The sequence below is a fragment of the Kitasatospora acidiphila genome, assembly GCF_006636205.1.
In the GTDB taxonomy this organism is placed as follows: Bacteria; Actinomycetota; Actinomycetes; order Streptomycetales; family Streptomycetaceae; genus Kitasatospora; species Kitasatospora acidiphila.
Genome location: NZ_VIGB01000003.1, coordinates 4,287,958 through 4,396,915 on the forward strand (window position 1 = coordinate 4,287,958; position 108,958 = coordinate 4,396,915).

The 108,958-nt window shown below is 72.5% G+C and carries 111 protein-coding genes and 10 pseudogenes (2 of these 121 running past the window's edge); 53 read left to right on the plus strand and 68 right to left on the minus strand.

Annotated features, from left to right (window positions below; translation table 11 throughout):
* Window positions 1-438: the 3' portion of a TetR/AcrR family transcriptional regulator gene (locus tag E6W39_RS20140; RefSeq protein WP_141634706.1), read on the plus strand. 135 nt of this gene lie to the left of the window's left edge; the window shows 438 of its 573 coding nt (coding positions 136-573); its start codon lies beyond the left edge, outside the window; the stop codon is at window positions 436-438.
* Here the strand turns inward: E6W39_RS20140 and E6W39_RS20145 are convergent.
* The gene (locus tag E6W39_RS20145; protein ID WP_141634707.1) at window positions 435-1,901 is read right to left on the minus strand and encodes an MFS transporter; all 1,467 of its coding nucleotides are present in this window, start codon (window positions 1,899-1,901) and stop codon (window positions 435-437) included. The genes E6W39_RS20140 and E6W39_RS20145 overlap by 4 nt on opposite strands.
* A gap of 133 nt (window positions 1,902-2,034) precedes the next feature.
* Here E6W39_RS20145 and E6W39_RS44230 point away from each other — a divergent pair.
* The 3 genes and pseudogenes from E6W39_RS44230 to E6W39_RS43585 all read left to right on the plus strand — a co-directional run.
* Window positions 2,035-2,346: pseudogene (locus E6W39_RS44230) on the plus strand (ATP-binding protein); the annotation flags it as partial.
* A gap of 23 nt (window positions 2,347-2,369) precedes the next feature.
* The gene (locus tag E6W39_RS41770) at window positions 2,370-3,443 is read left to right on the plus strand and encodes an AAA family ATPase (protein ID WP_267286702.1); all 1,074 of its coding nucleotides are present in this window, start codon (window positions 2,370-2,372) and stop codon (window positions 3,441-3,443) included.
* A gap of 98 nt (window positions 3,444-3,541) precedes the next feature.
* Complete coding sequence (locus E6W39_RS43585) at window positions 3,542-4,897, plus strand: helix-turn-helix transcriptional regulator (RefSeq protein ID WP_141634710.1); 1,356 nt, start codon at window positions 3,542-3,544, stop codon at window positions 4,895-4,897.
* Here E6W39_RS43585 and E6W39_RS20165 read toward each other — a convergent pair.
* A complete protein-coding gene (locus E6W39_RS20165; RefSeq protein ID WP_141634711.1) occupies window positions 4,878-5,378 on the minus strand; it encodes an FBP domain-containing protein in 501 nt (166 codons plus the stop codon). The two genes, E6W39_RS43585 and E6W39_RS20165, sit on opposite strands and share 20 nt — an antisense overlap.
* 72 nt (window positions 5,379-5,450) lie before the next feature.
* On the opposite strand from E6W39_RS20165, the gene E6W39_RS20170 reads away from it, so the two are divergent.
* Window positions 5,451-6,143, plus strand: a complete 693-nt coding sequence (locus tag E6W39_RS20170; protein ID WP_141634712.1) for an SDR family oxidoreductase — start codon at window positions 5,451-5,453, stop codon at window positions 6,141-6,143.
* On the opposite strand, the gene E6W39_RS20175 is transcribed toward E6W39_RS20170, so the two are convergent.
* On the minus strand, window positions 6,144-6,752 hold the full coding sequence (locus E6W39_RS20175; RefSeq protein ID WP_141634713.1) for a hypothetical protein: 609 nt from the start codon (window positions 6,750-6,752) through the stop codon (window positions 6,144-6,146).
* Between the two features lie 159 nt (window positions 6,753-6,911).
* Here E6W39_RS20175 and E6W39_RS39525 point away from each other — a divergent pair, with 159 nt between their 5' ends.
* Both E6W39_RS39525 and E6W39_RS20180 read left to right on the plus strand, forming a co-directional pair.
* Window positions 6,912-7,049 carry a hypothetical protein gene (locus tag E6W39_RS39525; RefSeq protein ID WP_181799362.1) on the plus strand — a complete coding sequence of 46 codons (138 nt, stop codon included), beginning with the start codon at window positions 6,912-6,914 and terminating at the stop codon, window positions 7,047-7,049.
* Between the two features lie 72 nt (window positions 7,050-7,121).
* Window positions 7,122-7,379 (plus strand): DUF5302 domain-containing protein, encoded by a 258-nt coding sequence (locus E6W39_RS20180; protein ID WP_141634714.1) that lies wholly within the window; start codon window positions 7,122-7,124, stop codon window positions 7,377-7,379.
* 62 nt (window positions 7,380-7,441) lie between these two features.
* Here E6W39_RS20180 and E6W39_RS20185 read toward each other — a convergent pair whose 3' ends face one another.
* Window positions 7,442-8,083 carry a TetR/AcrR family transcriptional regulator gene (locus E6W39_RS20185; protein WP_141634715.1) on the minus strand — a complete coding sequence of 214 codons (642 nt, stop codon included), beginning with the start codon at window positions 8,081-8,083 and terminating at the stop codon, window positions 7,442-7,444.
* A 170-nt stretch (window positions 8,084-8,253) separates the two neighbouring features.
* On the opposite strand from E6W39_RS20185, the gene E6W39_RS20190 reads away from it, so the two are divergent.
* The gene (locus E6W39_RS20190) at window positions 8,254-9,453 is read left to right on the plus strand and encodes an acyl-CoA dehydrogenase family protein (RefSeq protein WP_141634716.1); all 1,200 of its coding nucleotides are present in this window, start codon (window positions 8,254-8,256) and stop codon (window positions 9,451-9,453) included.
* A gap of 37 nt (window positions 9,454-9,490) precedes the next feature.
* On the opposite strand, the gene E6W39_RS20195 is transcribed toward E6W39_RS20190, so the two are convergent.
* Window positions 9,491-9,733 (minus strand): hypothetical protein, encoded by a 243-nt coding sequence (locus E6W39_RS20195; RefSeq protein ID WP_141634717.1) that lies wholly within the window; start codon window positions 9,731-9,733, stop codon window positions 9,491-9,493.
* 67 nt (window positions 9,734-9,800) lie between these two features.
* Window positions 9,801-10,436 carry an ATP-binding protein gene (locus E6W39_RS20200; protein ID WP_323809062.1) on the minus strand — a complete coding sequence of 212 codons (636 nt, stop codon included), beginning with the start codon at window positions 10,434-10,436 and terminating at the stop codon, window positions 9,801-9,803.
* 219 nt (window positions 10,437-10,655) lie between these two features.
* Between E6W39_RS20200 and E6W39_RS20205 the strand changes: the two genes are divergently transcribed.
* From E6W39_RS20205 to E6W39_RS20265, 14 genes and pseudogenes are all read left to right on the plus strand, one after another.
* Entirely contained in the window at window positions 10,656-11,477 is an 822-nt protein-coding gene (locus E6W39_RS20205) for a hypothetical protein (protein WP_141634718.1), read from the plus strand.
* 96 nt (window positions 11,478-11,573) lie between these two features.
* A complete protein-coding gene (locus tag E6W39_RS20210; protein WP_181799363.1) occupies window positions 11,574-12,305 on the plus strand; it encodes a YcnI family copper-binding membrane protein in 732 nt (243 codons plus the stop codon).
* Window positions 12,306-12,391: 86 nt separating this feature from the next.
* Window positions 12,392-13,063: an SCO family protein gene (locus E6W39_RS20215; RefSeq protein ID WP_141634719.1), complete on the plus strand. Its 672-nt coding sequence runs from the start codon at window positions 12,392-12,394 to the stop codon at window positions 13,061-13,063.
* Complete coding sequence (locus tag E6W39_RS20220; RefSeq protein ID WP_141634720.1) at window positions 13,063-13,545, plus strand: copper chaperone PCu(A)C; 483 nt, start codon at window positions 13,063-13,065, stop codon at window positions 13,543-13,545. The genes E6W39_RS20215 and E6W39_RS20220 overlap by 1 nt, the downstream gene beginning before the upstream one ends.
* Before the next feature lie 7 nt (window positions 13,546-13,552).
* On the plus strand, window positions 13,553-15,289 hold the full coding sequence (locus E6W39_RS20225; protein ID WP_228718238.1) for a copper resistance CopC/CopD family protein: 1,737 nt from the start codon (window positions 13,553-13,555) through the stop codon (window positions 15,287-15,289).
* A complete protein-coding gene (locus tag E6W39_RS41780) occupies window positions 15,187-15,525 on the plus strand; it encodes a FixH family protein (RefSeq protein WP_228718239.1) in 339 nt (112 codons plus the stop codon). The genes E6W39_RS20225 and E6W39_RS41780 overlap by 103 nt, the downstream gene beginning before the upstream one ends.
* An 11-nt stretch (window positions 15,526-15,536) precedes the next feature.
* A pseudogene (efeB, locus tag E6W39_RS20230) lies at window positions 15,537-16,747 on the plus strand (iron uptake transporter deferrochelatase/peroxidase subunit).
* 130 nt (window positions 16,748-16,877) lie between these two features.
* Window positions 16,878-17,813 carry a prephenate dehydratase gene (gene pheA, locus E6W39_RS20235; RefSeq protein WP_141634721.1) on the plus strand — a complete coding sequence of 312 codons (936 nt, stop codon included), beginning with the start codon at window positions 16,878-16,880 and terminating at the stop codon, window positions 17,811-17,813.
* Window positions 17,814-18,216: 403 nt separating this feature from the next.
* Window positions 18,217-19,491 carry a serine--tRNA ligase gene (gene serS / locus E6W39_RS20240; RefSeq protein WP_141634722.1) on the plus strand — a complete coding sequence of 425 codons (1,275 nt, stop codon included), beginning with the start codon at window positions 18,217-18,219 and terminating at the stop codon, window positions 19,489-19,491.
* Window positions 19,488-20,297 carry an HAD family hydrolase gene (locus tag E6W39_RS20245; protein WP_181799364.1) on the plus strand — a complete coding sequence of 270 codons (810 nt, stop codon included), beginning with the start codon at window positions 19,488-19,490 and terminating at the stop codon, window positions 20,295-20,297. Before serS ends, E6W39_RS20245 begins: the two co-directional genes overlap by 4 nt.
* 312 nt (window positions 20,298-20,609) lie before the next feature.
* Window positions 20,610-21,146: a DUF6542 domain-containing protein gene (locus E6W39_RS20250; RefSeq protein WP_141634723.1), complete on the plus strand. Its 537-nt coding sequence runs from the start codon at window positions 20,610-20,612 to the stop codon at window positions 21,144-21,146.
* The gene (locus tag E6W39_RS20255) at window positions 21,139-22,776 is read left to right on the plus strand and encodes an LCP family protein (protein ID WP_228718240.1); all 1,638 of its coding nucleotides are present in this window, start codon (window positions 21,139-21,141) and stop codon (window positions 22,774-22,776) included. The genes E6W39_RS20250 and E6W39_RS20255 overlap by 8 nt, the downstream gene beginning before the upstream one ends.
* Window positions 22,777-22,951: 175 nt before the next feature.
* Window positions 22,952-23,686: a FadR/GntR family transcriptional regulator gene (locus E6W39_RS20260; RefSeq protein ID WP_228718241.1), complete on the plus strand. Its 735-nt coding sequence runs from the start codon at window positions 22,952-22,954 to the stop codon at window positions 23,684-23,686.
* Window positions 23,687-23,763: 77 nt separating this feature from the next.
* Window positions 23,764-25,005: a CynX/NimT family MFS transporter gene (locus E6W39_RS20265; RefSeq protein WP_141634724.1), complete on the plus strand. Its 1,242-nt coding sequence runs from the start codon at window positions 23,764-23,766 to the stop codon at window positions 25,003-25,005.
* A 137-nt stretch (window positions 25,006-25,142) separates the two neighbouring features.
* Here E6W39_RS20265 and E6W39_RS20270 read toward each other — a convergent pair whose 3' ends face one another.
* From E6W39_RS20270 to E6W39_RS20315, 10 genes are all read right to left on the minus strand, one after another.
* Window positions 25,143-25,859 (minus strand): ABC transporter permease, encoded by a 717-nt coding sequence (locus tag E6W39_RS20270; protein WP_141634725.1) that lies wholly within the window; start codon window positions 25,857-25,859, stop codon window positions 25,143-25,145.
* 94 nt (window positions 25,860-25,953) lie between these two features.
* Window positions 25,954-26,871, minus strand: coding sequence for an ABC transporter ATP-binding protein (locus E6W39_RS20275; RefSeq protein WP_141634726.1), 918 nt, complete (start codon window positions 26,869-26,871; stop codon window positions 25,954-25,956).
* Between the two features lie 9 nt (window positions 26,872-26,880).
* Complete coding sequence (locus tag E6W39_RS20280) at window positions 26,881-27,843, minus strand: ABC transporter permease (protein ID WP_228718242.1); 963 nt, start codon at window positions 27,841-27,843, stop codon at window positions 26,881-26,883.
* Window positions 27,833-28,774, minus strand: a complete 942-nt coding sequence (locus E6W39_RS20285; RefSeq protein ID WP_141634727.1) for an ABC transporter ATP-binding protein — start codon at window positions 28,772-28,774, stop codon at window positions 27,833-27,835. The genes E6W39_RS20280 and E6W39_RS20285 overlap by 11 nt, the downstream gene beginning before the upstream one ends.
* 160 nt (window positions 28,775-28,934) lie before the next feature.
* A complete protein-coding gene (locus tag E6W39_RS20290; protein WP_141634728.1) occupies window positions 28,935-29,732 on the minus strand; it encodes a hypothetical protein in 798 nt (265 codons plus the stop codon).
* The gene (locus tag E6W39_RS20295) at window positions 29,707-30,561 is read right to left on the minus strand and encodes a hypothetical protein (protein ID WP_141634729.1); all 855 of its coding nucleotides are present in this window, start codon (window positions 30,559-30,561) and stop codon (window positions 29,707-29,709) included. The genes E6W39_RS20290 and E6W39_RS20295 overlap by 26 nt, the downstream gene beginning before the upstream one ends.
* Window positions 30,558-31,376 carry a hypothetical protein gene (locus E6W39_RS20300; protein WP_141634730.1) on the minus strand — a complete coding sequence of 273 codons (819 nt, stop codon included), beginning with the start codon at window positions 31,374-31,376 and terminating at the stop codon, window positions 30,558-30,560. The genes E6W39_RS20295 and E6W39_RS20300 overlap by 4 nt, the downstream gene beginning before the upstream one ends.
* Window positions 31,366-32,187 (minus strand): hypothetical protein, encoded by an 822-nt coding sequence (locus E6W39_RS20305; protein WP_141634731.1) that lies wholly within the window; start codon window positions 32,185-32,187, stop codon window positions 31,366-31,368. Before E6W39_RS20305 ends, E6W39_RS20300 begins: the two co-directional genes overlap by 11 nt.
* 94 nt (window positions 32,188-32,281) lie before the next feature.
* Entirely contained in the window at window positions 32,282-33,070 is a 789-nt protein-coding gene (locus E6W39_RS20310) for a putative hydro-lyase (RefSeq protein WP_141634732.1), read from the minus strand.
* A 5-nt stretch (window positions 33,071-33,075) separates the two neighbouring features.
* On the minus strand, window positions 33,076-33,966 hold the full coding sequence (locus tag E6W39_RS20315) for an LLM class flavin-dependent oxidoreductase (RefSeq protein ID WP_141634733.1): 891 nt from the start codon (window positions 33,964-33,966) through the stop codon (window positions 33,076-33,078).
* A 249-nt stretch (window positions 33,967-34,215) separates the two neighbouring features.
* On the opposite strand from E6W39_RS20315, the gene E6W39_RS39530 reads away from it, so the two are divergent.
* Together E6W39_RS39530 and E6W39_RS20330 are read left to right on the plus strand one after the other, a co-directional pair.
* Window positions 34,216-35,238 (plus strand): hypothetical protein, encoded by a 1,023-nt coding sequence (locus E6W39_RS39530; RefSeq protein WP_181799365.1) that lies wholly within the window; start codon window positions 34,216-34,218, stop codon window positions 35,236-35,238.
* Window positions 35,239-35,527: 289 nt separating this feature from the next.
* Window positions 35,528-36,442 (plus strand): MBL fold metallo-hydrolase, encoded by a 915-nt coding sequence (locus E6W39_RS20330; RefSeq protein WP_220140238.1) that lies wholly within the window; start codon window positions 35,528-35,530, stop codon window positions 36,440-36,442.
* Here E6W39_RS20330 and E6W39_RS20335 read toward each other — a convergent pair.
* The 3 genes from E6W39_RS20335 to E6W39_RS20345 form a co-directional block, all read right to left on the minus strand.
* Window positions 36,370-37,584: an MAB_1171c family putative transporter gene (locus E6W39_RS20335; protein WP_141634737.1), complete on the minus strand. Its 1,215-nt coding sequence runs from the start codon at window positions 37,582-37,584 to the stop codon at window positions 36,370-36,372. The genes E6W39_RS20330 and E6W39_RS20335 overlap by 73 nt on opposite strands.
* Window positions 37,584-38,159, minus strand: a complete 576-nt coding sequence (locus E6W39_RS20340; RefSeq protein WP_141634738.1) for a hypothetical protein — start codon at window positions 38,157-38,159, stop codon at window positions 37,584-37,586. Before E6W39_RS20340 ends, E6W39_RS20335 begins: the two co-directional genes overlap by 1 nt.
* 203 nt (window positions 38,160-38,362) lie before the next feature.
* Window positions 38,363-38,887: a helix-turn-helix domain-containing protein gene (locus E6W39_RS20345; RefSeq protein ID WP_141634739.1), complete on the minus strand. Its 525-nt coding sequence runs from the start codon at window positions 38,885-38,887 to the stop codon at window positions 38,363-38,365.
* A 307-nt stretch (window positions 38,888-39,194) separates the two neighbouring features.
* On the opposite strand from E6W39_RS20345, the gene E6W39_RS20350 reads away from it, so the two are divergent.
* Window positions 39,195-40,028 carry an HAD family hydrolase gene (locus E6W39_RS20350; RefSeq protein WP_141634740.1) on the plus strand — a complete coding sequence of 278 codons (834 nt, stop codon included), beginning with the start codon at window positions 39,195-39,197 and terminating at the stop codon, window positions 40,026-40,028.
* 24 nt (window positions 40,029-40,052) lie between these two features.
* Here E6W39_RS20350 and E6W39_RS20355 read toward each other — a convergent pair whose 3' ends face one another.
* The 6 genes from E6W39_RS20355 to E6W39_RS20380 all read right to left on the minus strand — a co-directional run bounded on the left by E6W39_RS20355 (window position 40,053) and on the right by E6W39_RS20380 (window position 45,307).
* Entirely contained in the window at window positions 40,053-40,874 is an 822-nt protein-coding gene (locus E6W39_RS20355) for a phosphate ABC transporter ATP-binding protein (protein ID WP_141634741.1), read from the minus strand.
* A gap of 33 nt (window positions 40,875-40,907) precedes the next feature.
* Window positions 40,908-41,834 carry a sortase gene (locus tag E6W39_RS20360; protein ID WP_228718243.1) on the minus strand — a complete coding sequence of 309 codons (927 nt, stop codon included), beginning with the start codon at window positions 41,832-41,834 and terminating at the stop codon, window positions 40,908-40,910.
* Window positions 41,831-43,270, minus strand: coding sequence for a substrate-binding domain-containing protein (locus E6W39_RS20365; protein ID WP_220140239.1), 1,440 nt, complete (start codon window positions 43,268-43,270; stop codon window positions 41,831-41,833). The genes E6W39_RS20360 and E6W39_RS20365 overlap by 4 nt, the downstream gene beginning before the upstream one ends.
* Complete coding sequence (locus E6W39_RS40505) at window positions 43,228-43,632, minus strand: type 2 periplasmic-binding domain-containing protein (RefSeq protein ID WP_141634742.1); 405 nt, start codon at window positions 43,630-43,632, stop codon at window positions 43,228-43,230. The genes E6W39_RS20365 and E6W39_RS40505 overlap by 43 nt, the downstream gene beginning before the upstream one ends.
* Before the next feature lie 29 nt (window positions 43,633-43,661).
* Entirely contained in the window at window positions 43,662-44,603 is a 942-nt protein-coding gene (locus tag E6W39_RS20375) for an ABC transporter permease subunit (RefSeq protein WP_181799366.1), read from the minus strand.
* Between the two features lie 209 nt (window positions 44,604-44,812).
* Window positions 44,813-45,307: a MarR family winged helix-turn-helix transcriptional regulator gene (locus tag E6W39_RS20380; RefSeq protein WP_141634744.1), complete on the minus strand. Its 495-nt coding sequence runs from the start codon at window positions 45,305-45,307 to the stop codon at window positions 44,813-44,815.
* 85 nt (window positions 45,308-45,392) lie between these two features.
* Here E6W39_RS20380 and E6W39_RS20385 point away from each other — a divergent pair, with 85 nt between their 5' ends.
* Complete coding sequence (locus E6W39_RS20385) at window positions 45,393-45,944, plus strand: carboxymuconolactone decarboxylase family protein (protein WP_141634745.1); 552 nt, start codon at window positions 45,393-45,395, stop codon at window positions 45,942-45,944.
* A 41-nt stretch (window positions 45,945-45,985) separates the two neighbouring features.
* Here E6W39_RS20385 and E6W39_RS20390 read toward each other — a convergent pair whose 3' ends face one another.
* Window positions 45,986-47,785 (minus strand): sensor histidine kinase, encoded by a 1,800-nt coding sequence (locus E6W39_RS20390; RefSeq protein WP_141634746.1) that lies wholly within the window; start codon window positions 47,783-47,785, stop codon window positions 45,986-45,988.
* A gap of 135 nt (window positions 47,786-47,920) precedes the next feature.
* Between E6W39_RS20390 and E6W39_RS20395 the strand changes: the two genes are divergently transcribed.
* Both E6W39_RS20395 and E6W39_RS20400 read left to right on the plus strand, forming a co-directional pair.
* Window positions 47,921-48,232 (plus strand): type II toxin-antitoxin system RelE/ParE family toxin, encoded by a 312-nt coding sequence (locus E6W39_RS20395; RefSeq protein WP_228718245.1) that lies wholly within the window; start codon window positions 47,921-47,923, stop codon window positions 48,230-48,232.
* 11 nt (window positions 48,233-48,243) lie between these two features.
* Window positions 48,244-48,597 carry a helix-turn-helix domain-containing protein gene (locus tag E6W39_RS20400; protein WP_141634747.1) on the plus strand — a complete coding sequence of 118 codons (354 nt, stop codon included), beginning with the start codon at window positions 48,244-48,246 and terminating at the stop codon, window positions 48,595-48,597.
* 20 nt (window positions 48,598-48,617) lie between these two features.
* Here E6W39_RS20400 and E6W39_RS20405 read toward each other — a convergent pair whose 3' ends face one another.
* From E6W39_RS20405 to E6W39_RS20430, 7 genes and pseudogenes are all read right to left on the minus strand, one after another.
* Window positions 48,618-49,514: a helix-turn-helix domain-containing protein gene (locus E6W39_RS20405; RefSeq protein WP_141634748.1), complete on the minus strand. Its 897-nt coding sequence runs from the start codon at window positions 49,512-49,514 to the stop codon at window positions 48,618-48,620.
* A gap of 231 nt (window positions 49,515-49,745) precedes the next feature.
* Complete coding sequence (locus tag E6W39_RS20410) at window positions 49,746-51,920, minus strand: NACHT domain-containing protein (protein ID WP_141634749.1); 2,175 nt, start codon at window positions 51,918-51,920, stop codon at window positions 49,746-49,748.
* A gap of 131 nt (window positions 51,921-52,051) precedes the next feature.
* Window positions 52,052-52,471, minus strand: a complete 420-nt coding sequence (locus tag E6W39_RS20415) for a hypothetical protein (RefSeq protein ID WP_220140240.1) — start codon at window positions 52,469-52,471, stop codon at window positions 52,052-52,054.
* Window positions 52,472-52,592: 121 nt separating this feature from the next.
* Window positions 52,593-52,901: a hypothetical protein gene (locus tag E6W39_RS39535; protein ID WP_181799367.1), complete on the minus strand. Its 309-nt coding sequence runs from the start codon at window positions 52,899-52,901 to the stop codon at window positions 52,593-52,595.
* Window positions 52,902-53,231: 330 nt separating this feature from the next.
* Window positions 53,232-53,831: pseudogene (locus E6W39_RS44235) on the minus strand (DUF6801 domain-containing protein); the annotation flags it as partial.
* Window positions 53,832-54,185: 354 nt separating this feature from the next.
* Window positions 54,186-54,860, minus strand: coding sequence for a response regulator transcription factor (locus E6W39_RS20425; protein ID WP_141634752.1), 675 nt, complete (start codon window positions 54,858-54,860; stop codon window positions 54,186-54,188).
* Window positions 54,848-56,059: a sensor histidine kinase gene (locus E6W39_RS20430; RefSeq protein ID WP_220140241.1), complete on the minus strand. Its 1,212-nt coding sequence runs from the start codon at window positions 56,057-56,059 to the stop codon at window positions 54,848-54,850. The genes E6W39_RS20425 and E6W39_RS20430 overlap by 13 nt, the downstream gene beginning before the upstream one ends.
* Between E6W39_RS20430 and E6W39_RS20435 the strand changes: the two genes are divergently transcribed.
* Window positions 56,013-57,137: a CPBP family intramembrane glutamic endopeptidase gene (locus tag E6W39_RS20435; RefSeq protein ID WP_220140242.1), complete on the plus strand. Its 1,125-nt coding sequence runs from the start codon at window positions 56,013-56,015 to the stop codon at window positions 57,135-57,137. The genes E6W39_RS20430 and E6W39_RS20435 overlap by 47 nt on opposite strands.
* Window positions 57,138-57,221: 84 nt before the next feature.
* Here the strand turns inward: E6W39_RS20435 and E6W39_RS20440 are convergent, their stop codons facing one another.
* The 12 genes and pseudogenes from E6W39_RS20440 to E6W39_RS20495 form a co-directional block, all read right to left on the minus strand.
* A complete protein-coding gene (locus E6W39_RS20440) occupies window positions 57,222-57,575 on the minus strand; it encodes an antibiotic biosynthesis monooxygenase family protein (RefSeq protein WP_141634755.1) in 354 nt (117 codons plus the stop codon).
* Window positions 57,529-61,208 (minus strand): annotated as a pseudogene (gene cydD, locus E6W39_RS20445) (thiol reductant ABC exporter subunit CydD). The gene E6W39_RS20440 and the pseudogene cydD overlap by 47 nt, the downstream one beginning before the upstream one ends.
* Window positions 61,209-61,235: 27 nt before the next feature.
* A pseudogene (gene cydB, locus E6W39_RS20450) lies at window positions 61,236-62,236 on the minus strand (cytochrome d ubiquinol oxidase subunit II).
* Between the two features lie 19 nt (window positions 62,237-62,255).
* Window positions 62,256-63,809 carry a cytochrome ubiquinol oxidase subunit I gene (locus E6W39_RS20455; protein ID WP_141634756.1) on the minus strand — a complete coding sequence of 518 codons (1,554 nt, stop codon included), beginning with the start codon at window positions 63,807-63,809 and terminating at the stop codon, window positions 62,256-62,258.
* A 255-nt stretch (window positions 63,810-64,064) separates the two neighbouring features.
* Window positions 64,065-65,594 carry a sensor histidine kinase gene (locus E6W39_RS20460; protein ID WP_220140243.1) on the minus strand — a complete coding sequence of 510 codons (1,530 nt, stop codon included), beginning with the start codon at window positions 65,592-65,594 and terminating at the stop codon, window positions 64,065-64,067.
* A gap of 4 nt (window positions 65,595-65,598) precedes the next feature.
* Window positions 65,599-66,444, minus strand: a complete 846-nt coding sequence (locus tag E6W39_RS20465; RefSeq protein WP_228718246.1) for a response regulator transcription factor — start codon at window positions 66,442-66,444, stop codon at window positions 65,599-65,601.
* Between the two features lie 202 nt (window positions 66,445-66,646).
* Window positions 66,647-67,348, minus strand: coding sequence for a VC0807 family protein (locus E6W39_RS20470; RefSeq protein ID WP_141634757.1), 702 nt, complete (start codon window positions 67,346-67,348; stop codon window positions 66,647-66,649).
* Window positions 67,349-67,476: 128 nt separating this feature from the next.
* Complete coding sequence (locus tag E6W39_RS39540) at window positions 67,477-68,145, minus strand: hypothetical protein (protein WP_181799369.1); 669 nt, start codon at window positions 68,143-68,145, stop codon at window positions 67,477-67,479.
* A 7-nt stretch (window positions 68,146-68,152) separates the two neighbouring features.
* Window positions 68,153-69,364 (minus strand): ABC transporter permease, encoded by a 1,212-nt coding sequence (locus tag E6W39_RS20480; RefSeq protein WP_141634759.1) that lies wholly within the window; start codon window positions 69,362-69,364, stop codon window positions 68,153-68,155.
* Complete coding sequence (locus tag E6W39_RS20485; protein WP_141634760.1) at window positions 69,361-70,212, minus strand: ABC transporter ATP-binding protein; 852 nt, start codon at window positions 70,210-70,212, stop codon at window positions 69,361-69,363. The genes E6W39_RS20480 and E6W39_RS20485 overlap by 4 nt, the downstream gene beginning before the upstream one ends.
* Window positions 70,212-71,831, minus strand: coding sequence for an efflux RND transporter periplasmic adaptor subunit (locus E6W39_RS20490; RefSeq protein ID WP_141634761.1), 1,620 nt, complete (start codon window positions 71,829-71,831; stop codon window positions 70,212-70,214). Before E6W39_RS20490 ends, E6W39_RS20485 begins: the two co-directional genes overlap by 1 nt.
* A 231-nt stretch (window positions 71,832-72,062) precedes the next feature.
* Window positions 72,063-72,497: a GNAT family N-acetyltransferase gene (locus E6W39_RS20495; protein WP_101380556.1), complete on the minus strand. Its 435-nt coding sequence runs from the start codon at window positions 72,495-72,497 to the stop codon at window positions 72,063-72,065.
* 60 nt (window positions 72,498-72,557) lie between these two features.
* Here E6W39_RS20495 and E6W39_RS20500 point away from each other — a divergent pair, with 60 nt between their 5' ends.
* From E6W39_RS20500 to E6W39_RS20505, 3 genes are read left to right on the plus strand one after another with little or no spacing between them, the layout of a single operon-like run.
* The gene (locus E6W39_RS20500) at window positions 72,558-73,217 is read left to right on the plus strand and encodes an alpha/beta fold hydrolase (protein WP_228718247.1); all 660 of its coding nucleotides are present in this window, start codon (window positions 72,558-72,560) and stop codon (window positions 73,215-73,217) included.
* Entirely contained in the window at window positions 73,181-73,348 is a 168-nt protein-coding gene (locus tag E6W39_RS41790) for an alpha/beta fold hydrolase (RefSeq protein WP_228718248.1), read from the plus strand. The genes E6W39_RS20500 and E6W39_RS41790 overlap by 37 nt, the downstream gene beginning before the upstream one ends.
* 9 nt (window positions 73,349-73,357) lie before the next feature.
* Window positions 73,358-73,747, plus strand: a complete 390-nt coding sequence (locus E6W39_RS20505) for a DUF6924 domain-containing protein (RefSeq protein WP_141634762.1) — start codon at window positions 73,358-73,360, stop codon at window positions 73,745-73,747.
* Window positions 73,748-73,762: 15 nt separating this feature from the next.
* Here the strand turns inward: E6W39_RS20505 and E6W39_RS20510 are convergent, their stop codons facing one another.
* Window positions 73,763-75,133: a serine hydrolase domain-containing protein gene (locus E6W39_RS20510; protein ID WP_141634763.1), complete on the minus strand. Its 1,371-nt coding sequence runs from the start codon at window positions 75,131-75,133 to the stop codon at window positions 73,763-73,765.
* A gap of 105 nt (window positions 75,134-75,238) precedes the next feature.
* Here E6W39_RS20510 and E6W39_RS20515 point away from each other — a divergent pair, with 105 nt between their 5' ends.
* The 3 genes from E6W39_RS20515 to E6W39_RS20525 all read left to right on the plus strand — a co-directional run bounded on the left by E6W39_RS20515 (window position 75,239) and on the right by E6W39_RS20525 (window position 77,238).
* Window positions 75,239-75,913, plus strand: coding sequence for a TetR/AcrR family transcriptional regulator (locus E6W39_RS20515; RefSeq protein WP_141634764.1), 675 nt, complete (start codon window positions 75,239-75,241; stop codon window positions 75,911-75,913).
* Window positions 75,914-75,966: 53 nt separating this feature from the next.
* Window positions 75,967-76,794 (plus strand): patatin-like phospholipase family protein, encoded by an 828-nt coding sequence (locus E6W39_RS20520; RefSeq protein ID WP_181799370.1) that lies wholly within the window; start codon window positions 75,967-75,969, stop codon window positions 76,792-76,794.
* A gap of 105 nt (window positions 76,795-76,899) precedes the next feature.
* Complete coding sequence (locus E6W39_RS20525; protein ID WP_141634766.1) at window positions 76,900-77,238, plus strand: DoxX family protein; 339 nt, start codon at window positions 76,900-76,902, stop codon at window positions 77,236-77,238.
* A gap of 28 nt (window positions 77,239-77,266) precedes the next feature.
* Here E6W39_RS20525 and E6W39_RS20530 read toward each other — a convergent pair whose 3' ends face one another.
* From E6W39_RS20530 to E6W39_RS20555, 7 genes and pseudogenes are all read right to left on the minus strand, one after another.
* Complete coding sequence (locus E6W39_RS20530; protein ID WP_141634767.1) at window positions 77,267-77,695, minus strand: protein-tyrosine phosphatase family protein; 429 nt, start codon at window positions 77,693-77,695, stop codon at window positions 77,267-77,269.
* A gap of 27 nt (window positions 77,696-77,722) precedes the next feature.
* Window positions 77,723-78,106, minus strand: a complete 384-nt coding sequence (locus E6W39_RS20535) for a hypothetical protein (protein WP_141634768.1) — start codon at window positions 78,104-78,106, stop codon at window positions 77,723-77,725.
* The gene (locus E6W39_RS20540; RefSeq protein WP_141634769.1) at window positions 78,103-78,870 is read right to left on the minus strand and encodes a MerR family transcriptional regulator; all 768 of its coding nucleotides are present in this window, start codon (window positions 78,868-78,870) and stop codon (window positions 78,103-78,105) included. The genes E6W39_RS20535 and E6W39_RS20540 overlap by 4 nt, the downstream gene beginning before the upstream one ends.
* Window positions 78,871-78,914: 44 nt before the next feature.
* Window positions 78,915-79,694: an ABC transporter permease gene (locus E6W39_RS20545; protein ID WP_141634770.1), complete on the minus strand. Its 780-nt coding sequence runs from the start codon at window positions 79,692-79,694 to the stop codon at window positions 78,915-78,917.
* 49 nt (window positions 79,695-79,743) lie between these two features.
* Window positions 79,744-80,681 (minus strand): annotated as a pseudogene (locus tag E6W39_RS20550) (ATP-binding cassette domain-containing protein).
* A gap of 69 nt (window positions 80,682-80,750) precedes the next feature.
* Window positions 80,751-81,041 carry an alpha/beta fold hydrolase gene (locus E6W39_RS41795; protein ID WP_228718249.1) on the minus strand — a complete coding sequence of 97 codons (291 nt, stop codon included), beginning with the start codon at window positions 81,039-81,041 and terminating at the stop codon, window positions 80,751-80,753.
* Window positions 81,041-81,634, minus strand: coding sequence for an alpha/beta fold hydrolase (locus E6W39_RS20555; RefSeq protein ID WP_228718250.1), 594 nt, complete (start codon window positions 81,632-81,634; stop codon window positions 81,041-81,043). Before E6W39_RS20555 ends, E6W39_RS41795 begins: the two co-directional genes overlap by 1 nt.
* 51 nt (window positions 81,635-81,685) lie before the next feature.
* Here E6W39_RS20555 and E6W39_RS20560 point away from each other — a divergent pair, with 51 nt between their 5' ends.
* Entirely contained in the window at window positions 81,686-82,288 is a 603-nt protein-coding gene (locus tag E6W39_RS20560) for a TetR/AcrR family transcriptional regulator (RefSeq protein WP_141634771.1), read from the plus strand.
* A gap of 37 nt (window positions 82,289-82,325) precedes the next feature.
* On the opposite strand, the pseudogene E6W39_RS20565 reads toward E6W39_RS20560, so the two are convergent.
* A pseudogene (locus tag E6W39_RS20565) lies at window positions 82,326-83,412 on the minus strand (MerR family transcriptional regulator).
* A 129-nt stretch (window positions 83,413-83,541) separates the two neighbouring features.
* Between E6W39_RS20565 and E6W39_RS20570 the strand changes: the two are divergent.
* Window positions 83,542-84,239 (plus strand): annotated as a pseudogene (locus E6W39_RS20570) (MBL fold metallo-hydrolase).
* Window positions 84,240-84,287: 48 nt separating this feature from the next.
* Here the strand turns inward: E6W39_RS20570 and E6W39_RS41800 are convergent.
* Window positions 84,288-84,473, minus strand: a complete 186-nt coding sequence (locus E6W39_RS41800; RefSeq protein ID WP_228718251.1) for a hypothetical protein — start codon at window positions 84,471-84,473, stop codon at window positions 84,288-84,290.
* Entirely contained in the window at window positions 84,434-84,691 is a 258-nt protein-coding gene (locus E6W39_RS41805) for a hypothetical protein (RefSeq protein ID WP_228718252.1), read from the minus strand. The genes E6W39_RS41800 and E6W39_RS41805 overlap by 40 nt, the downstream gene beginning before the upstream one ends.
* A 114-nt stretch (window positions 84,692-84,805) precedes the next feature.
* On the opposite strand from E6W39_RS41805, the gene E6W39_RS20580 reads away from it, so the two are divergent.
* Together E6W39_RS20580 and E6W39_RS41810 are read left to right on the plus strand one after the other, a co-directional pair.
* Entirely contained in the window at window positions 84,806-85,243 is a 438-nt protein-coding gene (locus tag E6W39_RS20580; protein ID WP_228718253.1) for an SRPBCC family protein, read from the plus strand.
* Window positions 85,243-85,452: pseudogene (locus E6W39_RS41810) on the plus strand (MarR family transcriptional regulator); the annotation flags it as partial. The gene E6W39_RS20580 and the pseudogene E6W39_RS41810, both read left to right, overlap by 1 nt.
* A gap of 323 nt (window positions 85,453-85,775) precedes the next feature.
* Here E6W39_RS41810 and E6W39_RS43590 read toward each other — a convergent pair.
* From E6W39_RS43590 to hisC, 3 genes and pseudogenes are all read right to left on the minus strand, one after another.
* A pseudogene (locus E6W39_RS43590) lies at window positions 85,776-86,325 on the minus strand (sugar O-acetyltransferase).
* 18 nt (window positions 86,326-86,343) lie between these two features.
* Window positions 86,344-87,483: a hypothetical protein gene (locus E6W39_RS20595; protein WP_141634772.1), complete on the minus strand. Its 1,140-nt coding sequence runs from the start codon at window positions 87,481-87,483 to the stop codon at window positions 86,344-86,346.
* A 266-nt stretch (window positions 87,484-87,749) separates the two neighbouring features.
* Window positions 87,750-88,829 carry a histidinol-phosphate transaminase gene (hisC, locus tag E6W39_RS20600; protein WP_141634773.1) on the minus strand — a complete coding sequence of 360 codons (1,080 nt, stop codon included), beginning with the start codon at window positions 88,827-88,829 and terminating at the stop codon, window positions 87,750-87,752.
* A 350-nt stretch (window positions 88,830-89,179) separates the two neighbouring features.
* Between hisC and E6W39_RS20605 the strand changes: the two genes are divergently transcribed.
* Together E6W39_RS20605 and E6W39_RS20610 are read left to right on the plus strand one after the other, a co-directional pair.
* The gene (locus E6W39_RS20605; protein ID WP_141634774.1) at window positions 89,180-90,337 is read left to right on the plus strand and encodes a LacI family DNA-binding transcriptional regulator; all 1,158 of its coding nucleotides are present in this window, start codon (window positions 89,180-89,182) and stop codon (window positions 90,335-90,337) included.
* Between the two features lie 94 nt (window positions 90,338-90,431).
* Window positions 90,432-91,613: a metallophosphoesterase gene (locus E6W39_RS20610; RefSeq protein ID WP_141634775.1), complete on the plus strand. Its 1,182-nt coding sequence runs from the start codon at window positions 90,432-90,434 to the stop codon at window positions 91,611-91,613.
* 7 nt (window positions 91,614-91,620) lie between these two features.
* On the opposite strand, the gene E6W39_RS43055 is transcribed toward E6W39_RS20610, so the two are convergent.
* Window positions 91,621-92,034 carry a YrdB family protein gene (locus E6W39_RS43055; RefSeq protein ID WP_141634776.1) on the minus strand — a complete coding sequence of 138 codons (414 nt, stop codon included), beginning with the start codon at window positions 92,032-92,034 and terminating at the stop codon, window positions 91,621-91,623.
* A 60-nt stretch (window positions 92,035-92,094) separates the two neighbouring features.
* Here E6W39_RS43055 and E6W39_RS20620 point away from each other — a divergent pair, with 60 nt between their 5' ends.
* Window positions 92,095-92,862, plus strand: a complete 768-nt coding sequence (locus E6W39_RS20620; protein ID WP_141634777.1) for a GNAT family N-acetyltransferase — start codon at window positions 92,095-92,097, stop codon at window positions 92,860-92,862.
* 109 nt (window positions 92,863-92,971) lie between these two features.
* On the opposite strand, the gene E6W39_RS20625 is transcribed toward E6W39_RS20620, so the two are convergent.
* Window positions 92,972-93,688, minus strand: a complete 717-nt coding sequence (locus tag E6W39_RS20625; RefSeq protein ID WP_141634778.1) for a response regulator — start codon at window positions 93,686-93,688, stop codon at window positions 92,972-92,974.
* The gene (locus E6W39_RS20630) at window positions 93,685-94,935 is read right to left on the minus strand and encodes a sensor histidine kinase (RefSeq protein ID WP_141634779.1); all 1,251 of its coding nucleotides are present in this window, start codon (window positions 94,933-94,935) and stop codon (window positions 93,685-93,687) included. Before E6W39_RS20630 ends, E6W39_RS20625 begins: the two co-directional genes overlap by 4 nt.
* Window positions 94,936-95,153: 218 nt before the next feature.
* On the opposite strand from E6W39_RS20630, the gene E6W39_RS20635 reads away from it, so the two are divergent.
* The gene (locus E6W39_RS20635) at window positions 95,154-95,663 is read left to right on the plus strand and encodes an NUDIX hydrolase (protein ID WP_141634780.1); all 510 of its coding nucleotides are present in this window, start codon (window positions 95,154-95,156) and stop codon (window positions 95,661-95,663) included.
* A 74-nt stretch (window positions 95,664-95,737) separates the two neighbouring features.
* On the plus strand, window positions 95,738-96,322 hold the full coding sequence (locus tag E6W39_RS20640; protein WP_141634781.1) for a MarR family winged helix-turn-helix transcriptional regulator: 585 nt from the start codon (window positions 95,738-95,740) through the stop codon (window positions 96,320-96,322).
* Between the two features lie 18 nt (window positions 96,323-96,340).
* Here E6W39_RS20640 and E6W39_RS20645 read toward each other — a convergent pair whose 3' ends face one another.
* A complete protein-coding gene (locus tag E6W39_RS20645; RefSeq protein WP_141634782.1) occupies window positions 96,341-96,793 on the minus strand; it encodes a hypothetical protein in 453 nt (150 codons plus the stop codon).
* A 253-nt stretch (window positions 96,794-97,046) separates the two neighbouring features.
* Here E6W39_RS20645 and E6W39_RS20650 point away from each other — a divergent pair, with 253 nt between their 5' ends.
* Genes E6W39_RS20650 through E6W39_RS20665 form a run of 4 tightly spaced genes read left to right on the plus strand, consistent with a single transcriptional unit; the run spans window position 97,047 to window position 101,292 of the window.
* Window positions 97,047-98,033 carry an alpha/beta hydrolase gene (locus E6W39_RS20650; protein WP_141634783.1) on the plus strand — a complete coding sequence of 329 codons (987 nt, stop codon included), beginning with the start codon at window positions 97,047-97,049 and terminating at the stop codon, window positions 98,031-98,033.
* 31 nt (window positions 98,034-98,064) lie between these two features.
* Entirely contained in the window at window positions 98,065-99,315 is a 1,251-nt protein-coding gene (locus E6W39_RS20655) for an acyltransferase family protein (RefSeq protein ID WP_141637855.1), read from the plus strand.
* A 25-nt stretch (window positions 99,316-99,340) separates the two neighbouring features.
* Window positions 99,341-100,624, plus strand: a complete 1,284-nt coding sequence (locus E6W39_RS20660) for a sensor histidine kinase (RefSeq protein WP_141634784.1) — start codon at window positions 99,341-99,343, stop codon at window positions 100,622-100,624.
* Complete coding sequence (locus E6W39_RS20665) at window positions 100,621-101,292, plus strand: response regulator (RefSeq protein WP_141634785.1); 672 nt, start codon at window positions 100,621-100,623, stop codon at window positions 101,290-101,292. The genes E6W39_RS20660 and E6W39_RS20665 overlap by 4 nt, the downstream gene beginning before the upstream one ends.
* Window positions 101,293-101,307: 15 nt before the next feature.
* On the opposite strand, the gene E6W39_RS20670 is transcribed toward E6W39_RS20665, so the two are convergent.
* Window positions 101,308-102,006: a peroxiredoxin-like family protein gene (locus E6W39_RS20670; protein WP_141637856.1), complete on the minus strand. Its 699-nt coding sequence runs from the start codon at window positions 102,004-102,006 to the stop codon at window positions 101,308-101,310.
* Window positions 102,007-102,102: 96 nt separating this feature from the next.
* Here E6W39_RS20670 and E6W39_RS20675 point away from each other — a divergent pair, with 96 nt between their 5' ends.
* Window positions 102,103-102,690: a TetR/AcrR family transcriptional regulator gene (locus E6W39_RS20675; protein WP_141634786.1), complete on the plus strand. Its 588-nt coding sequence runs from the start codon at window positions 102,103-102,105 to the stop codon at window positions 102,688-102,690.
* A 3-nt stretch (window positions 102,691-102,693) separates the two neighbouring features.
* On the opposite strand, the gene E6W39_RS20680 is transcribed toward E6W39_RS20675, so the two are convergent.
* A complete protein-coding gene (locus E6W39_RS20680) occupies window positions 102,694-103,305 on the minus strand; it encodes a TetR/AcrR family transcriptional regulator (protein ID WP_141634787.1) in 612 nt (203 codons plus the stop codon).
* An 80-nt stretch (window positions 103,306-103,385) separates the two neighbouring features.
* Between E6W39_RS20680 and E6W39_RS20685 the strand changes: the two genes are divergently transcribed.
* On the plus strand, window positions 103,386-104,684 hold the full coding sequence (locus E6W39_RS20685; protein ID WP_141634788.1) for an FAD-dependent oxidoreductase: 1,299 nt from the start codon (window positions 103,386-103,388) through the stop codon (window positions 104,682-104,684).
* A 31-nt stretch (window positions 104,685-104,715) separates the two neighbouring features.
* On the opposite strand, the gene E6W39_RS20690 is transcribed toward E6W39_RS20685, so the two are convergent.
* From E6W39_RS20690 to E6W39_RS20700, 3 genes are all read right to left on the minus strand, one after another.
* Window positions 104,716-105,135 carry a PIN domain-containing protein gene (locus E6W39_RS20690; protein ID WP_141634789.1) on the minus strand — a complete coding sequence of 140 codons (420 nt, stop codon included), beginning with the start codon at window positions 105,133-105,135 and terminating at the stop codon, window positions 104,716-104,718.
* Complete coding sequence (locus E6W39_RS20695; protein WP_141634790.1) at window positions 105,132-105,353, minus strand: type II toxin-antitoxin system VapB family antitoxin; 222 nt, start codon at window positions 105,351-105,353, stop codon at window positions 105,132-105,134. The genes E6W39_RS20690 and E6W39_RS20695 overlap by 4 nt, the downstream gene beginning before the upstream one ends.
* Before the next feature lie 138 nt (window positions 105,354-105,491).
* A complete protein-coding gene (locus E6W39_RS20700; protein ID WP_141634791.1) occupies window positions 105,492-106,382 on the minus strand; it encodes a LysR family transcriptional regulator in 891 nt (296 codons plus the stop codon).
* 121 nt (window positions 106,383-106,503) lie between these two features.
* On the opposite strand from E6W39_RS20700, the gene E6W39_RS20705 reads away from it, so the two are divergent.
* The 3 genes in view from E6W39_RS20705 to E6W39_RS20715 are tightly spaced (at most 57 nt apart) and all read left to right on the plus strand, a layout consistent with a single transcriptional unit that may run on beyond the window.
* Window positions 106,504-107,703: a CaiB/BaiF CoA transferase family protein gene (locus E6W39_RS20705; RefSeq protein WP_141634792.1), complete on the plus strand. Its 1,200-nt coding sequence runs from the start codon at window positions 106,504-106,506 to the stop codon at window positions 107,701-107,703.
* 30 nt (window positions 107,704-107,733) lie between these two features.
* Window positions 107,734-108,525 (plus strand): enoyl-CoA hydratase/isomerase family protein, encoded by a 792-nt coding sequence (locus E6W39_RS20710; RefSeq protein WP_141634793.1) that lies wholly within the window; start codon window positions 107,734-107,736, stop codon window positions 108,523-108,525.
* 57 nt (window positions 108,526-108,582) lie between these two features.
* On the plus strand, window positions 108,583-108,958 hold the beginning of the coding sequence (locus E6W39_RS20715) for an acyl-CoA dehydrogenase family protein (RefSeq protein WP_228718256.1). Its footprint extends 734 nt past the window's final position; only the first 376 of its 1,110 coding nucleotides appear in the window; it begins with the start codon at window positions 108,583-108,585; its stop codon lies beyond the right edge, outside the window.

Consider the following 108,958-nt stretch of genomic DNA (forward strand, 5'->3'; position numbering starts at 1 on the left):
GGCCGGGCCACCGTCTACCGCTGGTGGCCCACCCGGGCGGCGGTGCTGATGGAGGCGCTCAACGAGCTCAGCGCCCGGGTGGCCACCCCCGCGCCGGCCGGCGGCCCCGAGGCCGACCTGCTGACCTTCCTCACCGCGACCTTCGCCATGGCCGAGCACGGCCCCAGCCGCACCGTCCTGCTCGGCCTCACCGCCGACGCCCAGCACGACCCCGGGATCGCCGCCGCCGTCGCCGAGTTGACCGCCCGTCGGCGAGCGCTGCTGCGCGGCCTGCTGGAGCGGCTCGACGGGGAGTGGAACGTGCCCCTGGAGCTGGTGGTCGACATGGTCTTCGGCGCCATGTGGTACCGCATGATCGACCTGCACGACCGGGTGGACGCCACCACGGCCGCCGAACTCTGCCGCGCGGTGGAGAAGTTGATGAGGCGCCAAGCCTAGGAGGACGACGGGCGCGCGGCCCGGACCAGCACCCCGACCAGCACCGACGCCGCCGCCATCAGCCCCGCCACGCACCACATGCCCGCTTCGGCCGCGCCCGCGTACCCGTCGGCCGAGACCCGGGGGCCGAGCACCGCGAAGAAGACGGCACCGACACCGGCCACGCCGATCGCGCCCGAGAACTGCTGGGTCGTGGTGAGCACACCGGAGGCGGCGCCGATCCGCTGCGGGGCGACGGTGGCCAGGACGGCACCCATCAGCGCGGGCAGCGCCAGCCCGTTGCCCAGGCCGGTGAGCGCCAGTGGCAGCGCCAGAGCCGGCGGCGGGACCGCACCGCCCGACAACTGCAGCAGCACGGCGACGACCGCCGCGGCAACGGTGCTGATCAGCGTGCCGGCCACCAGCACCCGATGGCCGTAGCGGGCCGTCAGTCGGCGGCCGAGGAGCGAGGCGGCCATGGTGGCCAGCCCCAGCGGCAGGAACTCCAGACCGGCGGCACGGGAGTCCAGTCCGAGGCCGGACTGCAGCAGCAGGGTGACGGTGAACATCTGGCTGCCGATGGCGGCCAGCATGCAGGCGTTGACCAGCAGGCCGACGGTGAACGACCGCCCGCGGAACAGCGCCAGGTCGAGCAGCGGCTCGCGGCCGGCCCGGGTCAGGCGGCGCTCCCAGGCGATGGTGGCGACCAGCACCGGGAGGGCGGCGGCCAGGCTCAACCAGGTCCACAGCGGCCAGCCCTGCTGGCGGCCGAGCACCAGTGGGACCAGGGCCAGCCCCAGCGCCCCGGAGAGGCCGAGCACGCCGAGCGGATCCAGGCGGGGGCGGGCGGTTGGACGACTGCGCGGCAGCAGGCAGGCGGCGAGCGGCACGGCGACCGCGCCGACCGGCAGGTTGACCAGGAAGATCACCCGCCAGCCGAGGCCCAGCGGGTCGGCCTGGAGCAGCAGTCCGCCGAGCACCTGCCCGGCGATCCCGCCGACCCCGAGGGCCACCCCGAACCAGGAGATGGCCCGCGGCCGCTCCTGGGCCGGGAAGAGCGCGGTGATCAGCGCCAGCACCTGCGGAGCCATCGCGGCGGCCGCCAGGCCCTGGAGCAGTCGGGCGCCGACCAGTTGGCCCGGGGATCCGGCCACCCCGCAGAGCAGCGAGGCCGCGGTGAAGGCGGTGATGCCGAGCAGGAACATCCGGCGGTGGCCGAACAGGTCACCGAGCTTGCCGCCGGTGATCAGGCCGGCGGCGTAGCTGAAGCCGTAGCCGCCGACCACCAGCTCCAGGGCCGCCTGCCCGGCGTGCAGGTCGTGGGCCAGCGCGGGGGCGGCGACGTTGACCACCATGTAGTCGAACGAGGCCATGAAGGTGGCCAGCAGGATCACCGGGAGGGTGAGCCAGCGGCGGGCGGGCGGAGCGGCGGTCGCGGCCGGCGCGGTCGGCGCGGTCGGCCGTGCGGTGGTGGTGTGAGCCATCGTCAGGTCCTCCTCCAGTAGCGGGTGGCATGAGCCTCGCTCTGAGCAGGGGGTGAGCGCCTGGGGAGAATGCCTTAGACGGCTCTTCAGATTTCAAGATCATCAGGCTGGTGGCCCGGTTAGGATGCCACGCATGACCAGCCGTACGGGGGCGCCGGGCCTCCTCGCCCGCGACGTCGAGCTGTCCGCGCTCGCCGAGGCGCACCGGGAGGCGGCCGGCGGGGAGCCGGTCACCGTGCTGGTCGGCGGCGACGCCGGAATCGGCAAGACCCGGCTGGTCACCGAGTTCACCGCCGCGCTCCCGGACCTGGTGCTGACCGGCGGCTGCCTGGCCCTGGGGGCGGACGGGCTGCCGTACGCACCGTTCACCACCGTGCTGCGCCGCCTGGTGCGGGAGCACGGTCGCGACTGGCCGGCCGAGGCGCTGCCGGGGGCGGGCCGTACGCGCTGGCGCACTGGCTGCCGGAGTTGGGCACGCCGGGCGACGGCCGGGCCCGGCTGTTCGGCGAGGTGCTCGCCCTGCTGGAGGCGGCCGCGGCGGAGCGCGGCCTGGTGCTGGTGCTGGAGGACCTGCACTGGGCCGACCCGGCCAGCGGCGAACTGCTGCTCTTCCTGCTCCGCAACCTCAGCGCGCCCGGCATCCTGCTGCTGGTCACCCACCGCACCACCGACCTCGACGACGGCCACCCCACCCGTGTCCTGCTCACCGCGCTGGCCCGGCTGCCCCGGGTGCGCCGGGTGGACCCGGGGCCGCTCGGGCGCGCCGACCTCGCCGCGCTGGCGGGGAATCCGCTGAGCGAGCACGAGTTGACGGAGCTGGAGCACCGCAGCGGCGGCAACCCGCTGTTCGCGGCGGCGCTGCTCGAGTCGCCCGGTGCCCGCACCCCGGCCCCGCTGCGCGAGCTGCTGCTCACCGGGGTGCGGGAGTTGGCGGCGCCGACCCGGTCCTGCCTGCGGGCCGCGGCGGTGCTGGGCGAGCCGGTCGGGTCCGGACTGCTGGAGCGGATCACCGGGCTGGCCGAGGCGGAGCTGGAGGAGGCGCTGCGGCCGGCCGTGGCGCGCGGGCTGCTGCTGGTGGACGAGGACGGGTACGCGTTCCGCCATGCGCTGCTGCGCGCGGCGGTGGCCGAGGAACTGCTGCCGGGTGAGCGGCGCCGGCTGCACACGGCCTGTGCCCGCGCCCTGGCGGCCGACCCCACGCTGGTCCCGCCGGGCCAAGCGGCGCCCGCGCTGGCGCTGCACTGGCATGCGGCGGGTGACCGGGCGGCGGCCCACGCGGCGGCCTGGACGGCCGCCCGCGCGGCTCGGGCAGGGTATGCGTACGAGGAGGAACTGCGGCTGCTGGAGCGGATGCTGGCCTACCTGGCGGAGGACCCGGGCCTGGACGCGGGCATCGACCCCGCCGACATCCTGCGCACCGCCACCCGGGCCGCCCTGGACGCCCGCGCCCCGCGCGCGGTCTGGAGCTGGCCGACGCCGCCCTGGCCGCCACCCCCGACCCCACCGAGCGGGCGCTGCTCCTGGAGCTCCGCAGCCTGCTGAAGCACCGTCAGGGCCAGGAGGGCCTGGACGATCTGCGCGAAGCCCTGGCCCTCCTCCCCTGCGGCCCGATCGCCGTCCGCGGCCGCCTGCTCGCCACATTGGCCAGCCGGCTGGCGGTGCTGTCGCAGCACGCCGAAGCGGCGAGCGCGGCCGCCGAGGCGCTGCGGCTGGGCGAGGTCTGCCAGGCGCCCCAGACGGAGGCACTGGCGCTGATCACGCTGGCCGCCGAGCGCTCCCGGGCCGGGGACCACGCGGGCGCGCTGGCCGACTGCGCCGAGGCGGACCAGCTGGCGGCATCGGTGGGCGAGGATGACACGGTGGTGCTCGCCGCCGTGATGCGGGTGCTGGCGCTCAAGACGGCGGGCGACTACCCGGCGGCGGTACGGGCTGCCGAGCGCGGCCTGGCCGCGGCCGCCCGGCTCGGCCTGGCCGGCAACCGGGGTGCGGTGCTGGCCTCGATGCTGGCGGACGCGCTCTTCGCGCTCGGCCGCTGGGCCACGGCCCGGACAGTGCTGGCCCGGGCGCTGGAGGAGCAGCCGCCACCGCTCTACCGTGCGGTGCTGCTGTCCACCCGCGGCCTGCTGGACCTCGCCGAGGGCTCGATCGGCGACGCCACGGCCGCCGCCCGCTCTGCGGCCGAGCTGTTCGACCCCGGCTATCCGGGCCGGGAGTTCCGGCTACCGGCAAGGGAGTTGGCGATCCGGGCCGCGCTGGCCGACAACGCCCACGGCCTCGCGGACCGCCTGCTCGGCGAGTTGCTGACCGACCCCGCACTGCCGGATCACCCCACGCAGGCATGGCCACTGCTGCTGGCGGGCCTCCAGGTGGCCGAACTGGGCACCGCCCTCGGAGCCCGACGGCCGGACCCGGCTCCGGGCACCGACCCCCGGACCCGGCAACTCCAGGCCCTGGCAGCCGCGCTGGCCACCCCTGGTCCCGTCCAGGCCGCCCAACAGGCCACCGCGGCTGCCTGGTTCACCGGCGACTGGCCCCCGGTCGTGGGCGCCTGGCGGGCACTCGCCCACCCGTACCCGCTCGCCCAGGCCCTGCTGGCCGCCGCAACCGCCGCCCTCGCCGCCGGCGACCGCCCCACCGCCAGGGAGTCGCTCGGGGAGGCGGCCGGCCTCGCCGAGCGGCTGGGTGCCCGCCCGCTGGCCGAGCGGATCGCCGAACTGACGGCGCGCGAGCGGCTCACCGGCTCCGCCACCGACCGACTCGGGCTGACACCACGCGAGTTGGAGGTACTGCGCCTGGTGGCGGCCGGCCGTAGCAATCGCGAGATCGGCGAACAGCTGTTCATCTCGGCCAAAACGGCCGGGGTGCACGTCTCCAACCTGCTGCCCAAGCTGGGCGCCGCCTCCCGTACCGAGGCGGCAGCGCTGGCCTACCGGCTCGGGCTGTTCAACGAGCACGACCAGCGCACTCGACCTGACGTCATGCGAAGACCTTCGTGACGAAGTCCGCGAGGTTGGCGCGCATCCGATCGAGCTGTTCCTCGACGGTCAGCGACTCCTGGATCCGACTGCCGGTGCCCTCCGGGGTCTTGAGGCCGCGGATGTAGAGCGAGCAGGCCAGGTCGGTGCACATGTAGGCGCCGACCGAGTTGCCCTCGCGCCCGGCCGCGCCGGCCTTGCGGGCGGTGAGCAGCGAAACGCCGCTACCGCTGTGCACGGTGAGGCAGAGGCTGCAGATGTTGCTGCGGAGGAAGCCGCGCTGCTGGGCCGAGTAGCGCAGCGCCAGGCCGATGAGCTGCCCGTCCTCGCGCTCCAGCACCAGGTAGCTGCGCTCGGGCGCGCCCGGATCCCGCCAGCCGAGGAAGTCCAGCTCGTCCCACGGGAGTTCGGCGAGATTGCGCGGCAGATTGATCCGCTTGGCCTCGCCCTTGGAGCAGTTGACGAAGGAGGCGCGGAGGTCCGGTTCGGTGACTGGCTTCATGGTTGGCGACTCTAGATTGCCTAGGAGCACTAGGCAAAGCAATAAAAACCATAGGTAGGTACGCTGGCCTTCATGACCGACGCACCCGTATCAGTCGTCACCGGGGCCAACCGCGGCATCGGGTTGGAGACGTGCCGTCAGCTCGCCGCCCTCGGCCACCGGGTGGTGCTGACCGCCCGGGATCCGGCCAAGGCCCAGGCGGCGGCCCGCCGGATCGGTCCCGCGGTCCACCCCGTCCGACTGGATGTCACCGACGCCGCCGACGCCGCCGCGCTCGCCGCCGAACTGCGCGACCGCTACGGCCGGGTAGACGTCCTGGTGAACAACGCGGCCATCCACTACGACACCTGGCAGCGGGTCAGCACCGCCGACCTGGCGGTGGTGCGCGAGGCCGCCGACACCAATGTGTTCGGGCCCTGGCAGCTGGTGCAGGCGCTGCTGCCGCTGCTGCGCGAGTCGCGGCACGGCCGGATCGTCAACGTCTCCAGCGGCGCGGGCGCGATCGCCGACCTCGGCGCGGGCACCCCGGCGTACTCGATCACCAAGCTGGCGCTCAACGGCCTCACCAAGATGCTGGCCCGCGACCTCGCCCATGACCGGATCCTGGTCAACGCGGTCTGCCCCGGCTGGGTGGCCACCGACATGGGCGGTGGCGGCGGCCGCCCGGTGGCGGACGGCGCGGCGGGCGTGGTGTGGGCCGCCACGCTGCCGGACGGCGGGCCGACCGGCGGGTTCTTCCGGGACAAGCACGCGATCCCCTGGTAGTCAGCACACCGCGTGGAGCAGCACCCCTGGTTCGGCGGCGGGCCCGCCCTCGGCGAGCCGCCGCAGCAGCCCACCGCCAGCCGTCCTATCCGTCCCGCCCGTCCCGTCGGCCAGTGCCGCCAGGGCCCGCAGGCCGTCCAGGCGGACGAACCCGGTGCGCGCGGTCTCGGACACCCGGGGGCTCGCCCCGGCCCTCCCGGCGCCGCCGTGCCGCAGCGACAGCGGCCCGCCCGCGGTGTCGAGCAGCAGCAGCGGGCCGCCCAGCAGCAGGTACTCCAGTGAGGCGCCGTGCAGCCGGGCGGCCAGCACCGCGGCGGCCGGGGCCGCCGGGTCGGCCAGGTCGCACCGGCCGCCGTGCAGTGCCGCGGTCTCCGCGATCGCATCGGCCAGGCATTCGGCGATCGAACGGTCACAGCGGTCGGTCAGCCGGGCCAGCAGGTGCACCCCCAGCCGGCGGACGAACCAGGGTGTGCCGTGCCGGCAACCGGGCTTGCCCGCCGCGCCGCCGGCCTTCGGGGCGACGCCGTCCAACAGCACCAGCGCCTCGGGCGTGGCCGCGGCGAAGGCCAGGTCGGGGAAGGCCGCCCGCGCGGCCAGCTGTACCTGCATGACGCCCAGTGTGCGGCGGTGGGGCCGCACTTGGGCAGGGAGTGGACGGGATTCCCCCGGACGGATGTCGAGCCCGCCGACGGCGGGTTGGTTGGCGTCCGATCAGAATTTCACCTAGCGTCCTATACCAGACATTTCGCCAAGAGACGGGCGCGGATCATGTGGTGGCAGGCTCTCCTGGTCGCGTTGGCCGCAGCCGGATTCCCGACGCTGGTGCTGCTGTTCTTCATCGGCGGGCCCAACTACCGTGACAAGCGCGCCAGCGACAAGGCCGGGGCCGGGGCCGGGCAAAACTGACGGCACGTCGGCCGTTCCTCATGGCACAGTGACCCGAGTACGACCATGGCCAGACCCGTCCAGGAGGTTCACATGAACAGCACCGAGCCGAGCGCTGCGGAGCACGAGGAGGGCTCCCCGGCGCCCGAGGCCGCCCCGGACAGCGTGACCGACGCGGACGACACGGCCGACACCACCGATGTGAAGGCCAAGTTCCTGGCCGCCCTGCAGCAGAAGAAGGGCAGCCGGGGCGACGGTGCCGGCGGCGGCCCGGGCGGCAACTCCAAGATCCACTCCACCCACGGCGCCGCCGGCGGCAAGCGCACCTTCCGCCGCAAGAGCGGCGGCTGACCGCACCGTCGGACCACCCTGCTGCCCGCGGCCGTCGTCACGCCGCGGGCAGCAGGCCGTCGTCACACCGCGGGCAGCAGGCTTTCGTCCGCCGCCTCCGAACGGAGCAGCAGCAGCACCGAGCGCCGGGCCCGCTGGTACGGCCGGTCGTCGCCGTGCAGCAGCGAGAGCCCGTTGGCCAGCTCCAGATAGGCGATCAACTCGAAGGCCAGCTGCTCCAGATCGGCATCCGGCCGCAACTGGCCGACCTCCTGGGCCGCCGCCAGGTACTCCAGCACCAGCCCGTACCAGCTGCGGCCGGCCTCGGCCAGCGCGTCCCGCACCCGACCGGGCTGGGCGTCGAACTCCGCGCCCACCGCGTAGAAGAAGCAGCCGCCCGGGAAGACCCGGGTGCGCGAGTACTCCAGCCAGCGCTCGGCCAGCACCCAGAGCTTGCCGACCCCGGCCGGCAGCGCCTGCACCGGCTCCAGCACCGCGTCCCAGTAAATCCGCTGGGCCGCCCGCACGGTCGCCAGCTGCAGCTCCTCCTTGGAGCCGAACAGCGCGAACACCCCGCTCTTGCTGAGCTCCAGCTCAGTGGCCAGCCGCCCCAGCGACAGCCCGCCGAGCCCCTCCACCGAGGCGATCGCGACCGCGCGGCCCAGCACCAACCGCCTGGTCTCGTTGCCCTTCTGCACCCGCCCGTCCGTCGTGGCACCCGTCACTGCCCACCACCGTCTCCCTGTGACCGCCCTGCACAACCGACTGCACTGCCAACGCAATTTCGCCCACGGCTACTCCGCGCACTGCTTTTCCGTCAGCGTAAAGGCTGATACGGATGGTCCGGCACCACGACGACCCACCGGTAACCCCACACCCTCAAGGGAGCCCCCGCATGCCCGGACCCGACCCGATCGACCTGCTGGCCGTGGGCGAACTGCTCACCGAGGAGGAGCGGCTGATCCAGGCCACGGTCCGCCGGTTCGCCGACGACCGGATCCGCCCGCACATCGCCGACTGGTTCGAGCAGGGAGTCTTCCCCGCCCGCGAGTTGGCGCCCGAACTGGGCCGGCTCGGGCTGCTCGGCATGCACCTGGAGGGGTACGGCTGCGCGGGCGCCGGCGCGGTCGCCTACGGCGCGGCCTGCCTGGAACTGGAGGCCGCCGACTCGGGGCTGCGCAGCTTCGTCTCGGTGCAGGGCTCGCTGGCGATGCGGGCGATCCACGCGTTCGGCTCCGAGGAGCAGAAGCTGCGGTGGCTGCCCGAGATGGCGGCCGGCCGGGCGATCGGCTGCTTCGGCCTGACCGAGCCGGACTTCGGCTCCGACCCGGCCGGGATGCGCACCACCGCCCGCCGCAAGGGGCGTGGGGGCACCTCCCGCCCGGAGGGTGGGGGCGACTGGGTGCTGTCCGGCAGCAAGATGTGGATCACCAACGGCAGCGTCTCGGACGTCGCGGTGGTCTGGGCGCAGACCGAGCAGGGCGTGCGCGGCTTCCTGGTGCCGCGCGGCACCAAGGGCTTCACCGCCACCGATGTGCACGGCAAGCTCTCGCTGCGCGCCTCGGTCACCAGCGAGCTGCACTTCGACGAGGTGCAGCTGCCGGGCGATGCGGTGCTGCCCGGGGTCAGCGGGCTGCGCGGGCCGCTCTCCTGCCTCAACGAGGCGCGCTACGGGATCCTCTGGGGCACGGTCGGCGCGGCCCGGGACTGCTACCAGGCGGCGCTGGAGTACGCGAAGAGCCGGGTGCAGTTCGGCCGCCCGATCGCGGGCTTCCAGCTCACCCAGGAGAAGCTGGTCGAGATGGCGCTGGAGTTGGAGAAGGCCCACCTGGTGGCCTGGCGGGTCGGCCGGCTCAAGGAGGCCGGGCAGTCGAGGGCCGCGCACATCAGCTTCGGCAAGCTGAACAACGTGCGGACCGCCCTGGAGATCGCCCGCAGCGCCCGCACCGTGCTGGGCGCCAACGGGATCACCACCGCCTACCCGGTGCTGCGGCACGCCAACAACCTGGAGTCGGTGCTGACCTACGAGGGCACCAGCGAGATCCACACCCTGGTGCTCGGCGAGGCCATCACCGGCACCGCCGCCTACCGCTGACCCCGGTCGGGGCCGCGACTACCTGCTGCCTGGACGGCTACCCGCTCTTCAGATAGGTCGACCGGTCGTGCTCATCCGCCAGGAAGGGCACGGACTGGAACCAGATCACGCCGCACGACCGGCAGCAGCGCTCCCCGGTCCTGCCCCACTCGGTGGACTCCATCGTGGCGGAGTCCTCGGCCAGGTCCCGCCCGCACAGGCCCACGAGCTTCTCGTTCTGGACCAGGTGCCACTGCTTCACCGGGCCGGATCGGCCCTGATCGCCGTATTCGGCGCGCATCCGATACAACATACGTACACATTGCTCCCACTTTGCCCGGAACGCCAGGCAGAGCCGCCGACCCAGGTCAGGACGCCACCCGCAGCAGCGGGTCGGCGGCGCGGGTGAGGACCTTGTCGAAGCTGACGATGGCGCCGCGCTGGGGGTGGGTGTGCAGGCGGACGTGGTCGGTGAGGGCGCGGATCAGGAAGAGGCCGCGGCCGCCTTCGGCGGTGAGGTCGGGGAGCTGGTCGAGGTCAGGCAGGCGCAGCGGGGTGGGGAGCGGGCGGTGCGCGGGGAGGACGTGGGTGTCGTAGGCGGTCGGGCGGGCGCGGTGGGCCAAGGGCGCGGCGAGGGCCGGCAGCGAGGCCCGGCCGCGGCGGCGGCGCGCGGTGCCGTGCCGGGCGGGTGCGCGCCGCACCGGCGGACGGTGCGGGGGCCGCGGCAGGCCGGGGCCGGAGTCGACCACCTCGATCCGCAGCAGCTCGCCGTCCAGTGCCGCGGTGACCTGGAAGCCGTCCTCGCCTCCCGCGTGCTCGACCGCGTTGGCGCAGGCCTCGGTGAGGGCGAGCGCGAGGTCCTGGGCGATCCCCCGGTCGACCCCGGCGTTGTCCAGGGTGCTGAGCAGGATCCGCCGGGCCAGCGGGATGCTGGCCGGTTCGCGCCGTAGGTGCAGAGTCCACCAGATGTCCACGACCGGTCCGTTCTGGCTGGGGCTCCACATGGAAGTAGGTATTGCCTGGTGCCGGGGTGGCGAACCGTGGGTCGCCACGGTGTCCGCCCGTTCGGCCGACGGGCTGCGGCGGCACCACGCGGACGGCGGCGCGCGGGCGGGCGGCGCACGCGGGGCCATTGGGGGGGTGTCCCAGGTCGCGGGCGTCCGGCGCCACCGGCGTACCCGGGCCGGGGCCGCCGTGTGAGCCGATGAGATGATGGCCCGGCCATGAGCAGCCACCGCCCCGCCCCGCGTCCGGGCGCCGAAGAGCCGGTCCGCCGGCCGTTCGGCCTGCCCGCGTCCGCCGGTGGCGCCGGCTGGGGGCTGCGGCTGCTCCGCGCGGTGCCGTTCGCCCTGGTCTGCACGCTGCTCGCGGCGCTGGGGCACCAGCTGGCCCAGGGCTGCCCGGTGGCCACCGGCGCCCTGGCGGTCGGCTTCGTCGCCGTGCTGCTGCCGGCGGCCGCGCTCGGCGGCCGGGAGCGTTCGCTGCCCGGGATCGCCGCCGCGCTGGGCCTCGGCCAGCTCGGCCTGCACCTGCTCTTCCACACCGCCGCGCAGGCCGCCATGGACCAGTCGACCCTGGCCCAGGTGGCGGGCCGGCTGGTCTGCAACGACATGCCGGGCATGGCCCACGTGCTGCCGCCCGGCACCAGCGCCGCCGCCCTGGTGGGCGCGGCCGGCCTGGACCCGCACGCCTACCAGGCGCCGGTGGCCGACGGCCCGTGGTGGCTGTTCGGCCTGACCCCGGCGATGCTGGCCGGCCACCTGCTGGCCGCCGTGCTGGTCGGCTGGTGGCTGCGGTGCGGCGAGGCCGGGCTGTGGCGGGTCCTCGGGTCGACCGGCCGGGCGGTTCGCGAGCTGCGGCAGTGGACGGCACCGCTGTATCGGGCGCTGGCGCTGCTCGCCGCGCTGCTGCGCGGGCTGCTGAACGAGGTCTGCCGGCCGCGCCCGGTGCGCGCCCGGCGGGAGCACAGCCGACTGCCCGCGGCGGCCCTGCTGCGGCACAGCGTGATCCGGCGCGGTCCGCCGGCGGCGGCCTGGGCGCGCTGAGCCATCCCCTCCCGTGGGAGTGCCGGCGCGCCGAGCGACGGTCATTCCCACGTTCCGGGGCACCCTTGTGCCCCGCCCCAGATGGAGACGCCACAGATGCGTTCGCTTCCCGCCCGCCGCCCTGCCGCCGCGCTGCTGCTCGCGACGGGCACCGTGCTGGCCACCGCCGTTCCCGCCTTCGCGCACGTCACCGTGCAGCCGGGCACCGCCACCCAGGGCGGCTACACCGCCGTCGCCTTCCGGGTGCCGGACGAGAGCGACACCGCCAACACGGTCAAGCTGGAGGTCACCCTGCCGAGCGACCACCCGATCGCCTCGGTCTCCACCCAGCCACTGCCCGGCTGGACCGTGCAGGTGGACAAGGCCCAGCTGGCCAACCCGATCAAGACCGACGACGGCAGCATCACCAGCGCGGTCTCCAAGATCACCTGGACGGCCGACAGCACCGGCAAGATCGGCCCCGGCCAGTTCCAGGAGTTCAAGGTCTCGCTCGGCCCGCTGCCCGCCGACACCGACCAGCTGGTCTTCAAGGCGCTGCAGACCAAGGACGACGGCACCGTGGTCCGCTGGATCGACGAGGCCAAGCAGGGCCAGCCGGAGCCGGCCCACCCGGCGCCGGTGCTCCAGCTCACCGCCAAGTCCGCCGCGAGCGCGGCCGCCTCACCGGCCGCCGACAGCACCAAGGTGACCGCCTCGCAGGACGCGAAGGGCGCCGCATCGGACGGCACCGCCCGCACCCTGGGCGTGGTCGGCATCGTGGTGGGCGTCATCGGCGCGGCCCTCGGCGTGTTCGGTCTGCGCCGCAAGAACGGCAGCGCCGCCTCCTGACTCCCGCCCCGCCGGGGCCGCCGACCGTGCGGCCCCGGCGGGCTCCCCCTCCCGTAGCTCCCGAGCTGAGAATCGGACCCACCGCCATGCATCTGCCGACCACCCGCGGCCGCCTCGCCGGCGCCGCCGCCCTGGCCCTCGCCGCCGCCCTCTCGCTGACCGCCTGCGGCTCCGGCTCCCACGCCGCCGCCGGGCCGGCCGTCGTCTCCCAGCAGGCGAACAACTCGCCGTACCAGGGCACCGTGCTGAGCAAGCACTTCGACAAGCCGGACCTGACCCTGAGCGACACCGGCGGCCAGCCGTTCGACCTGCGCCAGCGCACCGCCGGCCGCACCACGCTGCTCTTCTTCGGCTACACCAGCTGCCCCGACGTCTGCCCGACCACCATGGGCGACATCGGCGTGGCGATGCAGAAGCTGCCCGCCGACCAGCAGAAGAAGATCGACGTGGTCTTCGTCTCCACCGACCCGCAGCGCGACAACCCCAAGGTGCTGCGCACCTGGCTGGACTCGTTCGACAAGGACTTCATCGGCATGACCGGCGACCTGGACAAGGTGAAGGCGGCCGCCAAGTCGCTGGGCATCCTGGTCGAGGACCCGGTGGTCAACAAGGACGGCAGCGTCACCTCCTCGCACGGCGCCCAGGTGCTGGCCTTCCTGCCGTCCGACGACAAGGCGCACGTGCTCTACCTGAGCAACACCGACACCGCGACCTTCGCCCACGACCTGCCGCTGCTGGCCAAGGGGGTGGCCGCCTGATGGCCGCCAGGTTCAACCGGCTGGCACTGACCGGCGCCGGGCTGGCCGCCGTCCTCACCGCTGGTGCGATCGCCGTGGCCAACGGCGGCAGCTCGGCCGCCACCCCGGCCGGTGTGAAGATCAGCGTCGCCGACTCGTACATCCCGTTGCCGGCCGGCGGCGACGGCATGGCGGCCGGCTACCTGACGGTCCGCAACACCGGATCGGCCGCCGACACCCTGGTCCGGGTGAGCAGCCCCGGCGCCGGCTCGATAACCATGCACCGGTCCACCGACAGCACCATGCAGGAGGTGGACAGCCTGCCGGTGCCGGCCCACGGCAGCCTGGAGCTGGCCCGCGGCGGCACCCACCTGATGATCATGGGGTGGCAGAAGCCGCCCGCCGTCGGCGACCAGCTGGAAGTCGACCTCACCTTCGCGAAGGGCGGCACCATCACCGTCCAGGTACCGGTCAAACCGCTCACCTACCGTCCCGGGAGCTGACCCACCCATGCGCAAAGTCCTCGCCTGGCTCACCACCGCGGGCACCCTGCTGGTCCTGCTGCTCGGCACCGCCGGCCCCGCGGCCGCGCACGCCGCGCTGCTGAAGACCGACCCCGCGCAGAACTCGGTGGTCGCCACCGAGCCGGCCGCCGTCACCCTGACCTTCAGCGAGGGGGTGACGCTCTCCGGCGACTCGCTGCGGGTGCTCGACCCGTCCGGCAAGCAGGTCGACAGCGGCAACCCCGGGCACGCGGACGGCAAGGGCGACACCGCCGGCGTCGGGCTGCGCGCCGGGCTGGCCGACGGCACCTACACGGTGGCCTGGCGGGCGATCTCGGAGGACACCCACCCGGTCGGCGGGGCGTTCACCTTCTCCATCGGCGCGCCCTCCGACACCAGCGTCAACCCGGCGGCGGTGCAGGGCGAGAACGCCGACGGCACGGTGGCCGCGCTCTACGCGATCGGGCGGGGCGTCGCCTACGGCGCGTTCGCGCTGCTGGTCGGGGCGGCGGCCTTCGTGCTGATCTGCTGGCCGCGCGGGGCGGCCAGCCGGCCGATGCAGCGGCTGCTGATGTCCGGCTGGGTCGCGCTGCTGGCCGCCACCGTGGCGGTGCTGCTGCTGCGCGGCCCGTACGAGCGGGGCACCGGCCTGAGCCAGGTGCTGGACCTGTCGCTGGTGCGCGGCACGCTGAACGAGCGGCTCGGCACGGCGCTGGCGGCCCGGCTGCTGCTGCTCGCGGCCGGCGGGGTGTTCCTCTCGCTGCTGGTGGGGCAGTTGGGGAGCACGCCGATCGAGGGCGAGGAAGACCCCGCGGACGAGGCGCTGCTCGACGGCGAGCCGGACGAGGCCGTCGACGAGGAGGAGGCCGAGCTGCGCGCGCTGGAGCAGCGGGCGGCGCTGCGCCCGCAGCGCGAGGCGCGGTTGGCGCTCGGGATCGGCGGGCTGCTGCTGGCGCTGGCGCTGGCGGCCACCTGGGCGGCGGCCGACCATGCGGCGGTCGGCATCCAGGTGTGGCTGGCGCTGCCGTTCGACCTGCTGCACCTGATCGCGATGGCCTGCTGGCTGGGCGGGCTGGTGGCGCTGCTGGTCGGGCTGCGGCACGGCGCGGGGGCGGCGGCGGCCGAGCGGTTCTCCAAACTGGCGATGGGCTCGGTCGCGGTGCTGGCGGCCACCGGCGTCTACCAGGCCTGGCGGGGCGTCGGCTCGTGGGGCGCGCTGACCTCGACCAGGTACGGGCAGCTGCTGCTGGTCAAGGTCGGCCTGGTGCTGCTGATGCTGGGCACCGCCTGGTTCTCCCGCCGCTGGACCGGCCGGCTGCGCGAGGCCCCGGCGGTGGCGGCGACCGGGGACGCTGCTTCGCAGGCCGAGCCCGAGGCCGACCCCGACGTTGCTCTGGACCCCGAGCGCCGCACCCAACTGGCCCGCCAGCAGGCGGTGTTGACCGCCGCCAAGGTCCGCAGGGCGCAGGACGGCTCCCCGGTGCAGGCCGGGCTGCGGCGCTCGGTGCTGATCGAGGCGGCGGTCGCGGCGGCCGTGCTGGTGGTGACCACCATGCTGACCAACTCCCCGCCCGGCCGCGTCGCCGCCACCGCCGCCGCACCGGCCGCCGCCACCGCCCGGCGCCGGGCCAGGCCCGCACCGTGCAGCTCAAACTGCCCTATGACACCGGCGGCAAGGAGCCCGGCGCCAAGGGCACCGCGACCCTCACCGTCAACCCGGCGACCACCGGCGGCAACCAGCTGACCCTGGTGGTGGCGGCCGCCGACGGCAAGCCGGTGGACGTGCCCGAGACCCAGCTCTCGTTCACCCTGCCGGACCGCGACCTCGGCCCGCTGCCGGTCAAGCTCACCAAGAGCGGCACCGGCGCCTGGAGCGGCACCGCCCAACTCCCGCTGGCCGGCGACTGGGTGGCCGCCGTGGTGGTGCGCTCCTCGGACATCGACCAGGACACCGAGACCAAGCAGCTCACGATCGGTTAGGAGCACCGCAGATGAAGTACGCCGGCTTCTCCCGCCGGGCCCTGATCGGCGGCGCGGGCGCCGGGCTGGCCGTCGGCGCCACCGCCGGTGCGCTGGGCCGCGCGGTCGCGGTGCCGCAGCAGCCGCACCCCGTCGCGCTGGGCGCCGCCCGGGTGGACTTCCACGGCCCGCACCAGGCGGGCATCACCCAACCGCAGCAGGCCAGGGTGCAGTTGGCCGCCTTCGACCTGGCACCCGGCGCCGACCGGAAGGCCCTGCAGGCGCTGCTCAAGCAGTGGACCGCGACGGTGCGCGACCTGGTGCTCGGCGAACCCGGCGGCCCGCACGAGAACCAGATCGCGCTGGACGCCGGGCCCTGCTCGCTGACCGTCACGGTGGCGGTGGGCGCCTCGCTCTTCGACAAGGTCGGACTCACCGCGCACCGCCCACCGCAGCTGGCCCCGCTGCCCGCCTTCCCGCAGGACGCGATCGACCGCTCCCGCAGCGACGGCGACCTGTTCCTGCAGATCGGCGCGGACGACGCACTGGTCGCCTTCCACGCGCTGCGGCTGCTGCAGCAGCAGGCGGCCGGCACCGCCGCGGTGCGCTGGCAGGCGGCCGGCTTCTCCCGCACCCCGGGCGCCACCGCCCAGCCGCGCACCGCCCGCAACCTGATGGGCCAGGTCGACGGCACCAACAACCCCAAGCCCACCGATGCCGACTTCGCCGCCAAGGTGTTCGCGACCGGCCCGGACTGGCTGGCCGGCGGCAGCTACCTGGTGTTCCGCCGGATCCGGATGCTGCTGGACGACTGGGAGAACCTCCCGGCGGACCGCCAGGAGCGGATCGTCGGGCGCCGCAAGGCCGACGGCGCGCCGCTCTCCGGCGGCACCGAGACCACCCCGGTGGACCTGGCGAAGCAGAACCCGGACGGCGGCCTGGCGGTCCCGGCCGACGCCCACATCCGGATCGCCGCGCCCTCGGCCAACGGCGGGGCGGCGATGCTGCGCCGCGGCTTCTCCTACGCCGACGGGACGCGGCCGGACGGCTCCCCGGACGCCGGGCTGCTGTTCCTGGCGTTCCAGGCCGACCCGGCGCACGGCTTCCTGCCCGTGCAGCGCTCGCTCTCCCGGGGGATGTGCTGACCACCTTCCTGCGGCACGAGGCGAGCGGGCTGTACGCGGTGCTGCCCGGGGTCGGGGACGGCAGCGGCTACCTGGGGCAGGCCCTGCTGGAGGCGTGATCCCGGGAGTGTGACCACTGTGCGGAACGGTCCACGCGGTGGAACGGAAGTGACTAAGGTGGCAGGCCTGGTACCTCCCCCAGCCTTCGGCCGGGGGTGCCCCCATAGGGAGACGCACGGAGGCGCGGACATGTCGGCCACCCGCTACACCTACCTCGGGCCCGTCGGCACCTTTACCGAGGCCGCCCTGCACACCCTGCCCGAGGCCGCCACCCGCGAGCTGGTGCCGCTGGCCTCGGTGCAGGCGGCGCTGGACGCGGTGCGCGCCGGCGAGGCGGCGGGCGCCTTCGTGCCGATCGAGAACTCGGTGGAGGGGGCGGTCACCGCGACCGCCGACGAACTGGCCACCGGCGCGCCGCTGATGATCTACCGCGAGGTGCTGCTGCCGATCAGCTTCGCCCTGCTGGTCCGGCCGGGCACCGAGCTGGCCGACGTCAAGCGGGTCACCAGCCATCCGGTGGCCCAGCCGCAGGTGCGCCGCTGGCTCGGCGCCAACCTGCCGGACGCGGTCTGGGAGGCCGCCGCCTCCAACGCGGACGGCGCCCGGCTGGTCCAGGAGGGGCAGTCGGACGGCGCCTTCGCCGGGGAGTTCGCCGCGCCGCTCTACGGCCTGGAACCGCTGGTCAAGGACATCGCCGACGCGCAGAACGCGACCACCCGGTTCGTGCTGGTCGGGCGGCCCGGCAGGGTCGCGTCGCCGACCGGGGCGGACAAGACCTCGATGGTGGTGTGGCTCGGCGACAACCACCCGGGTGCGCTGCTGGAACTGCTGCAGGAATTCGCGGTGCGCGGGGTCAACCTGATGCGGATCGAATCCCGGCCGACCGGGCACGGGCTCGGCAACTACTGCTTCTCGATCGACTGCGAGGGGCACCTGACCGAGCGCCGGGTGGGCGAGACCCTGATGGGGCTGCGGCGGATCTGCCCGCAGATCCGGTTCCTGGGCTCCTATCCGCGGGCCGACGAGCGGGGGTCCACGCCCCGGCAGCCCGGCACCTCGGACGAGGACTTCGACCGGGCCGCCGACTGGCTGGCCCGCTGCCTCGACGGGCGCGGCGAGGGCTGAGGCCCGACCCCGGTCGTCGGCCCCGTTCATCCACAGCTGTCCACAGCTTCCACAGGCCCGTCCGGGCCCCCGGTTATCCACAGCCTGGGGATGAGTCGACAAAACGGCATAGCCACTCCTGGGTGCGGTCGGATCATCGGGAAGCGCTGCAGATCGGACTAATAACGCCAGAGTCACCCTTCTGCCATTAATTCACCTGTCCAGGTAGTGAATTTCCCTCGGCCGTGCGGGGCGATTCAGGTTTCAAACCCGAAAGAGCCAAAAAGGTGCTGACCGTTTCCCGAGAACCCCGTCATCCACAGGGCTCGGGGGCAGCCTGTGGACAACTTGCCCCCAGAGATCTTGGCGGGCCAGTTATCCACAGGTTATCCACAGGCGGCAGTTGCACCGGTAGGCTGGGCCCGTGATTGACCTTCGCCTGCTTCGTGAGGACCCTGACCGAGTGCGCGCCTCGCAGCGCGCCCGTGGCGAGGACGTCGACCTGGTCGACGCTCTCCTCGCAGCCGACGAGCGCCGCCGGTCCTCGGGCAGTCGGTTCGACGAACTGCGCAATGAGCAGAAGGGCCTCGGCAAGCAGGTCGCCCAGGCCAAGGGCGAGGAGAAGGCCGCCCTGCTGCAGCGCACCAAGGACCTGGCCGCCGAGGTCAAGGCCGCCGACGCCGAGCAGTCCGAGGCCAAGGAGGAGGCCGACCGGCTGCTCCGCTCGCTGGCCAACCTCATCGACCCGGCCGCCCCGGTCGGTGGCGAGGAGGACTTCGTCACGCTGGAGGAGATCGGCACCCCGCGCAACTTCGCGGCCGAGGGCTTCGAGCCCCGCGACCACGTCGAGCTGGGCCAGATCCTCGGGGCGATCGACACCGAGCGCGGTGCCAAGGTGGCCGGCGCCCGGTCCTACTACCTGACCGGTGTCGGCGCGCTGCTGGAGCTCGCCCTGGTCAACATGGCGATCGCCCAGGCCACCGCGTCCGGCTTCATCCCGATGATCACCCCGGCCCTGGTCCGCCCGGCGGCCATGGACGGCACCGGCTTCCTCGGCCAGGCGGCCGAGAACGTCTACCACCTCGCCGAGGACGACCGGTACCTGGTCGGCACCAGCGAGGTGCCGCTCGCCGCGTACCACATGGACGAGATCATCGACGCCGACAAGCTGCCGCTGCGGTACGCCGGTTACTCGTCCTGCTTCCGCCGGGAGGCCGGCACCTACGGCAAGGACACCCGCGGCATCATCCGGGTGCACCAGTTCGAGAAGGTCGAGATGTTCGTCTTCACCTCCCCCGAGGAGGCCGAGGCCGAGCACCGCCGCCTGCTGCAGTGGGAGAAGGACTTCCTGAACGCGCTGGAGCTGCCCTACCGGGTGATCGACGTCGCCTCCGGCGACCTCGGCTCCTCGGCCGTGCGCAAGTTCGACATCGAGGCCTGGATCCCGACCCAGGGCAAGTACCGCGAGGTCACCTCGACCTCCAACACCACCGAGTACCAGGCCCGCCGGCTCGCCATCCGGATGCGCGAGGAGGGCAAGGTCCGCCCGCTGGCCACCCTCAACGGCACCCTGGTCGCGATCCCCCGCACCATCGTGGCGATCCTGGAGAACCACCAGCAGGCCGACGGCAGCGTGGTGCTGCCCGAGGCGCTGCGTCCCTACCTCGGCGGCCGGACCACGCTGGACCCGGTCAAGTGACCTCGGAGTTGCCGTACCGCCTGATCGCCACCGATCTGGACGGCACCCTGCTCTCCCCCGAGGAGACCGTCTCCGCCCGCACCCGGGCCGCCGTGGCCACCGCCACGGCGGCCGGGGCGGTGCACATCATCGTCACCGGCCGGTCCGCGGCCTGGGCCCGGCCGGTCTTCGACCAGATCGGCTACACCGGCCTGGCCGTCTGCAGCCAGGGCGCGCAGGTCTATGACGCGGGCGCGCACCGGCTGCTCACCTCCATGACGCTGGACCGCCGACTCGGCGCGCTGGCGCTGGAGAAGCTGGCCACCGAGGTGGGCCGGCTGTCGGTGGCGGCCGGCCAGGACGGCCTGGACGGCGCCGTGCTCGCCCAGCAGGACTACAGCCTGCACAACCCGGAGCTGCCGGTGCAGCGGGTCGGCGGGACCGCCGAGCTGCTGACCGCCCCGATCTCCAAGCTCTACATCCAGCACGCCGAACTGACGGACGATCAACTCGCCGAGGTCGCCCAGCGGGTGATCGGTTCGCTGGTCACCGTCACGGTGGCCGGGCCGCGGATAGTCGAGCTGCTGCCGCTGGGCCTGTCCAAGGCCACCGGCCTGTCGCTCGCCGCCCGGCGGCTGGGCCTGCGCGCCGCCGACACCATCGCCTTCGGTGACATGCCCAACGACCTGCCGATGTTCCGCTGGGCCGGCCGCGGCGTCGCCATGGCCAACGCCCACCCGGAGCTGCTGGCCGTCGCCGACGAGGTCACGGCGAGCAACGCGGACGACGGCGTGGCGCTGGTCCTGGAGCGGCTGTACGCCCGCTGAGCCGGCGGCCCTTCCCACCTCCGCCTCCGCCCCGAACCGGGTGCGGAGGCGGCCGTGTCTCTTCCGCCTTCCGAGCCCTCGTCGGCCCGTATGACAATCAGGTGACACTTGCTAAGCTGCGCAACTGTTGCAACCCCCGGCCGTGCCCGAACGTCATAGCGGTAGGGCGACGTGCCCTGCCTCCGCTCGGCGAAATCCGACTGGTCGGCACAGGGCGCACGGTGCGGCCCGCGCACCGTCGGCAGTCGACCGTGGCGACGTCCGGCGACGCCGGCCCCATTCACCGAGGCAGGAAGCACAGAGGCAGGAAGCATGGCAGGACAACGGGTACGGACACCTGCGGGTGACGCGACCGCTCGCGGCTACGCGCCTGCCCAGCGGGCGGCCGCCGAGGGGGCTGGCGCCCGGTCGGAGGGCGGACGCCCGCGGCAGCGCGCCGAGGGGCGCCGACCGGTCAAGGCGCAGGCCCGGCCGTTCAGCGGCACCGCGGTGCTGCTTGCGGTCGGCACGCCGGTGGCCGGCGGGCTGATCGACGAGCTGCTCGGCCTGGGCATCGGCGGCTGGGGCCTGCTGTTCTGCAGCGTGGTCGGGTTCGCCGGGGCCGCCTGGGTGTGCAGCCGGGCCGGCTGGTGGTGGGTGCTGCCCGCGCCGCCCCCGATAGTCCTGGCGGTCACCGCCGGCACCGAGTACCTCGCCCACTCCGACAAGTACCAGGACGGGAAGGCGGCGGCCGCCGGTGCCGCCAAATGGGCCATCCACGGGTTCCCCGTCATGCTGTACGCAATGGGCGCGGCACTGCTTGTGATCATGGTCCGCGTCGTCCGAGACCGAAGGAGCCGACGTGGCTGAGCAGCCCGGCCCGCGCACCGCGCGGCGCAAGCCAGCGCCCAGGCAGCGCCCCAACCCGCTGGTGCTGGCCGGGCGCACGATCGCCTGCGCGACCTCGCTCGCCGTGCTCGGCACCTGCGGCTTCAGCTGGTACGCCTACACCTCGCTGACCGACGGCCTGACCACCTCCAACGCGCTGGACGACGTCAAGAAGAACGCGCCCAAGCACCTGGACAACTCGGTCAACGTGCTGCTGATCGGCCTGGACAGCCGCAAGGACATGAACGGCAACGACCTGCCGGGCCAGTTCGTGCAGGACGAGCTGCACGCGGGTTCCAGCAGCGACATCGGCGGCTACAACACCAACACGCTGATGGTGCTGCACATCCCGGCCAACGGCGGCCAGGCGACCGCGATCTCGATCCCGCGCGACGACTACGTCCAGACGGTCGGCGTCAGCGGCATGCACAAGATCAAGGAGGCCTACGGGCTGGCCAAGGACACCTTCAACAACTCCTCGGCCGCCAAGGGGCTTTCGAAGCCGGACTTGGAGAAGCAGGGCCGGGACGCCGGCCGCAAGGCCACCCTGGCCACCGTGCAGCAGTTCCTCGGCATCCCGATCGACCACTTCGCCGAGGTCAACCTCAAGGGCTTCTACGACATCGCCCAGGCGGTCGGCCCGATCCAGGTCTGCCTGAAGCGCGCCACCAAGGACCCGGCCATCGAGGGCCAGGGCTCCGGCGCCGACTTCCACCAGGGCATCAACACCCTGAACGCCTCCCAGGCGCTCTCCTTCGTCCGCCAGCGGCACAACCTGGTCAACCCCAACGACCCCGCCGACTTCGGTGACTTCGCCCGCACCCACCGCCAGCAGGCCTTCATCTCCTCGGTGATCAAGAAGCTGAAGGACGAGGGCGTGGTGGGCGACCTGGGCAAGATGCAGAGCCTGTTCGACGTGGTCAAGCAGGACGTGGTGCTGGACAACAGCTGGAACATCCTGGACTTCGCCCAGCAGGCGCCCAACCTGGCAGGCGGCCACGTCACGGCCATCACGCTGCCGATCGCCGGCTTCCAGGACGTCATCGTGGACAGCCACGGCACCAAGGAGTCCGTCAACAAGGTCGACCCGGCGCAGATCAAGAAGATCGTGCAGCAGCTGACCGGCCATGACGCCCCGGCCGGCAACTCGGTGGACGGCGGCTCCTCGGCGGCGCCGAGCTCCGCCCCGCCGTCGCAGGCTCCGGCCGCGCCCAGCGCCAAGCTGACCGGCACGGTGGACGTGTCCAACACCTCCACCGTGAACGGCGCGGCCGCCGCCGAGATGAAGGCGCTGGTCGGCATGGGCCTCACCGAGGGCCGGATCCCGACGATGCCGAAGCAGAGCAGGACCACGGTGCTCTACGGCGCCGGCGAGAAGGACTCCGCCGACCAGGTCGCCGCCCGCTACAACGTGACCGCCGAGCCGAGCAGCTCGGTGCGGTCCGGGCACATCCAGGTGGTGCTGGGCAGCGAGTACACCGCGCCCGGTGGCGGCAGCGGCGGGCAGGCCCCCTCGTCCAGGAACAGCCCCGCGGCGCCGGCCGACCCGAACAGCGTGCAGCAGGTCGGCCCGTCCGTGGACATGGCGCAGGGCATCCCCTGCGTCGACTGACGCCGAGCAGGCGGAGGGGGCGGGTCCGTTGGACCCGCCCCCCTTTTCTGGCGCCTCTCTGGCGCCTCTCTGGCACCCGATGGTGACTCGCCGGGTCGGTTGTAGGATGACCGGGCAAGCAGTTGTAGGATGACCGGGCAAGCGGCGGTTCGAGCGTGGAGCGGAGGTGGCGAGGGTGACCGGCACAGGTGCGGGCAACCTGCAGGCCGCCGGCCGCCGATCGCTGGTGGACGCCGCGATCGAGCAGCTGCGCGAGCGGCTGGCCGCCGGCGCCTGGGCCGTCGGTGAACGCATCCCCACCGAGCACGAGCTCGCCGAGCAGCTGCAGGTCGGCCGCAACACGGTGCGCGAGGCGATCCGGGTGCTGGTGCACGCGGGCATGCTGGTCACCCGGCAGGGTGAGGGCACCTTCGTGCGCAGCACCAGCGACCCGGCCGCCGTGCTGCGCGGCGTGCAGCGCTCCGGTGTGCGCGACGTGCTGGAGGTGCGGGCCGCGCTGGAGACCGAGGCGGCCCGGCTGGCGGCCCTGCGGCACACCCCTGAGGACCTGGAGCGGATGCGGGCCGCGCTGGCGCGCGAGTCCGAGGTGATCGCCGCCCACCCCGAGCGGATCGGGCGCGAGGCCACCGTCGAGCACGACCTGGAGTTCCACACCGCCATCGTCGACGCGGCCCACAACCCCGCGCTGGCCGAGGTCTACCGCTACTTCGGCGCCTCGGTGCGCGAGGCCATGCGCACCGCCTTCGGGGACCACGAGATGCCCGAGGTGGTCGTCGCCACCCATGAGGCGCTGGTCGACGCGATCGCCAGCGGCGACCCCGACCGTGCCGAGGCCGCCTGTCGCGCGCTGCTGGCCGAACCCACCGCGGCCGTCGAGCAGCTGCTCGCGGAGTTCGCCGCGCGCAAGTAAGGCCGGCCGAGCGCACGTTGCCACCCTGGCCCACCCCCCTTTTCCCACAGCACATTCCGTAAGAGAGCCGCACCACCATGTCCGTCACCCGGACTCAGCAACCGCTGAGCACCTCGGTCGTTCCGGTCCGAACCAAGCTCGCCCACCCCGCTCTGCTGCTGATCGGCATCATGCTGGTCTCGCTGAACATGCGGTCCTGCCTGGCGGCGGTCTCCCCCATGGTGGGCGAGATCCAGCGCACCTTCGGCCTGTCGACCACGGTCAGCGGCCTGATCACCACCGTGCCGGTGCTCTTCCAGGGCGTCGGCGCACCGCTCACCCCGCGGCTGACCCGGCGGTTCGGCACCGAGCGGGTGGTGCTCGGCGCCGTGCTGACGCTGGGCGCCGGGGTGCTGCTGCGGGTGCTGCCGTCGGTGACGGCGCTCTACGCGGGCTGCGTGGTGATCGGGGTGGCCATCGCGGTGCTGAACGTGTCGATGCCCGGCCTGATCAAGCGGGAGTTCTCGCACAAGGCGGCGGCGATGACCGGTGCCTACTCGACCGCCATGCTGGTCGGCGCCACCCTGGCGGCCGGCAGCTCGGTGCCGCTGGAGCACGCGCTCGGCGGCGGCTGGCGGGCCTCGCTGAGCGTCTGGTCGGTGCTGGCCCTGATCGCGGCGGCCGCCTGGCTGCCCCAGGTGCTGCGGGCGCGTCAGCTCGCGCCGGCCGCCACCCCGGCCCAGGCCCAGGCCGTGCCTGCCAAGCCGATCGCGGGCCTGTGGCGGCTGCCGCTGGCCTGGCAGATCAGCCTCTTCATGGGCATCTCCTCGCTGATGGTCTACGTCCTGGTCGCCTGGATGCCGACGATCCTGGCCGACCACGGGATGGGCCGGAACGAGTCCGGCCTGGTGTTCGCCTTCTCCAACCTGGTGCAGGTGACCGGCGCCTTCCTGGTGCCGCTGCTGGCCGGCCGGATGACCCGGCAGCGGGCGCTGGCACTGGTGATGGCCGCGCTCAACGCCGCGGGCATCGCGCTGCTGCTGGTCGCGCCGGTCTCCGGCGCCTGGGTCGCCGCGGCGGTGCTGGGCGTCGCCCAGGGCGGCTCGTTCGGGCTCGGCCTGGCCTTCATCGTGCTGCGCACCGGCTCCGCCGCCGGGGCGGCCCAGCTGGGCGGGATGTCGCAGGCGATCGGCTATCTGATCGCGGCGATCGGCCCGGTCGGCGCCGGCGCGCTGCACCAGTTGACCGGCGGCTGGACGGCCGTGCTGGTGGTGCTGCTGGTGCTGGCCGGCGTGGTCGGGGTGGCCGGCTGGGGTGCGGGACGCGACCGCACCCTCTGATCCCCCCTCGCGGGGCTACCGCCGGCGCGGGACCTCAGTCCTCGCACCCTCTGCCCCCGCGGGGCTGCCGCTGGAGCCGGACCTCAGTCCTCGCACCCTCTGATCCCCCCTCGCGGGGCTACCGCCGGCGCGGGACCTCAGTCCTCGCTCGCCAGGGTCAGCCCCGCCAGCCGGACCACCGCCAGCGCCGTGCCCGCCACGATGACCACCAGCAGCAGCGGGACGGCGGCGGCCAGGGCGACATCGGCGCTGATCGCCCCCGGCTGGGCGACCGCCTTGCCCAGCGCGAGGCCCCACTGCTGGATGCTCAGCGTCCTGGCCCCGGCCACGAAATTGCCGATCACGCTCTCCCAGACCAGTGCATAGGCCAGGCCCACCACCACGGCGTTGCGGGTGACCACGCCGAGCAGCAGGAAGAGCGCACTGTAGGCGGCCGAGGCCACCAGGGCGCCGGTGAAGTAGCCGAGCGCCACGCCGTCCTGGCCCCCGACCATGACCAGCCCGGCCAGCAGGATCGGCAGCGCGCCGCACAGCCAGCTGGTCACCCAGGCGACCGCGAGCTTGCTGGTGACGATCTGCCAGCGGGGCAGCGGCTTGGCCAGCAGGTAGACGATCGAGCCGTCGTCGATCTCGGTCGCGATCACCCCGGTGCCGACCACCAGGCTGAGGATCGGGACCAGGGTGCCCAGGGCCAGCGTGCCGAGCACGGTGCGGGTCAGATCGGGCCGGTCGGCGGTGTGGGCGGAGGCGAGCGCCGCGAGCACCAGCAGCAGCGCCGGGACGACCAGCAGCACGATGCCCCGGCGCCGGCCGAGCAGACCACGGACGGTCAGCCGGACCACGGTCAGGTTCACGGGTTCAGCCCTTCTTCGGCGGAGGTGCGCTGGTCCGCCGGCAGGCGGGGACCAGGTGGGTCAGGCGGATACGAGGTAGCGGGGACCAGGCGGGTCAGGCGGAGACGAGGTAGGAGAAGACGCTCTCCAGCGACTCGTCCGCGGGTGAGACGGTGTAGAGCGTGATCCCGGCCTCCCGGGCGACCCTGGGCAGCAGAGTGGTGAAGCCCTGGAAGTCGATCGCCTGGATGCGCAGCGCCCGCTCCCCGGCGTCGAGTTCGATGCCGGCCGTGGAGCCGTCGGCGATCAGCGCGGCGGCCAGCCGGCGGTCGTCGCTGGACCGCACCAGATAGCGGTGCGGCCGGTCGGTCATCAGCCGGCGGATCCGCCGGAAGTCCCCGGAGGCCGCGTGCCGTCCGGCCACCACCACCTCGATGTGCCGGGCCAGTTGCTCCACCTCCTCCAGGATGTGCGAGGAGAAGAGCACCGTGCGGCCCTCGGCGCCGAAGCCGCGCAGCAGCTCCATCAACTGCAGCCGCTGGCGCGGGTCCATGCCGTTGAACGGCTCGTCGAGCAGCAGCACCGCCGGGTCGTGCACCAGCGCGGACGCCATCTTGACCCGCTGCTTCATGCCCTTGGAGTAGGTGCCGGTGCGGCGGCCCTGGGCGTGCTCCATCTCCACCAGCGCCAGCGCCCGGCGGGCCGCCGCGCCCGGGTCGGGCAGGCCGTGCAGTTCGGCGTTGGCCAGGACGAACTCCCAGCCGGTCAGGTGGTCGTACATCGACTCGCGTTCCGGCACCAGCCCGATCTGCCGGTAGACCTGCTGGTTGCGCCAGATCGGCGCGCCGTCCAGCGTCACGGTCCCGGCCGACGGGCCGAGGAAGCCGCTCATCAGGTGGATCAGCGTCGACTTGCCGGCCCCGTTCGGGCCGAGCAGGCCGGTCACCCCGGGGCCGATCGCCATCGAGACGTCGTTGACGGCGACCACGTTGCCGAACCAGCGGGAGACCTTCTCCAGCGCGATGACAGCCATGACGTTCCCTCAGATCTTCCGGTAGCGGCGCATCAGCAGCAGCTGGGCGCCGACCACGATGACCAGCAGCTCGATCGCGAAGACCACCGCGCCCAGGCCGCCCGGCGTGCCGCCATCGCCGCCCAGCCCGCAGAGCTGGTTGACCAGCCGGCTCACCAGGGAGGCCGGCGACAGCAGGAAGGCCCACTTGGCCGAGTCCGTGGGGTCCGCGTGCAGCCCGCCGTTCAACCCGGAGACGATCTCCGCCACGATCGCCGAGACCGCCAGCACGCCCATGATGGCGGCCACCCCGAAGCCGCGGCGGGGCGTGGCGGCCGCGATCACCAGGCCGATCGCCGAGAACACCAGCGAGTAGAGCAGCGCTGCCAGCAGCCCGAAGCCGAAGTGCTCGGTGTTCGGCACCGGATCCATGCCGGCCAGCAGGGCGCCGACGTAGAGCAGCAGCAGTGGTAGCACGGTGACGATCAGCAGCGCGCACACCATCGCGCCGCTGCGGGCCCGCACGTAGTCGGCGCGGGTGATCGGACGGGAGAAGTACAGCGGCACGGTGGCGAACCGCAGGTCCCGGGAGAGCAGCACCGGCGCCTGGGCCGCGGTGAAGATCTCCGCGAAGATCAGGCCGACCCCGCTGAGGTACCGCGGGTAGTCGGTGGCCAGGTGGGTGGCCTTGGTGGCGATGGCGATGCCCACCACCATGGTCGCCGGCAGCACCATCGCGGCCAGCATCAGCATCGGCAGCACCTTGGACTTCGCCGACCGGCCGAGCCCGAAGGCGGCCCGCAGGCCCTGCACGAAGAGCGCACGGGTGGCGTAGCCGCGGCCGAGGCGGCGGCCCTGGTAGCCGCGGTAGCCGATGTCATGGATCACGCCATCGCGGGCGGCCGGGCGGGCACTCGCCGCAGGGTTCACCGGCTCGGTGCTCGCGGGGTTCACCGGCTCAGTGGACGCGGGGTTCACCGGCTCAGTGGTCATCGACGGCCTCCCGGGCGAAGAGCTCGGCGACATGGTGGCGCCGCTGTTCCAACCGGACCAGTCCCAGGCCCAGTTCGGCCACGATGTCGCGGATCAGGTCATACGTCTGCTCCCCGGCGAGCTCGACCAGCAGGACATGCCCGCCGTCCGTGCCGACGGTCAGCCCGGCCGCCACCAGCCGTTCCCGCACGGCGACTTCCGGCTCCGACGAGCCGTCGTCCGGTTCGGTCACCTCGACCGCCAGCAGCTGCGTGGCCTCGGTGAACCGGGCGGTGGCCGAGGAGCGGAGCAGCCGGCCGCCGTCGATCACCACCAGGTGGTCGCAGGTGCGCTCCAACTCCCCCAGCAGGTGGGTGGTGACCAGCACCGAGATGCCGAACTCCCGGTACACGCGCCGGATCAGGTCCAGCATCTCGTCCCGGCCGGCCGGGTCGAGGCCGTTGGTCGGCTCGTCCAGCAGCACCAACTGCGGGTCGTGGACCAGCGCCTGGGCGAGCTTCACGCGCTGCCGCATGCCGGTGGAGTAGCCGCCGATCGGGCGGTAGCGCTCCTCGTACAGGCCGACATGGCGCAGCACGTCGGCCGTCCGCTCGCGGGCCGCCGAGGCCGGCAACCCGGACATCCGGGCCATGTGCACCACGAACTCGGTGGCGGACACGTCCGGTGGCAGGCAGTCGTGCTCGGGCATGTAGCCGACGCGCTCGCGGATCGCCGACCCCTGGGTGGCGACGTCCAGGCCGAGCACCCGGCCGCTGCCCGAGGTGGCCGGGGCGAGGCCGAGCAGGATCTTGATCAGGGTGGACTTCCCCGCGCCATTGGCTCCGACCAGCCCCACCACGCCCGGGCCCACCTCAACGGTGAGCTGATCGAGCGCGGTGACGGCGGGGAACCGCTTGGTGAGGGCGTCCGTTGCGATGACAGGCGTGGACACACCTCCAAGTTAGCGCTCACTATGGCCCATTGGGATTCGACCACAGAACTGCGCTGCCATCGTCCTACGGGATGACTGGCGGCTGCCGCCCCCTAGGGGTCACGCGAAACGTCGGCGATTTCGACGTTTAGTGGTGGTGTTTAGGTGAGGTGACTGGTGATCAGTTGAGCAGATCGGACTGCAGGGTCAGCACCTGCCGGAACGCCTGGTGCGGCACGCCGTGGGGGTTGGTCAGCAGGACGGTGGCCACCACGTCGCCCGCGGTGAGGTAGGCGGCCTCGCCGGGGTTGGTGGGGCTGGTGGGGTTGCTGGGGTTGCTGGGTGGGGTGATGCGGATGGTGGCGTGCTGGCCTGCTTGCAGGGCCGCGTCGTCGTCGCCGGGGACCGCCTGCGGGACGGCCTTGAGGCTGCCCCGCTGTGCCAGGGCCTCGGCGAACGCGTCACCCTCGTCGGAGGAGCCGAAGCGGAGCAGCCAGATCTCGGTCCGGGTGCCGTCCTTGGCGGTCCACGACGCGGTGGCGGCGCTCCGGCAGGCGTTGGTCACCAGCACCACCGGCAGGTGGGCGCCGTCATCGTGCAGCTTGGCGTAGTCCGCACAGTCGGCCGCCGCTGGTGCCGCACCCGGCGCCTCCTGCGGGGCCGGCAGCACCAGGGCCGGCAGCGCCGCGTAGTGCCGGTGGCCGGAGCCTGGGGCCGACGGGGCCGGCTTGCCGGAGGGGAGTTGGGGAAGGGTCAGCGGGGCGAAGGTGTAGCGGCCGTCGTTGGTGGTGGCCAGGCCGGGCAGCCGGCCACGAGCGGGCACGGCGACGGCGAAGGCGGCGGCCGTCGCACCGGCGGCGAGCGCGAGGGCGAACGCCGTCCAGCGGACCACGGTGGCGGCGCGCGGCTTTGAGCGCCGGGGCTGCCCGGGGTGCGGGGGCTGCTCGGTCTGCTCAGGGGGCTGGGGCTGCTCGGTCATGCGGTTGCTCCGGGGATGGCCAGCCGCTCCAGCTGCTGACGGAAGATGGACACGGCCTCGCTCTTCGGCAGCGGTGCGACCCCTCGACGTGCATGGTCACCAGCATGTCGCCGACGCCGGCCGTGCAGTCCAGCTCGTCGATCGGGTTGCTCGGCCGCAGCGGCGGCAGGAAGCAGGCCGCCTGCTGGTGACCGGGAACGGCCGGCCCCTGCCGGAACAGGCCCGAGTCGGACCCCATCGCGGCGTCGAAGGCGTTCGCCGCCTCCACCGCCTGCTTGTCGAACTGCTTGTCGAACCGGTCGAGCCAGACCGTCGCCACCAGGGCCCCGTCCGACGACCGGTAGCTGCGCACCCCGGCCGCCCGGTGGCCCTGCGCCTGCAGCGCCGCCTTGACCTTGTCGCGCTGGTCCTTGGGCAGCTCGGCCACCCGGTCGTCCAGGTAGCCGTCGATCTGGTCCTTGGTCAGCTCGGTGTCGTCCCCGTACACCCCGTCGTCCGGCCCGAGCGCGAACCCGGCCGGCACCGGGAGGAGCAGGTCGCGCACCGCCCCGAAGTGGGTGCCGTCGGACTGCGCGCCGTAGGAGGGGGCCGAGGGCCGCGCCGCCCCCGGGGACGGCGCGGCGGCCGACGGGACCGCAGGGGTGCTGGTCTCGGCCTGCCGGTACTGCGACTTGATGATGCCGACCCCGATCCCCACCCCGAGCAGCACCGCGGCGGCGACCGCCGCGCCGGTGCGAAGCGCACGGCGCTCGGCGCCGGGGGTGGAGGACTCGCCCGGGTTCCCGGTGGACTCCTCCCCGACCTCGCCGGACATCCCCGCATCGCTCATGCCAGCCGCTCCCACTGCTGCTTGGCCAGGTCGCGGAGCAGATCCGCGCTGACCTGGGTGGTGCCGAACGCCGTCACGCCGACCACCACGTCACCCCGCCGCGTCACGGCGCTGCCGGGGTAGTAGGTCTCGGTCGAATCCGCGTACGTCTCCTGCGTGTTGGAGGCCCAGTAGGCGCCCTCCATCCCGTCCGGCATGTCGGTGGCCCCGGCGACCTTCGACTGCCGCATGGCCGCGACCGCCGCGCCGGCCTGGTCCGGCTGGTACTGGATCAGCTCGATCCGGTACTTGACGCCGTCCTTCTGGAAGGTGGTCACAGCGGCCCTGCGCAGGCCGGAGCCGACCAGCTTCTCGAAGTACCGCGCCGAGTCGGCGTGCCACCGGGCCATCTCCCCGGGGGTCTCCCAGTCGCCGGTGGCGGCGAACCCGCTGTCCCAGTCCTGGGCGCCGTCCGGCTTGGGCAGCAGCAGCTTGCGCAGGTCGCCGTCGATGGCGAGCGGCTTCGGGGACCCGGCGGCCGCGGCCGCCGGGTCCAGCGCGCCGGGCGGGTAGGCGGGCAGCTCGGCCGGCTGCAGTGCCGGCAGCGGGGTGGCCGAACGGCCGGCCTGGACCGCGTAGCCGATCCCGCCGCCGACCAGCGGCCCGAGCAGCAGCGCGCCGACCACCAGCAGCACCGTGCGGGAGCTCCGCACCGGCGGGCGCGGCGTCGCGACGGCGGCGGGCTCCCCGGGCCGGCAGGGCTCGACGGCCTCTGCGGGCTCTGCGGGCTCCAGGCTCCGCTCGGGCTCCACCGGCTCCACGGGCTCAGCCTCCATGGGACAGCCGGTCGCGCTGGCGCTTCATCGCATCGGCCAGCAGCCCCTGGTCCGGGTCGCCCTTCACGTCCACGGTGACCTCGTACTCGACGTCGCCCACCGTGGAGACGCCGACCAGGCGGCCCGTGAAGGCCTGCTGGTCGGGCTTGAAGACGTAACCCTTGGCCGTGCTGTCACCAGGCACGTCGATCGGACTGCCGTTGGCGAACGAGGCGCCGTTGGCGAAGCCCTGGGCGTTGCCCTGCGTGGCGAACCGCATCAGCCGGCTCTCTACCTCCGCCTTCCCATCGGCAGTGCGATAGCGACGGGACACCGCCTCCTGGTAGCCGTAGGAGTCGAGGACGCTCTTGATGCCCGTCGACTGGGCGTACTGGGCAGCCAGGTCGTCGACGGTCAGCGCCGTGCCGTCCGGGGAGCCGTAGGGCTCCGCGCCGTCCGGGACGGGCAGCAGGAAGTACCGCAGGTCGCCGCCGTGCGTGCCGCCGTCCACCGTGCCGTGCAGCGTGCTGCCGGGCTCCGGGGCGAGGGTGATGCTCGGCAGCGGCACCGGTACCGGTAGCGGCGTCGGGCCGCCGCTCGTCGCCGCCCCCGTGCTCGGCCCGGTGGTGGCCGCCGCGACCGCCGCGACCGCCGCGACCGCCGCCCGATGCGGGTGATCGGGCCTGCCCACGGCGACCGTCACCGTTGCGCTGGCCGCGGTGACGGCGAGCAGGCCCAGCGTGGCCAGCGCGACGGCGACCCCGCGCGGCACCCGGCGCGGAGCGGCCTCGGCACCCCCAGCCGCCGCGACACCCTCGTCAGGCGTGGACAAGGAACTCCCCCCGGAGTGGACCATCGGTCATCAGGAAGTATGAAAGACGTCCGGTCCGACAACCAATTCGACAGCGCCAGTGCCAGTGCTCGGCCTACGGTTCGGTGTTCCGCACATCCGTGATGAACATCCGCCCCGGCGCATGGGTGATCGCGAACGGCGGCCGCGAGCCGATCACCGCCTGCTGCGCCGTCACCCCGCAGGCCCAGAAGACCGGCACCTCCCCGGGGGCGACCTCCACCGGGTCGCCGTAGTCCGGCCGGGCGAGGTCCGCGACCCCCAGCGCCGCCGGGTCGCCCATGTGCAGCGGCGCGCCGTGCATCCGCGGCATCCGCGCGGTGACCGCCCGTGCCGTTTCGACCAGCCCGACCGGGATCGGCCGCATCGAGACCACCAGCGGACCGTGCACCCGGCCCGCCGGACGGCACGGGCGGTCCGTGACGTACATGGCGACGTTGCGGCCCTGTTCGACGTGGCGCAGCGGCACCCCGGCAGCGAGCAGTGCCGCCTCGAAGGTGAAGCTGCAGCCGATCAGGAAGGCGGCCAGGTCGCCGCCGCGCACCTGCGGCAGCCCGCCGACCGAGGCCGGTTCGGCGGCCAACTCGCCGTCCACCCACACCTGGTAGCCGGGCAGGTCGGTGCGCAGATCGGCACCGGGGGCCAGCCGGCTGCGCCAGCCGCCCGGTGCGGTCTCCTCAAGTACCGGGCAGGGGCGCGGATTGCGCTCGGCGAACAGCCGGAACTCGGCCGCCCGGTCCCGGGGCACGACCAGCAGGTTGGCCTGCGCGTACCCGAGCGCCACGCCCGCCGTCGGCACCGCGAGCCCGTCGCGGAACGCCCGCCGCGCCTCCTCGGGCGACCAGCCGGCCCGGTCCGCACCCATCTGCCTCACCCCTCCAGCTGGGCGAGCCCTTCGGTGGCGATCCGCTCGAACACGGCCAGGTCGTTCGCGAAGATCGAGTCCGGCACCGGCCAGTGGATCACGACCTCGGTGATACCCAACTCGCGGTACCGGCCCGCCCAGTCCACGAAGGCGTCCAGCGAATCCAGCGGCTTCTCCGCCGTCGAGCCCTGCAGCAGCACCTTCTCCAGCTCGCCGACGTCCCGCCCGGCAACCTCGCAGGCCGCCGTCAGCTTCTCCAGCTGCTTGGCGATCACCTCGGGCGCCTGCTCCACCGGCACGTCCGCCGGTCCGCGCGGGTCGCCGTACGTCACCCAGCCCTGCCCGTACTCGGCCGCCAGCCGCAGCCCCTTGGGCCCGGTCGCCGCCACATAGAACGGCACCCGCGGCCGCTGCACGCAGCCGGGGATGTTCCGCGCCTCGACCGCCGAGTAGTACGTGCCCTGCTCGGTGGTGGCATCCTGCCGCAGCAGCTTGTCCAGCAGCGGCAGGAACTCCCCGAACCGCGCCGCCCGCTCCTTGGGCGACCACGCCTCCTGCCCCATCGCCGTCGCATCGAACCCGACCCCGCCGGCCCCGATCCCCAGCGTCAACCGCCCACCGGACACATCGTCAACCGTCACCACCTCCTTGGCCAACGTCACCGGATGCCGAAAGTTCGGCGACGTTACCAGCGTGCCCAGCCGGATCCGCTCGGTCGCCGCCGCAGCCGCCGTCAGCGTCGGAACCGCCCCGAACCACGGCTCGTCCCGGAAGCTCCGCCAGCTCAGGTGGTCATACGTGTACGCGGCATGGAACCCGAGCTCCTCGGCCCGCCGCCAGATCTTCTGTCCCTCGGCCCACCGGTGGATGGGGAGGATCACGGTACTCAAGCGCATGTCTCGACCCTACGGCGCGGTCCCGGTGCCGGAGACCTCAGCCTGCCAACGGGCGATGGCCTGACCGCTTCGTTCGCAGTCTGTGCTGTTACACCGCGGTGACGCGGCGACGATGGCGGAGGTACATCAAGCCGCGAAGATTTTCACAGAGCGTCCGCCGGGTCTCCAAAACAAATGTGCAGGAGCGGGGGGCGAGGCGCGCTACCTGCCTTTGTCGCCGCTGTGCCCGTGTTCCTGGGGGGACCACCGATGTCTGCTCGTTCTGTTCGCCGCCGCTCCCGTCTGCTGGCCGCCGCCGCCACCGCCGCCGTACTCGGCGCCGCCACACCGCTGTTCGCTGGTGCTTCCACGGCCTGGGCCTGCGGTGACAACGACACCGCTGCGGTGGCTCCCGCGACGCCGGCGGCCTCGGCCCGCGTCACGAGTGCCGCGCCGACCGCGAAGAGCGCTCCGACGAGCCCGGTCGCCGGGTCGCCGTCCGCCTCCGCCTCCGCCTCGACGAGCGCGCCCGCTCCGGTGCACCACGGCGAGCCGGAGATCGCCTACCTGCCGGGGATGCCCGACAGCATCACCGCCGGCGGCAGCCCGATCGAGTTCGGTGTGGAGATGGCCAACTTCACCGGCGCGGCGTACGACGGTCTTCGTCCGACCCTTGGTTTCTACAACATGCCGGCGGGCTCCCACCCGGGTAGTGGGACCAACCTGCGGCCCGAGGACTTCACCGTTCAGGTGATGACCGGCGGCCAGTGGAAGACGCTGCCAGTCCACCACGGGTGCGACCCGGTGATCTACCCCGACACCTCCAGCCTCGCGCAGCACCTGGACACGGGCCGGGCATCGCGGCTGATGTTCCGCGTTGCGCTCTCCGCCGAGGCACCGGCCGACCAGCACGACATCACTGTTTACCTCGGCACGGCGCCGGGCGGCGCCGGCCCCGTGCGCACCCTGCACATCGTTCGCCAGGACGCGCCGAGCAGCGCGCCGGCGAGCGCCCCGTCCAGGACCGCGACCGCGGCGCCGTCCAAGCCGGCCAGCCAGGCCCCGGCGCCCACCGGGCAGCAGGCCAAGTCCGCCCCGGCCGTCGCGCAGCCTGCGGCGGCGACCTCGCCTGCTGCTGTCCCGACCACGGCGACTGCCCCCGCGCAGCAGCTCGCCTTCACTGGCGGCGGCGCCTCCTCTGGTCTGCTGATCGGCGCCGGCGGCGCCCTGGTCGTGCTCGGCGCCGGCGCTGTGACCCTGGCCGCCCGCCGTCGCTCGTCCGCCCGTCACTGAGGTCGGTGCGGGGCGGGTGCTCCGCTTCGGATCGCCATGGTGCCTGCCCCGCACTCACGACCCGGTCAACGGCTCCTCCCGCCGGTGCCGACTCAGCGCCTCCCTCGAGCGTCCGGTCACCCGGCCTCGTGCCAGGGACGCACTTGCAAGTGCGTACTTCCCCACGGATCGTCACTCTCCGATAGTCAGTGCTGAGGGACACGGCCCCCGGCCGTGTCCGGACGGAACAGGCTGTCGAGGAGAGAACCATGGTCAAGCCCGCGATCCGGGTGCGTTCTTTCCTTCCAGCGTGCCGGGCGGCTGGGCGACGCACTCGGAGTTCCTGGACGAGCGGGGGTGGTTTCCGGTCAGCATCGGGTCGTTCCTGGCTCGGGCCGGCGGGCGGGTGGTCCTGGTCGATCTCGGGCTGGGGGCCGTTGACTTCGCGATTCCCGGTGTGGCGTCCTTCAAGGCCGGCGCGATGCCGGAGAGCCTGGCCGGCGAGGGGCTGACGCCCGCCGATGTGGACACTGTCGTCTACACCCATCTGCACCACGACCACGTCGGGTGGACCAGCGACGTGGCGCCCGCACCGGGGTTCCCCGAGGGCCGCGAGGTCGGCGGGCTGACGTTCCGCGCGGCCCGGCACCTGGTGAGCGCGGCGGAGTGGCGGCACTGGGAAGGCCGCGGGGCGTTTCCCGGACCGGATGCGAAGGCCGTGCAGGAGCCACTGGGCGGCGTGACCGGCTTCGTCGCGGACGGCGAGGAGATCGCCCCGGGCGTACGGATCCTGCCCACGCCCGGGCACACGCCGGGCCACAGCAGTCTGGTCGTCACGGATCCGGCCGGTGCGGACGACCGGCGCCTGATCGTCCTCGGCGACATCATGCACTTCAGCCACACCGTCCACCCGACCGTGCCGCCCAAGGTCGAGTACCGACTCACCGAACTGGGGCGGACGTTGGAGGATCCGCTCGGTGCGATCCGGGACTGGGCGGAGCGGTACATCAACGAGGTGAACGCGGCCCGGGCCGACTATGAGCGCCGGGTGTCGGACGGCTCAGAGCAACTCCCCGTCCCGCCAACGGGAGAAAGGCGGGAGTCCGGCCATCCGGGGACTCCCCGGCCATGCGAAGTGGATGGCCGTGGCGGTCAGCGGGCCACCGCGACACCGCGGTCGACCGTGGCACCTCGGGCGAACTCCGCGGCGGTCGCAGAGGCGTAGGCGGCGGCGAGGCTGCGGAGGCGGTCGGTCTCGGTGGCGAAGTCCAGTTCCTCGCAGCCGGTGGTCTGGGCGGGCGCGGTGGGGACCACCGGGACGTGGCCGGCGCGGCGGAGGGCGGCGGCTGCGCGGAGCCAGCAGGCCTCGGCGAGGGCGGACTGCTCGGGCCCCGCCGCCACGGCCACGATGGCGGCCTGGAACCGCATCTCGGGGTCCGCGTGGCCGGCCAGTACCAGCGCGGCGTCCCGGATCTCGATGGCCAGCCGGTGCAGCCGCAGCCGGGGGCCGCGCCCTAGTCGCTCGGTGAGCACCACCTCGGGTACCGCCGCGGTGAGTTCCCGCCAGAGCGGCACCAGGCGCCGCGCCGTGCACCAGTCCCGCAGGCCGCGCAGCGCCACCCCGATGGCCGGGATGACGCTGCCCAGCAGCATGAGCGTGATCGAGGCCCAGTCGATCCGCAGGACCCAGCACTCGTCGAGGAACATCGGCCTGCCGACCGCCTCCAGCGCGATCTGGCAGATCCGCAGCGCCGAGTAGGCGACGCCGGTGGCGGTGCCGAGGGCGAGCACCAGCAGCCCGGCCCGCAGCGAGCGGGTGGCGGCCCGGCGGACGTGGCTGCCGAACAGCCAGCTGCCGACGCCCATGGCCGCGCCGATGAAGCCGGCAATGATCAGCAAGTACAGGGCGGCCGCGGTCGAGGCGGGGTAGGCCTGGTAGAAGTCCGCCACCTCGGTGGGGCGGTGCAGGGTGAAGAAGGTGGCGACCAGGCCGAGTTGGGCGGCGGGCAGCACGGCGAGCCGGACCCGGCGCCAGCGGGCGGCGAGGTCGGGCCGGGCTGTCTGGGCGCAGAAGGTCAGCCCGGCCGAGCTGGCGACCAGGTCGAGTTGGTGCTTGAGCAGCATCGCCAGGTTGTGCACGCCGCTGGTGGCGTCGATCCAGGCGGCGGGCCACGGCAGTCCGAGGGCGAGCAGCCCGGTGGTGGCGGCGAACGCGGTCCACAGCGGGCGTTGGCGGGGCGAGCGGATCGCGGCGGGCAGGCGCCAGAGGGTGACCAGGCCCACCAGCGCGACGATCAGCAGCTTGTACGGGGAGTACGCGGCGCCGGCCAGGTCGGGCCCGAGGTGCTGCGGTCCGGCGGGGTGCATCACTGCGGCCGGACCGGGTGGCCGAAGGCGGCGTCCAGTCGGTCCAGCACCTCGGTGGATCCGCTGGAACCGCTGGACCGCCGGCCCGCGCCGGCCCGGGTGGCGCGCTCCAGCAGCAGGGTGGCCAGCGCCTCGGCGTCGGCCTCCTGGCGGTCCGTGTAGCCGTTGCGGGCCAGCAGGGCGAGCACCCGGTCGGTGGCGAGGCCGAGTTCCTGGTCGGCGGCCGTGACCAGCGATTCCTCGACGGCAGCTTGGGCCGCGGCCGGCGCGGTCCCGCCGGCGGCCGGGGCGCCGTGGTCCAGCAGCATGTGGGAGATCTCGTGGAGCACGATCTGGGTCTTCAGGATGGGGGCCGCGCCGGCCTCGTAGAAGACCAGGTCGACGGCGGGCAGGCTGATCCACAGCCCGCACGGGAGATCCTGGCCGGCGGCGTTCTCCAGCGGGACCAGTCGCAGCGGGCGGCCGCGCTGCCGGGCGATCGAGTCGCAGAACCGTTCCAGTTGGAAGGGTTTGGGCACCTCGATCCGGTTGACCAGCTCGGCGAACCGGGAGCGCGGCTGTCTGCGCCATCTCATGGCCGGCCTGCCCTCTCCGCACCCGGAATGATCGAAGCGTCAGCATAAGCGTTCGGTGCTGTGCCGGTCACGTGCGGCTGCGGCCCGCCAAGTGAAAAGTCATGGTCGATTCGTATGCGGTCGCCTTCACCAACGGAGGTCGCCTTCACCAGCGGAGGCGGCCCCTGCCAATGACAGGCGCCGTCACCGATCGGCGGCCGGGCTCAGGAGGCCTTCTTGGTCCGCCCCACCTCAGGCAGCCCCTCGACCGCCCGCACCTGGTCGACGATCGCCCGCAGGCCCTTGAGCGCCCGCGGCGACAGCCCGGCCAGCCGGAACGCCACGGCCCGGATGTCGCTGTCCGCCAGCACGTCGGCCAGCTCGTCCCGCCGTGGAGCGGTGGCGGCCCGCCGGACCGGCCGGTTCTCGGCGGCCGCCTTGAGCTCGCGCAGCCGCACGTCGACCCGGTCGGCCACCGTGTCGTCCAGGAAGTAGGCGGCCGGCACCCCGAAGAAGGCGGCGATCGCCTCCAGCGTCTTGACCGTGGGGTTGGTCTTGGCGCCGGTGCGGATCTGCTGCAGGGTGCCGTGCGAGACGGTGGGTCCGTCCGGGCCGGCCTGCTCGCGGATCGCCTGCGCCACCTCGTGGTAGCTGAACGGGCCGCGGTCGGCGGGATGGATCACCTGGAACAAGTGGTCCAGCTTCTCGGCCAGGGAGCGGGGGGCCGGGGTCTGCTCAGCCGACGGCATCGTCGCTCCCTTGTCCGATCGAACCCGTCCGATTGGACCGGGTGCGTCCAGTATCTACTGAAGTAGACGCAGAAATCGAGGAGATCCTGAGTTTTCTCAGCTCATCCTCAGCTCATCTTGACCCGGACCCCATCTGTAACACGGTTGACAGCCCGGGGAGGGTTCAGCGTATGTTCAACCGTGAGCCGTCCAACAAAATAGACGGCCCGCCGGACGGCGCACGGTCACACGGGGGTTGACCGCGCGCCGTCACTTTTTTGCCCCGCGGGCAAGTCCGGCCGCCGCGGGCACCTGGGAGGATGGACGGGTGACCCAGCCAGCCCCGCGCCCCCGCCCCCGCCTGATCGCCACCGACCTCGACGGCACCCTGCTCTGCCAGGGCGGCACCGTCTCGGCCCGTACCGCGGCCGCGCTGGCGGACGCCGAGCGGGCCGGCCTGCAGGTGGTCTTCGTGACCGGCCGCCCGCCGCGCTGGATGCGGCTGCTGGGCACGCACATCGGCGGCCACGGCGTGGCGATCTGCTCCAACGGCGGCGCGATCGTCGACGTCCGCGGGGAGCGGCTGCTGGAGAGCTTCCCGCTCACCCCGGACGCGGCCGGCCAGGTGGTCGACCGGCTGCGCGCGGCGCTGCCGGGCACCGCGTTCGCCTTCGAGTACCCGGCCGGCTTCTCCCGCGAGCCCGAGTACCAGGTGGCCATGTGGGGTGACGACGAGCCGCACCTGGTCGCCCCCGCCGAGCAGCTGATCGCCGGCGAGGCCCGGAACAGCTACAAGATCCTCGCCAAGCACCCCGAGCTGACCCCGGACGACTTCCTGGCCAGGGCCAGGGCGGCGGTCGGCCCGCTGGCCGAGATCACCCGGTCCAGCCCGATAGCCCTGCTGGAGATCAGCGCCGCCGGGGTCACCAAGGCCAGCACCCTGGCCCGCTGGTGCGCCGAGCAGGGCATCGACCGCACCGAGGTGGTCGCCTTCGGCGACATGCCCAACGACCTGGAGATGCTGGCCTGGGCCGGCGAGTCCTACGCGGTCGCCAACGCCCACCCGGAGGTGCTGGCCGCGGTCGCCCGGCACACCGTGAGCAACCAGGACGACGGGGTCGCCCTGGTCATCGAGCAGATCGTCGACTCCATATCCAGCTGAGCGGCTTGCTCCACCTGATTGGCTTCAGCCGAACCGCCCGTTCACGTAGTCGGCGGTCCGCGGGTCGACCGGGTCACTGAAGAGCCGCTCGGTCGGCCCGGCCTCGACGATCCGGCCCGGCGTGTCATGGCTCGCCAGGAAGAACGCACAGGACTGCGAAACCCGCTGCGCCTGCTGCATGTTGTGGGTGACGATGACGATGGTCAGCTGCCCGCGCAGCTCGGCGATGGTCTTCTCGACCCGTCGGGTGGAGGTCGGGTCCAGCGCCGAACAGGGCTCGTCCATCAGCAGGATGTCCGGCCCCACCGCCAACGACCGTGCGATGCACAGGCGTTGCTGCTGACCGCCGGAGAGCGCGCCGCCCGGGGTGGAGAGCCGGCCGCTCACCTCGTTCCACAGCCCGGCCTGCCGCAGGCTGTCCTCGATCAGCTGGTCCCGGTGCTCCCGGCCCACCTTGATCCCGGCCAGCTTGAGCCCGCTGGCCACGTTGTCGGCGATCGACATGGCGGGGAACGGGTTGGGCCGCTGGAAGACCATGCCGATCCGCCGCCGCACCTCGGCCGGGCGGCGGCCGTGCCGGTAGATGTCCTCGTCGTCGAGCAGGACCTCGCCGGCCAGCGCCGCACCACGCACCATCTCGTGCATCCGGTTGAGGATCCGCAGGAAGGTGGACTTGCCGCAGCCGGACGGCCCGATCAGCGCGGTGACCTCGCCGGCCGGCATGGCGAGCGAGACCCGCTCCAGCACCTTGTGCGAGCCGAACCAGGCGGAGACGGACCGGCTCTCCAGGCCGGACAGCCGGCCCGGATCGGCCGTGGCGCTGGGTTGGGGAACGGTGGTGGTCATCGGGCGAGTCCTTCCTGACGCATCGTCAGTTGCTCAGTAGAGGTTGGGCAGCAGCGCCGCCGCGTTCTCGTAGACGGACCAGAGCAGCGCGGCCAGCACCGGGGCGAAGGTCAGGTAGGCGGCCCGCCGCACCCAGTACCGCACCGCCAGGGTGGCCAGCGCGACCGCGCCGAGCAGCGCCACCGACCAGAGCTGCAGGGCGGCCAGCGCCCCGCTGTCCTGGGCCAGCGCATGGTCCGCCGGCAGCTGCGCCGGGCGGCCATGGGGGCCTCCCCCGCCGGAGGCTGGGGAAGGGTTGGCCTGCGGGTCGCCGTCCAGCCGGGCCCCGATCAGCACGGTGCCGTTCGGGATCCAGCCCGAGTTGCTGGTGGTGAGCACCAGGCGGGACGGCGCCGGGTCGCGCACCGGGTGGGCGCTGTCCCCGTAGACGTTCACGGTGAAGCTGAACTGCCCCTGTCCGGTAGTCACTTGGATCTTGTCGCCGACCCGCAGCTCGCCGAGCCGGCCGAACGGGCCGCCGAACGCGATGCCACGCCCGAAGATCACCGCGACGCCCGCCTGCCCGGGCAGTGCGGTGTCCCGGCGGTGGCCCGGGCCGCGCATCAGGTCCCGCCCGGTGGTGCCCTCGACGACCACCTCGTGGTGCACGCCGATCCTGGGGATGTCGATGATCGCCACCGGCGACCCGTCGGTCGCGGCGCCGGTGGGCCCCAGCTGGTTGGCCAGCCGGTCCTGGAACGTGCGGTACGCCTCGGCCTGGTAGTGCATCTCCTGGAGCGGCGAGAGCGCCACCAGGAAGACCGCGAAGCCGAGCAGCAGGGCGGCCAGCAGGGTGGCCGCCCAGCCCAGCCGGACGGTGATCCGGCGGGCGGTGGACGGCGGTTCGGCCGCTCGGGGCGGCGCCTGGATCGTCGGCAGCACCACGGTGTCGTCGGTCGCGGAAGTGGCGGTCAGCGTCACCGGGCACCCCCGGTGCCCGTCTGGGAACCGGCCCGGCGCCGGCGCAGCCAGCCGCCCAGGAACGGCGGCAGCGCGACCACGGCGAGCAGTTCCACGGCGGTGAGCGTGGTCAGCAGCCAATTGTCCGGGCGCCCACCGACGTTGACCACATTGGCCGCCACCTGGCCCCCGCCGGAGCCGCCGGAGTCGTTCTGCACCACCTCACCGGTCTGCGGGTCGATCGTGGTGCCGCAAGCGCCCGAACCACCGGTGCCGGAGCTGCCGTTGGCGCCACCCGCACCGCCGCTGCCCGAACCGCCGCCCGCACCACCGGACCCGGCACCGCCCTTGCCGCCGCTGCCCGAACCGCCGCCGCTGCCACCGCCGTTGGAGCCGCCGCCGGAACCGCCGCCGGAGCCGCTGCCGCCGCCCGAGCCACCGCTGCCGCCGCCGGCCGAGGGGTTGTTGGGGTCGCAGCTGAGCGGCGTACCCTGCTTGTCGCACGGGTTGGGCTGTGGCGCGTTCTTGAGGATGATCAGGTTGCCCTGGCTGTCGAAGGTCGGATTGGGGCAGTTGGCCAGGGTGTTGGGGTCGACGTTGCCGTTGTTGCCGGGGATGTGCTGCACCTGCAGCAGCCCGCCGCGCACCAGGCCGCGCGGGATCGGCGAGTAGCCGATCGAGTCGATCCCGCCCTTGCCGGTGGCCTGCCCGCCGCAGAGCACGTAGTCCAGGTACTGGCTGAGCGCGGCGCCCTTGTCGTTGGTGAACCGCGGCGGCGGCGGCATGTTCGGCACCCCGGACCGCGGCACGATCAGGTAGCTGTAGCTGGAGATCGGGTAGGAGCGCGGGTCGTTGTTGGTGTAGACCCCGTCCAGGTTCTGCTGCAGGTAGTTCGGGTCGTCGGGCGAGGTGCTGTCGTCGACCCCGCGGATCTTCGCCGCGGTGAGCGCCACGGCCACGTTGGAGGCGGTCGGCAGCGCGTAGTACCCGGCCGGGTTGAGCACTTTCACCACCGGCCAGCTGGAGGTGAGCGCGAAGGCGTACTCGTCATAGCCGATCGAGCCCTGGCCGGTGGGCGCCTCGATGTAGTGCGCGACCTGGTCGGAGCCGCTCTGCGCGATCATCCGGCCGGACGGCGGGTAGAACTCGGTGTAGTCGCCGCAGGTGATGTTGTTGACGCCGGTGCAGTAGGCGTCCCACTGGCTCTTGTGGGTGTGTTCCATCCAGCGGGTGAACTGGGCGGTGGCGCCCGAACCGTCGGAGCGGATCACCGGCGTGATCGGGATGTTCGGCAGCTGCCGGCCGTAGTCCTGGGTGATCTCGGGGTCGTTCCAGTTGGTGATGGCCCCGGTGAAGATGCCCACGATGGTGTCCGGGGACAGCCTCAGATCGGTGACCTGCTTCCCGGCCGCCGTCAGGTTGTACATGAAGGCGGTGCCACCGGCCGTGATCGGCACGTAGGAGTAGCCGTAGATCGGATTCTCCGCATCGGCCGCACCGGAGCCGGCGATCCCCCGCTCGCCCCGGTGTCCCGCTGGGTGCGGAACGGCACGTCCGAGGCGGTGAAGTCGTCCGAGCCGTTCTCCCAGTTGTTGCGGCCGGCCGCCGAACCGTTGGGCGCGAAGTTGAGGTTGATCCCCTGGTTGGCCACATCGGTGCGCCACTTCTCGATCGCCGGCCCGGCCCAGCTGGACCCGTCGGCGTTGAGCGTGGTGGTGGCGAGCGCAGGCGTGGCCTGACTGAGGGTCAGTACGAAGAACGAGAGCAGCAGGGCCACGACCCGGCCGACTCTGGGGCGGTGAGCGGCGGCCCAGGGCATGACGGTTCCTCCGGAAGGGGTGGGTCTGGTCATCGGCCGGCCGCCTGTCGGGCCAGCCGCCGCCGCTGCCGGCGGCTCAGCTCGCCCGGCCGGCGTCCGCCGATCAGCCGGGCGGTCACGAAGAGCACCAGCACCAGGAGCATCAGGGTCAGCCCGGCGGCGAACCCGCGGGAGACCATGGCCGGGTAGGGCTGGCGTACGCAGTTCCAGATGAAGAGCGGCAGGCTGACCTGGTGGCCGGTCAGCGGGTCGGCGTTCATGCCGGAGGTGAAGCCGGCGGTCAGCAGCACCGGCGAGGTCTCCCCGATGCCGCGCGCCATGCCGAGGATCACCGCGGTGGCGAGCCCCGGGCGGGCGGTGGGCAGCACCACGTTCCAGACGGTGCGCCACTGGCTGCCGCCGAGCGCGTAGGAGGCCTCCCGCAGCGTGCCGGGGACCAGCCGGATCACCACCTCGGCGGCCCGGGTGACGATCGGCATCATCATCACGGTCAGCGCCAGCGAGGCCCGGGGCTCGGCGGGCTGGGGCTCGTGAGCCTGGGACTCGGGGGCCTGGGCCCCGGCGCGGCGCTCGGCCTCGGCCCGCCGCTCAGCTTGAGACTCGGCCTGGCGCTCCAGCAGTGCCACGAACCGGCGGAACGCGTTCTGGCAGGTGGCGTACCGCTCATAGGCGCGACTGCTGCGCGCATCGGCCAGGCCGCGCGACCCCGGCACCACCCAGATCCAGCCGATCCCGTCCCGGACATGGGTGATCCGCGCGGTCAACTCGGCCGTCTCGTCGCGCAACTGCTCGACAGCACGGCTCACTTCGGCCATGGTCTCGAAGACCGGCGAGGAGACCGCCACGATCCGGCCGTTGGGCGCCTTCAACTGCCACTGGTAGCGCCCGTTCGCCGCCCGCTCGATCTGGAACCCGCCTCGAACCGCCTCCGACCCCGCCCGGCCCGCACGCAGCTGACCCACCAGGCCCACCCGCCCCACTCCCCGACCCCGTGCGGCCCGGCGCGCTCGACGCAGGACGCGCGGGTGTCGTGTAGAGATCTCGTGCTCGGCTCCCAAGCGGGCACCACCGTAGGTGGGCCGCCCCGAACACGGATAGTGGCGAAGGCCGTTCGGACCGTCTATTGGTCCGGAAGTTCTCCCTCGTTAATCTGTACGGCAGTTGACGAGCTGACGACCGGTCAGCCGCCGAACCAGCCCGCCACGTCGAGCCGGAAGAAGCCCTCCGGCGCCATGGTCCGCAGGTCCGCCTCCATGGCCCGCACCCGGTCCGCGCCCAGCTGCGCCATCCAGTCGCCGCGCAGCCGCTCGAAGATCTGCGCCGAGCGGGCCAGCAGGTCGACGCCGCGCGGCGTGAGCCGAACCAGCTTGCGGCGGGCGTCAGTCGGGTCGTCCACCCGCTCCACATAGCCGAGTTGCAGCAGCCGGTCGACGGTCTTGCCAGCCGCCTGCTTGGAGATCCCGAGCCGGCGGCCCACCTCGCTGGCGGTGGCCCCGGCCTGGCCGACCGCCTGCAGCGCGAAGCCGTGCGCCGGGCGGGCCTCCGGGTGGCCCTGGCGGGCCAGTTCGGCGTGCAGCTCGTCGATGATCGAGCGGAAGCCGGCGAAGAGCAGCAGGGGCAGCTCGAAGCCATAGCTCTCCCGTGGCTCTTGGTGGTCGGGCTTGGCATCGGGCATGACGGAACCCCCTTGCAGAGATGGACAACCAGGTTTACCTTTTTAGTCAACCGCGTTGTCCATCTTAACGAGTGGGAGCTTCGCCATGCCCGTCACCTTCGCCACCCACACCCTGGAGACCGCCCCGGCGGCCGCCCGCCCCGTCATGGAGGGCGTCCAGCGCCACCTCGGCCACCTGCCCGCCGCCGTCGGCCGGCTCGCCACCTCCCCGCAGCTGCTGGAGGCCTTCACCAAGTCCAACGCCCTGTTCAGCAGCAGCACCCTGGAGCCGCTCGCCCGCGAGGTGGTGGTGTTCACCGTCGCCACCCGCAACCGCTGCCACCTGTGCGTCGCGATGCACACCGCCATCGTGAGCAAGCAGGGCGCCGACCCCGAGCTGGTCGCCGCCCTGCGCGACCAGCGCCCGCTCCCCGACGACCGCCTGGAGGCGCTGCGCCTGTTCACCCTGGAGGTCATCAGCACCGCCGGTGCCGTGGCCCCGGAGAGCCTGGAGGCCTTCCTCGACCACGGATACACCCAGCGCAACGCCCTGGAGGTGGTGCTCGGCATCGGCACCTACACCATGTCCACCCTCGCCAACCGGCTCACCGACGCGCCGGTGGACGAGCGGCTAGCGGAGTTCGCCTGGGAGGGGTGAGCCCCACCTGCCACCTTGCGGTCAGCGCCCGGCTCTCACCGTCAGAGCCTGGCCGACCAGCGCACGATGGTCCCCCGGCGGCCCGGGCCCGGCTCGTGCCAGGCCGCCCCGCCGAGGTTCTCGGCCCGCCGCCGCAGGTTGGCCAGGCCGCTGCGGCGCCCGGACTCGGGGATGCCCACCCCGTCGTCGGCCACGGTGAGCAGCACCCCGGGCCGGCCCGGGCGCACGGCGGCCTCCGGGTCGCCGGAGACCGGGTGGCCCTCGGCGTCCAGGTAGACGGTGGTGTCCACCGCCACGCTGACCCGCGAGGCCCGCGCATGCCGGGCCGTGTTGGAGAGCATCTCCCGTAGTGCGGCCAGCAGTTGGCGTTCCGCCTGGTCACCGATCACGCTCTCCACCGGCCCCATGAAGCTGATCGACGGCTTGAAGCCCAGCGCGGCGGCCGCCTGGCTGCCCTCGCGCAGCACCCGGGTGCGCAGGGTGTCGGGCTCGCTGCCGGCGTCGTCGTGCTGCAGGGCGTAGATGGTGGTGCGGACCTCCTGGATGGTGGCGTCCAGCTCGTCGACGGCGTGCCCGAGCCGCTCCTGCACCTCGGGGACGCCCGCCCGGCGGGCCGCGCTCTCCAGCATCATCCCGGTGGCGAACAGCCGCTGGATCACCAGGTCGTGCAGGTCCCGGGCGATCCGGTCGCGGTCTTGGAAGACGGCCAGGCGCTGCTGGTCGCGCTGGCCCTCGGCGAGCCGCAGGGCGAGGGCGGCCTGCGAGGCGAAGGTGGCGGCAAGCTGCTTCTCCGCCTCGCTGAACGGCCGGGCCCCGCGCCCGCGCCACACCACCAGGGCGCCCAGCACCCGGCCGTGGGCCACCATCGGCAGCGCCATCGACGGACCGTAGCGGCGGGCCGCCCGCATCACCAGCGCCCGGTCCTGCGACATGTCGTCGATGAAAATGCTCTCGCCGTCCCGCAGCCGCGCCGCGTACCCCGTGCCGGGCACCAGCTCCCCGGCCACGAACTCGGCGGCCTCGCCGGCGGCGTGCGAGACCCGCAGCCCGCCGTCCCCGGTCGGCAGCATGATCATCCCGAGCTCGGCGTCCGCCAGCTCCCGCACCTGCTCGGCGGCCACCCCGAGCGCGTCATCCGCCTTGGTGGAGAGCAGCGCGGTGGTCACGGCGGCCGCGCCCGCGATCCACCGCTCCCGCCGCCGGCCCTCCTCGTACAGCCGCGCGTTCTCGATCGCCACCCCGGCGGCCGCCGCCAGCGCGTGCACCACCTGCGCGTCCTCGGGCGTGAAGCCGCCACCGCCGTGCTTCTCGGTGAGGTAGATGTTGCCGAACACCTCGTCGCGCACCCGGATCGGCTCCCCCAGGAACGACCGCATCGGCGGGTGGTGCGGCGGGAACCCGGCCGAGCGCGGATCCTTGCTGAGGTCGTCCAGCACCAGCGGCTCGGGCTTGTCGATCAGCACCCCGAGGATGCCCTTGCCGGACGGCAGGTCCCCGATCCGGGCCGCCGTCTCGGCATCGATCCCCACGTGGATGAAGTCCGACAGCCCATGCCCACCGGGCGCCACCACCCCGAGCGCCGCATACCGCGCGTCCACCAGCTCCGCCGCGCCCGACGCGATCCGCTCCAGCGTCGCATGCAGGTCCAGCCCCGCCCCGACCGACACCACGGCCTCCAGCAGCCGCTGCATCCGGTCGGTCACCGCCGCCGCCGACTGCAGCCGCTCCGACACCTCGGTCACCAGCGTGTCCAGGCCGAGCGAGGAGATCTCGGGCACGCGGGGCGGTGTGGGCTCGGGGGCTGCGGAGTCGGAGGCGGGGATGTTCACAGCTACGACCATAAGTCGAACCGGATCAACTCGGGCGGACCAGCATGCAGAGTGGGCTGTCACCACCTTGGGCTATATAATTTTCTGTATATTCAGAGCGTGCACATTCGATGGCAGATCGAAGTCGAGCCAGAAGTTCGCGAGTGATTGGAGCCCCTTGCCGACCCCCTGTACGACAGGGTCGAACGAGCCGCTGACATGTTGGCAGCGCGGCCGACCACACTCGGGGAGCCGTACTCGCGACATCTCGGCGGGAAGCTCCGTGAGCTGCGGTTCACCCTGGACGGTAGCGCCGTGCGCATCACATACCGGCTGGCCTCCGACAGACGGATCGTCCTGCTCACGGTGTTCCGGAAGACGAGGCAGCGCGAAGCCGCCGAGCTGGATCGCGCCCAATTGGCGCAGAAGCTCTGCGTAGCCCAGCACGGCGCCGCCGAACACACCTACCGCCGCTCCTAGGAGGACCTCCTGTGAATCACAGCCAGTGGAACACCCGCCGCACCAGAAGGCTGATGGGCGAGGCGGTAGCGGAGTCACGCGCTTACGTCGAGGCCGGCCATGCGTTCGCGCTGGGACAGGCGGTTTACGACCGGCGAACCGAGCTCGGCATCTCGCAGGGCGAGTTGGCGCGGCGAGCCGAGATGACCCAGCCGCAGATCTCCAACATCGAGGGGGGCGACGCGGTGCCCACCCTGGCGCTGCTCACCCGTCTTGCCAAGGCGCTGGATGCTTCACTCTCGATCGACCTCGACGGCGACACGGCCGCGTTCGCCTTCCATCCACACCCCAGCACGCCCAGCGACGGCCCCACAGCAGCAGCGTGACCCCCCACAGGTACACGCTGTCATAGCACTGCGGAGGTCCCAACTCGCCTGCCCTGCAAGGATGCCCGCACCATAGCCAGCCCGCGGGCCGTGCGCGTGGCGCGTTCGTCCGCCTTGATCGGCACCCGCCCCAACCCCGCACAAGGGCGACAGATCCCGGGGTCGGGCACGGGATCGTGGCACTTGGCGCACTCGGCGTAGGACGGTTTGGGCTGGCCGTGCGCCTTGGGCGGCGGCAGCTTCCGCACCAGGCGACTGCGGAGCACGGCGGCAGGCGAGTGCATGGCCGCCGGCAGACCCGGGAGCAGGGCGTCCGCCAAGTCCCGTTCCGCATAGCCGTGTTCCAGCCACTTGGCCACCAGCGGCGCCAACTCCCGCGCCTCCGCCTCGCCGAGACTCAGTCGCGGCTCGGGGCGAATCACGCGGTACAGCACCGCAACAGCGGTCCGCGTCTGCTCATCCGGGCCCGCTGGTAGGGAAGTTGGCAGTACGGCAGCCAGCGCGACGGGATCACCCGACTCCCTAGGGAGGGTGGGTTTCTTTCCCTGGTCCTTTACGGGAGGAACGTCAGCTGAACCGGCTCTCGCTTCACCGGACACCGGATGCCCGACAGTCGGCAGCCCCAACTGCGGCGTATCGAACACATGCGCCTCGGAGCGGATCGTCCCATCCGCCCGCCGCACCCGCTCAACCCGGTAATACCCCGCCGCCGCAAGCTCCTTGAGCGCCCGCTGCACCGCCCCGCGCCCCTGCGGACTGCTGTCCGCCATCTGCCGCCCGTCCTCCCGCCAGCCATCGGGCCGGGAGAGCAGGTCGACGAGCAACCCGCGCGCGGTGAAACTGAGCCGACGGTCCTGCAACAGGCCGTTCGGCAGCACGGTGAATCGGCGTAGCTGTTCGCTACGATGAATCTGCATGGGAGTTCTCGTCTCCAGTGCCGGGCCCCGGAGTGTTGGCGCACTGCCGGGGTCACAAGTCTTTACTTATCTCGCTGCGCGTAACGTAGCACACGCACAGCGTGATATCTGCCGCTCCCTGAGTCAGTCCGGGTGGGCACGACGGCTGATCCGCTCCCCGCCCCGGGAGGAGCGGCGACTCAACACCCGCACTGCTGCTCGCCACCAGCCTCGCTAGAGCCCTGTGCCACCTCACTGCTCTCCATCGACCTCGCCGGCGCCTCCGCAGGGCACGAGGCCCATCGCGCACTCCTGGCGGTCAGTTACCGGTTGCGGTGTTTCCGATGATTGGGCGAAGTGGGTTTGAAGCCACTCGTGGCGGAACTGGTAGACCGCGCCGACCTGGCGCAGGACGCCGCGCCGGTGGGCGTCTTCGAGGAACGCCATCGCGTCCCAGGGCAGCTGTCCGGTGAACGGCAGCCAGATGCGGGCGACGACCACCCACCGGCCCCATGCGGTCAGGCTGAGGGCGCTTCCGAGCCCGCCTCCAAGCGCTATGAGGAAGGCCACTCTGAGCCCGTCGGTGAGGGCCGGCTGGATTCCAATGCCCCACAGGGAGTGGTGCAACAGCTCGCCGCTGAGCATGCACCCGGCCCCGGACACGATTCCGAGCAGTGGTGCGAACACGAACATTTGCTGGAGCACGGTCTTGCGGTTCTGGTCCAGCAGGTCGCGGGGCCCGGGGGCTCTTTCGAGGGCGATGCGAGCCTCGAGCCAGGCCATCAAGGCGCCTACGAGCCCGCCTGCGAGTGCGAACGAGACCGCGAAGATCACCCCCTCCACCAGCCCGTACCTGACCCACACCTCACGCCCGGAGAACAGAGCGGGCAGGAACCCGTTCAGGGCCCCCACCCCGGCCCCGGCCACGAGCCCTGCCAGGGATCCGATCCCGGCTCGTGCCAGGATCTCGCCCGGAGACCTGGCCCCTGACCTCTCTGCCCGGTTGCCGATGGGCGTCCACACGCGCGAGGGCTCCAGCGCCGCGCCCCGGAAGAGAAACCCGATCCCGTGCGCGAGTGCGAAGACCAGTGCAGCCGGGACGCCGTTGAGCAGTGCGTCCGAGATCCCGTTGGCGAGTCCGTACCCCAGCCTGTACCCGAGCCCGTGCCCAGGTGGGGCGAAGATGAGAACGCCGAGGATCGCGTCCGTGACTCCGACGATGAGTCCGACGCCTGTCCCGGACACCAGTCCGATAAGGATCATGCGTGTCATCAGGCCCATGGCGGTGTCCAGTTCCCACCACGCGAGGTTGGGGCGCTGCTCGCGGGCGAGGTAGCTGAGCCAAGCGGTCACACGTTTCGGATCCCGGTGCCGTTCGTCTGTGGGCCATTCGTCCGGCGCCTTGCGGTCGAGTTGGCGTGGCGGCAGCGGGCCGCTCGGGTAGACCGATGGGACCAGCGATTCCAGCAGGTGACTCTTGATTGCCGTATCGGTTGGGAAGCGCCGGAGATCGGCGAGGTCCCCGGGAAGCCTGCCCTCGATCGGATACTCGTAGACGGCCCGGCACAGCCACAGCATGAGCGGAACCGTCAGGGCTGTGGCCGCAGGGCCGGACGGGTCCCGGACCAGCGCGTCCGTGAGCGGCTTCCAGAGCCTCTGGTGCTGCGGGGTGGCGCTGTCGAACAGGTAGGTCGAGACTTCCGGGGCAGTCAGGGCTTCGGGCTCGACCACGGCGGCCTTGCGGATCACGGACGCGGGCGAGATTGCTTTGAGATAGTCGTCCTTCCGGCAGGTCAGGATCAGGGGTCCGCCCTCCCCGAGGACCTTGTTGAGCTCCTTCAGTGCGACCGGCCGCTCCTCTTCGGGCAGTTCGTCCAAGCCGTCGAAAACCGGCAGGACGCGCCGGTAGGTAACGAGCTTGCTGGCCGTCCTGGCGTCCAGCCATGGGTACTCTCGTGCCAGCTGCCGTCCCAGCCACTCCTTCAGGTGCTCATGCTGTCGCCAGGAGGCGAGCGTGAGCAGGACCGGGACCGGATCCCCCTCGCCCATCTGCCGGATCAGCTCGATCACCAGCAGCACTGCCAGGGTGCTCTTGCCGCTGCCCGCGTCGCCCAGCACGACCAGCCTGCGCCAATTCAGGCCCTTGAACACGCTGGCGAAGGCAGCCAGATCGGCAACGCTGCCCGCTACCGGATCCCCTGTCAGGCGGAGATGGTCACCGGTCTCCTCGATGGAGCTCGCACGCCAGCGAACGGGAAAGGGCTCCGGGGCCGCCAGACCGCGCAGAGCGGCTTCCTCCAGCCACTGCGCCTCCACCGCCATTGCCAGCTTCTGCACCGCCGTCTCCAGCGGATCGACGAATTTCTCGCCGAAGTAGTTGTTCTGGACGTTGTTGTCGCCGATCACGATTGCGGTGTTGAAGACCATGCCCCGCTCAGCGTCAGGCTCCGCAGCGGTCACTTGGACCTGAAGCGGTTGTCCTGTCGGCTGTTCTTGCTGCTCGTGATCGCCGCCGGCCCTTCGGCAGTGATCCCCCTCAGCGTCAGGCTCCGCAGCGGTCACTTGAAGGTGTTGTTCTGCTTGTTCCCGTCGCCGATCACGATCGCTGTATTCCCATTGGTGGTGATCCCGCCGATGTTGTACTTGCCGGACTCCGGGCCGGCGGGCTCGTCAGCTGCCTCGACCTGGTTCACGGCCTGCTGCAGCGCCTCGGCGAACTCCGCATCCTGGTCGGCCGCTTCCTCCAACGCCAGCTCCAACCGCTTCCGGGTTCGCACGGTCAGCTCTGCCCGCTCGGAGGCAGCCTCCTGCGTCATGTTCTTCAGCGCCGGCTCGGCACCCAACCGGGAGACCACCACCTCGTGCAGGCGCTCCATCCCGGCGTCCAGCGCCGAATCGACCTCCGCATCCGCCCGGCCGGCCACCCGCCGTGCTTTGCGCACGGCCCACGCGAAGAAATAGCCCACGACAAGCTCCATGCCCACCACGTTCGCCCCCTCTACAGGACACGTTCGCCAGTACACCGACCATAGCTGCAAGCACCCGGCCGCACGGCGCAAAGCTACGAACCAGCGGCGGCGGCCGAGCAGGACGTCGATCTCAATCCCAGGGGTCCTCCGGGGCCGTCGTGCTGATCCCGGTGTTCTCGGCGGCCACGGGCTCGCTCACCTGACCGTACGTCAGCACTGGTTTGCGAAGGCGGCGTTTCCTGTTCCAGGCAGTGAGGACGGCGGCGGCGATGCCGGCTGCGACCAGGACCGCAGCGATCAGGAGCGGATACGGGAAGTGCTCGTGCCTGGCCGGTAGGAGCGAGGCGGTACTGATCGGGGCGCCGCCGCTCGGCCTGGGGCTCGGCGTACTGGTCGGCGTGGTCGCGGTGCCGGGAGTTGACGGTACCGGGGTGGGCACAGCGGATCCCGACGAACTCGGTCCGCCCGTGCCGCCCGGTCCGCCCGACGGAACCGCTCCACCTACTCCGCCGGTTGCACCCCCTCCGCCGGTTGCACCCGATCCACCTGTTCCGCCGCCGGTCGCACCCGATCCGCCTGTTCCGCCGCCGGTCGCGCCCGCTCCGCCTGTTCCGCCGCCGGTCGCGCCCGCTCCGCCCGACGATGAACCGGTCCCGGTGCCCGAGGGCCTCGCGGTCGGGGTGCCGGGGTTCCCGCCACCCGTCGACCCCGAGGGGGGCGAGGGCGTCCGCGAGGGGGGCTCCGTCACCACGAAGGACCCGAGGACGGTGTTCTGTCCGGAGGCCACCGTGCAGGTCCCACCAACTGGGCCCAGGACGGTCGGCGCACCGCTCGCCGTCCTCGGGGTGACCTGCGCGTTGAAATTCCCGATGGTGATCTTCCCGGGACCTGGCTGGTTGAGTTGCACGGGAGGCGCGGTGCCGGTCGCCGTGAGCATCAAGGGGCCGGACGCCGGGATGGCAGTCCTGGCAACGGACATGCCCATGTGTTCCGCGAGGTTTCCCTGTGGCGCCACCACGGTGCCGTAACCGTCCGCCGATCCGTCCATGCTCGTGGCGCCGAAGGCGGCCGCGGACTGTGCGAAGAACGGGTCCACCTTCATCGTCGCACGGATGGTGAACGTCGGGCTGAGGCCCACCACCATCGAGGTCGGGACATCCGCCTCGATCGTGACGTCTGCGGTGGCGCCGAACACCCCCCCATCCGAGCAGTTGTAGCGCAGTGTGAGCGAGGCAGAGGCAGCCGCGGAGGGCTCGGCGTCGGGCACCGCCGCCACCCCGACGGCAGCCAGGACCGTTGCCGCCACCCTGAGGACGGTCCGTGCCCCGAACCCTCCCGCGCGGCGTCCCTTGCCGAGCGCGACATTCATGATCACTCCCCGCGGCGGCCTCTCCGATTCCCCGGTACCAGTCAGTGTGGCGATCGGTCATAAACGGATGATTGCAGCCGACGTGTCGTACTTTGCACTATTGCTGACGGTGACTCAGATACCCGCCAGCTCCTTCAGCAACCAGCGAGCACGTGCAGGCCGTGTGGAGCCATGGAGCGACTGCCCAGGAGAGCGAGGATGATCAAGTCGCCGCTGGCTCACCAGCCCAGGCGCCCCCGCATCACTTCGCCTTGGGGAAGGGTGACGCGGCCTTCGGTAGGCGCGAGGCGGTCGCGCTCGCCCTGCACGACACCGTCACCTCCAGTCCCGCAGCGCCTGCAGGTGTCCTCCCTTCTAGTCGGCTTCCGGTCCAGGCCGTCGGGATCGGCGCTGGGGGGCTCCGAGGTGGGTGAGAACTGCGAGGACGCGCCGGTCGCCGCTGTCCTCGGGCGGGAGGTCGAACTTCACGAAGATGTTTCCGACGTGCTTGTGCACGGCCCGCTCGGTGACCACGAGGCGATCGGCGATCTCGGAGTTCCCGTATCCCTGGGCCATCAGCGCGAGTACTTCGCGTTCGCGTTCGGTGAGCCGCGACAGCGGGTTGCCGCGGGTCGCGAGCAACTGCCGGACCACGTCGGGGTCCAGCGCCGTGCCGCCGGCTGCGACCCGGTGGAGCGCGTCGACGAAGTCATCGACGCGGGCGACCCGGTCCTTGAGCAGGTAGCCGACGCCGGTGCCGTCGGCGAGCAGTTCTCGGGCGTAGGTGTCCTCGACGTACTGGGAGAGTACGAGGATCGGCAGGCCGTGGACGTGTTCCCGGGCGCGCAGCGCGGCCCTGATGCCCTCGTCGGTGAAGGACGGCGGGAGGCGGACGTCCACCACGGCCACGTCCGGCCGGTGGGTGACGGCGGCCGCCACGAAGGACTCGGCGTCCTCGGTCGTGGCGAGCACCTCGTTTCCCAGGGCCTCCAGCAGCGCGGTCAGCCCCTGCGCGAGCAGCGCGTTGTCCTCGGCGATCACGATCCGCACGGGCACTCCACAGTGATCACGGTGGGCCCGCCCGGTGGGCTCTGGACCCGCAGTACACCGTCGACTGCCTCGATGCGCTGCCGGATGCCGCGCAGCCCGGTGCCCCCGCCCTCGGCTGCCCCGCCGCGGCCGTCGTCGGTGATCTCCGCGCGGAGCGTGCCGCCGGCCCTGGCCAGGGTGACCGACACGGAGCCGGCGTGGGCGTGCTTGGCCACGTTGGTGAGAGCCTCGGTGATGGCGAAGTACACGGCGACCTCGATCTGCGCCGGTACGTCACCGAGTCCGCGGGGTCCGCCGGGTCCGCCGGGCTGCCCGAGTTCGCCGAGTTCGACGGTGGCGGGCACCGGGCAGCGGGCAACGACCGCCGAGACCGCACCGGCGAGGCCCCGGTCGGCGAGGATCGGCGGGTAGACGGAGCGCAGCACGTCGCGCAGTTCGGCCATTGCCTCCTCGGCGCCCTCCCGTGCCCGGGTCAGCAGCGGGCCGACCGCGGCGGGGTCGGCGCTCAGCGTCCTTTCGGCGAGCCCGAGTTGCATGGCCAGGGACACCAGCCGGGCCTGGGTGCCGTCGTGCAGGTCCCGTTCGATGCGGCGCAGTTCGTTGCCGTGCGCGTCGATCGCCCCGGTGCGTGTCCGGTCCAGTGTCGACACGCGTTCGGCGAGGACCGCGGCGGCCGAGGGGGCGAGCAGCCACCGGCTCACGGACGCCGCCAGCCTGGCGAGCAGCGGCGGGCCGACCAGGGCGAGCAGCACGCTCAGCAGGAACTGCGGCACCCCGGCGTAGACCGCGGATCCCCAGCTGTCGATCGGGACGTTCAGGATCAGCCTGATCGGATCGTCCGCGGGGAACAGCCACCACAGGCCCACGAGCACGAGCACGGCCGCCGGGAACAGGAACAGCGCCGCGCCGATGAGCCCGAGTGCGGTGCCGGCGACCGTCATGACGGCTGCCCACCGCAGGTCGCGGCCGGTTGCCGGGTCCGACAGCACCGCCATCAGGCGCCTTCGCGCTTGCGGCCCGGCCGGTGGCGTGGACGCCGCCGCCCACCGTCCCAGCCGGTCGCGTTCGCCGTCGGCCAGCCGGCGCAGCAGCCGGAGCTCGAGCGGCAGGATGAGCAGACCCAGACCGACCAGGCACAGTACGGCCGAGTACATGAGGACGGGCACCAGCACGACCAGGGCCAGTGCGCGGACGAACACGGTTGCGCAGTACCCGGCGGCACGGGCCGAACGCGCCGCGCTCGCTCGCGTCATCGATAAGTCGTTCACGGCGGCCAGTCTTCCCCTTCTCGGCCTCCCGCCGCAGTGGAGCGTGCTACACCATTGGTCGGCGAGCCTGCACGATCGCCCCGGTCACCCTGCGGTTCGTAGCGTCAAAGCCATGGAACGAACCAGCACTTCGGGCAGCTCCCGCTCCGATCTCATCCTCTTCTTGTCGATCAGTTTCATCGGTGCGTGGATCACGATGATCCCACTCTGGGTGGAAGGCCTCCGCCGGACGAGCGCCGCGCAGGGGACGCCGCGGCTCGCGGCGCTGTGCATGATCCTGATGATGCTGGTGCCGGCGCTGACTGCGTTCGGTCTCACCGCGCGCGGCCGGGGACCGCGCCAGGCCGTACGGGTCCTCGGACTCGCCAGGGCCACACCGTGGCGTCACGAAGTCCGCTCCGTCGCGGTCGCGCTGACGATCCCGCTCGGCCTCACCGCCGCCGGCCTGACCGTGGCCGCGCTCGTCGGCTGGTACACCCCGGCGCACCTGCCCGGGCCGGCCACCGTCGCGCCGCTCGTGCTGAGCGCGCTGCTGTCCGTACCGCTGTACTTCGGTGAGGAACTCGGCTGGCAGGGCTACCTGTTGCCCCGGCTGCTCCGCTACGGCAGGACCCGGGGCCTCCTGATCGGCGGCGCGATCTGGGGGGCGTGGCACGTCCCGATGACGGCGCTCGGCGGAAGCTACCCCGGCCATTCGGTGCTGCTGGGCATACCCGTCGCCGTGGTGACCGCGATGCTGCTCGGAACGGTGATCGCCACCGTCCGGTTGTCCACCGGATCGGTGTGGGCGGCCGTCGCGGCGCACCTGTCGCTCAACGAGTTCACGCTGCCGCTCACCCGCGAGGTGTCGGGCCGCCTCGTCGACCCGCTGCTCGCCGGACCGCTGAGCATCTCGACCTGGCCGGTGACCGCCCTCGCCGTGCTGGGCAGCTGGCTGGCCTACCGACGGCGCGCCGGGCGGGACCAGCCCCTGCCGGCGGTGGAAGGTCGGCTGACCGCGTCCCGCTAGCACCCGAGCCCTTGCGAAGGCCGGATGCGAGCAGTGTCGATCACCAGGCCGGCCTCATCAACGAGGTCGTCTGGGCGCGCCTGCCTACGCCCGCGTGAACCCGTGGCTCCGCTCCACCTTCGCCACGTGGAGCGTGTAGCTCTGGTACCACTCGGCTTGGCCGCGCTTCTGTGCTGCGCGGTGTTCGGCGTTGGACTGCCACTGCTTGAGGGCGTCGGCGTCGCGGAAGTACCCGACGGTGATGGCCAGCCCGCCGGGGGTCTGCGCGTAGTCCATGCCCAGGTAGCCGGGGATGTCCTTCACCAGGGCTTCCATGCGGGCGTTGGTCTTGCTGTAGCCGCTCTGGTCCTCGGTCCGCACCGCGGTGAACACAGCGACGTAGTACGGGGGTTCATAGGCCTCGACGGGCGCGACCGGCGCTTCGGGGTGATTGCTCATGGCGCCACCGTAAGGCGGGACTCATCCGGTGATCCAGCCCCGGAAACGGCCTGAACCTCAACGCGCTCGCCATCGTCTCCAGCTCCCAGAGGCCGCGCAGCCGGCCGTCCTGGCGGGCCATCAACTCGCCCCAGCTGCCGCGCTCCGCGACCCGCCCGTCTGCCAGCACCAGGATCTCGTCCACGTCGGCCGTTGCCAGGGGGGTGAGGCGGTGGGTGATCAGGAGGGTGGCGCGGCCTTCGGTGGCCGCCAGGAGGTCGGCCATCAGGGCGTCGGCGGTGGGGAGGTCGAGGTGTTCGGCGGGCTCGTCGAGGATCAGGAGGGGGAAGTCGGCGAGGAGGGCGCGGGCCAGGGCGAGGCGCTGGCGCTGGCCGCCGGAGAGGCGGGCGCCGTGTTCGCCGACCATGGTGTCCAGGTCCTGGGGCAGGGTGTCGACCCAGTCGAGGAGGCGGGCCGAGGCGAGGGCGGCGCGCAGGTCGGCGTCGGTGGCGTCGGGCCGGGCCAGGCGGAGGTTCTCGCGCAGGGAGCTGTCGAAGACGTGGGCGTCCTGGGCACAGAGGCCGATCAGGCGGCGGACCGCGTCGCCGTCCAGGGAACGAGTATCCACAGCCTGTGGATACTCTGCGGCGAGCGTGACACTCCCCGAGGTCGGGTCGAGCAGCCGCAGCAGCACCTGGGCCAGCGTGGTCTTGCCGGAGCCCGAGGGGCCGACCACCGCGATCCGCTGACCGGCGGCGATGTCGAGGTCGACGCCGTCCAGGGCATGGCCCTGCTGCCCCGGGTACTGGGCACGCAGGCCGCGGACGGCGAGCGGGAACGGGTCGGCCGGAGGGAGCGCGGGGGACGCGGGCTCGACCACCGGGTCCGGGGTGTCGAGGACGTCGGTGAGCCGCTCCGCCGCCGCCCGGCTGCGTTCGCGCACCTGGACGGCGGCGGGCAGCCCGGCCACCGCCTCGAAGGCGGCGAGCGGGGTGATGATGACGACGGCCAGGCAGAGCCCGGAGAGGCGACCGCCGGCCACCGCCTGCACGCCGACCGCCGCACACCCGGCCACCGTGAGCCCGGTGAGCAGTGCGGTCAGCCCGGCGCCGAGCGCGGTGGTCCCGGCCGAGCGGGCGGCCAGCCGGGTCAGCCTGGCGTCGGCGGCCCGGACGGCGGCCAGGCGGCTCGGCAGCGCGCCGGCGACCGTGAGTTCGGCGGTGCCGGTGCAGGTGTCCACCACGGCGGTGGCCAGCGTGCCGCGCGCAGGCGATTGCTGACGTTCCGTCAGCGAGGAGCCCCGGGCGGCCAGGAGAGGCACCGCGACCCCGGTGAGCAGCAGGCCGAGCGCGAGCACCACCCCGGCGGCGGGCACCAGCAGGCCCAGGCCGACGGAGACCAGGACCGACACCGCACCGGCCACGCAGGCGGGCAGCCGCCAGCGCAGGTACCAGTCCTGCACCGAGTCGACGTCGGCGACCAGCCGGGAGAGCAGGTCGCCGCGCCGGAACGCGGGCAGCGCGGCCGGGGCCAGCCGCTCCAGGCGCTGGTACACGGTGACCCGCAGGCTGCCCAGGGTGCGCAGCACGGCGTCGTGCGAGACCAGCCGCTCGGCGTACCGGAAGAAGCCGCGCCCCACGCCGAAGGCGCGCACCGAGGTGACCGCCACCATCAGGTAGAGCACCGGCGGGTGCTGCGAAGCCCGGGAGATCAGCCACCCGGAGGTGGCGAGCAGCGCGACGGCGCAGCCGAGCGCCAGCGAGCCGAGCAGCACGGCCAGCCAGAACCGCCGCCGGGGGCGCCCGGCCTCGGCGGTGCGGAACAGCCGGGAGAGCCTGCGGAGCGGCGCGCCGGGGGAAGCCAGCGGGGTACCGGAGGCGGGCAGTGGGGTGCCGGGGGAAGCCAGCTGGGTACCGGAGGCGGGCAGCGACGCAGGAGCGCCCGCCTCCGCTGACGGGGCGTCACCCCGTGCGCTCACCGTCGATGTCGGCACCGCAGCAGCCGCCACCGGAGCACCCCCACCGCCACCCGCTCCTCCGCCAGCGTCAGCAGCGCCGGGCGGTGGGCAACCAGCAGCACGGTGCGGCGCGGGTCGGCGGTGAGCGCCCGCACGGCGTCCACGACCGCTGCCTCGCTCTCGGCGTCCAGGTTGGCCGTCGGCTCGTCGAGCAGCACCAGCGGACGGTCGGCCAGCAGCGCCCTGGCCAGCGCCAGCCGTTGCCGCTGCCCGGCCGAGAGCCCGGTGCCGCCCTCCCCCAGCACGGTGTCCGGCGCGGCGAATCCGAGGGCGCCCACCGCCCGCAGGGCATCGGCGACCTCCGCGTCCGACGCCTCGGGGCGGGCCAGCCGGACGTTCTCGGCGACCGTGCCGGCGAACAGGTGCGGGCGCTGCGGCACCCAGGCGATCTGGGCCCGCCAGGACGCGAGGTCCAGCGACCCCAGCGGATACGCCTGCCCGTCGGCCGCGACGACCGTCACCGACCCGCTCTCCAAAGGAACGAACCCCAGCAGCACCGCCAGCAGCGTGCTCTTCCCCGCGCCGCTGGGTCCGGTCAGCGCCACCGTCCGGCCCGCCGCCACCGAGAAGTCGGCCCCGTCGACGGCCGGCTCCACCCGCCCGGGGTAGCGAACCGTCACGCCGTCAATCACCAAGGACGCCCCGACCAGCGAAGGCGCCGGCACCGCACCCGCCGACGGCAGCGGCGTCTCCAGCACGGCGAACACCTCGCCCGCCGCCGCCAGCCCCTCCGCACTCGCGTGGTAGAGCGCGCCGACCTGGCGCAGCGGCAGGTAGACCTCGGGCGCCAGGATCAGCACCAGCAGGCCGGTCTCCAGGTCCATCGACCCGTCCACCAGCCGGAAGCCGATCGACACCGCGACCAGCGCCACCGAGATGGTGGCCAGCAGCTCCAGTGCGAAGGAGGAGACGAAGGCCAGGCGCAGGGTGCGCAGGGTGGCCTGGCGGTAGTCGTCGGTGATCTTGCGGACCGCCGCCGCCTGGGCCTTGGCCCGGCCGAAGACCTTCAGCGTCGGCAAGCCGGCGACCACGTCGAGGAAGTGGTGGGAGAGCCGGGCGAGCGAGCGCCACTGACGGTCCATCCGGCCCTGGGTGGCCCAGCCGATCAGCACCATGAACAGCGGGATCAGCGGCAGCGTGCCGACGATGATCGCGGCGCTGACCCAGTCGGCGCCGAGGATCCGGGCCAGCAGCACCGCCGGGGCGACCACGGCGAGGGCCAACTGCGGCAGGTAGCGGGCGAAGTAGTCGTCCAGCGCGTCGATGCCCCGGGTGGCCAGGGTGACCAGCTCACCGGTGCGGCGGCCGGCCAGGTACGCCGGGCCGAGCGCGGTGGCGTGCTCGACCAGCCGCCCGCGCAGCCGGGACTTGACCCGGGCCACCGAGCGGTGCGCGGCCAGCTCGGTGAGCCAGGCGACGCCCGCCCGGCCGAGCGCCACCAGCGCGAGCAGCCCCAGCGGCAGCGCCAACGCCCGTACACCCTGCCCGTGTTGGAAGCAGCGGACCACGATCTCAGCGATCAGCGTCGCCTGCGCCAGGGTCAGCGCGGCACCCACCGCCCCCAGCAGCACGGTGGCCGCCATGAACCGCCGCGCCGCCCGTGCCTCGGCCAGCAGCCGCGGATCCACCGGTTTCACGTCAACTCCCCGCTCACTAGCCGGAACTCAGTGCTCGACCGGAATGTGCTGCACGCCGATCCGCCTGCGGAACACCCAGTACGTCCAGGCCTGGTAGAGCAGCACCAGCGGCGTGAAGACGGCCGCCACGACGGTCATCACCTTGAGCGTGTACGCGGCCGAGGAGGCGTTGCTGACGGTCAGGCTCCAGGCCGGGTTGAGCGTGGACGGCATGACGTCCGGGAACAGCGCCAGGAAGAGCATGCCGACGGCGGCCACCACGGTCAGCCCGGAGAGGGTGAACGCCCAGCCCTCCCGGCCGATCCGCAGCGTGGCGAGCGCGCCGACCAGGGCGAGCACTGCGACCACCAGGGCCGCCAGGCTCCAGCCGTCGCCCTGGTGGACCTGGGTCCAGATCAGGAACGCGGCCGCCAGCGCGGCGGTCAGCAGTCCGGCCCGCAGCCCGAACGCCCGCGCCCGGACCCGGATGTCGCCGACCGTCTTCAGCGCGGTGAAGACCGCGCCGTGGAAGACGAAGAGCGACAGGGTGACCAGGCCGCCGAGGATCGCATAGCCGTTCAGCAGGTCCCAGAACGTGCCGACGTAGTTCTTCTGCTGGTCGATGTCGACGCCGTGCACGATGTTGGCGAAGGCCACCCCCAGAGGAAGGCCGGCAGCAGCGAGCTCCAGAAGATCGCCTGCTCCCAGCCGTTCTGCCAGGCGTCGCCGCTGCGCTTGTGTCGGTACTCGAAGGCGACGCCGCGCACGATCAAGCAGACCAGGATGATCAGCAGCGGAATGTAGAAGCCGCTGAACAGGGTGGCGTACCAGTCGGGGAAGGCCGCGAAGGTCGCGCCGCCCGCGGTGAGCAGCCAGACCTCGTTGCCGTCCCAGACCGGGCCGATGGTGTTGATCAGCACCCGGCGTTCGGAACGGTCGCGGGCCAGCAGCTTGGTGAGGATGCCGACTCCGAAGTCGAAGCCCTCCAGGAAGAAGTACCCGATCCACAGGACGGCGATCAGCACGAACCAGACGTCGTGAAGGTGCATGGCGAGTTCCTTTCCGGGCTCAGTAGGCGAAGGCCATCGGCTGGTCGGCGTCCTGGTCCGCCCCGGGACCGCGAAGCACCGGGTCCTTGGCGGGCGGCTGCTCGTCGACGTCGGGGCCGGCCTTGGCGTACTTGGCGAGCAGCCGCACCTCGATCACGGCGAGGATCGCGTAGAGCACGGTGAAGGTGATGAACGCGCCGATCTGGGTCCCGACACTGACGTTGGGCGAGGCCGAGTTGGCGGTCTTCAGCAGGCCGAAGACGCTCCAGGGCTGCCGGCCCATCTCGGTGAAGATCCAGCCGAAGCTGTTGGCGATCAGCGGGAAGCCCATGGTCAGGATGCCGATCCGCCAGCTCCACTTGGTGAGCAGCGGGCCCATCTCCCGGGTGGGGGTGAGCATCAGGCGCGGCGGCTCGTCGTCGCCGGTGCGGAACTCGGGGGCCAGGAACCGCCGCTTGCGGGTGGTCCATAGTCCGATCAGCCCGGCCACGAAGGAGGTCATGCCGAACCCGATCATCAGGCGGAAGCCCCAGTAGGTGACGAAGACGCTCGGGATGTAGTCCTGCGGGCTGCCGCCGTACTTGGCGGCCTCGGCGGCGGCGGTGTCGTTGATGCCGGGCACCGCGTCGGTGAAGTTGCTCTTGGCGAGGAAGGACAGTATCCCGGGGATCTGCAGCTCGACCGAGTTGTGGCCCTTGCTGACGTCGCCGATCGCGAAGATCGAGAACGGGGCGGGCTGCTCGGTGTTCCAGAGCGCCTCGGCGGCGGCCATCTTCATCGGCTGCTGCTCGAACATCACCTTGGCCAGGGTGTCGCCGCTGACCGCGGTGCCCAGGCCGGCGACCACGGCCATCACCAGACCGAGCCGCAGCGAGGTGCGCATCGAGGCGACCTTGCGGCCGTCAGTGCTCTGACCTGCCCGGGCCCGTTGCTTGGCCTTCCACAGGTGGTACGAGGCGATGCCCACCACAAAGGCGGCGCCGGTCAGGAAGGCGGCGGTGAGGGTGTGGAAAACCACGACCAGGGTGGTGTCCTGGAAGAGCACCTTGCCGATGTCGGTGAGCTGGGCCCGCCCGGTGACCGGGTTGATCCGGTAGCCGGTGGGGTGCTGCATCCAGGAGTTGGCGGCCAGGATGAAGTAGGCGGAGAGCATGGTGCCGATCGACACCAGCCACATGCAGGCGCAGTGCAGCTTCTTCGGCAGCTTGTCCCAGCCGAAGATCCACAGGCCGATGAAGGTGGACTCGAAGAAGAAGGCGATCAGCGCCTCCATCGCGAGCGGGGCGCCGAAGACGTCACCGACGAAGCGCGAGTAGTCGGACCAGTTCATGCCGAACTGGAACTCCTGCACGATCCCGGTCACCACGCCCATGGCGATGTTGATCAGGAAGAGCTTGCCCCAGAACTTGGTGGCGTGGAAGTACTTCTGCTTCCCCGTGCGGACCCAGGCGGTCTCCAGCCCGGCGGTCATCGCGGCCAGGCTGATGGTCAGCGGCACGAACAGGAAGTGATAGACGGTGGTGACCCCGAACTGCCATCGGGCGATGGTCTCGTGAGCGATTGCCAGCTCCACCTCGGCCTCTTCCCTGCTGATCGCCGCCCGGTCCCGGAGCGGACAGCTGTCCGTTCTGACCGGATTTCACCAGAATCCTGCCTCACTTAACCGGCAAAGGTGTGCTTTGTCGCAAACCACACCAAGGCAGGTCAAGCTAGTGAGCTTGTGAACGTGAACACTTTCACAAGGCCTGCGAACAGTATGACCTACACACCATCAGCACGATGCGGCGGGGGTGCTGTTAAACCGCTCACAGCGGTGTGAAGACGCTGGTCAGGAGCCTGTCGCCGACGACAGCGCGACCCGGAAGACGGCGCCCACGCCGTCTCCGGTCTCCAGGGTCAGCTCGCCGCCGTGGGCGCGGGTCAGGGCTGCCGCGATGGCCAGGCCGAGGCCCGCGCCACCGCCGTCGAGCCGGCTGCGCGAGGCGTCCACCCGGTAGAACCGCTCGAACACCCGCTCCGCCTGATCGTTCGTCAACCCCGGTCCGGCGTCGGCCACTTCGAGCAGGCACGAGCCGTTCACCGACCCCACTCCGATCCGCACCGCAGTGCCCCGCGGGGTGTGCTTGACCGCGTTGCCGACCATGTTGCTGACCACCTGGCGCAGCCGCGCCTCGTCCCCCAGCACCGGCGCGGCGCCGGGCGCGCCGATGCCGCCGGGGCCGGTCAGCGAGACCGGCCGGCTCGGGTCGAGCGCGGTCAGATCGTGCAGCGCGTCGGCGGCCAGCGTGCGCAGGTCCATCGGCGCCAGGTCGAGCGGGCGCTCCTCGTCGAGCCGGGCCAGCGTCAGCAGGTCCTCGACCAGGCCGCCCAGCCGCTGGGCCTCGGCCTCGATCCGGCCCATGGTCCGCTTGACGTCGGCCTCCTCGCGCAGCGCACCCATCCGGTAGAGCTCGGCGAAGCCGCGGATCCCGGCCAGCGGAGTGCGCAGCTCGTGCGAGGCGTCGGCGACGAAGCGGCGCATCCTCGACTCGGAGGCGGCCCGGGCGGCGAACGCCGACTCGATCTGGTCGAGCATGCCGTTGAGCGCCTGCGCGAGCCGCCCGACCTCGGTGGAGGTCGGCAGCTCGGGCATCCGCTGGGAGAGCTCACCGGCGGCGATCAGCGCGGTGCGGTTCTCGATCCGGCGCAGCGGGCGCAGCCCGGCCCGCACCGCGAAGAAGCCGACCCCGCCGAGCAGCACCAGCACCGCGCCGCCGATCACCACGAAGGCGATCTGCAGCCGCTCCACCGTGGAGTACACATCGCCCAGCGAGGCGGCGCTCACCACGTAGGCGGAGGTGGTCGGGGAGCCCGGGGCGGTGCCGTCCGTCCGCAGGATCAGCACCCGCCAGGGGTCGTCGCCGTCCCCGTTCTGGCCGGGCACGTCGAAGGCGTCGCCGACACGGTCGGCCAGCTGCGCGGCGGTGAAGGGCGGCAGCTGGAGACCGGGGTCGGAGGGCGCCATCGGCTGCCGCATCGACCGCAGCACGGTGCCGTCGGCGGCCAGCATCCGCACCTCGTAGACGCTGGGCAGACCGGCCGGCGTGCCCCGCCGGCTGGCGATCAGGTTGTCGCTGGCGAACGGCGAGTTGGCGGGCCCAGCAGAACCGCGCGGCCAGTTGCGGTGTGCCATCTGGGTGCCGACCCGCTCCAGCTGCTGGTCGAGCCGGCTGGTCATCTGGTTGCGCACGGTGCCGAGCACCACCAGGTCGCTGACCACCAGACCGGCGGCGACCAGCACCAGGGTGAGCACCAGCAGCCTGGCCCGCAGCGAGAGCGGTTTCAGCACGCGCCCGCGCAGCCGGGCCAGTCGCCGCACCAGGTCAGTCCTGGTTCTGCTGGGGCGGGCGGCGCAGCGCGTAGCCGATGCCGCGCACGGTGTGGATCAGCTTGGGGCCGTGCTCCGGCCCGGCGTCCAACTTGCGGCGCAGGTAGGAGATGTAGGACTCGACGATGCTGAGGTCGCCGCCGAAGTCGTAGGCCCAGACGTGGTCGAGGATCTGCGCCTTGGAGACCACCCGGCCGACGTTGGCCATCAGGTAGTGCAGCAGCTTGAACTCGGTGGGCGACAGCGAGACCGGGCGGCCGTCCCGGGTGACCTCGTGGGCCAGCGGGTCCAGGGTGAGGTCGGCGACCACCAGGCGGCCGTCCTCGGCCGGTCCGCCGGCCCGGCGCAGGATCGCCCGGATCCGGGCGATCAGCTCCTCCAGGCTGAACGGCTTGGTGACGTAGTCGTCCGCACCGGCGGCCAGGCCGTGCACCTTGTCCTCGGTGCCGTCCTTGGCGGTGAGGAAGAGCACCGGCAGGTGCTCGGAGGGGCGGGGACGGCCGGGGCGGGCGGCCAGGCCGGCCGGGTTGGCGATCTGCTGGCGGCGGGTCTGCTCGCGCAGCCGCTCCACCACCGTGAAGCCGTCCAGGTCGGGCAGCATCACGTCGAGCACCACCAGGTCGGGCCGCTCCTCGGCGATGGCGGCCAGCGCCTCCTCACCGGTGGCGGCCGACTCGACCCGGAAACCGGAGAACCGCAGCGAGGCGGAGAGCAGCTCGCGGATGTTCGGCTCGTCGTCCACCACGAGCAGGAAGGCCTCACCGCTGGGCTGGCCGATCGGGGCTTGCGCGCCGGCGGCCGTTCCTGGGCGGACGGTTTCCTGGGTGGCGATCCCTGGCATCACGTGGCGGGCCTCCCGGCTCTGGGCGTTCTTCCGATCGGATGACAGACGGTTCCGGAGGCTACGCGAAATCTGTGAAAAATGCATGAGCCGGTTGGTCCCTTTGTATTCGACGAGACCAACCGGATCGGCGCGGTCACACCGCGTTGGCATGCGGCCACCGGCTTGTTCGTGAACGCCTGGCCGGTGGCGCCGGTGAAGATCAGGCGGTGGCGCCCGGCTCGCACTGGGCCGCCAGCGCCGCGCGGGCGGCCTCACCACGGGCCCGGGAGCGCTTGGCGTACATCATCGTCCAGAAGATCAGCGCCCCGGTGAAGGCGTACGGCAGGATGCTGTTCACCGTGACCACCTGGCCGTGGGGCAGCGTGTAGACGCAGACCAGCCGGATCGCCGCCTCCAGCAGGAAGCCCACGCCCCAGCCGATGGTGAGGTTGCGCTGCACGGTGCGGAAGCCCTCGTACTGCCACAGGCCGTTCCACCACGCGACCTGCTCGGCGGTGCCGTCGGTGGCGAACTTGCGGCCGAAGTAGAACATCAGCGGCTTGGGCGCGAGCAGGGTGACCAGGCAGAGCACCCCGAACAGGCCGGTGATCGCCGAGTCCTTGGCGAGCAGCAGCTTGGCGTCGTGCGGGCCGATGAAGGAGACGACCACGGTGAGCGCGACGAAGATCAGCGAGACCACCGCGAACTCGTCGACCCGGCGGTGCCAGGCCAGGTAGATCGCGATGTCGATGACCGGGCCGAGGCCGGAGAGCAGCACCGCGAGGTACTCGCTGGTGTGGCCGTGGAAGTGGTTGTAGATCAGGATCGGCGCCACCACGTTGAAGCCGATGGAGATCAACCAACCGAGCGCCGCGCTGGAGCCCTTGCGGGCAGGAGCGGCCGGCGGAGCGGAACTGGACAAGCTATTCCCCCGGGGAAGTGAATGTGCGACGCGCCGGCGCACTATCGCCGACGCGTCGCACATTGTGGCGGAACAGCGGGGTCCCGGTATAGAGAAGGAGAGGATCCGGTTTCGCTCCTGAGGAGGCGTCACCCGCCGTTCTTCGCACCGCCACCGGCGTTGCCGCCACCGGCGCTGCCGCCGCCGAAGCCACCCCCGCCGAAGCCACCGCCGCTGCCACCGAAGCCGCCGGGCGCGGCCGCGCCGCCCTCGGTCAGCTGGCTGGCCGAGTAGCCGCCCGAGCCGTCCGGGGTGCCGACCACCGTCACGCTCTGACCCGGCTGCAGATCGCCGACCTTGCCGTCCTGGGAGACCGAGACCTTGGTGGAGCCGTCGGTGGTCACCTTGACGATGTTGCCGTTGGCGTCGGTGAGGTAGACGGTGCTGCCGTCCACCAGCTTGACCGTGCCGCGGGTGAAGCCGCCGGCACCGCCCTGACCGCCGCCGCCCTGGGAGCCGCCACCGCGAGTCCGGCCGCCGCCCTGGGCGCCGCGCTGCGCCGCCGCCGCGGCCGCCGCCCGGTTGCCGCCGCCGGTGGCGCCGTACTGCTTCTGGTACCAGGCCCCGCCGGCGAAGGCGCCGGCCGCGATCACCCCGCCGGCCAGCAGCAGGGTGAGCCAGGGGAGCTTGCGGCGCGGCGGGGCGGCCAGCTCGGCGCTGATGTCCCGCGCGTCCGGCGGGGTGGCCAGCAGCTCGGCCGGGTCGAGGGGGTCGGCCATGGGGCCGGTGAGCTCGGTGAGCTCGTTGTCGATGCTCATGGGTTCCTCACTCGTGCCGCAGGGCCTCGATGGGTCGCAGCGAGGCGGCCCGGTTGGCCGGATAGCTGCCGAAGAACAGGCCGATGGCGACCGCGATGCCGAACGCGCCGAGCACCGAGGACGGGATCACCACCGGTTTGATGCCGACCACGCTGAAGTGCGAGCCGAGCATCCCGACCGCCACTCCGAGCCCGGCGCCGATCACCGACAGCAAGGTGGACTCGGCCAGGAACTGCCCCAGGATCACCGCCTTGGGCGCGCCCAGCGCCTTGCGGATGCCGATCTCCCGGGTCCGCTCGGTCACCGTCACCAGCATGATGTTGGTGATCCCGATCCCGCCGACCAGCAGCGAGATCGCCGCGACCGCGCCGAGCAGCACGGTGAACGTCTGGCTGGTGCTCTCCCGCGCGCTGAGCAGCTGCGACTGGTTGCTGACCCGGAAGTCCAGCTTGGTCGGGTCGGTCAGCGAGTGGGTGCCCATCAGGATCTGGGTGATCTCGGACTGGGCCTGGGTGGTGGTGTCGGCCGAAGTCGCCTCCACCAGGATCTGGTTGACCGAGCTGAAGCCGGTGAAGGCGTTCTGCACGGTCGGCAGCGGGGCGATCACCACGTCGTCCGGGTCGTTGAAGCCGGTGGCACCGCCCTTGGTGGCCAGCACGCCGACCACGGTGAACGGGGTGCCGCCCAGGCTGATCTGCTTGCCCACCGGGTCCTCGGTGTCGAACAGCTGCTGCGCGGTGGTCGAGCCGATCACCGCCACCTTGCGGGAGTTGAGCACGTCGTCGCTGCTGAAGTAGTCGCCGTGGGCGATCTTCTCGTTGGCGGTCTCGAAGTACGCCGGGTAGGTGCCGATCACCGAGCCGGGGGTGTACGAGATGTTGCCGTAGTCAGCGGCCGCGGTGGTGGTGACCACCGGGGCGACCGACTTGATGTCGGGCGCGGTGCTCGGATCGGCCAGCGCCCGGGCGTCGTCCACGGTCAGCTTCTTCACGGTGCTCGCGGTGCGGGCGCCGCCGCTCGAACCGGACGTCACGGTGAGCGAGTTGGTGCCGAGCGCGGTGATGGAGTTCTTCACCGCCACCGAGGAGCCGTTGCCGACGGCGAGCAGCAGGATCACCGAGGCGACACCGATCAGCACGCCGAGCATGGTGAGCGCGGAGCGCACCTTGTTGGCCGCCAGGCCCGCGAAGGCGAAGCGGATCATCTGCCAGAGGATCATCGGGGGCCTCCGACCAGCGGGATCTGCCGAGTGGTCGCGAGGGTGTCGGCGAGCAGCGGCGGCGGTCCGGCCACGGCGCCCTGCCGCACGTCGGACACCACCTGGCCGTCGACCAGCCGCAGCACGCGCTTGGCGTGGGCGGCCACCTCGTCCTCATGGGTGATCAGCACGACCGTTCGGCCGGTCGCGTTCAGTCCGTCGATGATGTTCAGAACCTCTTCGGTGGAGCGGCTGTCCAGGTTGCCGGTGGGCTCGTCGGCCAGCAGCATGGCGGGCGCGGTGACCAGCGCACGGGCCACCGCGACGCGCTGCTGCTGGCCGCCGGAGAGCTCGTTGGGCTTGTGGTCCATCCGCTGCTCCAGGCCGACCAGCGACAGCGCCGCCTCGGCGCGCCGGCGCCGCTCGGCCGCCCGCACGCCGGCGTAGGCCAGCGGCAGCTCCACCTGGGCCAGCGCGGTGGTGCGGGGCACCAGGTTGAACGACTGGAAGATGAAGCCGATCTTGCGGTTGCGCACCAGCGAGAGCTGCTGCTCGTCCAGGTGCCCGACGTCCACGCCGTCCAGCAGGTAGCGGCCCGCGGTCGGCACGTCTAGGCAGCCCAGGATGTTCATCAAGGTGGACTTGCCGGAGCCCGAACTGCCCATCACCGCAACGAAATCGCCCTGCTCGATGTCCAGCGTCACACCGTGCGGCTCACCGGTGGCCGGGTCGGACGGACCGCGCAGCGCGTGCACGGTCGCGTCGCCGTGGCCGTAGGACTTGGTGAGCCGGTGGACCTGGATGACCGGGGGCGGCGGGCCCTGCCGCCGCTCCTCGGCCGCCCGCGACTTGCGGGTGCGGCGGATCATCAGTTGCCGCCCTTGCTGCCGCCGCCACCGGTCCGGGCACCGCCACCACCGGCCCCGCCGCGACCACCGCCGCCGAAGCCGCCACCGCCGAAGCCACCGGGGAAGGCGCCGCTCGGGAAGCCGTTGCTGCCGCCCGCGGTGGTCGGGATGATCTCCACCTTGTCGCCCTCGTTCAGACCGGAGACCACCTGGTCGGTGGTGTCGCCCTGGATGCCGACGGTGACGTTGACCCGCGAGGTGGTGCCGTCCGCGTTGACCACGGTGGCGGTCCGGCTGGTGCCGGTGCCGGCCAGCGCGGCGGCCGGCACCGAGAGCGCGTCGTCCGCCTTGCCGGTGACCACCGAGATGGTCGCGCTCATGCCGGTGCGCAGCTTGCTGGTGTCGCCGTTGATCTGCAGCACCGCGGCGTACTGCACCGCGCCGCCGGAGCTGGCACCGCCTCCGCTGGAGCCGCTGCTCACCGGCAGCGAGCTGACGCTCAGCACGGTCGCGCCGAGCACCGTGTCGGACTGCGCGTTGAGGGTGACGGTGGCGGACTGGTTCTTCTGCAGCTTGAGCGAGTCCAGCTCGGAGAAGTCCGCGGTCACCTGCATGCCGCTCGGGTTGGTGATCACGATGAAGCCGGACGGTGTGCTGGAGCCGGTGCTGCTGGAGGTGCTCTTCGACGCCGAGGAGCTGCCACTGCCGCTGCCGCCCGAGCCCGTCGCCCCGGAGCCGCCGGTACCGCCGGTACCGCTGACGGTGTCGCCGACCTTGCCGCCGACCGACGCGACGGTGCCACCGACCGAGGCGGTCAGCGTGGTGCCGGCCAGCGCGGTCTGGGCGTTGGTGACGTTGGTCTGCGCGGTGGCGAGCTGCTGCTGGGCCTGCGTCAGCTGCTGCTGCGCCTGGGCCACGGCGGCCGGGTCGACCTTGGTGGTGGTGATGGTGGTGGTCTGCGGGGCGGGGGCGCCGCCGCCGGTGCTGCCACCGTTACTGCCGCCGCCGCTGCCGCCGTTGTTGCTGCTGCCGCCGCCGCGGGAAGTCGACGAGGCCGACGTCTGGTCGCCGGACGTCGAGCTGGTGGGCGCGGCCGAGCCGGACGAGGCCGACGGATCCGGCGACGGCGAGGGGCGGGAGCCGCCACCGCCGGAACCGGGGCCGGTGAACGACGCCTGCACCGCCGTGTTGCCCGCCTGCCCGACCGGCACGGTGCTGGTCGTGGTGGTCCCCGCCTGCGCCTTGGTCAGGTTGGCCTGTGCCGAGTCCACTCCCGCCTGCGCCGTCGACAGCGCCGCGTTGGCCGCGTCCACTGTCTGCTGCGCCGCGGTGGTGTCCACGGTGGCCAGCACCTCGCCCTGGGTGACGGTGTCGCCGACCGCCACCTTCACGGCGGTCAGCTTTCCGCCGGTCACGAAGTCCTCGCCCGCGTCGGTGGGCGAGGAGAGGGTGCCGGATCCGGACACCGTGGCCAGGACCGTGCCCTTGCTGACGGTCGCGGTCCGGGTTGTCTGCTTGCTTGCCGCCGCGCTGCTGGTGCTGTTCACGGTGGTGTACGCCAGCACCCCGCCGGCGACCAGGGCCGCGCCGAGCACCGAGTTGACGAGGACGGCGCCACGCCGTCGCGGGAGGACCTTCATGGCTGTCAAGGGTCGCCCCGGGCTCTTGCGAAGCCCTGGGCGCCGCCTGGGTGGACACTGGAGCACCCAGTCCAGGCGATCGCCGACATATTCGGACAAATGCCCCGGCGGCCTCTCCCCGTCGAAGACGCCGTTGAGGCAACTCCCAGAGTCTTCCCAGCCACCTGGGTCGTGGATCTCACGAGTCCCCCGGGCCCCGGGAGCCCGAGCGGCCTGGCGCCTACCGGTCGATCACAGGTCGATCTGGTAGCGGATGAAGCCGCGGTTGTCGGCCACCTTGTCGTAGAGCAGCCGGGCGGTGGCGTTGGTCTCGTGGGTCATCCAGTAGACGCGCCCGCAGCCGCGCTCGCGGGCGAACTCGACCACCGCCTCGATCAGCGCCCGCGCCACGCCCCTGCCGCGCACGTCGGCAGCCGTGAACAGGTCCTGCAGGTAGCAGACGTCCGGGCCCGAGGTGTTGGCGTGCACCAGGAAGTGGGTGATCCCGACCAGCCGCCCGTCCAGCTTGGCGCCGAGCGCGTGGATCCGGGTGTCCTCCTGGAAGCCGGCCCAGGAGCGGTCGTAGGTCTCCTGCGGCTCGTCCCGCTTGTAGAAGGTGAAGTAGTCGCGGAAGAGCTCCGCCCAGTCCGCGCGGTCGCCCTCGGTCAGCCTGTCAATGGTGAGCATGCGGCTCATTGTTGCGCCACACTCGCGACCGGGGAATCGGAAATCGCGGAGGGGACCCGTATGGCGTTGGACAGCACGGCACTTGACACCACGGCGCTCGACATCACGGTCGTGGGCGGCACCGTCCGGGCCTATGACAGCGGCGGTGACGGGCCACCAGTTGTGCTGCTGCACCCGGGAGTCGGCGACGCTGGCATCTGGGAGCCGATGCTGCCCGGCCTGACCGCCCGCTACCGGGTGATCCGCTACGACGTGCGCGGCTACGGCAACTCGCCGGCCCCGACCGTCCCGTACTCGATGCCGGCCGACCTGGTCTCGGTGCTCGACCACTTCGACCTGGAGCGGGTCGCGCTGGTCGGCTGCAGCATGGGCGGCGCGACCGCGCTCGCCCTGGCAGTGGAGCACCCCGAGCGGGTCAGCGCGCTCGCCCTGCTCTGCCCCGGCGTCAACGGCTACGAGTGGCCGCCGACGCCGGAGCTGGACGCCGAGTACGACGCGCTGATCGCGGCCGGCGACCTCGACGGGCTGACCGCCTGGGGCTGCGCGTGTGGGGCGCGGCCGGCTCCGATCCGGCGGCGGTGGCCCAGCTGCGCTCGGCGGCCGCGGCCTGGCCCGGGGAGGACGAGTTCCTGCGCGAGGACCCGCCGAGCTACGACCGGCTGGGCGAGGTCGCGGTGCCGGGCGTGCTGCTGGTCGGGGACCTCGACTGGCCGCCGCTGATCGAGCTCAACCTGGAGATGGCCCGCCGGCTCCCCGGCTGCCGGCTCACCGTGCTGCCCGGCGTCGACCATCTGCCGCCACTCCGCGCGCCCCGGCTCCTTGTTGACGCCGTGTCAGCGCTGCTCGGTTAACCTGGAGCGGTGACCCTGCTGATCCGCACCGACTTCGCCGACCAGGCCGGCTGGGACGCCCTGTGCAGCGCCGTCCGCACCCCGTCCGACGAGGGCTCCGTTGCCGAGGTGGCACTGGTGGAGGAGCCCGGGTACGCCGGCCTGAGCACCGAACAGGTCATCCCGCTGCTGCCCGAGGACGTCGCCCAGCGGCTGGTGGCACTGGCCGACCAAGTGACGTTCTCCTCGCACGAACTTCCGGTTCTGCTCGTCGATCTCCTGGAGCAGCGCTCGATCCGGGTGGTGGCCAGCGAACTGCAGTCCGTGGAGACGGAGCTCTCGCTGGCCAACCTGGAGTTCGACGACGTCGCCCGGGAGGTCGAGGAGGACGGCGTCTTCCGGGGCTTCCCGGGCTTCTAGTCCGGCGCTGCGGGTTCAGACGCTGCGGGGGAAGAGCCGCCCGGCCAGGTCCACCCCGGTCACCGCACCCCGGGCGTCCCGGCTGAAGTAGCCGCGCTGCCCCTGCAGCCCGCCCTCGGTGATGACGTACTCGTCACCGCCGGCGTCCAGGAACCCGAAGGCGGCCGGCTCGTAGTCCGCGGGCATCTCCTCGTCGGCCGCCGCCCGGATCTCCGGCTTGATCCCGACCGCCATGGTGAGCCCGCTGCCGTCGGTGGCGATGTCCACGACCATCGCGTCGTTCTCGTAGCGGCCCGCCACCTCGCGGGCCTTCGCCTCGTCGTAGGCGACCGGCTCCGGCTGCTCCTCGACCAGGCCGAGGTAGTGCTCCAGCGCCCAGGCGACCACGCGCTGGTTGGCGTTGTAGCCGTCCGGGCCGACGTTGGCCAGCGAGACGACCGCGAAGTTCCGCTCCGGCACGATCAGCAGCTCGGTGAACTGGCCGTTGCCCGAACCGCCGTGCCCGATGGTCCGCGCACCGCCCACCTCGCGCAGGAACCAGCAGATCCCGACGCCGTCCCCGAAGCTGCTGGCGCGCAGTTCCACGGTCTGCTCCCGCATGCTGCGCAGCAGTTCGGCGGGCAGCACGCCGTCGCCCGTGCCGAGGTGGAACCGGGCCCAGCGCAGCAGGTCGCTCACCGAGGAGACCAGGCCGCCGCCCGGGTTGTTGGCGCGGTCGTCGGAGCGGAACGCCCGCCAGGGCGTGGCCGGTCGCAACTCCCCGTCCTCGCCGCGGCTGTGGCCGACGGCGAACCGCCGGACCATGATGTCGTCCGTGTCGAAGAAGCTGTTGCACAGCCCGACCGGCTCCAGCACCAGCTCCGCCACCGCCTTCTCGAACGGCAGCCCGGTGACCTTCTCGATCACCAACCCGAGCAGGTTGTAGCCGGCCTGGCTGTACGAGGACCGCGCGCCCGGCTCGGCGATCAGCGGCAGCTCGGCCATCCCCGCCACGAACGACGCCGGCGACCCGTCCCCCGCCGCGGCGCCGACCAGGTTCCAGTCGAGGCCGGCGGTGTGGTTGAGCAGGTTGAGCACGGTGATCCGCTCGGCGGCCTGCTCGTCGGCGAGCCGCAGTTCGGGAACGTAGCGGCGCACCGGCGCGTCCAGCTCCAGCCGGCCCTGGGCGACCAGCCGCATCACCGCGGTGGCGGTGACGGTCTTGGACACCGAGGCCAGCGGGTACAGCGTGTCGGCGGTCACCGGCAGCGGGTTGTCCACGCTGGTCACGCCGTGGGCGGCGGTGAGCTCCTGCCCGTCCGTCAGGATGCCGACCGAGAGGCCGGGCACGCCGAACTCCTCGGCCGTGGCGGCGACGAAGGCGGCGAGCTGCTCGTGCTGGTTCATGTCTTCCCCCTTGGGCACTTGAACTAAGTACGAGAAGAAGGTAGCCCGCCAGTTGAACTAAGTGCAAGACCCTCGCCTGAACTAAGTTCAACTAGACTGCGTGCCATGCCCCGCAACACGCTGACCGCCGACCAGATCGTCCGCGCCGCCATCGAACTCCTGGACCAGGAAGGCCTGGACGGGCTCAACATGCGCAGCCTCGGCAGCCGCCTCGGCGCGGCCGCCACCGCCGTCTACTGGCACATCAAGACCAAGGACGAACTGGTCCGGCTCGCCGCCGACACGGTCTGGGACGAGGTGCGGCTGCCCGATCTCGCCGCCACCGACTGGCGCAGCGCCGCCACCGCGATGGCGACCAGCCTGCACGAGATGCTGGGCCGCCACCCCTGGCTCAGCCAGGCCTTCGGCAGCCACCTGATGTACGGCCCGGCCATGGCCCGCCACGACGACCACAGCCTCGCGCTCTACGAGCAGGCCGGCTTCGCCCCCGCCGACGCGGACCGGGCCGCCGCCACCGTCCTCCTCTACGTCCTGGGCAGCGCGCTCGGCCCCGCCGTCGACGTCTCCCTCACCCGCCGCCTCAACCGCGCCGGCGAGGACGCCGAGCAGCGGATGGCCGAAGCCGTCGCCCGCAGCACCGAGATCGCCCGCGACTTCCCCCGCCTGCGCGAGCGGATGGGCACGCCCGCCGCCACCGACTACGCGGCAGCCCCCGACGGCGCCTTCGAGTTCGGACTGCAGGTGATCCTCGACGGATTGGCGGCACGGCTGAGCAGGTGAGACATATGATCATCAAGTCGCTTCGTACACCGGATAGTTGACTGGGGATGATCATGAACACCATCGAGCGCGCCCTGGTGCTGGGCCCTGGGGGTCAGGTCGGCACCGCCTGGACGGCCGGCCTGCTGGTCGGCCTGCGCCGGGCGGGCGTGGAACCGGCGGAGGCCGACCTGGTCGTGGCGACCTCGGCCGGTGCGATCGTGGCCGGGATGCTGTGCACCGGGCAGGACTTGGAGCTTTTCGACACGCCCCCGAGCGGGTCCGGGCCGCAGGGGCGGCTGGACGGCAGCCGGCTCGGCGAGGTGTTCGCGGTGCTCGGCACCCCGGGGCAGGAGCCGGGCGAGGCGCGGCGCCGAGTGGGTGCCATCGCGCTCGCCACCGCCGACCCCGAGCTGGAGCAGGCCCTGATCGCCGGGCGCCGCGCGCTGATCGGCACCGACGACTGGCCCGAGCAGCGGCTGCTGATCCCAGCCGTGGCGGCCGAGGACGGCGAACCGGTGGTGTGGGACCGCGACTCCGGTGTGCCGCTGGCCCGTGCGGTCGCGGCCAGCAGTGCGTTCCCGGGCACGGCGCCGCCGGTCACCGTCAACGGCAGGCGGTACCTGGACGGCGCGCTGCGGGCCGGCAGCAACGCGGACCTCGCGGCCGGCGCCCGGCGGCTGGTCGCGATCGAGCCGATGGCCCATCAGTACCCGCAGCGCGCCGCGGAGACCGACACCGAGCTGAGCATCGGGCCCGACGAGGAGTCGGTGCGCGCCTTCGGCGCCAACCCGATGGACCCGGCCGCCCAAGTCCCCGCCTACCGCGCCGGACTTCGCCAGGCCGCTGAGGTCGCCGAACGGGTGCGCGCCGTCTGGGAGTCGGCTCCCCTCACGGACTGACGAAAAAACTTCTCCTCGTTCTGTCACGTTCCCGCGCGGCCCGGGGTCATCCCAGTGAAGCCGCAAGGAACCACCGCACCGAACGAACCGAACGAGGAGAACACCATGTCCACCACCTACACCGTCGTCACCGTCCTGGGCGCCGTCATGGCCGGCTTCTCCGGCGGATCCATCTTCGCCGGCGCCAAGTTCGTCGTCGAGCCGCTCACCCAGTACGGCGTCCCGCGCTCGTGGTGGCCGTTCCTCGGCGCCGCCAAGGTCGCGGGCGCCGTGGGCCTGCTGGTCGGCCTGGCCGTGCCGGTCATCGGCACCCTGGCCGGCATCGGCCTGGTGCTGTACTTCCTCGGCGCCGCCATCACCTGCGCCCGGGCCCGCGCCTACGGCCACATCCCGTTCCCGCTGGTCTACCTGGCCCCCGCGCTCGCCTCGCTGCTGCTGGCCTGACCCCGGTCAGTGGAACCTCAGCGGAACCTCAGTGGAAGCGAGCCACATAGCGGTCCTGCGCGGGCGTCTCCACCGCGTCCGGGGAGTAGTGCTCCCGCACATAGGCCACCGCCTCGCCGTTCGGCACCCCGTCCAGCACGGCGAGGCAGGCCAGCGCCGTCCCGGTCCGTCCCTTCCCTGCCGCGCAGGCCAGCTCGACCCGCTCCTCCCCGAGCCGGTGCCACACCTCGCGCAGGACGGCCGCGACCTCAACGCTGTCGGCCGGCACCCCGAAGTCCGGCCAGCGCAGCCAGTCCGACTCCCACTGGGCGGCAGGCGGCCGGCTGTCCAGCAGGTAGAGCCCGAACGTCGGCAACTGCCCCACCGGCAACGGGTTCAGCAGCCCCCTGCCACGCACCAGCCGCCCCGACGGCAGTCGCAGCAGACCTGCGGTCCCAGGCTCCCAGGTGCTCGTCATCCCGCGAGCATAAACGGCCCCCGGCGTTCAGAGGAGCGCCCTGACCGAATCGGCCGACTCGACAAGCCGATGACGCGGCACGGCGGGCACCGTGAAGCCGACGGAGCGCGCGTGCTCGACGAACTCGGCGGGGAGCTCGACATGGTAGGTCCGCAGATAGGAGCTCAGATCATCGCGCCACACCCACTCGCCGTCCGTGCGGATGTCCTCGCCACCCAGCAGACGCTGGTCGCTCCCCAGCACATCACCGACCACCCCCATGAACGACCGGAGCCGGTGCCCGGCGCCCAGGTACGTCACGAGCTCTTCCTCGCTCCCGGCCGGGCCGCGCCTGGTGAACTCCGCGATGCTGCCGAGCGCGGCCTGCCCGCCCGGTGACCAGAACTCGCGGTAGTGACCGGCGATCTTCATCGATGGTCCTTCGACGCCGCCTGGACGCGGTGGGCGATGAGTTCGTTCAGGCGGATCCAGGCCGGGGAGTAGTCGTTCACATGGGCGGAGAGGAGCGACTGCTCGTCGGCGGAGAGGACCTGACGGGCGGACAGCTCCGCGAGGTCCGCGCCCGCGTCCTGGACCTGCTGGACGAAGCGGGCGGCCATGGCGTCGGCGAGCTGCTCCACGCGGGGGTCGGCCGGGTCCCAGTCGTAGGCCTGGTCGTAGGCGAGGTAGGACTGCCGGTAGTCCGGATCGGTCAGGTCGGCGCGCTTCAGCGCGATCCACTCCAGCGCCTTCTCCGGGTAGTTGGCCGCGAGCATGATCCAGCCGTCCCGCTCCATCGCCAGCCCCCGGTCGCTGACCCCGAGGGCCCGCAGCTCGGCCAGGTAGTCGGCGATCTCGGGCGGGAGGAAGAGCCGCTCGCCGGCCGTGAGCTGGGCGACCCGGCGGCGGCGTTCCTTCAGCTCGCGGATCTGCTGGGCGAGCGCCTTGTCGATCTCCGTGACGGCCGCCGCGAACTGCTCGGGGTCGGCGGCCATCAGCTCCTGCACCCGGGTCAGCGGGACGCCCGCCTCGGCCAGGGTCTTGACGCGGATCAGGTCGATGACCGCCTGCGCGTCGTACCGCCGGTAGCCGGAGGCGTCCCGCTCGGGCTCGGCCAGCAGCCCGCTCTGGTGGTAGTGCCGCACCGCACGCACCGTCACCCCGACGTACTCGGCGAGCCGCTTGATGGTCAGCATCGACAACCCCCTGGACCGGCGGCGCCGGCGTGTGATGAAGGTCATCAGTGTGCCCGACCGCGCTTGAAGGAGGCCACGGCCCAGGTGTAGCCGGCCGCCGCGATCACGACGCACCAGGCCGGCGCGATGACCGCGTTGTGGCCGACCGGGGCGCCGGTCAGCAGGCCGCGGATGGTCTCGATGGCGGGCGTGAAGGGCTGGTACTCGGCGAACTGGCGGACCCCGACCGGCATCGACGACGCCGGGGCGAACGCGCTGCCGATGAAGGGCAGGAAGACGATCAGCATCGGCGCGTTGCTGGCCGCCTCCGGGGTGTCGCAGCCCAGGCCCATCGCCACCGCCAGCCAGGTCAGCGAGACGGTCAGCGCGAGCATCAGACCGGCGGCGGCCAGCCAGTGCGCGAGGTCGGCGTGCGGGCGGAAGCCGAGCGCCACCGAGACGGCGATCACCGAGGCGGTGCTGACCACGGTGGTCAGGACGCTGTTGATGACATGGGCGGCCAGGATGGCGACCCTGGATATCGGCATGGTCCGGAACCGGTCGACGATGCCTTCGGTCATGTCGACGCAGACCGCGACCGCCGTGGCCATGCTGCCCGACGCCACCGCCGTGATGATGATGCCCGGCGCGATGTAGCCGATGTAGCCGCCGCTGTGGGAGCCGGCGAGCCCGGCTCCGAGGGTCTTGCCGAGGACACCGACGAACAGCAGCAGCATGATCACCGGGCCGAAGACCGATCCGATCGTCATGGACGGGTAGCGCAGGGTGTGCCGGAGGTTGCGGCGCAGCAGGGTGAGGGTGTCGGTGACGGTGTGGGTGCTCATCGGGAGTCCTTCGGTGGCTTCAGTGGTGAGGGGTGAGTGGGACCGGGGGTCAGCGGTTGCCGGTCAGGGCCAGGAAGACGTCGTCCAGGTCCGGGGTGTGCACCGAGAGCTCCTGGGCGGCGACGCGGGCGGCGTCCAGCCGGTCGAGCACGGACCGCAGCGACTCCACGCCGCCGTCGCTGGGGATCTGCGCGGTCAGGGCGTCCTCGTCCACGGCGGTCGCCTCCAGGGCCCGGGCCGCCGTGGCCAGCGCGGCCGCGTCGGCAAATCGGAGGGTGATGTGCCCGCCGGGGATGAGCCGCTTGAGCTCGGCCGCCGTGCCCTCGGCGACGATCCGGCCGCCGTCCAGCACCGCGATCCGATCGGCCAGTTGGTCGGCCTCCTCCAGGTACTGCGTGGTGAGGAAGATGGTGACCCGTCGGCGACCAGCTCCCGGACGATCTGCCAGAGGTCGCGGCGGCTGCGCGGGTCCAGGCCGGTGGTCGGCTCGTCCAGGAAGATCACCTTCGGCGACCCGACCAGCGTCATCGCCAGGTCGAGCCGGCGCCGCATGCCACCGGAGTAGGTGGAGATCGGCTTGTCCGCGACGTCGGTGAGCACGAAGCGTTCGAGGAGTTCGGCGGCGCGGCGGCGGCCCGGGCGGCGGCCGAGGTGGTGCAGGTCCGCCATCAGGACCAGGTTCTCCTCGGCGGTGAGCAGGTTGTCCACGGCGGAGAACTGCCCGGTGACCCCGATCGCCGCCCGGACGGCCTCGGGCGCGGCCGCCAGGTCGTGGCCGGCGATCCGGGCCCGGCCGGCGTCGGCGGGGATGAGGGTGGAGAGGATGCGGACGGTGGTGGTCTTGCCCGCGCCGTTGGGGCCCAGGAGGGCGAACACCGTGCCGGCCGGGACGGTGAGGTCGATGCCGTCGAGGACGGTCTTGGGGCCGTAGGACTTGCGGAGACCGGTGGCTGTCAGAGCGGGCTGCGGGGGCTGCGTCGTCGTCATGTCCACATGCTCGAAGGCTGACGCAGGGTCAAGGTCAAGCCCTGACTCGGCGTCAGCCTTCGGGGAGCTTCACCGGCGGTTGCGGGAGGCGTTGGCGACGGTGTGCAGGATGCGGTCGATCGCCAGGTCCGGTCGGTCGGTCGGCAGCGCGTGACCGGTGCCGGAGACGATCTCCACTCGGGCCGATGGCACCAACGAGCCGATGCGGTCCGCGACTTGGCCCGAGTCGTGGAGGGCGCTGCGGGCCCCGAGCAGGAACAGGGACGGCACCTCGCCCAGCCGGCGCAGTTCGTCGTCCGAGAAGACCGGCGGCACCGGGAGGACGCGGCTGAATCCCATCGACGCGCGCATCAGGCTCATCAGTTCGGTCTCCAGGATCGCGCTGTTGCCCACCAGCCGGGCCAGCCGGGGGCGGAGCGGGCGCGGCGCGGCGGAGGCGAGCCCGCCGGCGACCAGCCAGGCGTAGAAGCGGGGGCCGAAGGTGGCGAAGCCGGCGGGGTCGAGGAGGGTGAGGGAGGCGGTCCGCCGGGGTGCTGGATCTGGTGGCCCAGGGCGAGCCAACCGCCGTAGGAGCAGCCGACCAGGTGAGCGGACGTCACCTCCAGTGCGGCCAGCAGCTCTTCCAGCCACGCGGCGCCGTCCCGCCCGTCCGCGATCGGGGCGGTCTGCACGCTCGCGCCCGGTTCGCCGATGGTGTCGACGGCGATCAGCGGGTGCCGCCGGCTCAGCGGATCGATGTATCGGTGCCACATCAGCGAGTTTCCGCCCGACCCGGGCAGCAGCACGACGGGCTCCCCCCGCTGCGGGCCGGTCCGGTAGACGCGGGTGGTGCCGAAGGCGGTCGGGACGTCGACGGCGGTGCGCGGGCCAGGCCACAGCTCTGCCAGCGTCCGCTCGTAGGCGGTGCGGAATCGGTCCTCGGCCTTGGCGTTCTTGAACTGGCTGATTCGCATGATACATCTGTATCACGGCATGATACGGGTGTACCAGGGAGGTATCGCAGTATGACCGCGCGAGTCGAACACGAGGAACGCCGGCGCCAGATCGCCGAAGCGCTGCTACGGATCGCCGACACCCAGGGCCTGCAGTCGGCCAGCATGCGCGCGGTCGCCGCCGAGGCCGGCGTCTCGCTCCGGCTGGTGCAGTACTACTTCACGACCAAGGAAGGCCTGCTCCTCGACGCCCTGGAGCGCCTCGGCGCCCAACTCCAGGCCCGCATGGCCCAGTGGATCACCGCGGCCGGCACCCCGCCCACCCCGCGCGGCAACGTGACGGCGGTGCTGTCCTGCATCCTGCCCACGGACGCCGAGAGCCGCCGGATCGCCAGGACCTACGCCGCTTACTACGCACTGGTGTTGAACGATCCCGAGGTGCTCGCCAAGCACGGCGCCGCCCAGCCCGACCTGCTGGAGGGGTTCCTCACCAAGCAGATCCGCGCGGCCCAGGAAGCCGGGGAGGTCGACGCGGCGAGGAACCCCGAGATGACGGCCGCCGGACTGCTGGCGATGGTCAACGGGCTGGGCTCAAGTGTGCTGGGGGGCCAGCGGGACGGGGAGGCGGCGCTGGCGATCCTGCGGCACCACCTGGAGGAGCTGTTCGAGGGCTGACCTTGATGGGAAGTCAGCCCTCTCGCGCACGAGGGGTTCAGGCCACGAGGAGGCGCAGTCCGAGGTCTGCCGCGTCGCGGCCGACCAGCTCGGCGTTGCGTTCGGCCCACCGGCCCGAGGCAAGGTCCTCGCGGAGCCTGCCGACCGCCCGCTGCTCGACCTTGGGCCCGACCCTGGTCCACACCGACATCGCGCGGCGCACGGGTTCGTCCAGGTACGCCTCGGGCCGGCGCCAGTAGGCCTCGAAGAAGCCGTCGGCGCAGTCCCACGGGATGGGCACCGGCTCAGCGCGGGCGCCGATCGCGTCGGCCATGCCGGCGAGCGAGGGGAATTCTGCGAGGACGGCGGCGAACTCGGGCAGGTAGTCGCGGGTGAGCCAGAACCGGTCCTGCCAGCCGGGCTCGTCGGTGTCGAACGTGAGCACCACCACGCGGCGGGCCACGCGCCGCATCTCGCGCAGCCCCGCTATCGGGTCCCCCAGTGGTGAACGGTGGAGACGGCCATCGCGACGTCGAAGGACTGGTCCTCGAACGGCAGGCTCTCCGCGGCGGCGGCCACGCACGGCGCCGAGCCGGCAGCCCGCTGCCCCGCATGACCGCCGATGGCTCCACCGCGGTCACGTTGCGGTCGGCAGGCTCGTAGGAGCCGGTGCCGGCCCCGACGTTCAGCACCGTCCGCGCGTCCCCGAGCGCGTCCCAGATCTGCGCGGCGATCCGCGGCTCGGTGCGCCGCGTCGCCGGGTAGGCGGATCCGATGGCCTCGTACAACTGCGCGCCGAACACTTTGAGTTGCTCCTCCGGTGTCGTCCTGATCCCCATGGCCCGTGCCTCCAGTTCCCTGTCGATCGCCGCCACCATGGCGGCAGCGCGGTCGCGCTGTTCCAGCAGCAGGCCGCGCAGCCGGTGCAGGTGCGCGACCGCGTCCGTCGTCGGGTCGTCCACCAGATCCGCGATCTCGCGCAACCCGAAGCCCAGCCGCCGGTAGGCGAGCACCTCCCGCAGTCGCTCCACGTCAACCGCCGAGTAGGTCCGGTACCCGATCGCCGTCCGCGCGGACGGCTGCACGAGGCCGATCTCGTCATAGTGATGCAGCGTGCGAACGCTCACGCCGGCCAGCTCGGCCACACGTCCTACGGTCAGGTGCTCTTCCACGCCGTTGACAATGCCGCATCACGCCGCGTGAGGGTCAAGCGCTGCGCTCCTGATCCGGGTAAACCGCTGTGGCAGCGCCACGAGCCCGGCCAAGATAGGTCGATGGAGCAGAACGCGCAGGTGCGTCGACTCGACCTCGGGTACTTCGTTCGGCCGGCCGGTGAGACGGGCGGCCCGGAACCACGGGTGGAGCCGGTGCTCGGGTATCTGGTGCGGCGTGTGGAGGGGCTGATCCTCTTCGACACCGGGATGGGCGCCGCGGATGCCGAGACCGAGGCGCACTACCGGCCGAGGCGGCGGCCGTTGGAGGCTGCGCTCGCGGGGGCGGGGTCACGGTGGCCGACGTCGACGTGGTGGTGAACTGCCATCTGCACTTCGACCACTGCGGAGGCAACCCGCTGCTGGGCGGCAAGCCGGTCCTGGTGCAGCGCGGCGAACTGGCCGAGGCCCGGCGGGGGGAGTACACGTTCGAGGAGCTGGTGGACTTCCCGGGCGTGGTCTACGAGGAGCTCGGCGGGGAGGCCGAGGTCTGGCCCGGAGTGTGGGTCATCCCGACTCCCGGGCACACGGACGGGCATCAGTCGCTGGTGGTGCGGCAAGGGGACGGGACGGTGGTGCTGGCCGGCCAGGCGCACGACTTCGCCTCGGAGTTCGGGGCGGCCGAGCTCGCGCGGCGGGCGGCGCTGGAGGGGGTGGCGCAGCCACTGCCGAGCCATCGGAGGTGGATCGACCGGCTGATGGAGTTCGATCCGCGGCGGGTGCTGTTCGCACATGACTGCTCGGTGTGGGAGCCGTCGTGAGGCGGGTGCGGCCTCGGGCGCGGGAAGTCGGCTGGGTCGACTTCTGCGTCAGGCCCCGGAGTTGGGGCCGGCCAGCAGCCGGTGCCAGCGCGGCTGCTCGGTCGCCACGCAGGCCAGTGCCAGCAGGGTGACCGGCACCGCCGCCCAGGCGGGCCAGAGCAGCCATGCGCCCGCCACCGCCGCGCTCAGCTCCATCAGGACCAGGCCGATGGTGCCCCAACCCGGGATCGGCACCGGGACGTTCTGCTTGCCGTTGTCCCGGGGGTGGCCAGCACCGCCGGGAGGCCGATCAGCACCAGCAGGGCCAGCGGGGCCAGCCAGAGCGAGATGCGGCCCAGCGCCCAGGGCAGCGCCACCCAGGCGACCAACTCGGCGAGGACCCGCAGGACATCGGGGAGGGGTAGCTGCGCCTGCTGCTCATGGGCGGCACTCTTCCATGCCTCACGGATCATCAGAAGTCCCGAGCACATGAATATCTGACGGTCTATGGACAGATAGTCTTCGCGCAGATAGTCTCTTCTCAGAGCAAACGGAACGGCACCGACCGACACGAGGAGCGAACCGCCATGTGGAGCTACGAGAACAGCATCGACACCACCGCCACCCCCGCCGCCGTCTTCCGCCTCTGGGCCGACGTGCTCAACTGGCCGGTCTGGAACACGGACATCGAGGCCATCGCGCTGGACGGCCCGTTCGCCGACGGCAGCGTGATCACCATGACCCGGCGGCCAGGAGCCCGTGCGGCTGGAGATCGCCGAGGTCGAGGCCGACCGCCGGTTCGTGGACGAGGCCCGGTTCGGGGGCGTGGTGCTGCGGACCACGCACCTGGCGGACCAGCTCGCCGAGGGCGGCTCCCGGGTGACCTACCGGATGGAGATGACCGGCGAGGGCGCGGACGAGCTCGGGGCGCAGATCGGCCCGCGATCACCGGCGACTGGCCGGAGACCATGGCCGCCCTGGTCAAGCTGGCCGAGCAGGCGAACGCCGAGACGGCAGCCGCCTGATGGCCGAGCCCGGCCCCGGCGACAGCCCCGGCTTCCTGCTCTGGCACACCACCCTGCGCTGGCAGCGCGAGATCGCCGCCGCACTCGCGCCGCTGGAGCTCACCCATGTCCAGTTCGTCCTGCTCGCCTGCACCTGGTGGCTCAACTCCCAGGGCCGGCAGCCCAATCAGCTCGCCCTGGCGACTCAGGCCGGCACCGACGTGAAGATGACCTCGCAAGTGCTCCGGGCGCTGGAGACCAAGGGCCTGGTGCGCCGGGAGACCGACCCGCCGACACCCGCGCCAAGCTCCTGCAGATCACCGAGGCGGGCGCCGACCTCGCGCCGCGCGCCATGGCGGCCGTCGAGGAGGTGGACAGCCGCTTCTTCGCCCCCGTTCCCCGCGCCGACACCCTCGCCCTGCTCCGCCGCCTGGCCCACCCCGAGGCGTGAGCGGTGGCGGCGACGCGGGAGCGCCGCTCCGCGGTCGGCGTGCGACGAGGGTGACCCTGGCGGGGCAACGACATGCGCCCCCGGCAGGCGAGCGCTTTCAGCTCACCCCAACTCCCGCACCACCCGGGCCGGGTTGCCCACGGCCAGCACCCCGGCCGGGAGGTCGCGGGTGACCACGGACCCCGCGCCGACGACGGTGTCGGGGCCGATGGTGACGCCCGGGCAGACGATGACCCCACCGCCGAGCCAGACGTTGTCGCCGATGGTCACCGGGAGGGCGCGCTCCCAGCCGGCGCGGCGGCGGGCGGGGTCCAGCTCGTGGGTGGGGTGAGGAGTTGGACGTTGGGGCCGATCTGGACGTCGGCGCCGAGGGTGATCGGGGCGGCGTCGAGGAAGACGGCGCCGAAGTTGACGAACGTGCGGTCGCCGATGCTGACGTGGTAGCCGAAGTCGCAGCGGAACGGCGGGCGGATCCCGACGTCGGCGCCGAGTGAGCCGAGCAGTTCGGCCAGGATCCGGCGGCGCTCCCCGGGGGCGGTTCCGCGTTGAAGGCCGCGCAGAGCTCGGCCCGGCGCCGGGTGTCGGCGGCCAGCTCCTCGTCGTCGGGGACGTACCAGTCGCCGGCCAGCATGCGTTCCTTGTTGACTCCCACAAGCCTCCTAACGAGCCGTCAGCTCCCGGCGGTTCCGCCCGCCCGGAGCCGCTCCATCACCTCGCCGTCCTCCCGCCACCCCATGGTGACGCTCTCCGCGACCCGGCGGGCCAGCCCCTCCAGCACCGGCATCCGGGGCTCGGGGCGCAGCGGCAGCGGTGCCCAGCGGGCCCAGTGGCGGCCGCGCTGCTCGCGCCCGAAGTGCGCGGAGACGGCGTCCCGCATCCGGTCGTCCTCGCAGTAGAACCCGACGAACGGCGCGCACTCGCCGTCGGACCCGCCCTCGACCCTCCGCTGGCCCAGCCCGAACCCGCAGCGGGGCTGCCCGGGCGCCAGCCACTCGCGGCGGCCCAGGACCACCGCCACCTCAGGACCGTCGAAGGCCTGGTACTCGATCCAGGCCGCCTCCAGGCCGTCGCCCAGCCGGGGTGCCAGGTCGGCGAGCGCCGCGTGGGTGCGGTCTGGCAGGCCGGCCAGCAGCTCCCGGGCCGCCTGCCGGGCGGCCGCCATCTCGGGGCCGTGGGTGAGCCAGAAGCGGGCAGCGGCGTCGTTCACGGGACTCATGCCGAGCAGATCCTCCAGGACGTTGAGGTAGTCGCGCGCCAGGGCGCGGCCCCGCTCCTCGTGGGTGCCGCCGCGGGCCGGAGTCTGGAGCGCGGCGGCGAGGTCCCGGGAGAGCTGGAGCAGCGAGACCGGGTGGTAGGCGGCGGACGGCCCGGGGCGGCCGCTCGGGGTCAGGTGGACGAGCACCGGGTCAGCGGAGCAGCCGAGTGCGGCGGGCCGGCCCTCGGCGGCCCGGATCCGCAGCTCCACCAGCAGCGTGAAGCGCGGGCTGCTCACCAGCAACGGGCCGCCCGCCCGGACCGTCGCCCCGGCCTCGGCCAGTGCGGCGGTGTCGGCCGCGAGGTCCGGTCGCCGGGCGCGGCGCAGCAGGGCGGCGAGCAGGGTGCTGCCCAGGCCGTGGCTGCCGTGCGGGTCGAGCAGGAAGGCGAGGTAGCGCTGGTGCGCGGCCTCCAGGCCGCCGTGGCCGAGCACCGCGAGGGCGGTGGAGGGTCCGTGCGGCCAGCGTCCGCCGGCCCGCAGCGCGGCCAGCTCGGCGGTCCGCCGCTCCCAGGCGGCCGCACCCGTCGCCGCCGTGTCCGCTCCCACCCCGGTCATGCCGCCGACTCTACGCCCCGGGCGGCGGACGTGATCAACTGCGTCGAGCGCCTGAGGCCAGTACGTGAGACCTGACGAACCGTCGACTGCCGGGCCAGGAGGCCGATATGACGTCCCGCGTCCGCAGCATCGCCTTCGACTGCCACGACCCTCCCCCAGCCTTCGGCCGGGGGGAGAGTTCTGCGTGGAGCGCAGCTCGATCGAGCGCGCGGCCGCCCGGCAGTGAGCGTCCGGGGTGCCCGGTGGGCGGGCACCCCGGACCCGGATCAGAGCTCGGCGCGGAAGGCCTGCGCCACCGACAGGAAGATGTCGTTGGCGGCCGTCTCGCCGATGGTGACGCGCACCCCCTCGCCGGGGAACGGCCGGACGATCACACCGGCCGCCGCGGCCGCCGCCGCGAAGTCCATGGTGCGGTCGCCGAGGCGCAGCCAGACGAAGTTGGCCTGCGACTCGGCGAGCTCCCAGCCCTGCTCGGCCAGCGCGGCGGCGACCCGGGTGCGCTCCTCGACCAGCGCCGCCACCCGGACCAGCAGCGCGTCCTCGGCGTGCAGCGAGGCGACCGCCGCGTCCTGGGCGAGCTGGCTGACGCCGAACGGGACGGCGGTCTTGCGCAGCGCGGTGGCCACCGGCTCGTGGGCGATCGCGAAGCCGACCCGCAGGCCGGCCAGGCCGTAGGCCTTGGAGAAGGTGCGCAGCACGCAGACGTTCGGGCGGTCGCGGTAGAGCCCGATGCCGTCCGGCACCTGCTCGTCGCGCAGGAACTCGCGGTAGGCCTCGTCGACCACGACCAGGATGTCGCTCGGCACGGCGTCCATGAACCGCTCCAGCTCGGCGCGGCGGATGGCGACGCCGGTCGGGTTGTTCGGGTTGCAGACGAAGATCAGCCGGGTGTGCGGGGTGATCGCGGCCAGCATCGCGTCCAGGTCGTGCGCCTCGTCGGCGGTGAGCGGCACCTGGACCGGGGTGGCGCCGGCGACCTGGGTGATGATCGGGTAGGCCTCGAAGGAGCGCCAGGCGAAGATCACCTCGTCGCCCGGGCCGGCGGTGGACAGCACCAGCGACTGGGCCACCGAGACCGAGCCGGTGCCGAGCGCGATGTGCTCGGCGGGCACGTCGAACCGCTTGGCCAGCTCCTCGGTGAGCTCGGTGGCGGCCATGTCCGGGTAGCGGTTGATGGCACCGGCGGCAGCGACCGCGGCCTCCAGGACGCCGGGCAGCGGCTCGTAGGGGTTCTCGTTGGAGGAGAGCTTGAACGCGTCAGCACCGGCCGGCTTGCCGGGCTTGTAGCTGGGAATGCCGTCGAGGCTCGGCCTCAGGCGCGGGCCCTGGTCTGCCGTACCGCTCACGATGGTGCTCCTTCACTCTCTGGGAACGCCCGGTAGGGCGTGCACCAGGGCTGCGTGCGCGCCCCGGCGCTCGTTTGCGCGCCGGTCGCACACGCGGCGTTCGGTCCCCGGTCGGGTGCTCAGAACGATACCGAGCACGCTCACCCATCAGAGTGAGATGTCCGGCCGGAACACCGACCCAGATCAGCCATTGTCGCTCGTTCCAATGGCACATGTCAGAGGTATTCGGCCTAAATCAGACCATCGATCCAAGGGGTCGAATGCGTCGACAGCGAGGAGAAACGGTTCTTCCGAGGCCGCGGCACAGGTGGTTCAACCAATGCCTGACGCACCATACGATCGGTGGCGCCATGACAGCAGCAGCCAACCAGAGCGGTCGGCGGGCCACCACCTCACGACGTCTGGAACGGGCCGGCATCCGGGATGTGGCAGCAGCCGCCGGAGTGTCGATCACCACCGTCTCCGACGCGCTGAACGGGAAGGGCCGCCTGCCCGACGAAACCCGCAGCCGGGTGCGCGAGGTCGCCGAGCGCCTCGGCTACCGCCCGTCCGCCGCCGCCCGGACGCTGCGCACCGGCCGCTCCGGGCTGATCGGACTGACCGTCACCACCTACGGCGAGGAGCCGTTCACCTTCACCGAGTTCGCCTACTTCGCCGAGATGGCCAGGGCCGCCACCAGCGCCGCGCTCGGCCGCGGCTACGCCCTGGTGGTGCTGCCCGCCTCCTCCCGGCACGACGTGTGGAGCAACGTGGCGCTGGACGGCACCGTGGTGATCGACCCGGCCGACCAGGACCCGCTGGTCAGCGAGCTCTACCGGTCCGGCGTGCCGGTGGTGAGCGACGGCAAGCCGGGCAACTGCCCGGTCACCGCCTGGGTGGACAACGACCACGAGGCCGCCGTGCTGGAGATCCTGGACCACCTCAGCGAGGCCGGCGCCCGCCGGATCGGCCTGCTCACCGGCACCAGCACCGACACCTACACCCGACTCAGTACCGAGGCCTATCTGGCGTGGTGCGCCCACGTCGGCCAGGAGCCGGTCTACGAGGCCTACCCGGCGCACGACCCGGCCGCCGGGGCGGTGGCGGCCGACCGGCTGCTGGCCCGCCCGGACCGGCCGGACGCGGTCTACGGCCTGTTCGACCCGAACGGCACCGACCTGCTGGCCGCCGCCCGCCGCTACGGCCTGCGGGTGCCGGACGACCTGCTGCTGGTCTGCTGCAGCGAGAGCGACGTCTACGCGGGCACCGAGCCGCCGATCACCACCCTCTCGCTCAAGCCGCGCCGGATCGGCACCACCGTGGTCAACCTGTTGATCGACGCGATCGAGGGGGTCGACTCCGGTACCGGAGTGGACGTCTCCCGGCTCTTCCAGCCCCGCTACCGGACCGCCGGCAGCGGTCCGCCACCGGGCACGCTGATGCCGACCGAGCTGATCGTGCGGGCCTCCTCGCAGCGCCGCAGCCCCCGAACCACCATCAGCGCTCCGCGCGCCCCGGGCGAGGTCTGACACCGCGCGGGGCCGTTCGCAGAGATTCCCCCTAAATCGATTGGATGGCCACCGGGTGAGGACGACGGGAGAGTGGTCTTCCTATGATGGGCGGATGACACCCGAGGACCGCTTCCCCGGGCCTGAACCGCACCACTCAGGCCGCCACCCGCACCAGGACCTCGACGTGCTGCCGTACGGCTCGTACTACGAGCCCAACACCCCTGCGGATTACCCCGGTTCGCCCGGCGACCCGGAGAGCCGGCCGACCGGGACCGACGCCACCTACAGCGGGTACGGCGGCGCGCGCTACCTGGAGCAGCACTGGCCGGTGACCGGGCACGCCACCCCCACCCAGCCGATCTTCCAGGCGCCCGAGCCGCCCGCCATGCAGACCGAGGACCCGCCGACCATCGAGCTCGGCCCGCCGATCAGCGAGGACGACCTGCGCCCCGCGCCGCAGCTGCCGCCGATCGGCGAGCCGGGGCCGGTCGGCCCGCTCTTCGTGGTCGGCGATGTGCACGGCTACCTGGACGAGCTGCTCGGCGCCCTGCACCAGCAGGGCCTGGTCGACGCGGACGGCCACTGGTCGGCCGGGCGGGCCCGGGTCTGGTTCCTCGGCGACTTCACCGACCGCGGTCCGGACGGCATCGGTGTCATCGACCTGGTGATGCAGCTGGCCGCCGAGGCGGCCGCGGCCGGCGGCTACTGCCGGGCCCTGATGGGCAATCACGAACTGCTCTTCCTCGGTGCCCACCGGTACGGCGACGAGCCGGTGCAGTCCACCGCCGGCACCGCCTCGTTCCGGGCCGCCTGGCTGCTCAACGGCGGCCAGCAGCACGACCTGGAGCGGCTGCAGGGCCACCACATCAGCTGGCTGAAGCGGCTGCCGGCGATCGCCCTGGAGGACGGCCACCTGCTGCTGCACTCCGACACCACCGCCTACCTGGAGTTCGGCGACTCGATCGCCGAGGTCAACGACGCGGTGCACAACCTGCTGGCCGACGAGGGCGCGGACGAGTGGTGGGACGCGTTCCGCCGGTTCACCAAGCGGTTCGCGTTCCGCGGTCCCGGCGGGCCGATGGCGGCCGGCGAGCTGCTCTCCACCTACGGCGGCCACCGGGTGGTGCACGGGCACAGCCCGATCCCGTACCTGACCGGCGAGGCCACGGCCGACACCGGCGAACCGCCGTACGTGCCCGGCCCCTACATCTACGCCGACGAGCTCGCGGTGGCGATGGACGGCGGGGTCACCATGGAGGGCCGGCTGCTGGTGGCGCGGCTTCCGGTGGACTGACGGTCCATCAGCGCGAAGGCCCGGGCTGACCCTCCGTCGGTCCGGGTCCGCCGGGCCCGGACCCGGGCCCGAGTCGGCCGGCTTCCGCGAATGCGACGTTGGCCGCGCACAGCAGCGCGAACCCCAGCCCCGGCAGCCAGCCGACCACCGTGCCCAGCGCCGCCGAGGCGGCCAGGAAGACCACCGCCTTGACCGCCAGCACCCCCGGCAGCGGCAGCCGCACGGCGGCCCGGGGCGAGGCGTAGCGGCCCCAGAGCACCGCGGCCAGCACCGGGCTGCCGAGGCCCAGCAGCAGCCGGCCGGCCGGTCCGGGCCCGATCGTCCAGCCCCACCAGGCCAGCCAGGCCAGCGCGGCCAGCTCCAGCAGGAACGCCAAGCCCTCGTTGGCGTACCAGGCGCCCCGCAACCCCCGTGATCCCATGCCCGGCAGGGTAGGGGAAATCCGGTTGCCCGGAACAGGGAACGATCACACGATGGCGGAATGTCGGATCTGCTCCAGCGCGTGACCGCCTTCCGCGCCGCCTTCGCCCGCCGTCAAGCCCTCGAGACCGTCGAACTGCCGGGCGCATTTGCGATCCGCCACCCCGGCTTCCCCCGCTCCCAGGAGCAGAACCAGCTGTTCGTGCCCGGGCCCGAGGCCGACCCGGCGGCGCTCCCCGCGCTCGCCGCGCAGGGCCTGGGGGACCGCCGGGACTACCGGATCAGCGTGCTGGACGAGGAGCTCGGCCGGCGGGCCGAGCCGGTGCTGGCCGCCGCCGGGTACGGCCTGGACGTCGAGCTGGTGCTGGCCCGGGACACCGCCGGGTGCGTGCGCCCCGAGCCGGCCGCCGAGCCGGTCTCGATGGCCGAGCTGCGGGAGGCGGTGCTCGCCCAGCAGCTGCGCTGGTGGCCGGGGGACGATGAGCTGGCCCGGCAGCTGCACGGGCGGCGCGCGGCCCGGCTGCACGGCGCCGAGGAGGTGCTCTTCCTGGCGGTGCGGGCGCCGGACGGCGAGATCGCCGGCTGGGCCGACCTCTACCTGGACCGCGCCGCCGGGCTGGCCCAGCTGGAGGACCTGGTGACCGCCAAGCCGCACCGCGGGCAGGGGCACGGTGACACCCTGCTGGCCACCGGCCTGGCGCTGGCCGCCGAGGCGGGCATCCCGCAGCTCTTCCTCAACGCGGACGCGGCGGACTGGCCCAAGGACTGGTACGCCCACCGCGGCTTCCGGCAGATCGGGCGCAACTACAGCTTCCTCCAGATGCGTTGACGGCTCGGCGGCCGCCGTTGGTGGGTCGGCGGCCGCCGTTGGTGGGTCGGCGGCCGCCGTTGGTGGGTCGGCGGCCGCCGTTGGTGGGTCGGCGGCCGCCGCCCAGGGCTCAGCGGCGGCCGCGGCCGCCGAGCGGCGGGATCAGCTCCAGCTCAACCGCCTTGTTCACCGCGTCGATCCGCGAGACCGCGTCCAACTTGCCGAAGATGTTGCGCAGATGGCGCTTGACGGTGCCCTCGGTGATGCCCAGCCGGGAGCCGATCTGACGGTTGCTCAGCGCCTGGGCGGTCCACTCCAGCACCTCCACCTCGCGCTGCGACAGCCCGCCCGGCAGCTCGTCGTCCGCCGCCTCACCGCCCTGCCACACGCTCCCCGGGCTGACCGAGACGGTCACCGTGTGCTTGCCCTCGTCCCGCTGGCGGACCGTGGCGACCAGGGTCTGGCGGCTGACGCTCTTGTGCAGGTAGCCGCAGACGCCCAGCGCCAGCAGCTCCTGCACCAGGCGGCGCCCGTCGTCCATGCTGAGCACGATGATCCGCAGCTCGGGCTGCTGGGCGAGCAGCCGGCGGACCGTCACCGGCGGGTCGTTCTCCGGCATCTCGATGTCCAGCAGCAGCACGTCCGGGCGGTGCCGGGCGGCCAGCGCGACCGTCTCGGTGCCGGTGCCGGCCTGGGCCACCACCTCGAAGCCCGGCTCGGTGGCGAGCAGTTCGCAGAGCGCCTCGCGCAGCAGGGTGTGGTCGTCGGCGACCAGGATCCGGACCGTGGCCGGGCCTTCTGCCGCGCGTACCCCGGTGGGCGGTTCGGGCGCGGCCGGGGCGGTCATGCCGGCCGCTCCTCGATCGGGATCCAGATCATCACCTGGGTGCCCTTGCCCGGGGTGGACGCGATGTCCAGCGTGCCGTGCAGCAGTTGGACCCGCTCCCGCATCCCGGTCAGGCCGTTGGAGCTGCCCGGCAGCGCGGCCGGGTCGAAGCCGCGGCCGTCGTCCAGCACCTCGGCCTGCACCTCGTGCGGGGCGATGTCCACGTGCACCACGATGTTGCCCGCCTGGGCGTGCCGCAGGGAGTTGCGCAGGCACTCGCGCACGATGATGAACAGCTCCTCGGCCAGCTCGGCCGGCACCCAGTCGTCGGAGCCCTTCACCCAGATCCGCACCGCGCCGCCGGCCTCGGACATGGCGGAGGCGAAGCTCTTGAGCGCCAGCTCCAGCGATCCCGCGACATTGCAGTGCCGCAGTTCGGTGACCAGCTGCCGGGTGGTGTCCATGGCCTCCAGCACGGCCGTGCGGGCAGCCTTGAGGTGCGGGTCGGCGACCGGCTCGGCACGCAGCTCGGCCAGCTCCAGCTGACGCAGCGCCAGGCTGAGCGAGTTGCCCAGCTGGTCGTGGATCTCCCGGGCCAGCCGCAGCCGGCCCAGGTCGTTCAGCTCCTGCACCCTGCCCAGGAGGAAGGTGTCGTAGCCCATCGAGCCGAGCGCCAGCCGCCGGCTCACGCCCTCCTGGAGCGAGCGCACGGCGGCGGTGTAGTGGCCGCTGCAGTGCCCGCAGCGGGCGGCGGCCAGCTCCTCGGCCCAGCGGTCGGGCGCGCTGCACTCCGGGCAGCGCCCGTCCGCCTCCTCGTGGTCCGGGTCCGCCTCGGCCAGGCCGGCCTCGGTGACGGCGGTGGCCAGCGCGCTCAGCACCACGTCGAGCAGCAGCATCCCGGCTCTTATCGAGTGGGTCAGGTGCAGACCGTGGCGGATCCGCTCGCCGCCCAGGTTCACCACCTCGGCGATCTCGGTGCCGGTCACCGTGGCCCGGCCCTCGGCCAGGCTGACCGCGCAGTCCATCAGGGTCCGCCGGGCCTGCACCACGCACTGCTCCCAGGCGTGCGGGTCGGCCACCAGTGGGCTGTTGATCTCCCGCAGCCCCTGCTGGTAGCCGGCCAGCACCTCGGGCTCCTGGGCGAGCAGCCGGCGGGCCGCCAGCTCGGCCGGGTCGGCGAGGGGCAGCACCGCGAGTGGCTCGGGGAGCAGGACCGGGACCTCCAGGGTGTCCTGCCGTGTCGTCTGCTCAGGGTTGTCGACGTTCATCTGGCCACCTCATCTCCCCCGCGGCCGCACCGCACGCAGCCGTCGGACGGCCCTTTCCGCTCCCCAGCCTCGCTCGTCCCCCGCCCGGCCGCCAGCGAACGCGGCCGACTGCCCGCAGGCTGCCACCGCGCCCGGCGTACTGTCGCAAGTCCGGGCCGGACCTGGGGGGTTTCCGGTTTCCCGGCCGCGCGGAACCGATCGCCGTCTAGGCTCTCCCCATGGCGATTCCCCCCTTCCTCGCAGAGTTGCGCACCCTGGTCGGCACCCGGCCGCTCTGGCTCACCGCGTCGTGTGTCGTGGTCCTCGACGAACAGCAGCGGGTGCTGCTCGGGCGGCGGGCCGACACCGGCCGCTGGGCACTGGTCGGCGGCATCGTGGACCCGGGCGAGCAGCCGGCCGACGCCGCCGTGCGGGAGTGCTTCGAGGAGACCGGGGTGCGGGTGGCACCCGAGCAGCTGACCTCGGTGACCGTCTCGCCGCTGGTGACCTATCCCAACGGGGACCAGGTGCAGTACCTGGAACTGACCTTCCGCTGCTCGGTGGTGGACGGACAGGCCCGGGTCAATGACGATGAGTCACTGGAGGTGGCCTGGTTCGCCCAGGACGAGCTGCCCGACATGGACGGCTACAGCCGCGAACGGCTGGATCTGGCGCTGGGCTTCACGGGGCAGACGGCGTATGCCTTCTCCGGTCTGGACACCGTGCTGGGGTCGGTGCCCACCGCCTGAGGCGTCCCATGAGGCGCCTCTCACCTGCATGCTTGACGCACCGTCATGCTTCGCTACTAAAGTATGACTTCATTATGAAGCAGGTATACGAGTCTCCGCTGGCGCCCCAGAGCACCCTGGCGCACGACGCCGACGACTGCCTCTTCGACTCCACCGTCAGAACCGTGATGGCCGAGTTCACGCTGAGCGACGAGACGCTGGACCTGGAGGCCGCCGCCGCGGTCTGCGCCGCGCACCACGCCGTGGACCAGATGCGGCTGCGGGACGCCAAGGGCCGTCAGCTGAGCGCCGGAGCAGTGGACCTGCTGCTCCGGCTCAACGCCACCAGCGGCGAGGCGCTGCCGATGGCCGAGTTGGGCCGCACCGCCCGCTTCGGCACCCACGACATCGCCGCCGCACTCGACGAGTTGGCGCGGCACCACCTGGTCGAGCGGATCCCCGACCCGGAGCACCCGGCCACCCTGCTCGCCAGGATCACCCCCAGCGGGCGCGGCTGGCTCGACGCCTACCGCCAGCCCGCCCAGCGGGCCATCGCCAGCCTGTTCGCCGGCTTCAGCCCCGCCGACCTCATCCAGCTGCGCCACCTGGCGCTGCGGCTGGTGGAGAACCGGCAGCGGCTGGCGCAGTACCTCGAACTCACCGAGGACGCGCTGTCCTGAACCGCTTCTGACGGAAGGTCAGCGGTTGGGGTCGTAGGACTGCTGCGGCCCCACGGGCTGGGCGTCCTGCTGGTACGGGTTGGGCTGGGCCTGCTGCTGGTACGGGTTGGCCTGAGCCTGCTGCTGGTAGGCCGCGGCGGCCTGCTGGAACTGGGCGGCGGTCACCGGCTGCTGCGCGTTCTTGCGGGCACCGAGCGAGCGGACCCACTGGGCGATCAGCACCACGGGCAGGATGAACGCCTTGAAGAACATGATGTACGACCCGCCCTGGAAGATGAACCCCAGGTAGATGCCGTACCCGACGAAGCCCAGCCCCGCGATGGCGTTGAACGCCCGCCACCCGGCGCTCAGCGCGCCACCGATGTTGAGCACCCCGATGGCCACCATGGCCACCCCGCTGACCAGCAGCAGCACCACGTACGAGGAGAACAGCGGCTCGGCGCTGAAGTCGATATTCACAGAGAATCTCACATAAGGATCAGATAAACATCATGTTCGGACGATCGCGCACAGTACCCGGTCAGCGATCAAGATGTCTTCACCTTTGTGATGACGAATCCTCAACGAATCTGCCGGTCCGGCCGAAGCCGGCGCCGTAGACCCCGTAGTACTTGAGAGCTACCCGCACACAGCCCTCCGCAGCGGGACGCCAACCACCAGGCGGGATCCATAAGTTCAGGGTCGGAAACGCAAGAGACCGCCGGCCCCGGAAGGACCGTCCGCCATGGTGCCCCGCCTTCGCCCGCTCAGCAGCCGTCTGCGACGAACCCTGTCCGCCGCGCTCGTCACCGCGGCACTGGCCGTCCCGGCGATGGGGGCGGCCGGTCCGGCGGACGTGCCCGCGCCCGCTCCGACGGCACCGGCCGCAGTGGGCACCGTCAGCACGGCGACGCTCGCCGAGCGGTACGCCGCCACCCGCACCGACATCGTGGCCGCCGAACGGATGGCGGCGGCCCACGGCGACCGGGGGCGGGCCACCGCGCTGACGGGGATGGCAGACCCGGCACGGCAGTTCCTGTTCTTCGACGGCCGGGACGGCGGCCGCAGCGGCGAGGTCTTCGGCGACCTGGCGACGGCCCAGCGGATCGCCGTTCTCGTCCCGGGGGCGGACACCGACTTCGACAGCTACGGACGACTGCGGGCCGACGCCACCGCGCTCCAGCGGCAGTCGGGCGACGGATCCGCCGTCATCGCCTGGCTCGGCTACAGGACGCCCAGCACCAAGGAGCCGGCGATCCTGACCGCCGACCGCGCCGACCAGGCCGCACCCGGGCTGCAGCGGTTCGTCGCGCAGCTGCGCGCCGCCCGGCCCGGCAGCCGGCTCTCGGTGCTCTGCCACTCCTACGGGTCCGTGGTCTGCGGTCGGGCCGCCTCCGGGCTGGACGTCTCCGATCTGGTGCTGTTCGGCAGCCCCGGCACCGGCTACGACAACGTCGCCGCGCTGCACACCAAGGCCACCGTCTGGGCCGGCCGGGGCGCCACCGACTGGATCGCCGACGTGCCCCACCTGAAGCTCGAACTCCCCTTCACCACCGTGGGGTTCGGCACCGACCCGGTCTCGCCCGGGTTCGGCGCCCGGGTCTTCGCGGCCGGCAGCGGCGGCCACAGCGACTACTTCAAGCCGGGCAGCCCCGCGCTGACCGGCATCGCCCGGATCGTGCTCGGCCAGACCCCCGCCCCGGCAGGCACTCCGGCGGGCCGCGATGCGTGACGCGATGCGTGAGCTGGTGCGGCGGGGCGCGATGCGTGAGCTGGTGCGGCGGATCGACGCCGCGACCTCCCCGGACCGCGACCGCGCCGTGGACGCGCTGCGGGCCCTCGCCATCCTCGGCGTGGTGCTCGGGCACTGGCTGGTGACCGCGCTGGTCGCCGACAGCGGTGACCTGCTGGACGCCAGCCCGCTCCAGCGGCTGCCCCAATTCACCCCGGTCTCCTGGCTGTTCCAGACCCTGGCGGTGTTCTTCCTGACCGGCGGCCTGGTGGCCGGGCGGAGCTACCGCGCGGCCCGGGCCAGGGGCACCGGCTACCGGCAGTGGCTCGGCGCCCGGCTCACCCGGCTGTTCCGGCCGGTCGCCGTGCTGCTGGTGGTGTGGAGCGTGGCGGCGGTCGCCATGCTCGCCGCCGGGGTCGGCTGGGGCACCGTGTGCACGCTGACCAGGCTGGCGGTCTCGCCGCTCTGGTTCCTGCTGGTCTTCGCCGCGCTCACCGCCGCGACCCCGCTGGTCGGCAGGCTGCACCCGGGGTGGCCGCTCGCCGTCGTGGTGCTGGTCGACGCCGTGCGGTTCGGGCTGGGCGGGCCCGCCGCACTGGGCTATCTCAACGAGGCGGCCGGCTGGCTGGTCCCGTACTGCCTGGGCGCGGCCTGGGCACGCGGCGAACTGCGCGGCCGCGCCACCGGCTGGGTGCTGCTGCTCGGCGGCGCCGCCGCGACCGCCGGACTGGTCCGGTGGGCCGGCTACCCCGCCGCCATGGTCGGGGTGCCCGGCGCCGGCCTATCCAACCTCGGCCCGGTCACCCTGGCGGCCGTCACCTTCGGCCTCGCCCAGTGCGGCGCGGCACTGCTGCTGCTCGGCCCGCTGCGGCGGCTGATGCGGCGCCCGGCCGCATGGGCGCCGGTCGCCGTGCTGAACCTGTTCGCGATGACGGTCTTCCTCTGGCACCAGACCGCGATGATGGCGGTCACCGTGATCGGCCTGTGCGTCGCCGGCCCGCTGCCCGGCCTGCACACCGCACCCGACGGCGCCGGCTGGGTGCTCGCCCGGCTGGCCTGGCTGCCGGTGTTCGCGCTGGCACTGCTCGGGTGCTGGGCCGCCTTCCACAGCCATGAGCGCGGCCACCGCCCTGAGCGTGCCCGCCGCCGGCGGCAGCACGGCCGGCAGCGGAGCCGCACGCCCGAGCCGGCTCGCGACCAAGAGCCTGACTGCGGCCAAGGGCCGGACCGTCCCGCGTCCGTGGCCGGTCGGGCCCTGTCGCCGGCGGTGCCGCATGCCTAAGGTGGATCTTGGAAAGCGGGGGGACATGACCGAACGATGGGCAGCCGCACTGCGGGCGCTGCTGCACAGCCTGCGTGACGACCTGTGGACGCCGGCCGTCACGCGGCCGTCGCGCACCAGGCGACTGGGCGGGGACTGGTACCCGGCCATCCTGGTACCGGTGCTGCTGGCCGCCTTCGGCCTCTGCATCGCCGGGGCGAACTCCTTCATGATCCGCTACGGCATGAGCTATCCGCTCGGCCTGCCGCTGGCCATCCTCCAGGCGTCCGTGCTGGTGGTGGCGCTGTCCCGGCCGCACCTGGCCTGGTGGCTCTCGCTGCTGACGCTGCTGGTGGCCGCGCCCTACTCCGTGCACGCCGGCCCCGCACTGTCCGGCCCGTTCGACATCCCGACCCTGCTCACGCAGGCCGTCCTGCTGTTCCTGCTGGCCCTGCAGGTGCGACTGCGCGTGGCGGCCGAAATGCTGGCGGCCTTCGTCCTGCTGGACCTCCTCACCGGCCTGTTGGCCCACCCGGGCAACGGCAAGCCGCTGCTGATCTTCCAAATCATCGCCACGGTCCTCGGCGCCGCCCTGCACGGCCGCCAGGAAGCCCGCAACGAGCTGGTCGTCCAGGAGGAGCTCAACGCCCAGGAGCGGGCCCAGCGCACCCTGTTGGAGGAGCGCAGCCGGATCGCCCGCGAGCTGCACGACGTGGTCGCCCACCACATGTCGGTGATCTCGGTACAGGCGCAGGTCGCCGTGCACCTGGCGGAGAACCCTTCCGACGAGCTCAAGGAGAGCCTCGCGGGCATCCGCGGCAGCGCCGTCGATGCACTGGCCGAACTGCGCCGGGTGCTCGGGGTGCTGCGCGCGGAGGACCCCAGCGCGGAGACCACCCGGCACGCCCCGCAGCCCACCCTGGCCCGCCTGGACGAGCTGTTCGCCAAGGTGCGCGCCGCCGGACTCACCGTCGGCACCGAGACCACCGGCCGCCCGCTCCAGCTGGCTCCGGGGGTCGACCTCTCGGCGTACCGGATCGTGCAGGAGGCGCTCAGCAACGCGATCCGGCACGCACCCGGTGCCGCGGTGCGGGTGGAGCTCGGCTACCAGGCCGGCGGCCTCACCATCCGGGTGGTCAACAGCGCGCCGAAGCGCCCGGCCCCGCCCAGCCCGGGCAGCGGGCACGGCCTGCTCGGCATGCGCGAGCGGATCGCCATGGTGGGCGGCGAACTGGCCACCGGGCCCACCCCGGACGGCGGTTACGAGGTCACCGCCGTCCTGCCCAGCACCGCCACGCCCGCTACGGACACCCTTGAGGACGCCCTGTGACCGACATCCGCGTACTGATCGCCGACGACCAGATGATGATCCGTCAGGGCTTCACCGTGCTGCTCAACGCCGAGCCCGACATCGAGGTGGTGGGTCAGGCCGTGGACGGCCGCGACGCCGTCGCCAAGGTGGCCGAACTCGCCCCCGACGTCGTCCTGATGGACATCCGGATGCCCGAGCTCGGCGGCATCGAGGCCACCCGTCTGATCACCGAGCCGCCGGGCGCCACCGTCAAGGTCCTGGTGCTGACCACCTTCGACCTCGACGAGTACGTCTACGAGGCCCTGCGGGCGGGTGCCTCCGGCTTCCTGCTCAAGGACGCCTCGGCCGCCGAACTCGCCCAGGCAGTCCGGGTGGTGGCGGCCGGCGAGGCGCTGCTCGCGCCGAGCGTGACCAGGCGCCTGATCGCCGAGTTCTCCCGCACCACCAGCGCCCCCAAGGCCCCGCTCAAGGACCGCGTCGGCGACCTGACGGAACGGGAGACCGAGGTGCTCTCGCTCATCGCCCAGGGCCTGTCCAACGCGGAGATCGCCGCCACCCTGCTGGTCGCCGAGCAGACCGTGAAGACCCACGTCAGCCGGATCCTGGTCAAGCTGGGCCTGCGCGACCGCACCCAGGCGGCGGTCTTCGCCTACGAGACGGGCCTGGTGCGGCCCACCGGCTACTGAGTAGCCGTCACACGCCTAGCCGAGCGCGTCCAGGGCGGCCAGGACGTCGGCCGGTTCGGCGCGCACGGTGTAGTCGGCGGCCACGAACGTCCAGCGGATGACGCCGGTGCGGTCGATCACGAAGGTGGCCGGCAGCGGCAGGGTGCGGGAGTGGCCGGCGTTGACCCGCTCCAGGTCGAAGCCCCACTGGTCGTAGAGGGCGCCCAGTTCGTCGGAGAGGTCGAAGGCGATGCCGAACCGCGCCGCGACCTCGGAGCCGAGGTCGCTGAGCACGTCGAAGGCCAGCTGCTCCTTCTCGGCCAGGGTCAGGCTCTCGTCGGGGATCTGCGGCGACACGGCCACCAGGCGGGCGCCGCGGGCGGTGATCGCGTCGTGCTGCTCCTGGAGGGCCCGCAGCGCGAGGTTGCAGAACGGGCACCAGGCGCCGCGGTAGAAGGTCACCACCACCGGCCCCTCGGCGAGCAGTTCGTCCAGGGCGAGCTGCCGACCGGTGGCGGTGGGCAGCGTGAACCGCGGCGCCGGGGCGCCCACGCCGAGTGCGCGCTCCGCGAGGCCGGAGGCGGCCAGCTCGTTCCCGTTGCGGTCCATGATCTCGGCGAGCTCCGCCGGAATGATCCGGCGTCCGTCTTCGTACACGCCACGCAGCTGTTCGTGAAGGCTCACAGGTGCCGCCGTTTCTCTGATGGAGCGTCTTGCTCGGGTGTCGTGATCCATGAACTTGAACCAGTCGTTCCAGGATGACCATTCGTCAGATCCCACGTCAAGGACTATCTTGGAACAATCATTTCAAGTACCCGAGAGCGGTCCGACATGCCCGACATCAAGCACTTCGACCCGGAGCTTGCGCTGGAGCGCGCCGAGAAGCTGTTCTGGCAGCGCGGCGCGGCCGAGGCATCGATCCAGGACGTCGTCGCCGCCACCGGCCTGAACCGCTCCAGCCTCTACGCCACCTTCGGCGGCAAGCAGCAGCTCTACCTCGCCGCCATCCGCCGCTACCTGCACCGCCGCGCCCAGCCCGCCTTCCGCCACCTCGCCGACGACGACCGGGGCCTGCCCGCCGTGCGGGACTTCTTCGCCGGGCTGATCGAGGTGCGCTGCTCCGGCGAGCACGCGGGCTGGGGCTGCATGGTCGTCAACGCCCACCTGGGCGGCGAACACCAGGACCCGGCGGTCCAGGCCCTCCTCGCCGAGCACCACCGCCAACTCCGCGACGCCCTGCACACCGCCCTGGAAACCGCCCGCCGCGCCGGTCAGCTAGCCCCGCACGTCGCCACCGGCGCCGCCGCCGAGACCCTCGCCCTCCTCGCCTACGGCGTCAACCTGCACTCCCGCACCGGCGCCGACGCCCCCACTCTCCTGCGCACGGTCACCGGCACCCTCGCCCTCCTGGAGCCGTGACGCTCAGTCAGCCAAGTGCTCCACGATGCGCGCGAGTTGGTCGGCGTAGCGGTCGGTGAACTCGGGGGAGTCGGGCTCCAGGCCGGTGATGGCCCGGGCGATGTGGGGAAAGGCGAGTCGGGCGGAGGCGGCGGCGAAGAGCGCCAGCAGGACATAGGCCGGGTCGAGGTCGGCGGCGAGTTCCCCGGCGGCCTGGCGGCGCCGCAGGTCATCCAGGTGCTGCTGCATCTGGGCTCGCAGGCCGGGCTCCTCGGTGCCCTCGCCGGTGAGGCCGGACCAGATCAACAGACGGCCCAGCTCGGGGAATTCGGTGTTGGAGCGCAGGTATCCGGCGACCACCTCGCCCAGCGGCAGCGCCGGGTCGGCGATCCGGGCGTCGGCGTCCCACCACTGGCGCAGCACGGCCTGGTGCAGGCCGTCCTTGCCGCCGAAGTAGTACGAGATCAGCTGGCTGTTCACCCCGGCGCGGCCGGCGATGTCGCTGATCCGGGTGGCCGCGTAGCCATGGGCCGCGAACTCCGCGGTGGCCGCTTCGAGGATGAGCCGCTTGGTGCGCTCCGGGTCGCGTTGCCGCTGGCCGGCCTCGGGGGCGCGGCGTCGCTGCTGCTGGGTCACCCATCGAGCGTATCAGTCGGAGCCAGAGCACAATCAATCAACGGATTGACACAATCAAGTCGCTGATTGATAGTCAGAGCATGACCGACACACGGGACTTCACCGTCGCGATCATCGGCGGCGGCATCGGCGGCCTCTGTCTCGCCCAGGGCCTCACCAAGAACGGCATCAAGGTCGACGTCCACGAGCGCGACCGCACCCCCACCGACCGCCTGCAGGGCTACCGGGTGCACATCAGCCCGCACGGCGCCCGCGCCCTGCGGGCCTGCCTGCCCGACGAGCTGTGGCAGGCCTTCCTCGCCACCACCGGGGACCGCGGGGCGCAGAGCTTCACCATGCGCACCGAGCAGTTGAAGACCCTGCTCAGCATCCGACTACCGCAGCAGGCCGACCCGGTTCGCGCCCACCACTCGGTCAGCCGGATCACCCTGCGCCAGGTGCTGCTCGCCGGGCTCGACGACACCGTGCACTTCGGCCGGACCTTCACCGGCTACCGGCAGCTCCCCGACGGCCGGATCGAGTGCCGGTTCGCGGACGGCAGCACCGCCGTCGCAGACGTGCTGGTGGGCGCGGACGGCGGCAACTCCCCCGTGCGGCACCAGTACCTGCCGCACGCCCAGCGGGTCGACACCGGCATCCGCACCATCGCCGGCAAGTACCTGCTCACTCCCGAGCACCGCCAGGCCGTCGACGGCGGGCTGTTCGCGGGTGCCACCAGCGTCATCCCACCGGCCGGCGCCGGCATGTTCCTCGCCCCGCACGTCTACGCCGAGCAGCACGTCCCGCGCGCCGACGGGTTCGGCGCCACCCTCGACCCCGGGGCTCTGTTCGACAACACCGCGAGCTACCTGATGTGGGCGTACGGCATGCGGACCGAGCGGTTCCCGCCCGGCCTGGATTCCCTCGACGGCTCCGAACTACGCGCAGTCGTCGCCGAGTTGGTGCACGGCTGGCACCCCGACCTGCGCACGGTGGTCGAACGCTCCGACCCGGACACCGTCTCCCTGCTGCCGATCCGCACCAGCGTGCCGATCCGCCCCTGGACGCCGAGCCGGGTCACCCTGCTCGGCGACGCCATCCACGCCATGACCCCGATGCGCGGCATCGGCGCCAACACCGCCCTGCGCGACGCCGACACGCTCTGCCGCGCCCTCACCGACGCCCACCGCGGCACCCTCCCGCTGCTCCACGCCATCGGCGGCTACGAGCACCGGATGCGCGGCTACGGCTTCGCCGCCGTCCGCGCATCCCGGCGCACCGCCGACCAGTTCGCGGGCGGCAGCCGGGTGGGGCGGAGCGTCTTCAAGGGCGCATTGCGGACGATCGACGCGATGCCGGCGGTGCGGGACCGGGTGTTCGCTCGGGTCGGTGAGAACTGATGGGACAGGATGGTCGACTGACGACACGTCACTATCCCGGGATATCACGGACACTGCGCTGACTGACGTCGGGGAGAACACCCGCCGCGGTGACGAAGTCATTGTCATCGTGCAGCACGATCAACCCGTGATGGGCCGCCGTGGCACAGATCAGCAAGTCGACGGTGGACAGCGCACGGACGGCACCCCCGGCCTGGGCCAGCCGGAACTGCGCCGACTCGATCCAACCCCAGACGTTCTTCGGCAGCGGCACGTCCGGGTAGAGGGCGGCGAACATCTCGCCCATCTGCTCGTAGTGGACCCGATTGCGAGCGGAGCGACGGAATTCGGTGCGCTGAGGAGCACATGACCCGATGACCCGGAGGTCAATATCCTCGCCCCACGCGACATTCAGGTGCTGCTCGCGCGAAAGCCGCCAGATGGCAGTAGAGTCCGCGAGATAGCGGATCACTCCTCGACCCGCTTCTCGGCCTCACGGAGCTGCTGCCATCCCTCGTAGTCCCACTGCTGCGCGACCTGGAAGTGCCGAGCCCGCTGGGCTGCCCGTTCGTGGCGCTCGGCATACTCGCGCAGAGCTGCGTTGACCACTTCCTTCTTGGTGGCACCACCGGAGAAGCGCAGAGCCTTCGCCAGCGCGTCGTCGTCCAAGTCTATGGTCGTCACCGTCATACCGACCTCCGCTATATAAGACCAATATCCGTGTTAAATATAGCAGCGCCGGTCCCGCTACGGCGTTTGGAAGCATCCACCAGAAGTGGTCGAAACGCCATGGGCATCAGTAGCCCGCAAGGCGACGCCGTGCGGCGGTCAGAGGGCGGTGAGCATCCCCAGCACCTTCCGCACGGCGGCGTCCGAACCGCCCGAGCGGTGGACGGCCGCGACCCTGGTCTCCAGGTACGGCGAGTCGCCGCGCAGCGGGCGGTAGGTCACCCCGGGGATCCCCAGGGAGCACGCTTGTTCGGGGACCAGTGCCAGGCAGAGGCCGGCGGCGACGTAGCTGAGCAACCCCGGCAGGTCGTCCGCCAGGCCCAGTGGGCGGGGGGCGAAGCCGGCCTGTGCGCAGGCGAGCGCGACCTGCTGGGCGAGCCCGGGGAGCGCGCTGGGCTTGGGGAGCGCGAACTCCTGCTCGGCGAGTGCCCACAGGTCGAGAGCGGGCTCCGCGGCGAGCGGGTGGTGTTCGGGGAGCACCGCCACCAGCCGTTCCACACCGATCTGTTGGACGTCCAGACGTGCCGCACCGCTCACCGGCAGCCGGACCAGCGCGAGGTCGAGCGACCCGTCGTGCAGCAGCTCGACCAGCTCGATGGACGCGTGCTGGCTCAAGTGAACTCGCAGGCCTGGCAGTTCCGCGTGCGCGCGGCGCAGCAGGCGCGGCAGCAGGTCGTAACCGAGGCTGCTGACGAACCCGAGCCGCAGCTCGCCCTCCTGCCCGTCGGCGACCCGCCGCGCCCGGTCCACGGCGGCGGCCTGTGCGTCGAGCAGCCGCCGGGCGTCCTCGGCGAACGCACGGCCGGCCGGGGTGAGCCGGGTGCCACGCGAACTCCGGTCCAGCAGGGCGACGTTGAGGACGCGCTCAAGCCGTTGGATCGCCTGACTGAGCGGTGGCTGGCTCATGTCGAGGCGCTCGGCGGCGCGGCCGAAGTGCTGCTCCTCGGCCAGCACCACGAACTGCTGGAGCATGCGCTGGGTCAGTTCCATATGTCGAATCATATGAAGTACGACAGGAAGAAGTATTGGACGATATGGATCGCTGGGACTTTGACTGATTGTCAACGGCCCGGCGCGCAAAGCCGGTCCCGCTGGAGATCGGAGACGTGCCATGTCGACAGGACGGGCAGAACAGGAAGAGCTGGAAGAGAGCGCTGCCACCGGGCCCTTGAACGGCGTGCGGGTGGTCGAGCTGGCCAGCGTGATCATGGCCCCCTACGCGGCCCGCCAGCTCGGTGACCTCGGTGCGGACGTGATCAAGGTAGAGCCGCCGGACGGCGACATGACCCGCCACTACCCGCCGACCCGCACCCCCGGGATGGGCGTGCTGGCGCTCAACCTCAACCGCAACAAGCGCAGCGTCGCCATCGACCTCAAGGCCCCGGGCGGCCGCGACGCACTCCTCGCCCTGATCGCGACCGCGGACGTGTTCATCACCAACCTCCGCCCGCAGGCCCTGCAACGGCTCGGCCTGGACTACGAGGACGTGGCGGCCGGCCACCCCGGCCTGGTCTACCTCAACGCCCAGGGCTTCCGCAGCGACTCCGCACTCGGCAGCCGCCCGGCCTACGACGACATCGTGCAGGCAGCCTCCGGCCTGGTGTGGCTGAACGAACAGGTCAGCGGCATCCCGTACTTCGTCCCCACCGTGCTCGCCGACAAGATCTGCGGCCTGGTGATCACGCAGTCGGTGCTGGCCGCGCTGCACCACCGCGACCGCACCGGCCAGGGGCAGCACGTCGAGGTGCCGATGGCCGACACCATGCTGGCGTTCAACCTGGTCGAGCACCTGGCTGCGGCGACCCTGGACCCGCCGGAAGGCCCGATCGGCTACTCGCGGGCGCTCAGCGCCCAGCGCCGGGCGGCCCGCACGGCGGACGGCTGGATGTGCATCCTGCCCTACAACGACCGCAACTGGCGCGACTTCTTCGCCTTCGTCGGCCGCCCGGAACTGGCCGACGACCCGCGCTTCGGCACGCTCCCCGACCGCGCCCGCAATGCCGACGAACTCTACCGGCTGGCAGCTGAGTTCACCCCGCAGCACAGCACCGCCGAGTGGCAGGCGTTCTGCGACTCGGCCGGCATCCCGGCCGCCCAGGTGCTGAGCCTTGCGGAGGCCGCGAGTAGCGCCTACGCCACCGAAGGCGGCCTGCTGCGGACGGCCCAGCACCCCACCGAGGGCGCCTACCACCTGATCGGCGAGCCGGTGCGCTTCCAGGCCACCCCGGCCGGCCTGCACCGGCACTGCCCGCGGATCGGCGAACACACCGACGAGGTCTTCGCCGAGATCGGCCACCGCCCGTCCGCTTGAGCCCGCGCCCCACCGTGAATCGAGGACCGCATGAGCGAGCAGGAACCACTGCGCGTCGAACACCGGGCCAACGGTGTCGCCGTGCTCACCTTCGACAACCCCGACAAGCGCAACCCGATGACCAGGCGGCTCACCGAGCAGTGGCAGTACACCATGCGCTCGCTGCGCGAGGACGGCGAGCTGCGCGCCGTCGTGGTCACCGGCACCGGCCCCGCGTTCTGCTCGGGCGCCGACCTCGGCGAACTCGCCGACGGACACGGCCGGGGCCTGGCCGCCGCCCGAGCCGACCTCTCGGCCTTCTACCGGACCTGGCTGGCCGTGCGCGACCTGCCGGTCCCCACCCTCGCGGCCGTCAACGGCCATGCGGTGGGCGCCGGGCTGGCCCTGGTCCTGGCCTGCGACCTGCGTTACGCCGCCGAGCAGGCGAAGCTCGGCGCGCCGTTCGTCCAGCTCGGGCTGCACCCGGGGATGGCCACCACCGCACTGCTCGCCGAGGCCGTCGGCCTGCCGCGGGCCCGCGAACTGCTGCTGACCGGGCGGCTGTTGAGCGGAACCGAGGCCGCCGCCATGGGCCTGGTGCAGCAGGCGCTGCCCGCCGAGCAGGTGCTGCGGACCGCGCTGGACGTGGCCGACGAGATCGCCGCCGCGGCACCCCTGGCGGTCAGGCTCACCAAGAGCGGCCTGGCGCACGGCCGGCTCACCGTGGAGCAGGCGCTGACCTGGGAGGCGCTCGCCCAACCCGTGACCATCACCTCGGACGACTTCCGCGAAGGCGTCCAGGCCCGCCAGGAGCACCGCAACCCGCACTTCACCGGCGCCTGACCCATGAGGAGCACCCACATGATCTCCCGAGCAGTCCAACTTCCTTCTGAAATACGGATGCTGCGTCAACAAGTGCGCGACTTCCTGAACGCCGAGCGGGCCGCCGGCACCATCCTGGGCCGCCCCGACTCATGGCTGACCGGCTGGGACCCCGGCTTCACCCGGCGCCTGGCCGAGCGCGGCTGGGTCGGCATGGCGCTGCCGCGCGAGTACGGTGGCAGCGGGCGCGGCAACCTCGAACGCTACGTCGTCATCGAGGAGTTGCTGGCGGCGGGTGCCCCGGTCTCGGCCCACTGGGTCGCCGACCGGCAGGCCGGGCCGTCCATCCTGCGGCACGGCACCGAGGAGCAGCGCCGCCGCTTCCTGCCCAGGATCGCCGCCGGGCAGTGCTTCTTCTCCATCGGCATGAGCGAACAGCACAGCGGCTCGGACC

Bases quoted from the DNA above. Each gene is read 5' to 3' on its own strand.
- E6W39_RS20275 (WP_141634726.1), bottom strand. From the start codon at position 26,871: ATGGCTGTCATCGCGCTGGAGAAGGTCTCCCGCTGGTTCGGCAACGTG.
- E6W39_RS20695 (WP_141634790.1), bottom strand. From the start codon at position 105,353: ATGACGGTGACGACCATAGACTTGGACGACGACGCGCTGGCGAAGGCT.
- E6W39_RS20385 (WP_141634745.1), top strand. From the start codon at position 45,393: ATGCCCGTCACCTTCGCCACCCACACCCTGGAGACCGCCCCGGCGGCC.
- E6W39_RS20495 (WP_101380556.1), bottom strand. From the start codon at position 72,497: ATGCTCACCATTGACAGGCTGACCGAGGGCGACCGCGCGGACTGGGCG.
- E6W39_RS20195 (WP_141634717.1), bottom strand. From the start codon at position 9,733: ATGCGCGCCGAATACGGCGATCAGGGCCGATCCGGCCCGGTGAAGCAG.
- E6W39_RS20710 (WP_141634793.1), top strand. From the start codon at position 107,734: ATGAGCGAGCAGGAACCACTGCGCGTCGAACACCGGGCCAACGGTGTC.
- E6W39_RS20180 (WP_141634714.1), top strand. From the start codon at position 7,122: ATGAACAGCACCGAGCCGAGCGCTGCGGAGCACGAGGAGGGCTCCCCG.
- E6W39_RS20225 (WP_228718238.1), top strand. From the start codon at position 13,553: ATGCGCAAAGTCCTCGCCTGGCTCACCACCGCGGGCACCCTGCTGGTC.
- E6W39_RS20545 (WP_141634770.1), bottom strand. From the start codon at position 79,694: ATGAGCACCCACACCGTCACCGACACCCTCACCCTGCTGCGCCGCAAC.
- E6W39_RS20300 (WP_141634730.1), bottom strand. From the start codon at position 31,376: ATGGAGGCTGAGCCCGTGGAGCCGGTGGAGCCCGAGCGGAGCCTGGAG.
- E6W39_RS40505 (WP_141634742.1), bottom strand. From the start codon at position 43,632: ATGCCCTGGGCCGCCGCTCACCGCCCCAGAGTCGGCCGGGTCGTGGCC.
- E6W39_RS43055 (WP_141634776.1), bottom strand. From the start codon at position 92,034: ATGGGATCACGGGGGTTGCGGGGCGCCTGGTACGCCAACGAGGGCTTG.
- E6W39_RS20535 (WP_141634768.1), bottom strand. From the start codon at position 78,106: ATGAAGATCGCCGGTCACTACCGCGAGTTCTGGTCACCGGGCGGGCAG.
- E6W39_RS39525 (WP_181799362.1), top strand. From the start codon at position 6,912: ATGTGGTGGCAGGCTCTCCTGGTCGCGTTGGCCGCAGCCGGATTCCCG.
- E6W39_RS20485 (WP_141634760.1), bottom strand. From the start codon at position 70,212: ATGATCCGCCGCACCCGCAAGTCGCGGGCGGCCGAGGAGCGGCGGCAG.
- E6W39_RS20500 (WP_228718247.1), top strand. From the start codon at position 72,558: ATGGCGTTGGACAGCACGGCACTTGACACCACGGCGCTCGACATCACG.
- E6W39_RS20200 (WP_323809062.1), bottom strand. From the start codon at position 10,436: ATGTGGAGCCCCAGCCAGAACGGACCGGTCGTGGACATCTGGTGGACT.
- E6W39_RS20215 (WP_141634719.1), top strand. From the start codon at position 12,392: ATGCATCTGCCGACCACCCGCGGCCGCCTCGCCGGCGCCGCCGCCCTG.
- E6W39_RS20625 (WP_141634778.1), bottom strand. From the start codon at position 93,688: ATGACCGCCCCGGCCGCGCCCGAACCGCCCACCGGGGTACGCGCGGCA.
- E6W39_RS20265 (WP_141634724.1), top strand. From the start codon at position 23,764: ATGTCCGTCACCCGGACTCAGCAACCGCTGAGCACCTCGGTCGTTCCG.
- E6W39_RS20295 (WP_141634729.1), bottom strand. From the start codon at position 30,561: ATGAGCGATGCGGGGATGTCCGGCGAGGTCGGGGAGGAGTCCACCGGG.
- E6W39_RS41805 (WP_228718252.1), bottom strand. From the start codon at position 84,691: ATGATCCGTGAGGCATGGAAGAGTGCCGCCCATGAGCAGCAGGCGCAG.
- E6W39_RS20435 (WP_220140242.1), top strand. From the start codon at position 56,013: ATGAGGACGGGCACCAGCACGACCAGGGCCAGTGCGCGGACGAACACG.
- E6W39_RS20685 (WP_141634788.1), top strand. From the start codon at position 103,386: ATGACCGACACACGGGACTTCACCGTCGCGATCATCGGCGGCGGCATC.
- E6W39_RS20465 (WP_228718246.1), bottom strand. From the start codon at position 66,444: ATGCCAGGGATCGCCACCCAGGAAACCGTCCGCCCAGGAACGGCCGCC.
- E6W39_RS20540 (WP_141634769.1), bottom strand. From the start codon at position 78,870: ATGCTGACCATCAAGCGGCTCGCCGAGTACGTCGGGGTGACGGTGCGT.
- E6W39_RS20580 (WP_228718253.1), top strand. From the start codon at position 84,806: ATGTGGAGCTACGAGAACAGCATCGACACCACCGCCACCCCCGCCGCC.
- E6W39_RS20290 (WP_141634728.1), bottom strand. From the start codon at position 29,732: ATGACCGAGCAGCCCCAGCCCCCTGAGCAGACCGAGCAGCCCCCGCAC.
- E6W39_RS41795 (WP_228718249.1), bottom strand. From the start codon at position 81,041: ATGAGCCTGATGCGCGCGTCGATGGGATTCAGCCGCGTCCTCCCGGTG.
- E6W39_RS20490 (WP_141634761.1), bottom strand. From the start codon at position 71,831: ATGAAGGTCCTCCCGCGACGGCGTGGCGCCGTCCTCGTCAACTCGGTG.
- E6W39_RS20405 (WP_141634748.1), bottom strand. From the start codon at position 49,514: ATGCAGATTCATCGTAGCGAACAGCTACGCCGATTCACCGTGCTGCCG.
- E6W39_RS20410 (WP_141634749.1), bottom strand. From the start codon at position 51,920: ATGGTCTTCAACACCGCAATCGTGATCGGCGACAACAACGTCCAGAAC.
- E6W39_RS20660 (WP_141634784.1), top strand. From the start codon at position 99,341: ATGACCGAACGATGGGCAGCCGCACTGCGGGCGCTGCTGCACAGCCTG.
- E6W39_RS20520 (WP_181799370.1), top strand. From the start codon at position 75,967: ATGAACACCATCGAGCGCGCCCTGGTGCTGGGCCCTGGGGGTCAGGTC.
- E6W39_RS39540 (WP_181799369.1), bottom strand. From the start codon at position 68,145: ATGAGCATCGACAACGAGCTCACCGAGCTCACCGGCCCCATGGCCGAC.
- E6W39_RS20340 (WP_141634738.1), bottom strand. From the start codon at position 38,159: ATGAGATGGCGCAGACAGCCGCGCTCCCGGTTCGCCGAGCTGGTCAAC.
- E6W39_RS20530 (WP_141634767.1), bottom strand. From the start codon at position 77,695: ATGACGAGCACCTGGGAGCCTGGGACCGCAGGTCTGCTGCGACTGCCG.
- E6W39_RS20145 (WP_141634707.1), bottom strand. From the start codon at position 1,901: ATGGCTCACACCACCACCGCACGGCCGACCGCGCCGACCGCGCCGGCC.
- E6W39_RS20345 (WP_141634739.1), bottom strand. From the start codon at position 38,887: ATGCCGTCGGCTGAGCAGACCCCGGCCCCCCGCTCCCTGGCCGAGAAG.
- E6W39_RS39530 (WP_181799365.1), top strand. From the start codon at position 34,216: ATGTCTGCTCGTTCTGTTCGCCGCCGCTCCCGTCTGCTGGCCGCCGCC.
- E6W39_RS20670 (WP_141637856.1), bottom strand. From the start codon at position 102,006: ATGGATCACGACACCCGAGCAAGACGCTCCATCAGAGAAACGGCGGCA.
- E6W39_RS20510 (WP_141634763.1), bottom strand. From the start codon at position 75,133: ATGAACCAGCACGAGCAGCTCGCCGCCTTCGTCGCCGCCACGGCCGAG.
- E6W39_RS20210 (WP_181799363.1), top strand. From the start codon at position 11,574: ATGCGTTCGCTTCCCGCCCGCCGCCCTGCCGCCGCGCTGCTGCTCGCG.
- E6W39_RS20525 (WP_141634766.1), top strand. From the start codon at position 76,900: ATGTCCACCACCTACACCGTCGTCACCGTCCTGGGCGCCGTCATGGCC.
- E6W39_RS20220 (WP_141634720.1), top strand. From the start codon at position 13,063: ATGGCCGCCAGGTTCAACCGGCTGGCACTGACCGGCGCCGGGCTGGCC.
- E6W39_RS20205 (WP_141634718.1), top strand. From the start codon at position 10,656: ATGAGCAGCCACCGCCCCGCCCCGCGTCCGGGCGCCGAAGAGCCGGTC.
- E6W39_RS20620 (WP_141634777.1), top strand. From the start codon at position 92,095: ATGTCGGATCTGCTCCAGCGCGTGACCGCCTTCCGCGCCGCCTTCGCC.
- E6W39_RS20250 (WP_141634723.1), top strand. From the start codon at position 20,610: ATGGCAGGACAACGGGTACGGACACCTGCGGGTGACGCGACCGCTCGC.
- E6W39_RS20560 (WP_141634771.1), top strand. From the start codon at position 81,686: ATGACCGCGCGAGTCGAACACGAGGAACGCCGGCGCCAGATCGCCGAA.
- pheA (WP_141634721.1), top strand. From the start codon at position 16,878: ATGTCGGCCACCCGCTACACCTACCTCGGGCCCGTCGGCACCTTTACC.
- E6W39_RS20175 (WP_141634713.1), bottom strand. From the start codon at position 6,752: ATGCAGGTACAGCTGGCCGCGCGGGCGGCCTTCCCCGACCTGGCCTTC.
- E6W39_RS20650 (WP_141634783.1), top strand. From the start codon at position 97,047: ATGGTGCCCCGCCTTCGCCCGCTCAGCAGCCGTCTGCGACGAACCCTG.
- E6W39_RS20380 (WP_141634744.1), bottom strand. From the start codon at position 45,307: ATGCCCGATGCCAAGCCCGACCACCAAGAGCCACGGGAGAGCTATGGC.
- E6W39_RS20170 (WP_141634712.1), top strand. From the start codon at position 5,451: ATGACCGACGCACCCGTATCAGTCGTCACCGGGGCCAACCGCGGCATC.
- E6W39_RS20605 (WP_141634774.1), top strand. From the start codon at position 89,180: ATGACAGCAGCAGCCAACCAGAGCGGTCGGCGGGCCACCACCTCACGA.
- E6W39_RS20280 (WP_228718242.1), bottom strand. From the start codon at position 27,843: ATGACCACTGAGCCGGTGAACCCCGCGTCCACTGAGCCGGTGAACCCC.
- E6W39_RS20655 (WP_141637855.1), top strand. From the start codon at position 98,065: ATGCGTGAGCTGGTGCGGCGGATCGACGCCGCGACCTCCCCGGACCGC.
- E6W39_RS20165 (WP_141634711.1), bottom strand. From the start codon at position 5,378: ATGAAGCCAGTCACCGAACCGGACCTCCGCGCCTCCTTCGTCAACTGC.
- E6W39_RS20315 (WP_141634733.1), bottom strand. From the start codon at position 33,966: ATGCGCTTGAGTACCGTGATCCTCCCCATCCACCGGTGGGCCGAGGGA.
- E6W39_RS20640 (WP_141634781.1), top strand. From the start codon at position 95,738: ATGAAGCAGGTATACGAGTCTCCGCTGGCGCCCCAGAGCACCCTGGCG.
- E6W39_RS20555 (WP_228718250.1), bottom strand. From the start codon at position 81,634: ATGCGAATCAGCCAGTTCAAGAACGCCAAGGCCGAGGACCGATTCCGC.
- E6W39_RS20675 (WP_141634786.1), top strand. From the start codon at position 102,103: ATGCCCGACATCAAGCACTTCGACCCGGAGCTTGCGCTGGAGCGCGCC.
- E6W39_RS20415 (WP_220140240.1), bottom strand. From the start codon at position 52,471: ATGGAGCTTGTCGTGGGCTATTTCTTCGCGTGGGCCGTGCGCAAAGCA.
- E6W39_RS20355 (WP_141634741.1), bottom strand. From the start codon at position 40,874: ATGACCACCACCGTTCCCCAACCCAGCGCCACGGCCGATCCGGGCCGG.
- E6W39_RS20190 (WP_141634716.1), top strand. From the start codon at position 8,254: ATGCCCGGACCCGACCCGATCGACCTGCTGGCCGTGGGCGAACTGCTC.
- E6W39_RS20610 (WP_141634775.1), top strand. From the start codon at position 90,432: ATGACACCCGAGGACCGCTTCCCCGGGCCTGAACCGCACCACTCAGGC.
- E6W39_RS20705 (WP_141634792.1), top strand. From the start codon at position 106,504: ATGTCGACAGGACGGGCAGAACAGGAAGAGCTGGAAGAGAGCGCTGCC.
- E6W39_RS20635 (WP_141634780.1), top strand. From the start codon at position 95,154: ATGGCGATTCCCCCCTTCCTCGCAGAGTTGCGCACCCTGGTCGGCACC.
- E6W39_RS20440 (WP_141634755.1), bottom strand. From the start codon at position 57,575: ATGAGCAATCACCCCGAAGCGCCGGTCGCGCCCGTCGAGGCCTATGAA.
- E6W39_RS20335 (WP_141634737.1), bottom strand. From the start codon at position 37,584: ATGCACCCCGCCGGACCGCAGCACCTCGGGCCCGACCTGGCCGGCGCC.
- E6W39_RS20595 (WP_141634772.1), bottom strand. From the start codon at position 87,483: ATGACCGGGGTGGGAGCGGACACGGCGGCGACGGGTGCGGCCGCCTGG.
- E6W39_RS20630 (WP_141634779.1), bottom strand. From the start codon at position 94,935: ATGAACGTCGACAACCCTGAGCAGACGACACGGCAGGACACCCTGGAG.
- E6W39_RS20700 (WP_141634791.1), bottom strand. From the start codon at position 106,382: ATGGAACTGACCCAGCGCATGCTCCAGCAGTTCGTGGTGCTGGCCGAG.
- E6W39_RS20390 (WP_141634746.1), bottom strand. From the start codon at position 47,785: ATGGTCGTAGCTGTGAACATCCCCGCCTCCGACTCCGCAGCCCCCGAG.
- E6W39_RS20310 (WP_141634732.1), bottom strand. From the start codon at position 33,070: ATGGGTGCGGACCGGGCCGGCTGGTCGCCCGAGGAGGCGCGGCGGGCG.
- E6W39_RS20480 (WP_141634759.1), bottom strand. From the start codon at position 69,364: ATGATCCTCTGGCAGATGATCCGCTTCGCCTTCGCGGGCCTGGCGGCC.
- E6W39_RS20515 (WP_141634764.1), top strand. From the start codon at position 75,239: ATGCCCCGCAACACGCTGACCGCCGACCAGATCGTCCGCGCCGCCATC.